Genomic DNA, 112717 nt, shown 5'->3' on the forward strand with positions numbered 1-112717 from the left:
CCCACAGTCTGTCGAGTAAGTCTGCGTAACATAATAAAAGCCGACCTTCGGGTCGGCTTTTTTATGGCTACTGCTCGGGTTTTCTCATGCCGGCGATGTCCGGCATCACCTGGCGCATCATCTCCAGAAAACGCCGCAGACGCGCCGGATAATAGCGTGACCACGGATACACCAGATGCACAGGTAACGCCGCAGGTTGCCAGCCAGGAAGCAAATGCACTAACCGCCCTTCCTGAATATCCTCTTTGACCGTCCAGCTTGAAACAACCGCCACGCCCAGCCCGCTCAGCACGGTATTGCGCGCCACATGCAGGCTGTCGGTACTCAGTCTTGGGGTGATGGCAACTCGTGCGGGCAACTCAGAAACGCCATCGAATAACTCGATATGGCGCTGATAAAAAGTGTTGATCGCAATCCACGGCAGCGCAGAGAGATCTTCCGGGGTTTTCACGGGCGCAAACTGAGCCAGCAGCTCCGGCGATGCCACCACACAGCGCGGGACTTCCGCCAGCAGCACAGAAACGGTCGCCGGATCGATTTCAGCACCCACGCGGATGGCGCAGTCGAGATTATCGCTCAGGAAGTCGACCGACTTATCATTCAGCATCCACTCCACGGACAACTGTGGATAGCGCAGCAAAAATTGCGTGAGCGGTTTCAGAAGCTGATCCTGCCCGAAGGCATGGGGCGCACGAACCCGCAGCACGCCAACCGGTTCATCTTCGGTTTGTCCGACTTCATCTTCCAGCGCCAGCCAGCTATCAATCACCCGCCGGGCATGTTGATAACAGCGTTCGCCATCATCCGTTAATTTAGTTGCATGGGTGGTACGTAGCAACAACCGAACACCCAGCACGGTTTCCAGAGATTGCAAACGCCGGCTGACTGTCGCCTGCGTTGTGCCAAGCTGCCTTGCTGCCGCCGACAACGAACCCGACTCCACGATGCGTACAAACGTCCGCATCAGCTCAACCCTATCTATACGTTCAGTTCGCTTCATGATTTATCTGGTAAAACGTTTAACGTATAAGCGTTTTACCACCAGGGCGTCTACCACCACAAGGCTGACTGCGAAAAAATGTCCTCACACTATGACTGAGGAACGTCTTATGAACACAACAACTGTCACCCATGCCGTAAGCCGCTGGGTTATTTTTATGCTGGCGATGGGTGCCGGATTCAGCGTGGCATCGATTTACTATGCCCAGCCTCTGCTGCCCCTGATGGGTTCAGACCTGCATCTGAGTATCGAAGGCATGGGTCTGGTACCGACGCTGACCCAGGCAGGTTATGCGCTGGGTATTCTCTTCCTGCTGCCGCTTGGCGATCGCCATGACCGCAGAACATTAATCCTGATCAAAAGCGCCGCCCTGGCCCTCTTCTTACTGGGCTGTAGCCTGACCGGGCAGTTGCATTCCCTGCTGCTGGCAAGCCTGTTAATCGGGATGGCCGCAACCATGGCGCAGGATATCGTCCCTGCGGCAGCCATACTTGCGCCGGAAGGCAAACAGGGCAAAACCGTGGGCACGGTCATGACCGGCTTGTTACTGGGTATCTTACTGTCGCGTACCGTCAGCGGCGTGGTGGGTGAAGCCTTTGGCTGGCGCGTTATGTATCAACTGGCCGCCGTCAGTATTGCCATTATCGGCGCGGTGATGTGGGCGGTACTGCCGCGTTTTGCGACTCATTCCACGCTCAGCTATCCGGCACTGATGCGCTCAATGGAGCACCTGTGGCGTCTTTATCCGGCTCTGCGCCGTGCGGCACTGGCTCAGGGTTTCCTTTCGGTGGCGTTCAGCGCGTTCTGGTCAACGCTTGCCGTGATGCTGTTTGAGCGCTATCACCTGGGCAGCGCGGTTGCCGGTGGGTTTGGTATTGCCGGTGCGGCGGGTGCACTTGCTGCACCGCTGGCGGGTGGCCTGGCGGATAAACTGGGCGCAGGTAAAGTCACCCAGCTTGGCGCAGTACTGGTTACCGTCTCTTTTGCTCTGATGTTCCTGATGCCTGCCCTTGGCACACACGGACAATTGTTCCTGATTGCGCTTTCCGCCGTCGGTTTCGACCTTGGCCTGCAATCGAGCCTGGTGGCGCACCAGAACCTGGTCTACAGCCTTGAGCCGCAGGCACGTGGTCGTCTGAACGCCCTGCTGTTTACGGTAGTCTTTATCGGAATGGCGCTGGGTTCAGTGGCGGGCTCGAATATCTATTCCCTGGCAGGCTGGTCTGGCGTGGTCGCGCTGGCAACTCTATGCGGCGCCATTGCACTGGTGATCCGCTTGATTGAAAGCGCCCGAGTGATCTCTGCTCAGGCTGAAGCGTTATAAAAAAAATGCCCAATCCAGATACGGATTGGGCAGTCAAAACATGTCCAGTTTCGAGACATGTTCTAAGAGGTCAAGATGTTACTTGTTCAACTGGAATAGAGACATACCCTGCATATCGCTGAACGCTTTATAAGACGCCTGCAATGCCGCCTGCTGCATGGTGTAAGACGAAATCACCGAGTTCCAGTCAACGTCTACCAGGTCGCTCATCTGCTGAGTTTGTCCCAGCGCACGATCCTCGCCCAGCGTATCCAGTTTATCCAGCTCATTCAGCTTCGTACCCAAATCAGCACGCACCATCAGAACGTTATCCAGCGAGTTGCTCAGGCCACGGTTGGCTTTATCAATCGAAGCTGTCACGGCGTCAGCGGCAGTCTGGTCGTCGGTAACCGGGGTATTCAGCGCGGCAATGGCCGAATCCAGGATCTTAAACAGGTTCGTTTCCGGAGTACTGCCGTCAGGCTCTGGTTTTGCGTTGCTGGTGAACGTATCGAAAACTTCAGTGCCGGTATGGCTGATTTGCATGGTACGCGCCGAATCAACCTGCTGGCTGATTGGCGTCGAGCCGCCCTGGTAATCACCGGTTGTCGAATCAAAGGCCGGCGCTTCGGTTTTGTAACCGGCAAAGATATAACGGCCATTACCTTCGGTGCTGTTCGCCAGGTTCATCAGCTGATCGCGGATACCCTGGAGATCAGTTGCCAGCGAAGCGCGGTCGGTATCACTCAGCGTGCCGTTGCCCGCATAAACGACCTTTTCCTGCGCGCTCTGGATAGCCGATGTCACCTGCGACAACACGTTTTCTTCCAGAGAGACTTTGGTCGTGGCAAAGCTACGCGCCAGCGTAAACTGGCTGTTCTGGGCTTGCGCCTGAGACAGGACAACAGCCTGAGACGCGGCAATCGGGTCATCGGATGGGCGGTTTACACGCTTACCGGTAGACATCTGTTCGCCATACCCGAGCCAGAGACTCTGGGAGTTTGTCACTCCACGCATACTCTGCTCATACATCATTTGAGTGCTAATACGCATTTTTGACCCCGGTCTTAGCGAATATTGATTAACGCATCAAAGAGCGTGCTGGCAGTCTGAAGAACCTGCGCATTCGCGAGGTAATACTGCTGATAACGTTGCAGGTTGCCGTACTCTTCGTCCAGATTAACCCCGGAGATAGACTGCTGCTGTTTGGTCAGCTGCGTCACAACGTTGGTCTGCGTTTCGCTACTGGTTTTCAGCGATGCGGTGGTGCTACCTACCGTACTGACCAATGCAGCGTAAGCATCGTTGAAGGTCTTATTGCCACCAACCACTTTGGCGCTTTGCAGATCCAGCAGTTTTTGACCGTTGGTGTTATCGCTATTGCCACTGCCGCTGGCGGACGCCATTGCCAGTTTGGATTCGTCGCTAATCGCCAGGTCCATATTCATGATGACGTCGTTCACCGGCTTCACAACAAAGCTGTCTTTGGTGTTCGCAGAACCGCTGATGTTAACGTTCAGGCCGTCAAACGACAGGTTGCCGCTGCCATCAGGCGTTGCGGAGAAGCTGGTTTTGTCCGCCAGACGGGTTACCGTCCAGTTGGTGCCGTTGTATTCGACTTTGTAGTTAGTCGCCTGCACGGCGGAGCTGTCGGTTACGCTCGCCGTCACAGACGCACTGCCGGTATTTTTGCTGTTGCTCAGCACGGACGGAGAACCATAATCAAACAGTTTGCCACCCGCATCGCCATTGGCATCAAACCCGGCTTCATGCTGTTTATTCATGGCATCGGCAAACGCCAGCGCCATCTGGTTCAGCGAGTTACGTGCTTTATCCAGATCCTGAGAACGGAAGGTTAACAACCCGCCCAGGGAACCGGTGGTGATCTGTTTTTCCGGGATCTCAACGTTGCCAGCGGCCGCATCCACATACGCAACCGTGATACGCGAAGGATCGGCGCTGGACTGAACCGCCGCCAGCTGATTCGCGGTGCTGCCCTGAACGAGGTTGTAACCGTTCGCGAAGGAGATGTTGTAGGTACCGCTATCCTGCACGGCCACTTCAACACCCACGATCTGGTTCAGGTTATTCACCAGCTGGTCACGCTGATCGAGCAGTTCGTTCGGAGATGAACCTGCCCCCACACCGGTCAGACGCGAAATCTGATCGTTGAGGTTCGCGATTTGTTTCGCGTAGGCGTTAATCTGGTCGACGCTGCTGGAAATAGAGGTATTAACCTGCTTATCCTGATCGCGCAGATACTGGTCGTTAACCTTGAACTGGTTCACCAGGCCATCAGCTTTGCCGAGCACCGTCTGGCGTGCAGCCGGGTCGTCTGCATTACTGACCAGCGTTTGCAGGCTGGTAAAGAAGTCCTGCAACGTTGTGGACAGTGAGTTCGTGGTATCAGACAGCACGTCGTCAATTTTCGACATCTGCTGATAACGCGTTGTCAGTCCGCTGTTCTGGGTATCTGCTGCACGCAGCTGGTTAGTGATGAATGCATCATACTCACGCTGTACACCGGAGACATAAACCCCGTTGCCAACCCAGCCACCGCCTGTCAGCGTGCTGTTAGAGGCTCCCAGAATGGTGTTCTGGCGAGTGTAACCAGCCACGTTGTAGCTTGAAATATTATTACTGACGGTATTGAGTGCCGCCTGTGCAGCACTGAGGCCACTCATGGCGCTGTTAATCAAACTGGACATGGGGGTTCCTTTTATACTTTCAGACACGAGTCCTGATGAAGGTTATCGGCAGCCTCCACCGGGACTTGAGAACTTTCAGAACAGATTTTCGAGATCTGTGCTATAGGCTTTGCTGACTTTCTCGCCCATCGATTTCAGCTGCTGGATCATGCTGGTAAGCTTACGCGCATAGTTTGGATCGGTGGCGTAGCCCGCGTTCTGCAATGCTTGCGCGCCCTGCTCCGGCGTTGCCGCCTGGGTTACCGCGTTATAGCGCGGGTTGCGGCTCAGCACGTTCACGTAATCCGACAGCGCTTCCAGATAAGAGCTGTACACACGGAATTTCGCTTTCACTTTCACGGCGGCGCCGTTTTCGTATTCCGTGGTGGTTATCTCGGTCGTTGGCCCTTTCCAGCTGGAATTGGCCTTAACGCCAAAGATGTTAAAGCTTGGCTCACCGTTTTCTTTACGGATCTGACGTTGTCCCCAGCCCGACTCCAGCGCGGCCTGCGCCAGAATCAGGTGATGAGGTACGCCGCTCTGTTCACTGGCTAGCCGCGCAGGCAGGGAAAGCTGCGCCAGGAAGTCCTTGCTGTCACCGGAAAGCGGCTCGTCGCTGTTATCAGTCGCCTTCGGCATCGCTTTACGCACCATCTGCGTCAGCGCCTGGTTTTGATAACTGGTCACCGTTTCCAGGTCGAACTTCATCGGCACCTGCTGCGGCTGCTCTTCCTGCGCCTGCACACCCTGTGCGGCTTCGGTCTGTTTCACAATCATGTCAGCCAGACCCAAGCCCTTCCCGGCCGTCATCTGCTGCGCAATCTGCTGGTCATACATGCTGGTATAGAGTCGCGTTGAATCGCTGCTGAAAATCCCGTCTTTCGGCAGGGTTTCACGCATACTTTTCAGCATCATCTGTACAAACATCCCTTCCACCTGGCGGGCGACCGGGCGAATGTTCGCCGACGGATCTTTACCCGCTTTGGTTTTCAGTTCGTTGAGCGACTGGGCATCCCAGGCGGCACTGGTCAGCAGTTTGCTATCGGTCAGCATTAGATGATTTCCACTTTGGCGCGCAGGCAGCCTGCACTTTGCATTGATTGCAGAATGGACATCAGATCTATCGGCGTTGCACCCAACGCGTTCAGCGCACGTACCACGCTGTTCAGGTTGGCACTGGAGCGCACGCTTTGCAGCGAACCGCCGCTCTGGCGCATATCAATCTGCGTTTGTGGGGTCACTACCGTCTGGCCGCCACCAAATGGCGTATTCGGCTGACTGACGTTCGCGGAACGGTTCACTGTCACCGAGAGGTTGCCCTGCGCCACGGCGCAGCTATCCAGCATCACCTCGCGGTTCATGACCACAGAACCTGTACGTGAGTTAATAATGACTTTGGCATCCTGAAGCGGAACGTTCACTTCCATATTCTGGATATCCGCCAGCATCCGCACCTGGTTGCTACTGCCCGTTGAAGTACGGATCTGCACGGTACGTGCGTCCAGCGCGGTTGCGCTGCCGTAGCCACGGCTGCGGTTGATGGTGTCGGCAATTTGCTGCGCCATCGTGAAGTCTTCATTATTCAGTTGCAGGTTAATGGTGTTACCGGAACCAAACTGGGTTGGCAGTTCACGTTCAATAATCGCCCCGCCGGTAATACGTCCGCCGTTGAGCTGGTTCACCTGCACGCTGCTGCCGCCCGCAGATGCCCCCGCCCCGCCGACCAGGATGTTCCCCTGTGCCAGCGCATACACCTGGCTATCAACACCTTTTAATGGCGTCATCAGCAGCGTACCGCCGCGCAGGCTTTTGGCGTTACCCATAGAGGAAACCACCACGTCAATGGTCTGCCCCTGACGCGCGAACGCCGGGTAGGACGCAGTGACCATCACCGCAGCCACGTTTTTCAGCTGCATGTTGGTGCCCGTCGGTACGGTAATACCGAGCTGGGAGAGCATGTTGTTTAAGCTCTGGGTGGTGAATGGCGTCTGGGTGGTCTGGTCACCCGTGCCGTCCAGCCCCACGACCAGGCCATAGCCAATCAGGGAGTTTTCACGTACGCCCTGGACGCTGGTCAGGTCACGAATACGATCGGCCTGAGCAAAGGTAGCCACCAGAGTCAGCACCGCTGCGAAGAGGAATTTAAACATGAGTCACCTCGCTTACATCGGCGATAAGTTAAGGAAGAAGCGTTGCAGCCAGCCCATATTTTGCGCTTCATTGATGTAGCCGTTGCCGACGTACTCGATGCGCGCATCCGCCACCTGGGTGGACGGTACGGTATTGGTGCCGCTGATGGTGCGAGGGTTAACCACACCAGAGAAGCGGATGAACTCAGTGCCCTGGTTGATGGCAATCTGTTTTTCACCCACAACGTGTAAGTTGCCGTTAACCAGAACCTGGTCAACCGTCACCGTCAGCGTACCGCTGAAGGTGTTACTTGCGTTAGCGCCACCCTTACCGTTAAAGGTGTTGCCGCCAGATGCATCAACATCGGCACGCGCATTGCCAAACAGGCCCTGCAGGTATCGTGGTACGGTGTCGAAGCCAAAATTGGTTTTGCCATCGCGGCTGGCATTCGCCGACGAGCTCTTGCTCGCACTGACGTTTTCCTGCAACACAATGGTCAGGGTATCGCCGACGTTACGTGGGCGACGGTCTTCAAACAGCGGCTGATAACCATAGTTAATCGGCTGCGCAGTCTGGAAAATGGAGCCGTTCACAACTGGCGCAGGGCCAGGAACGGGTTGGGCGGTAGTCGCACCCTCAACCAGTGGTTTAGACGGGATCCAGGCACAGCCGCTGAGAGTGACGGCCAGGACAGTCATAATCGGATAACGAAACGCCGCGTGTTTTTGCATTGCCTTCATCTTCAAAAACAGGGAGCCGGTGCGGCAGTTACCGCACCGGACTACACCTTAGAGTTGCGTCAGTTTTTGCAGCATCTGGTCGGTCGTCGACACTGCTTTACTGTTAATTTCATACGCGCGCTGAACCTGGATCATATTCACCAGTTCTTCCGCAACGTTAACGTTCGAGGTTTCGACATAACCCTGATACAGCAAACCTGCACCGTTCAGGCCAGGCGTGCTTTCATTTGGCGTACCGGAGGATTGCGTTTCGGTGTAGAGGTTCTCACCAATGCTTTCCAGACCGGTATCGTTCATGAAGGTGGTCAGGTTGAGCTGCCCTACCTGCACCGGGTTGGTCTGCCCCTGCTGCGTTACGCTGACCGCACCATCACGTCCGATGGTGATGCTCAGGGCGTTTGCCGGGATAGTGATTGCAGGCTGAACCTGGAAGCCACCCGCGGTTACCAGCTGGCCGTTCTGATCAACCTGGAAAGAGCCATCGCGGGTATAGGCAGAGGTTCCGTCAGGCAACTGCACCTGGAAGAAGCCCTGGCCTTTGATCGCCACGTCTTTACTGTTGTTGGTCTGAGACAGGTTGCCCTGGCTGTGCAGACGCTCGGTCGCCACCGGACGAACACCGGTACCGATCTGCAAACCGGACGGCAGCGTGGTTTGTTCAGAAGACTGAGCACCTGGCTGACGAATAGTTTGATAAAGCAAATCTTCGAAAACGGCGCGCTGACGCTTGAAACCATTGGTACTGACGTTTGCCAGGTTGTTGGCAATCACGTCCATATTGGTTTGTTGTGCGTCCAGGCCCGTTTTCGCGATCCATAAAGAACTGATCATAGGAAGTCCTGTTAACTCATAGCCAGAAGTTGGTTAGCTTTGCTCGCGTTTTCATCAACGCTGCTGATAATTTTCATCTGCATTTCAAAACGACGGGCACTGGCGATCATATCGGTCATGGCTTCAACCGGTTTGACGTTACTGCCTTCCAGCACACCAGACATCACACGAATACTCGGATCAGCCTGTAATGTGGCACCGCGCGTGGCTTGCGTTGCCTGGGTCAGACGGAACATCCCGTCATCACCACGCTGCACTTCTTTGCCTTCCGCTTTAACCAGCTTCAGACGACCGACAGGCGCAACGGTGTTTGCCGGGTCACCTGGGTTTAATGCCGAGATGGTCCCGTCAGCAGCGATGGTCAGCTCTGAGCCTTCCGGTACGGTAAGCGGACCAGCTTCACCCATCACCGGGTGTCCCTGGATCGTCAGTTGCCCGGTAGCGCTCACCTGGATATTACCGTTGCGGGTATACCCCTCGCTGCCATCGGCAGTTTGCACGGCCAGCCAGCCGTCCTGCTGAAGTGCAACGTCCAGTGGACGCGAGGTGTAATCCATCTGACCCGGCGTCATATCCGCACCTGGTGTAGAAGCCGTTACCAGCGTACGCGTAGATAACGACAGCCCTTCTACCGGCACGGCGCGCAGCGCATTAAGCTGCGCACGAAAACCCGGTGTAGAGGCGTTCGCCAGGTTGCTGGCGGTGACCGCCTGCTGATTGAGCGTCTGGCTTGCGGCGCCCATCGCTGTATATATTGCGTGATCCATTGCGCTTTCCTGTTAGCCGCTTAACGCAGGTTAACCAGCGTGTTGAGGATCTGATCCTGAGTTTTGATCGTCTGTGCGTTCGACTGATAGTTACGTTGAGCAACAATCATGTTCACCAGCTCTTTACTCAGGTCAACGTTAGAAGCTTCCAGGGCACCGTTGGTCAGCGTACCGAAGTTACCGGTTCCTGCTGTACCCAGCAGCGCAACGCCGGATGACTGGGTTGCAGACCAGACGTTATCGCCTTCAGACTGCAAGCCTTCGTTGTTGGCGAAGTTTGCCATCACGATCTGACCCAGAACCTGAGTCTGTTCGTTGGAGTAGTTACCCACAACGGTACCGTCATCGTTGATCTGATAGCTCACCAGGTCGCCAGGCTTGTAACCGTTCTGGGTGGTCGCCACAACGTTGTTGGAACCGGTGTTCTGCTGCATGGAGTTCAGGAAGCTCAGGTTGAACGATGCAGGGGTTGCGCCACTGACTGAATCGGTAACGATATTGATGGACGGGGTGGTGTTGGCGGTAGTGGCCAGTGACCAGGTTTCCGGCGTGGTGCCAAGCGCGGTGTAGTTATACACGCCTGCCAGGTTACCGTTGTTGTCAAAACTCATCTGCGCCGCTTTGTTCACGGCTGAGTTAGCAACGCTTGCATCCTGGGTATACAGATCCCATTTGTTATCAGCGGTTTTGACATAGTAAACGCTCATATTATGCTCGTTACCCTGGCTGTCATACACCGTGACCGAACCCTTCTTGTTGTAGCTGTCCGCGTTGGTCGGATCAAATGCCACTGTAGGGATGTCGTCCGTGGAGTTCAGGTTGATCTGCTGCGTTGCGGTGGTGGTCGATTTCGCGGCCATCAGGGTATTCGGAATCGAAATAGGCTGTGGGTTCGCACCGGTCTGTACCGATGGTGGCGTACCCGCAACCGGGTAACCGGTCAGTTGCAGACCCTGCATGTTCACCAGGTTACGGTTTTCATCCAGTTTGAACTGGCCGTTACGGCTGTAGAACACGGAACCGTTCGCATCAACCATACGGAAGAAACCGTTCTGGCTGATAGCCACATCCAGGCCACGACCGGTGTTGGTGGTGGTACCGTCGGTGAAGTCCTGAGTGATGCCTGCAACTTTAACGCCCAGGCCTACTTTGGAACCGGCAAACATATCTGCGAAAGAGGCAGAGCCGGATTTAAAACCGTAGGTCGCGGAGTTGGCGATGTTGTTGCCAATGACATCCAGGTTGGTGGCCGCAGCATTCAGGCCGCTGACCGCTTGAGAAAAGGCCATGACTTACTCCTGATAAGTGTTAAGGCTTAGATAATCTGCCGAACTTCGTCGAGTGTGGTGGTACCTGTGGTACCCAAATCCAGTTTGTTGCCGTCGCTACCTTTAATCACGCCCTGCACCAGCCCAAACTGAAGTGGCTGTGCAACCAGCTGAGTCGTCCCGTTGCTGGCCGCGATAGACACGGTGTAAGAACCGTTTGGCGCCGTAGATCCATCGGTCACGCTGCCGTCCCAGGTAAAGGTGTGAACACCGGCCGACAGTGCACCAATATCGATGGTACGAACCACGGCTCCGGTGGAGTCTTTAATTGTGGCGGTAACTTTGTCGGCAGCCTGTTGCAGTTCCACGCCAAACGGAGTGGTAGAGGTGGACGTTGTGCCATCGGTGGTAGTGCTGCCAGCAAGCACCGTGGTGCCAGGGATCATGACACCGTGACCAATCAGGTTCGCCGCCTGAAGCGACTGGCTGTTATCGATCTGGCCGGATACTGAGCCCAGCGTGGTGTTGAGCTTTTCAATGCCGCTAACGGTACTGATCTGCGCAAGCTGCGTGGTCAGTTCGTTGTTCTGCATCGGGTTGGTTGGATCCTGGTTCTTCAGCTGTGCCACCAGCAGCGTCAGAAAGCTGCTTTGCAGATCGGAAGCACTGCTTCCCGTCAGGGAGCTGGAGCTGGTCGAGCTGGTACTGGTAACGCCCGAGTTAGTGGTGTCATTCACATTGACGGCGATGGACATGCGTGTCTCCTTTACTGGCCGAGAGTGAGTGTTTTGAGCATCATGCTCTTCACGGTATTAAGCACTTCGACGTTGGCCTGATAGCTACGCGAAGCCGACATGGAGTTGACCATTTCGCCAACCACATCCACGTTTGGCATTTTCACGTAACCACTGGCGTCGGCGAGCGGATTACCCGGCTCGTAGACCAGTTTGTCCGGTGCCTGGCTCTCTACCACGTCAGAGACTTTCACGCCGCCCGTCGCCGCGCCTGGCGCAGCATCGACCTGAAAGACAACCTGTTTTGCACGATAAGGCTGCCCGTCCGGGCCGGTCACGCTGTCGGCGTTTGCCAGGTTACTGGCCGCCACGTTCAGGCGTTTGGACTGCGCTGTCAGCGCCGAACCCGCGATATCAAAAATATTCAGCAAGGCCATGAATTAGTTGCCCCCCTGGAGGACGCTCATCATGCTTTTGATTTGTCCGCCGAGCACGGTCAGGCCTGTCTGATACTGAAGGCTGTTATCGGCAAACTGTGTACGCTCCCGGTCCATGTCTACGGTGTTACCGTCGAGAGAAGGCTGATCGGGGACGCGATAAAGTAAGTCAGTGGTTGGCGCAGTCATCGCCTGAGCGGGAATATGGCGTGAGGATGTCAGTGCAAGCGCAACCCCAGTCCCTTCGGTACGTCCCCGCTCCATCACTTTTTTAAGCACACTGGAAAAATCAATATCGCGCGCCTGAAACCCGGGGGTATCCGCGTTAGCGATATTGGCGGCTAAAATTTCCTGCCGCTGGGCGCGTAAATTGAGCGCTTCCTGCTGAAAACGTAAGGCAGCGTCGAGTTTATCGAGCATGTCTCCTCCGCTGATGGCAAAATTTCAGTTCACAGCTTAAATCTCAACCCGTCTGCCTTATCGACGGAATAAGCGCAAAATGCGTCGCTATTTATTGCGTTGATGCAAAACCACTGAAGGTAGAATCCTCTCAATTCTGAAAACGGTGGAACGTGCGATGCGAACATTGAGACATGGTCTTGCGGCAACCTTATTGCTTTTAAGCCCCTTTGTTCAGGCAGAAAATCTTCAGGCAACTGGCCTTAGCGACCAGCTGACGAGCTTCTTTGCCCAGCAACTGGCAGGCTTTAGCGATGACGTCACGGTTATCGTGCGCACACCGCCCAATCTGTATCCCTCCTGCGACCAGCCCTCTTTCAGCGTGACCGGCAGTGCAAAACTGTGGGGCAACGTAAACGTGCTGGCGCGCTGCGCCAATGAAAAACGCTATTTACAGGTTGCAGTTCAGGCGACGGGCAATTATGTTGTCGCCGCCCAGCCTATCGCCCGGGGAAGTGTGTTGCAGGCAGGCAGCGTGACGCTAAAACGTGGCCGCCTCGATCAGCTACCGCCGCGTACGATGCTCGATATAAATCAGGCGCAGGACGCCGTAAGCCTTCGCGATGTCGCCCCAGGTCAGGCCATTCAGCTGTCAATGCTGCGCCAGGCGTGGCGAGTAAAAGCCGGTCAGCGGGTGATGGTGGTTGCCAACGGAGATGGGTTTAGCGTCAACAGTGAAGGTCAGGCGTTAAACAACGCCGCCGTTGCACAAAATGCCCGTGTGAGGATGTCCTCAGGCCAGGTGGTTAGCGGAACTGTCGATACTGATGGGAATATTCTGATTAACCTATAATCTTTTTAAAGATTTCGCGGCGACTGCCGATAAATAATCAACTAATGATGATGTCAGGCGCAAACGCCGCGAACCCTCGATGAGGACAACACAATGAGCATTGATCGTACATCAGCCCTAAAACCGGTTAGCACTGTACAACCTCGCGAAACGAATGACGCTACGCCGCAGAAAACGCGTCTGGAAAAGCCGTCGACTGCGAACAGCACCAGCGTCACTCTGAGCGACGCGCAGGCAAAACTGATGCAGCCAGGCAGCAGCGATATCAACATGGACCGTGTTGAATCACTGAAAACCGCTATTCGTAACGGCGAGCTGAAAATGGACACCAGCAAAATCGCTGATGCACTGATTCAGGAAGCGCAGAGTTTCTTACAGAGTAACTAACCGTATGAGTCGACTGCCAGAAATACTGGATCAAATGACGGTTGTCCTGAACGACCTGAAAACGGTAATGGATGCAGAACAACAACACCTGTCTTCCGGTCAGATCAACGGCAGCGCGTTGCAACGTATTACCGAAGATAAAAGCTCGCTCCTGGCGACGCTGGATTACCTGGAGCAGCAGCGACGCGCGGAACAAGATCCGCGACGCAGTGCAAACGATGAGATTGTCGAACGCTGGCAGACGATTACAGAAAAGACCCAGCACCTTCGCGACCTCAATCAGCATAACGGCTGGCTGTTAGAAGGACAGATCGTACGTAATCAGCAGGCGCTTGAAGTGTTGAAACCCCATAAAGAAACGGGGCTTTACGGTGCGGATGGTCAAACATCCAGTGCGAGAATTACGGGCGGGAAAAAGATTTCGATTTGACGTGTTAACGGCGAATCAGGGAACGGGGAGCACCATCTGGTGAACTCCCCTTTTGGCGTTTATGCCGTACGGCGGGCAAACTCTTTCACTTTAAACCCAAGTACTGCAAGCGTTGCAAAGTAAGCCACAATACCGACCACCACCACGGCTATCAGACGCATCAGACGATAAGGCATCGTACCCTGTGCCCAGTCTGGCATCACGTACATCATGCCGAGTAACGCCGCCGACATCACCAGCACCGCAACCAGCAAACGCACCAGGAAACTCGCCCATCCCGGCTGCGGGGTAAAGATATCCTGTTTACGCAGTTGCCAGTACAACAGCCCGGCGTTCAGACAGGCCGCCAGACCAATCGACAGTGACAGACCGGCATGTTTCAGCGGACCAATAAACGCCAGGTTCATGAGCTGCGTCATGATCAGGGTTACGATGGCAATCTTCACCGGAGTTTTAATGTCCTGACGGGAGTAGAAGCCCGGAGCAAGCACTTTAACCACAATCAGCCCCATCAGCCCCACCGAATAGGCCACCAGCGCGCGCTGGGTCATGGCGGCATCAAAAGCGGTAAATTTACCGTACTGGAAAAGAGAAACGGTCAACGGTTTAGCAAGGATCCCTATCGCCACCGAAGCCGGCAGCGCCAGCAGGAAGCACAGACGCAGCCCCCAGTCCATCAAACGACAGTATTCATCATGGTTGCCGCTGGCAAAGCTTTTCGACAGCGATGGCAACAGGATAGTCCCCAGCGCAACGCCCAACACCCCTGACGGGAACTCCATCAGACGGTCAGCGTAATACATCCAGGAAACAGAGCCGGACACCAGGAAAGAGGCAAAGATGGTGTTGATGATCAACGAGATCTGGCTGACGGATACGCCGAGGATCGCCGGGCCCATCTGCTTAATCACGCGCATCGCCCCGGCATCACGGAAGTTAACGCGCGGCAGCACCAGCATCCCTATCTTTTTCAGATGCGGCAGCTGATAGGCCAGCTGCAATACACCGCCCACGGTAACCGCCCAGGCCAGCGCCAGTACCGGTGGGTTGAAATGCGGGGCCGCAAACAGCGCAAAGCCGATCATGCTGACGTTAAGGAACGTAGGTGCAAACGCCGGAACGGAGAAGCGGTTCCAGGTGTTCAGAATGGCGCCAACCAGTGAGGCCAGCGAGATCAGCAGAATATAAGGAAAGGTAATGCGCAGGAGCTGGCTGGTGAGGGCAAATTTATCGGCCGTATCAGCAAAACCCGGCGCCGTCACCATAATCACCCAGGGAGCCGCCAGCATCCCGATAACGGTTACTACCGCCAGCGCCAGCGTCAACAGGCCAGAGACGTAGGAGACAAACACGCGGGTGGCATCTTCACCCTGCTTGCTTTTATATTCCGCAAGGATGGGAACAAACGCCTGTGAAAATGCCCCTTCTGCAAAGATACGGCGCAGCAAATTGGGCAGCTTGAACGCGACGAAAAAGGCGTCAGTGGCCATCCCTGCGCCGAAAACCCTCGCCACAATGGCATCGCGCGCAAAGCCAAGCACGCGGGAAAACATGGTCATCGAGCTGACTGCCGCCAGCGATTTTAATAAGTTCATTAACGTGAATTTCCAGAACCATACGGATTTGTAGGCCGGGTAAGCAAAAGCGCCACCCGGCAAAGCCAACAAGCGGCGCTTAGTCTAACCCGATTTCAACGAATTACTATCCGCAGATGTTACAGCGAGTTATTCGCTCATGGCATCTCGCCAGAGCCTTTCCACAATACGCTGCGCAAGGATGGCCTGCTCGCCAGAGGTTTCCGGAACCGTCTGATTTTGCACGCATGTGATAAAGTGACGCGCGCAACCGACAAAGCCACGTTGTTCGAGCGTACTCTGCCAGCCAGGAACAGGCTGCATCACCACACCTTTGCCCTTCTCTTCCCGCCACTCGCGCATATCGGTGATGTCATACAGTGCGCCATCGGTAACGGCCTGCACGGATTCCCGCTGGCTGCCCGCCCGGCGGTGCATACTGGTTGTCACCTGGAGATGATCCACCGAGAAGTGGTGTTCGGCATACACCATTTCACCCTGCTCGCTGGTTAACAGCGTTCCGCTTTTCAGCTGCGCGTTGCCGTTGGTGAGCCACAGTGCGGTGTCCACAACATGCAGATAATCATCGAGCAACGTAAAGCGCAGGTCGTTCGGCCCAATGCTGTCAGACCGGTGTTTGTCCATGCGCAGCGACGCCAGGGTGTCAGACTGGGCCTTGAGTTGCTGATAGAGCGGCGCAAAGCGACGGTTGAAACCGACCATCAGTTGCAGGTTTTTGCTGGCCGCAAGGTCAATCAGACGCTCGGCATCCTGCACGTTTTCCGCCAGTGGCTTATCCACGCAGACGTGCACACCGGCGTTCAGCAATTCGCTGACCACCTGATAATGCGTTGAGGTTGAGGTATGCACAAACACCGCATCACAGTCGCGGGCTAAATCCAGCAGCGAGCTGGCATACGGGATGCGCCAGGTATCACAGATGCGCTGGGCTTTTTCGCGAGTGGGCGACCACGCCCCTTGCAGCGTCCAGTCCGTCGCTGCACCTAATACCGGTAACCAGGCTTTTTGAGCAATACCGCCAAGCCCGACCACTCCTACGCGTAATTTTGTCACCGTTAATCTCCCAAATGAGCAAGCAAGGCATCCAGACGCTGTTTAAGCCCAGCGACTTCCTCTTCAAGCGCTTCCACGCGCGCCGTCAGGCTGTCATTGCCCTCTGGTGCATCGGTTTCAGTAATACTCTCAAGCAGTTCCACCTCACCACTGAACAGGTGCATAAAGCGACTTTCACGCTTGCCAGGCTCACGCGCCAGGCGCTGTACGTAAGGGCCATCTTCGCGTGTCACCAGCCCTTCCAGCGTTTGCTCGACTTCCTGCATATCACTGAATTCATGCATTCGGGAGGCGCGTGAACGCAGTTCACCTGGTGTTTGCGCGCCGCGCAGCAGCAGCGTGGTGATCACCGCCACTTCTGCGCTGCTGAGTTTGAGATCGCCAAACTCAGAATTACAAAAACGCTGTTCATACTTGGTCACCCGGTTGCCAAACCCGCTAACCGTACGCAGATAATGCCGTTTGACCAGCGCGTCCAGAACATCCTGCACGTCGTGCTCACCGAGGTTCATCACCGGCTCGCGGTTGGTCTTTTGATTACAGGCCATGGTCACCGCATTCACAGAGAGCGGATATTGCTCTGGGGTGGTCACCTGCTTTTCAAGCAGGCAGCCAATGACCCGAGCTTCGGTGGCGGTTAACTGATATTTCATCTTTTCTCCTTAACGACCTGCTGTCCAGTCCGGGGTGGTTAACGCTGTCAGCACATGGTCACGCCATTCACCATCAATAAGCAGATAATCCCTGGCGTAACCTTCTTTCTCGAACCCTAAACGCGCCAGCAAATTTCCGCTGCGTTGGTTATGCGGCATATAGTTCGCCATGATGCGATGGATGTGTTGAGTGCGTTGCATGTAGCGAATTGCTGTGGTCAGCGCTTCAAACATTAACCCCTGACCTTGCCATTTCTGACCGATGGAATACCCGAGATAACAGGCGTGAAATGACCCACGCACGACGTTGGAAAAGTTAGCGATGCCAACGATCTCTTTTTCTTCCGGATCCAGCAGCGCAAAGTAGAATGCACTACCTTGCTTGTGAAACTCCGTAATCATACTGAGCCGCGCCTGCCAGCCTGATGGATAGCAATGGCTCTCATCCCGAACGGGTTCCCAGGGTTTTAAAAACTGGCGATTCTCGGCGTAATAATCCGCCAGACGCCAGGCATCACGCTCATGCACCAGACGGACGACCAGCCTGTCCGTCGTCAGGCGCACTTTTGGCACATTACTGCGATAGCCAAACATCGATACCACTCCTTCCCGTCGCTTCTGCTCTACCCATTAGCTTTACTATACCTGCGCCTTTGCCGTCTGTGAAAACAGTGACATACCATTTTGACCTCTTTTCACATTTTTCGATGAGAAGTCTCTATCAAAGCACCCTTTTGATAAAAAAATATTGTTGCTGGCGGGGTGGGAAAAAGCCTGGCGACACCGCAGAATATTAGCGTGCTCACCTTCTTCTTTTCCCTGGAGGGGAAATGTCCCGCGTATCACAGGCCAGGAGCCTGGGTAAATATTTCCTGCTAGTCGATAACATGCTGGTCGTGCTCGGCTTTTTTGTCGTTTTTCCCCTTATTTCGATTCGCTTTGTCGATCAAATGGGCTGGGCGGCATTAATGGTCGGTATCGCGCTGGGTTTACGCCAGTTTGTCCAACAAGGGCTGGGCGTGTTTGGTGGGGCTATCGCTGACCGTTTTGGTGCCAAACCAATGATTGTCACCGGGATGTTGTTACGCGCGGCAGGTTTCGCCACGATGGGCATTGCGCATGAACCCTGGCTGCTGTGGTTCTCCTGCTTCCTTTCCGGTATCGGCGGAACTCTCTTCGATCCCCCACGAACGGCTCTGGTGGTCAAGCTGATCCGCCCGAACCAGCGTGGTCGCTTCTTCTCTATTCTGATGATGCAGGATAGCGCCGGCGCGGTGGTTGGCGCGCTGCTGGGTAGCTGGTTGCTGCAATATGATTTTCGTCTGGTGTGTGCCACCGGCGCCGTGCTCTTTATTCTGTGTGCAGCCTTTAACGCCTGGCTGCTGCCTGCGTGGAAATTATCGACGGTAAAAGCCCCGGTGCGTGAAGGGCTGAGCCGCGTGCTGCGTGACAAACGCTTCGTCACTTATGTACTGACGCTGACGGGCTACTATATGCTCGCCGTTCAGGTCATGCTGATGCTGCCCATCATGGTGAACGATATTGCCGGTTCACCCGCAGCCGTCAAATGGATGTACGCCATTGAAGCCTGTCTCTCCCTGACGCTGCTTTATCCGATTGCCCGCTGGAGCGAACGCCGGTTCCGTCTTGAGCATCGACTGATGGCCGGGCTGCTGCTGATGACCCTGAGCATGATGCCGATTGGGCTGGTAAGCACCTTGCAGCAGCTCTTTATGTTGATATGCACCTTCTACATCGGTTCGATAATCGCCGAACCGGCGCGTGAAACGCTGAGTGCCTCCCTGGCAGACGCCCGCGCCCGCGGCAGCTATATGGGGTTCAGCCGTCTTGGGCTGGCCTTTGGCGGCGCGCTGGGCTATGCCGGTGGCGGCTGGCTGTTTGATGCGGGCAAAGCGCTGAATCAACCGGAGCTTCCATGGATGATGCTGGGCGTGGTGGGCTTTATTACGCTTCTTGCATTGTGGTGGCAGTTCAGCCAGAAACGCAGCGCGAGCGGGATGCTCGAGCCTGGCGCATAACCTCTCTGTCTGGCGGGAGCACTCTCCCGCCCTTCTTTATCAGTTTTTTCTGCTGGTTTCTGCTATATCTCGCTGACATACTGACGCATCAGGACAGAAGCGCCGATATTTTTTTGAGGAACTCCATGAAGAAGATCGTCATTGCCGCAGCATTCGTCGTTAGCGGCCTGCTGGTGGGTTGTAACCAGCTTACGCAATATACCGTCAGTGAGCAGGAGATTAATCAGGCGCTGGAAAAGCATAACAACTTTTCAAAAGACATTGGCGTGCCGGGCCTTGCCGACGCGCATATCGTGCTGAGCAAGCTCACCAGCCAGATTGGGCGCGAAGAGCCGAACAGAGTCACCCTTTCCGGTGATGCAGATTTGGACATGAATTCTCTCTTCGGTAGCCAGAAAGCGAATATCAAACTCAAGCTCAAAGCGCTGCCAGTCTTCAATAAAGAGAAAGGCGCCATCTATCTGCAAGAGATGGAAGTGGTGGATGCGGTGGTTTCACCCGATAAGATGAAACCGGTGATCCAGACCCTGATCCCCTATCTGAACCAGTCGCTGCGCAGCTATTTCAACCAGCAGCCGGCCTATGTTCTGAGCGAAGATAAGAGCAAGGGCGAATCGCTTGCCAAAAAATATGCAAAAGGGATAGAGGTGAAGCCGGGAGAAATCATCATTCCATTCACCGATTAACCCCAGGGGCGCTCAGGCGCCCTTTTTTTTACGGAAATGTGTGCAAACGAAAACGTTTCCGCTTATGATTTGTGTCCGGCAAAAACAGCCATCCCAATGACTGATTCCTGACAAGCCGGAGCTCATCCATGACTGCACAACCCCAGGTTCTTAAAATCCGCCGCCCTGACGACTGGCATATCCATCTGCGTGATGGCGATATGCTGAAAACCGTCGTGCCTTATACCAGCGAAATTTATGGCCGCGCGATTGTTATGCCTAACCTGGTTCCACCAGTCACCACCGTCGATGCCGCCATCGCGTATCGCCAGCGTATTCTTGATGCCGTCCCTGCGGGCCATGATTTTACTCCGCTGATGACCTGCTATCTGACGGACTCACTCGACCCGAACGAAGTGGAGCGTGGGTTTAACGAAGGGGTGTTCACCGCTGCGAAGCTCTACCCGGCCAATGCGACTACCAACTCCAGCCACGGTGTGACCAGTATCGACGCCATTATGCCGGTACTGGAAAGAATGCAGAAACTGGGGATGCCGCTGCTGATCCATGGTGAAGTTACCCACGCCGATATTGATATCTTCGACCGTGAAGCCCGTTTTATTGAAACGGTGATGGAGCCGCTGCGCCAGCGTCTGCCTGCGCTGAAAGTGGTGTTTGAGCACATCACCACTAAAGATGCTGCCGAATATGTTCGCGATGGCAATGAGTTTATCGCCGCCACCATTACCCCACAGCATCTGATGTTTAACCGTAACCACATGCTGGTAGGCGGTGTTCGTCCGCATCTGTACTGCCTGCCAATCCTCAAGCGCAATATCCACCAGCAGGCACTGCGCGAGCTGGTAGCAAGTGGCTTCGACCGGGCCTTCCTGGGTACCGATTCCGCGCCACACGCGCGTCATCGCAAAGAAGCGAGCTGCGGCTGTGCAGGCTGCTTCAACGCACCAACAGCACTGGCCAGCTACGCCACTGTGTTTGAAGAGATGAACGCGCTGGCGCATTTTGAAGCCTTCTGCTCCCTGAACGGCCCGCGTTTCTATGGCCTGCCGGTCAATGAAAGCTTTATCGAACTGGAGCGCACCGCGTACCAGGTTGAAGAGGCTATTCCGCTGACTGATGACACGCTGATCCCATTCCTGGCGGGTGAAACCGTGCACTGGACCGTTAAACGCTAAAAATATCAATGCCCCTTGTTGTCAAACCCATAATATACCTGTATAAATAAACAGTATATTACACAGGGGGCATTTATGCGTATTGAAGTTACCATCGCCAAAACAACCGTTCTGCCTGCTGGTGCGCTTGATGCGCTTGCCGGCGAATTATCCCGCCGTATTCACAATAGTTTCCCGGAAAACGAGGGTGCCGTAACGGTACGTTATGCTGCCGCGAACAACCTGTCCGTCATTGGCGCTGCGAAAGAAGATAAAGATCGCATCAGCGAAATCCTGCAAGAAACGTGGGAAAGTGCCGACGACTGGTTCATCACCGATTAAATCTTGCTCCCTCATTGTTTTTTTTTGCCGGGTCGCCCCGGCTTTTTTTTATCTGCTATCCGGGATAGTTCAAAATAATTGTGTGTCTTCTTAAAAAAACGTGAACAAGATGGTGTTTTATTGTTCGAACAATCCTAAAACACAGAAAAATGTGTTGCCAGCTATTTATTTTTCCCGTCATAACCCTTATTTATTGATATACTGAAGTTGCTTCAGATAAACATGTAATGAACCTCAAAGTCGTTGTCTTCTAACACGCATTAAGGGGGTTATCATGGAAAAGAATAGTGAAGTCATCCAGACCCATCCTCTCGTTGGCTGGGATATCAGTACCGTAGATAGCTACGATGCTTTGATGCTGCGTTTGCACTACCAGACCCCGAATCAACCAAACCGTGAAGAAGCGGAAATTGGACAGACGCTGTGGCTTACCACTGACGTCGCACGTCAGTTTATTTCTATTTTGGAAGCAGGTATTGCAAAAATAGAATCTGGCGACTACCAGGAAAATGAGTATAAACGGCATTAACCTCATGCCCACTTTTCACTCAACAGGCACCCTTGGGGTGCCTTATTTATTTCTCCCTTGTATAACCCTCCGATGTTAATTACTCTGCTAACAAAGTATTGGTTTAAGAGATACCTATGAAATACGACTTAATCATTATAGGCAGCGGCTCCGTGGGTTCAGCGGCAGGCTATTATGCAACGCAGGCTGGCCTCAACGTTCTGATGATAGACGCCCATCTTCCTCCGCATTCTGAAGGCAGCCATCACGGTGATACACGTCTGATTCGCCACGCTTATGGCGAAGGTGAATGCTATGTGCCCCTGGTGCTGCGTGCCCAGACGCTTTGGGATGAACTGGCCACCCTCACCGAAGAGCGCGTCTTTGACCGTACGGGCATTATCAACCTCGGGCCTGCCCACTCCGCGTTTCTGGCCACAGTCGAACACAGCGCACGCGAGTTTAATCTTGATGTCGAAAGTCTGGACGCCGAAGCCATCATGAAACGCTGGCCGGAGATCCGCGTTCCTGATGATTACATTGGGCTGTTTGAAGCCAACTCCGGCGTATTGCATTGCGAGACGGCCATCAAAACCTGGGTTTCGCTTGCCGAAAAAGCCGGATGCGCCCAGCTATTCAACTGCCCGGTGACTGCCATTACCCACCATGACGATGGTGTCACCGTCAGCACCCAGGAAGGCGACTATTCTGCTTCGCGCCTGCTTATCAGCGCCGGCACCTGGGTAACAAAATTGCTGCCTGACCTGCCGGTACAGCCTGTACGTAAAGTCTTCTCCTGGTTCCAGGCGGATGGCCGTTACAGCAGCCAGAATAAATTCCCGGCCTTTACCGGCGAGTTGCCCAATGGCGATCAGTTCTACGGCTTCCCGTCAGAAAAAGACGCGCTCAAGATTGGCAAACACAACGGCGGACAGGTTATCTCTGAACCTGAAGAGCGTAAACCTTTTGGCGCTTACCCGACCGACGGTTCTGAAGCCTTTACGTTCCTGCGAAATATTCTGCCCGGCATCGGCGGCCTGCTCTACGGTGCAGCCTGCACCTATGACAACACCCCCGATGAAGATTTCATCGTCGACACCCTGCCTGGCCATGACAACACGCTGCTTATCACCGGGCTTAGCGGCCACGGGTTTAAGTTTGCCTCGGTGCTGGGCGAAATCGCTGCACAATTTGCGCAGGGGATCGCGCCACAGTTTGATCTGACGCCCTTCTCGCTCTCGCGTTTTAACGGATAATACGCCCACAGGCTCCGAATCTTCGGAGCCTGTGTTTTATCACTACACTTCGCGGGGTATTATGCGCAAAATTGTTGGCTACCTTATCAATAATATCCGCGAGCATCTAATGCTCTATATTTTATTGTGGTCATTGCTGGCAATCATCGATTTTGTTTATATTGTATTTTATTGAAAAGAAACACTGACAATAACTGACATTACTTTATATTAATTTAATTAAGCAGATTTTTTATTCATATATCAACATCTGGCCCCATGATAAACCAACCGTTAATTGCACGAACACACTGAATTACATCGCCTCATCATTTTCAAAATCACTGAAATAAATTAAATAAATATCCTTATTCAGTTATTTAAGTTGCAATATCTTTTTACACAGTCCATTTTTACCGTTCTGTTTATTACGAATGGTAATATTTATGCAACTGCGAAATTCGTCTTCGCGCTACGGCATTATATCCATGTGCTTGCACTGGGGATTTGCGCTGGCGATTTATGCCATGTTCGGTCTTGGACTCTGGATGGTGACGCTCAGCTATTATGATGGCTGGTATCATCAGGCACCTGAGTTGCATAAAAGCATTGGCATTCTGCTGATGATGGGACTCGTTGTTCGCATATTATGGCGACATATCTCTCCGCCACCGCCTGCTCCGCAAAGCCACGGTAAATTCACGCGCCTTAGCGCAAAAGGGGCACATATTGCCCTCTATACCCTGCTCATCGCCATTTTAGTGAGTGGGTATCTTATCTCCACCGCAGATGGCAAGCCGGTCAGCGTCTTTGGTCTTTTCGACGTTCCCGCCACACTGACGGATGCCGGTTCACAGGCCGACATCGCAGGCGTTGTTCACCTGTGGCTTGCCTGGAGCATCGTTATCTTTTCAGTCCTTCACGGGCTTGCTGCGCTCAAACACCACTTTATTGATAAAGACGATACGCTGAAGCGGATGCTCGGCCGTTCGTCAGTTGACTCTGGAGCATAAAATGAAAAAACACCTGTTGGGTATCGCGTTAGGTTCGCTGTTATTTACCGCCGGTTCTGCGGTGGCAGCTGATTATAAAATTGATAAAGAGGGCCAACATGCCTTCGTCAATTTCCGTATTCAGCATCTTGGATATAGCTGGTTATATGGCAGCTTTAACGATTTCGATGGCACATTTCGTTTTGATGACAAAAATCCCGCCGCGGATAATGTTAATGTCACCATTAATACCAACAGCGTGAATACTAACCATGCTGAACGCGATAAGCATCTGCGCAGTGCCGATTTCCTTAACGTAACCAAATTCCCACAAGCCACATTCACCTCAACAGAGGTGAAGAAAGCAGGAGAGAAACTGGATATTACCGGTAATCTCACCCTTAACGGCGTCACAAAACCGGTCACGCTTCAGGCTACGTTAATCGGCCAGGGTGATGATCCATGGGGCGGTAAGCGTGCAGGTTTCGAGGCCACAGGGAAAGTTCACCTGAAAGACTTTAATATCACCACGGATTTAGGACCGGCGTCCCAGGATGTCGAATTGATTATTTCTGTGGAAGGTGTTCAGCAGAAGTCGTAATAAAGCAGCCCGGTGAACCAACGCTCCACCGGGCTTATTTCTTTATTCCGGATCAGGAATACCCAGTTTGGTATTCAGACGACCGCGGGATTTATTAAAGATCTTGTTGCCGTTTTCACGGCCCGCGCGACGGCGGCGTTGCTCTTCTTCAGGCAACATGCTCTCTTCGCTGCACAACTCGCTACAACAGTTGTGGTACTTCTCAGCACAGGCCGGACACTGGATGAACAGCAGATGACAACCATCGTTTTTGCAGTTCGTGTGTGTGTCGCACGGCGTGCCGCACTGGTGGCAGTGCGAAATCACATCATCTGAAATCCGCTCACCCATGCGCTCGTCGAACACAAAGTTCTTGCCGATAAAGCGTACCGGCAGCCCTTGCTCACGGGCACGACGAGCATATTCAATGATGCCACCCTCAATGTGCCACACTTTGTTAAACCCGTTGTGTTTCATCCAGGCGCTGGCTTTTTCGCAGCGAATACCGCCGGTGCAGTACATAACGATTTTTTTATCTTTATGTTCCTGCATCATTTCAACGGCTTTCGGCAACTGTTCACGGAAGGTATCCGCCGGGATTTCCATTGCGTTTTCGAAATGACCCACTTCGTATTCGTAGTGGTTACGCATATCGATGAATACCGCATCCGGGTCGTCCAGCATCGCATTCACTTCGGCCGCTTTGAGGTATTCCCCCACATCGCCCGCATTAAAACTCGGGTCGTCGATACCGTCCGCAACAATGCGCTCACGGACTTTCATACGCAGCACCCAGAACGATTTACCGTCATCGTCCAGCGCAATATTCAGACGCAGGTCGTTCAGCGCGGGATCAAACGCATAGAGGAATTCGCGGAACGCATCTACTTTGCTTTCAGGGATGCTGATTTGCGCATTAATACCTTCACGTGCCAGATAGACGCGTCCGAACACATTCAGCGCGGTGAATGCCTGGTAAAGTGTATCGCGGGTCGCTTGTGGATCGTTGATGGTGAAATATTTGTAGAATGAGATTGTCGTGCGCGGTTCGGTTTCAGCCAACATACGCTCTTTTAACATCTCATTCGATACGCGGTTGTGTAACACTGGCATGGTGTACAAGTCCTGCAATCGTTAAGAGTAAGAAAAATCGGTCGGCATCATATAGCAAACAAAGACAATTTACATCCATACAATTTGCGCTACATTTCACTCAGTCATAATTATTGCACGCAACATTTGCTGCATTAACGCTCGATTCGATGACAGACATTTTGGCTAAGCCTTAAAAAATGAGACAATAAGACCTTCAGGACGTAAGAAAACAGGACAGACATGACCCAGCTACCGAAATTTACTGCCGCCCTTTTGCATCCCCGTTATTGGTTAACCTGGCTTGGTATTGGCTTTTTGTGGTTGCTTGTCCAACTCCCTTATCCGGTCATTTTCCGTCTGGGTAAAGGTTTGGGTCGTATCGCGCAGATGTTCATGAAACGTCGCGCCAGAATTGCCTACCGCAACCTGGAGCTCTGCTTCCCGCAAATGAGCGAGTCAGAGCGCCATGATATGGTTGCCAGAAATTTCGAATCTGTGGGTATGGGGCTAATGGAAACCGGTATGGCATGGTTCTGGTCCGATAAGCGCATGGCACGCTGGACCGAAGTTGCCGGAACCGGTATGGAGCCAGTGCATTCGCTTCAGGAGAATCAGACCGGGGTTCTGTTAATTGGTGTGCACTTTCTGACGCTGGAAATCGGCGCGCGCATGTTCGGAATGCAGGCGCCTGGCATTGGCGTTTACCGCCCGAATGACAACCCGGTGATCGATTTAGTGCAGACCAATGGCCGGATGCGCTCAAACAAAAGCATGATCGACCGTAAGGATCTGAAAGGGATGATCCGTGCGCTCAAGTCCGGCGAAGTGGTCTGGTATGCCCCGGACCATGATTACGGCCCGCAGGCCAGCGTGTTTGTCCCTTTCTTTGCGGTCGACGAAGCCGCAACAACAACCGGCACCTGGATGCTGGCGCGGATGTCCAAAGCGGCTATCGTTCCCTTTGTCCCGCGCCGTAAACCCGACGGTTCAGGCTATCAGTTAATCATGCTGGAACCGGAAATGACACCGCCGCTGGAGGATGCCGAAACCACGGCAAAATGGATGAATGGCGTTGTTGAACAGTGCATTATGCTCGCTCCGGAGCAATACATGTGGCTGCATCGCCGCTTCAAAACCCGCCCGCAAGGTGTCCCCTCACGCTATTAATCCAGTGCGGCCGCAGTGGCCGCATTGTGTTTTAGCTTTAAAAGCTCCCCGACATTGCAGCAATCATAACCCAGGCGCATAATTAGCAGGCTTATTACCTCTACCTTATCGTGCGCTGCACCTCGTTATGCGGATTGTTATGTCACCCTCAGATGCCCCCATAAACTGGAAACGTAACCTCGCGGTTGCCTGGCTTGGCTGTTTTCTCACTGGTGCAGCATTCAGCCTGGTGATGCCTTTCCTTCCCCTCTACGTGGAGCAGCTTGGCGTAACAGGCCACAGCGCGCTGAATATGTGGTCAGGTCTGGTGTTCAGTATCACCTTCCTGTTCTCGGCGATTGCCTCACCATTCTGGGGTGGTCTCGCCGACCGTAAAGGGCGAAAAATCATGCTGTTGCGTTCCGCGCTTGGCATGTCCATCATCATGGTGCTGATGGGCATGGTGCAGAACGTCTGGCAGTTCCTGATATTGCGTGCATTGCTGGGCCTGCTGGGTGGTTTTGTGCCCAACGCAAATGCCCTTATCGCCACGCAAATTCCCCGGCATAAAAGCGGCTGGGCACTGGGGACGCTGTCTACCGGTGCGGTGAGCGGCGCGCTGCTGGGGCCACTCGCGGGTGGCTTACTGGCAGATAGTTACGGCCTGCGACCGGTCTTTTTCATCACTGCCAGCGTGCTGTTCCTCTGTTTTATTGTCACCCTGCTCTGTATCCGGGAAAATTTCACCCCAGTTGCCAAAAAAGAGATGCTCCATGCCAGGGATGTTCTGGCTTCACTGAAAAACCCGAAACTGGTATTGAGCCTGTTTGTCACCACCATGATAATCCAGGTCGCGACCGGCTCTATTGCTCCGATTCTGACGCTCTACGTGCGTGACCTGGCGGGCAATGTGAATAATATTGCCTTTATCAGCGGGCTTATTGCATCTGTTCCCGGGGTTGCCGCGCTGCTGAGCGCTCCGCGACTGGGAAAACTTGGCGACAAAATTGGCCCGGAGAAGATCCTGATTTGCGCGCTAGTTATCTCGGTATTGTTGCTCATCCCGATGTCGATGGTGCAATCCCCGTGGCAGCTCGGCGTGCTCCGCTTCCTGCTGGGTGCCGCAGATGGCGCACTGCTTCCTGCGGTTCAGACCCTGCTGGTTTATAACTCCACCAACCAGATTGCCGGGCGTATTTTTAGCTATAACCAGTCGTTCCGTGATATCGGCAACGTCACTGGGCCGCTTGTTGGCGCAGGTATTTCTGCCAGTTTTGGTTTTCGCGCTGTGTTTATCGTGACGGCAAGTGTGGTCCTGTTTAATGCCATCTATTCCTGGTTCAGTTTATCGAGAGCATTGCGTCCTGCTCCCGACGAGCAGGTTGAAAAAAATAGTCCTGCCCGCGAATAAGACGAAGGCGTGACGGTGTATTCAGCGGTCAGATCATCAAAAATCCCTGGCGTATCGTTCCATTTACTTTATCTGGGCAGGGCTAACGTATTTCCCACTATGGATAGGGTGAGTATTTTGTAGAACAGAAACTGAATGACTTGCACAAGTGCAAGTCATTCAGTTAAAGGGGCATCGCTTAGATGCCCCTCCAACGTTTTAAACAGGTCTTATGAAGAAAAAATCAATGCCATCTTTGTGTACTACAGAGTAGTGGACTCCGTTAATCTCATATACATCACCGGGATATTTTCCCGCCATCAAATTTGTAATTATATCTAAGAATGGAACTCCCTTTGATTCCTTCTCATTCATCACCGCCATAAAAGCGGGCATTGCAAGATATAATGTTTTTAATGACGTATCAGTATTACCATCATTAATTGAGGATATGACAGCACCTCTCAATCTATGATCGCCATTATTTGCCATGATTGATATTTTAATATTCTTGTCTAATTGATATTCACCTATAGATGAGAATTCAAGTTGTTTCATAGGCACTTGAATTTTTAAGGGTTTCTCCATCCTGCTTAGGATTGTATTCATCCTCTCGATGTAAGTATCAGATGAAATATCAAAAGTTTTCACTTCTTTTTCTTCATTAACTGTACTTGAGGCAACAGGTGTTGAGGAAACTGTTGTAGTATCGTCATTAGCACCCATTACTATCAAAGATATCACAAATGCTACCAGTCCTATAGCAAGCCCCCCAATCAATCCGGCGGCACGAGAAACTAACTTTCCTTTGTTTTTCATACCATCGGCAATCATCCAACCGCCAATGATCCAGGCAGCAATACCAATTACTGGTACAGCAAGTACTGACGCAACACCACTCATTTTAGGATTTTCCTTAGCCACAGATGCCAGCAGTATGCACCTGTTTCAAATAGTTAAACAAGAACATCCAGTACTAAGTTTGAGAAACAGTACTACTATAATAGGTGGGTAGATGAAACAGACCCATTTGAAAGTACAGGAATGGAATAAACCACTATATTTCCTTAACGCTGGGGTTTTCTCTCTTTAAACACCTTTCCCTTACACTCATGTAGTAATCAATTATTTTTAATAATTGGAATATCTTCCGCAGGTATGCTCTCGAAGATGAAGTTTGGGTTCCCATCAGATAGTTTGCCGCAAGAAAGCTATCTTCTAAACCTTGCGCAAGAATATTTTATTGCATCGTTTTGTGGCTGCCCAGTGACGATATGAACCGTTCGGAGCCAGCAGACTTCTGACATCTTTGCGTTTTTGAAGGACCCCATAGCAGCACTAATCGGGTGATCTAAGTCAAAAGCATCAATTTGCTGAATAGCGGATAAACTACTCTATACATACGCTTTGACAATCCTCATACGCCAACCTATACATTTGTTAACTTCACCCAAAGAGGCACTTACTATGGCCCCTAAAGAATATGTATTCTACAGCACACTGGAAGAAGCTATTGATGCCGCTCGCGAAGAGTTCCTCGCCGATAATCCTGGCATTGAGGAAGAAGACGCTGACGTGCAACAACTCAATATTCAAAAATATGTCCTTCAGGACGGGGATATTATGTGGCAGGCCGAATTCTTCGTTGATGACGGTGACGAAGGAGAGTGTTTGCCGGTATTGAGTGGTGAAGCTGCGCAGGCCGTCTTCGATGGTGACTATGACGAGATAGAACTGCGTCAGGAATGGCTTGAAGAAAACACCCTGCACGAGTGGGATGAGGGCGAGTTTCAGCTCGAACCTCCGCTGGATACCGAAGAGGGGCAAACCGCAGCAGATGAGTGGGACGAGCGTTAAGCGTCGTTTTATTCGTAAGGGCCGTGCTGCGCGTCTATCGGTAACAACAGCGTATCAAAGACCAGAGAGAACGGTAAATCGAGTACGGTCAGATAACGCCAGGCTGAATCGCGGACATCCCATTTCACGCCCGGGTAATACTGATTCCCGTGGCCTTGCCCTGGAATGGTGCGGCTGATAATACTGCCGCAGCCGCTAAGCAGCATCGCCATCATGGCTACAATGACTATTTTCATTCATTACCTCATAAAAAAATACCGGCCTCTCAGCCGGTATTTTATTTGCCGGGTAGCGTGCAGCGTTCCCGGCCTACTTTAAAACTTACTTCGCTTTCAGCGCCAGCGGATTAAGCTTCAGCGTTTTGTAGTAGCTTACCCAGGAGGAATATTTCTCCGGAGCAGACCACACACGATAGTGAAGCCGCGCCATGGTGACTGGATCGCTCAACAGGACCAGACGACGGTCACGGTGCAGTTTTTCCGGCGTCTCGTTCAGCGCCTGCTCAACGTGGCGATCGCGGGCAATTTCCAGAACCTTACTTGCACGGTGACGGGCTGTTGCCATCGCAGTTGCCAGGGCGTTGAATGACGGGTTAAACACCGCGTGCATAAAGCCATCATCCAGCGAGCGATTACGGTTCATCTCCAGGAAGCGGTCAGTGTCCACCAGCACTTGCGGCGGTGAATACTCTTCCGGGATCAGGAACAGTTTCCAGCGTTTGGTACGCAGACCCACCGTTGAACGGCTGGACACCACGGACACAAATGGCGACAGGATTAGCGAGAAGACAATCGGTGCCAGCCAGAACAGGAAACGCAGATCCAGCCATGCCATGCCCACTGCCCACACCAGCCCTAACAGCAGCTGTGAACCATGACGCATAAAGGCTTCGCTCCACGGAGTCGAGTCGTCGTCACGCTGTGGAGAGTTCCAGACCACTTCCCAGCCCAGGAACGCGCTGACCACAAACACGGTGTGGAACAGCATACGAACCGGTGCCAGCAGCACAGAGAACAGCACCTCAAGCAGCAACGATACCGTCACGCGGAAGAAGCCGCCATACTCTTTCGAGCCCTTGCACCAGATCAGAATGATGCTGAGCAACTTCGGCAGGAACAGCAGAACCATGGTTGAGGCGAACAGCATAATCGCCAGCTCAGGACGCCACTGCGGCCACACCGGGAACAGCTGGCGCGGTTGCAGGAAGTACTGCGGTTCTGTCAGGGCGTGCACCACCTGCAACGCGGTAGAGAGCGCCAGGAACATAAACCACAGCGGCGCTGACAGATACGACATAACGCCGGTCAGGAATACTGCACGGTGAACCGGGTGCATCCCTTTTACCAGGAACAGACGGAAGTTCATCAGGTTACCGTGGCACCAGCGACGGTCACGCTTGAGTTCATCCAGCAGGTTCGGCGGCAGTTCTTCGTATGAGCCAGGCAGATCGTAGGCAATCCAGACGCCCCACCCTGCACGACGCATCAGCGCAGCTTCCACGAAGTCATGCGACAGGATAGATCCCGCGAACGAGCCTTCACCCGGCAGCGGCGCAAGCGCACAGTGCTCAATGAACGGCTTCACGCGGATAATGGCGTTATGCCCCCAGTAGTGGGATTCACCCAACTGCCAGAAGTGCAGACCCGCCGTGAACAGCGGCCCGTAAACACGCGTTGCGAACTGCTGGCAGCGCGCATAAAGCGTATCCATACCGGATGCTTTTGGTGAAGACTGAATAATACCGGCGTTCGGGTTGGCTTCCATCAGACGCACCAGGCCAGTCAGACACTCACCTGTCATCACGGAGTCAGCATCCAGTACAACCATGTAGCTGTACTGATTACCCCAGCGGCGGCAGAAGTCATCGATGTTTCCGCTTTTACGCTTCACGCGACGACGACGGCGGCGATAGAAAATCTGACCTTCGCCCTGCACTTCTGCAATCAGCTCCATCCAGGCTTTTTGTTCTGCCACGCAGATATCCGGGTTGTAGCTGTCGCTCAGGATATACACGTCGAAATGCTCTGCGTTACCGGTCTCCTTTACGGACTCCCAGGTGGCGCGCAGACCCGCGAATACGCGATCAACGTCTTCGTTACAGATAGGCATGATCAGCGCAGTACGGTGCTCAGGATTTAGGGGTTCATCCCCGACCGTCGACGCAGAAATACTGTATTTGTCCCGTCCCATCAGCAGTTGCAGGAAGCCCATCAGCGCCGTCCAGAAACCGGCGGACACCCAACAGAACAGCACGGCAAACAGAAGAAGGATGCCACTTTGCAGGATATACGGCAGCAGCTGCATAAAGGAGACCCACAGATCCTGCCCTGTCATATCCGCAGGGTTGATCAGCGCCCAGCCCTGATAAGGCAGGATGGTCTTCATGTACCAGGTTGCCACAACCGTCTGTGCCAGCGTCAGCAGCAGCAGAATGTAACGGCGAATCGTCCCGACGGTACGCCATTTTTGCTCGGCGGCTTGCTGCTCTTTCGTCAGACGAGAGAGATAGCGCGGCGCAACTTCACGCCCACGCAGACGATCCCAGAAGCGGCCCACCGGGTTGGTGCGCCACGGGTCCGGGAACATAGAAGAACGCGTTGCTTTCGGCATAGCCTGAAGCTGCTCGCGGCCTTCGTCGTCTTTAACCAGCTGCCCTTCTGCCAGCGAGTCTGGCCATGCTTGCTCCAGACGCGCCTTCACTGACCCCAGTGGCGTATCATCATCACGGGTAAACTGATGATGTTCACCATCCAGCGCGGTTTGCACCGCGCGGATGTCGCTCTTGGGCAGTGCCGCTTTTTCAATATCGCTCAGCGGCATGGCATCAATATATTCAGTTGTATTATTCATTGGCAGGTAGCTGATAGCTCCAGGTTTCGCTCAGTGGCTGATCGTCACTGACCAGCGCAGCGCGCATTTCAGTCGTCTGTTTCGGATCTTTCACTTTCACGCGCAGGGTTAAACGCCACCCTTTCGTTACTGGGTTGTAACGCACGGTATTTTCGACAATTTCACCGTTATCACCAATGCTTGCCTGTGCCGTCACTGCTGTGTCAGGGGACAGTTTCTTCATATCCTGACCAGCAAAGTCCACAACAAACGCGAGCGTGCCGTCAGGCTGACGGATAAGATTAGACTGCTTCACATCGCCAGTAGAGCGACGGGTCTGCATGACATATGCGTTATCCGGTGCGTGCAGTTTGTCTTCGTCACGGCTGAAGGTAATGGTGTACTTGAAGTTCATCTCTTTACCGGATTCCGGGAGTTGATCCGGCGTCCAGTAAGCGACGATGTTGTCGTTGGTTTCATCGTTGGTTGGAATTTCAACCAGCTCAACCTTCCCTTTACCCCAGTCACCTTTCGGTGTTACCCACGCGCTTGGACGCAGATCGTAACGGTCGTCCAGGTCCTCAAAGCGTGAGAACTGACGGCCACGCTGCAATAGACCAAAGCCCTGCGGGTTTTCCATCGCGAAGCTACTGACTGCCAGATGTTTCGGGTTGTTCAGCGGGCGCCAGATCCACTCGCCGTTACCGGCATGAATAGAAAGACCGTTGGAGTCGTGCAATTCCGGGCGGAAGTTGGTCGCCGGAGACGGCTGGTTCGGCCCAAACAGGAACATGCTGGTTAATGGTGCCACGCCCAGTTTGCCCACTTTATCGCGCAGATAGACCTTAGACTGCACGTCAACAACCGTGTCACGCCCTGGCATAATGACAAAGCGATAGGCACCTGTCGCACGCGGGGAATCCAGCAGTGCATAGATGGTCAGACGCTTATCCGCAGGTTTTGGACGTTCAATCCAGAATTCGCGAAAGCGTGGGAACTCTTCACCTGATGGCAGCGCGGTATCAATGGCCAGACCACGCGCAGAAAGCCCGTACACCTGCCCCGCACCAATGACGCGGAAATAGCTGGCGCCAAGCATACTGACGATTTCGTCGTTTTTATCTTTGCTGTTGATTGGGTAAAGCACTTTGAAGCCGGCAAAGCCAAGGTCTTTCACCGTGTCTTTGTCGTGCTGCACATCGCCAAAATTGAAGTAATCCGGGTTGTACTTGATTTTACGCACCGAGCTCGCCGTCACTTCATTGATGGCAACCGGCGTATCGAAGTACATACCCTGATGATAAAACTCAAGCTTGAACGGGGTCTTGATATTGCTCCAGTACGCTTTATCGTGATTGAACTGGATCTGCTGATAGTCCGCATATTTCATATCGCGGAAAACGGAGGGCAGGTTACTTTTCGGCGCTTCGTAGCTCTTGCCAGCCATCGATTTTGCCTGTTTTGCGACGTCATCGATGTTAAAGGACCAGGCCGATGAGGTATACAGGGACAACACGACTGCTGCACCTAACCAACGCATTTTCATCATTTGTGGTTTATGTTTCATAATAAGTAAGCACTTCCCCCTTTGTGTGCTTATATCGATCCGATCCATTTTAATGGAAACTCAGGCAATCCGACAACATAATCACCGCTTTGTTCAGCTCGCTGGCTCAGGGATTAAGCAAGTGGAAGAACCCACTTTTCACTTTGCGTGCTTATCCTGGAGACAGGGTGTCGGTCTTGGTGTAGGGTTGGCCTCGAATGTAACCATTATGAGTCTTAGGGATAAGACGAAAAGTCTGAGAATGCACAAAGTTATATGAGCACTACTATACCTGTACAACGTGAATATTTCCTCGACTCGATCCGGGCATGGCTGATGCTATTGGGGATCCCTTTTCACATTTCACTGATTTACTCAAGCCACACCTGGCACGTTAACAGTCTGGAGCCCTCCTGGTGGCTCACCCTGTTTAATGACTTTATTCACGCCTTTCGGATGCAGGTGTTTTTTGTCATTTCCGGCTATTTTTCCTACATGCTGTTTTTGCGTTACCCCATTAAACGCTGGTGGAAAGTGCGCGTCGAGCGCGTGGGTATTCCGATGCTCACGGCCATTCCGCTGCTGACGCTACCGCAGTTCATCATGTTGCAATATGTCAAAGGCAAGGCCGATGGCTGGCAAAATCTGTCGTTGTATGAAAAGTACAACACGCTGGTGTGGGAGCTGGTGTCCCATCTGTGGTTCCTGCTGGTTCTGGTGGTGCTGACGACAATCAGCGTGCTGATTTTTAGCCGTTTGCGTCACCACCTGAGCACTAAAGCCGACACCTTCTTCGCCAGTATTACGCTTGGGAAACTGTCGCTGCTCTTTTTATTGCTGGGCATCGCGTATGCCGCGGTGAGGCGTACTCTCTTTATTGTCTATCCGCCTATCCTCAGCGACGGTCTGTTCAACTTTGTGGTCATGCAAAGCCTGTTCTATATCCCCTTCTTTATGATTGGGGCGCTGGCATTTATTTATCCAAAGCTGAAAGCCCTCTTTACCACCCCTTCCCCGTGGTGCGCGATTGGCGCGGCAGTAGCCTTTGTCGCCTATCTGCTGAACCAGCGCTACGGCAGCGGCGATGCGTGGATGTATGAAACGGAAAGCGTGATCACCATGCTGCTGGGCCTGTGGATGGTCAATGTGGTGTTTGCCTTAGGCCACCGCCTGCTGAATTTCAAATCCACCCGGGTGACCTATTTCGTCAACGCTTCATTATTCATTTACCTGGTGCATCATCCGCTGACGCTATTCTTCGGGGCATACATCACCCCGCATATCGCCTCAAATACACTGGGCTTTTTCACCGGGTTGGTGTTTGTGATTGGTCTGGCACTGGTGATGTACGAAATTCATCTGCGGATACCGCTGCTGCGCTTCCTGTTCTCGGGTAAGCCTCAAACTAAAGCATAAACAATCAGCGGCGCCTTCAGGGCGCCGCTGCTGTATTCAGACATCAAACTCCTGTCCGCGCTGAGTAAGAAGCCGCTGGTACAGATGGGCGGTGTCTTCATCAAAACAGACAAAGAATACCTGTTCAGGCATGGGTTTCAGGGAAAGGTAACGATAGACCGTATCCACCGCAATCGCTGCTGCCGCGGCTTTGGGATAGCCATACACGCCGGTACTGATTGCCGGAAAGGCCATGGTTTTATAGCCATTATCGGCCGCCAGGCGCAGGCAGTTGCGATACGCATCTTCCAGGATCCGCGCCTCATGATGTTCTCCGCCATGCCATACCGGCCCCACGGTATGAATCACCGCTTTGGCAGGTAGATTACCTGCAAGGGTGATGACGGCGTGGCCTGGGGGGCACTCTCCTTGCTGCTGGCGTACCACTTTGCACGCCTCAAGTAACTGCGGGCCGGCAGCACGGTGAATAGCACCGTCCACACCTCCCCCGCCCATGAGTGATGGGTTAGCAGCGTTGACTATGACGTCAACGTGCAATGTCGTGATATCACCGTGGATAACTTCTATTTGCGGTTTCATAAACACCCTCTGCGACCCGCCTTTTTATTAAGTGTATCGCACTGGGGTTGGGAGAAAAAACTATTGCGGGAAAAGCTCCCCCGCCAGAGGGCAGGAGAGCATGAGATCAGCGGTAATCAATCTGCACAATGGCCAGCGATTTTTCAGGATTGAGGTACTTCATGCTAACTGAAGCCATATTGGGGTAAGCACTCTGGCCGTTCAGGGCATCGCTATAGCTCAGCACACGCGTCTGCATCCGGTTATTCTCCGGGCAAGACATGGAAAGTTGTTGAGGTCTGGCAGAGATTTCGCAGGGGTCGGACACGACTGCACCACGAAAATGGATGACTCCGCCGTTAACGAAGGTTGCTGAAAATGCGGGGTTCAGCGCGGCAGACATCGCCAGACCAAGCCCTGTGATGAATTGAAATGCAGATCTGGTCACGATAATACTCCTCAATGAAAGTCGTCCTTGAGGGGTAAAAGCTCTCCATGATGGCAAGCAACGCACAATTAAACATATTTGCAACATCAGCTCATTGTTGATAACAGCATAGTGATAAGAATACGTCGCCGCCACCCCTTTCAATTCATTGATTTAATGAATAATTAGAGCACACTGCCTGGCGGCGACCACTGCTGCGATAAATGGAGAGATTTCCCGTCAGAAACAGTCACCGTTATCTTCACGGTATCCCCTGCATCGATATTTAAACTCAGGCGCGTTAAATCAATCGTCTGATTAGCGGGTATCGAGACGGTATTTTGTTGTTGTGACGTACTTTGACCGCCCTGCCCTTGTCGCATAGAAAGCACCTGGACCTGGCATTCACACGGCTCAGTCAGGATGACCTGCGGAATAATGGTCGTCATATTGCCTTGCTGGGAGGTTTTAAACGTAATTTGACTGGAGAGCGCAGCGAGAAGAATTAAGGTTTGCATGATGGACTCCCGAAAAAAAAACAGGGCATATGCCCTGTTTTTTTGTAGCACAGATTTCAGTATTAGTACTGATGAGCTGACACGTGGTTACCAATACCAACCTGAGTAACACTTACAGAAGAGTTAGAAGCAGTCTGGTCAACGGATGCACCGTTCAGGCCACCGTACTGGCTAACAGTCATAGTGGAGTCTTTGCTGTTCCACTGATCGAGTGTTGCACTGTTACCAAAACCATTCTGAGTCAGGGAGATAGTACTGTCGTCAGAGCCTTGTCCAACATCTGCACCATTACCGCCACCAGTCTGGCTAATATTCATAGTTGAATTTCTTGCATCCGATTGCAAGGCAACAGCTGAGTTGCCGCCACCGCTCTGATAGATATTCATGGTTGAATTTGGACCACCATAACCGCCATGGCCATGATCGCCCCAACCGCCTTGATTGATAAGACCCGCCATAGCACTACCAGAAACTACGATTGCTGCAAGTGCTGCCACTTTGATAAATTTCATGGTAAAACCCCCATCGGATTGATTAAAGTCGCCGCTAAATAACTAGCGTTGAATAACGCGAATGGCCATTTGCGACTGTTTCTGCACTACAACTGCGGTTTTCTGCGTACCGTACTGCGTAATACTCGCCCTATTACCCGACCCTTGCTGGATAATTTTTGCCGTATTACCGTATCCATCCTGCGAAATATCAGCATCATTCGCGTAGCCGCTCTGAGCGATATATGCATAATTATAAGTCCCTGATTGATCAACTCTCGCTCTGTTGCCGACTCCATCCTGAGTAACAATGGACAGTAATTTAGAACCGTCCTGGCGAACCTGGGCGTCATTATATGCACCCTTCTGACCAATAATGGCTGCCTGATTTAATGAGGAACGACTTAATTCATTAACCGCGAAGTTATATTCAGTATTTGCTAAATCTGAACCCGCCGCGGTTACAAATCCAGGCACACCCAGAAATGTAAACATCACAAATAACGATATGTTTTTCATGTTGTCACCCTGGACCTGGCTATACACAAATCGTAATGTGACTTCGTGTTAACGCATTTCTTAAATTTGTTAACGCGTCGTTACGGTGAAGAGTATGTCTGCCGAAACATTTTAAATATCTCACCCACGAGTCTTATTTTTATTCTTCGTTTCACCTCAAAGTATTAATTAATGCCAAAAAACGCTGTAATCAGTGCAGCTTAGTTTTTGTAAAAATATTTCCATGGCAAAGGTTGTACAACGAGGCAACGGCCTGTCCACCCTTTCCAGCCCGCACGCTTCACCCGCTGCCGGGATCATAATTTACACAGTGCGTGACACGGGGCATGTTTTCTTAAGGACACAACCCCCTCATTCGAAGGCTTAGGATTTTTCCTGAACTCATACCTTGCCGCTGTGTTTGCGAAATAATTAATATTTTTTAATATCAAAATGATACAAATATTTGTATGATTTTTAAAATGTGTGCAGTGTTATTAGCATGTACAACTTTCCTATCAAAACTGAACAATAGAAATGTGTGATTTTCACAAATTAATATTGATTTTTACATTCCGTTACATGTTTAACACTTGCTTTAAAGTTTGTAAAAGCTAGATTGAAATCAGATGTACGAAATTTGTTTTATATTTACCTCCCCCTGGAGGTTATGGTCTGATTCTACACACAGCAGTGCAGCATCTGTCAGTACTTCTGGTGCCCCTTAATTTTAATTAAAGGGGCAACTGTCAGGTGTCATAAAAAAGTGGGGTTTCATCATGTATAATGAAGTCCATAGTTTACATGGTCATACATTACTGTTGATCACAAAACCTTCTTTGCAAGCGACAGCTTTATTACAGCATTTAAAGCAATCATTATCACTGAACGGGAAATTGCATAATATTCAACGTTCTTTTGACGATATTGCTCCTGGCAGCATTATTCTTCTTGATATGATGGAAGCTGATAAAAAGCTTATTCATTACTGGCAAGATAATTTAAGCAGGAAAAACAATAATATCCGTTTGCTATTATTGAACACTCCTGATGAGTATCCTTTCAGAGACATTGAAAGCTGGCCACATATCAATGGCGTTTTTTACGTCACTGAAGAAGAAGATCGCGTGGTAGAAGGGTTGCAGGGCATATTGCGAGGTGAATGTTATTTCTCGCAAAAACTTGCCAGCTACCTCATCACGCACTCTGGTAATTACCGCTATAACAGTTCAGAGTCCGCACTGCTGACGCATCGCGAGAAAGAGATCCTGAACAAGTTGCGCATTGGTGCTTCAAATATTGAGATCGCCCGTTCGTTATTTATCAGCGAAAATACAGTTAAGACGCACCTTTATAATCTTTTCAAGAAGATAGCTGTTAAAAACCGAACTCAGGCGGTTTCATGGGCAAACGATAACCTCAGGCGTTAATACCATGAAACGCACGTTGAGTTGGATTGCCGCAGCAGGCTTTCTGCTTGCTGCCGGGAACCTTCAGGCCGTTGAAGTGGAGATTCCCGGATTGTTAACTGACCATACGGTGTCATCTGTTGGGCACAATTTTTATCGTGCCTTCAGTGACAAGTGGGAAAGTACTTACCCTGGTAACATAACAATCAACGAACGGCCCAGTGCACGATGGGGAAGTTGGATAACGATAACGGCTAATCAGGACGTTATTTATCAAACGTTTTTATTCCCAACGAAAATAGACTTCGATAAAAACGTAGCCTTAGCTCTGGCACAAACTGAAGAGGCTATAAATCGCCTGCAAATAGACAAAGCGCTATTAAGCACACGCGATTTAGCAAAAGACGAGTTCTAGCGACCCTATATCCGGAGGCTGTCATGCGTATTGCACATGCAGTTATTTCGTTAATGCTAATTACACCTTTAAGCTGGGCCGGAAATATGACGTTCCAGTTCCGTAACCCTAACTTTGGCGGTAACCCCAACAACGGGGCATTCATGTTGAATGAGGCGCAAGCCCAAAACTCCTATAAAGATCCGAGTTATAAAGACTACACCGTTGACACGCCGTCAGCGCTGGATAACTTCACCCAGGCTATCCAGTCCCAGATCCTGGGTGGTTTGTTAACCAACATCAATACTGGCAAGCCCGGCCGAATGGTGACTAACGACTTTATTGTCGATATTGCCAACAAGGATGGGCAGCTTCAGTTAAATGTGACGGACCGGAAAACTGGAAAAACATCGACCATCCAGGTTTCTGGTCTACAAAGTAACTCGACAGACTTCTGAACAACATCAAAATAAGGACAACGATCATGCAGCGCTTCCTGATATTTGTTGCAGTGTGCTTATTGAGCGGTTGTTTAACTGCTCCACCAAAAGAAGCTGCAAAACCTACATTAATGCCTCGGGCCCAGAGTTATCGTGATTTAACCCATTTGCCAGCACCAACCGGCAAAATATTTGTCTCGGTTTACAACATCCAGGATGAAACTGGACAATTTAAACCGTACCCTGCCAGTAACTTCTCGACTGCTGTACCGCAGAGTGCCACCGCAATGCTGGTCACCGCGCTCAAGGATTCTCACTGGTTCATCCCGCTGGAACGTCAGGGACTTCAGAACCTGTTGAATGAACGCAAAATCATTCGCGCCGCTCAGGAAAATGGTACCGTCGCGAATAACAATCGGATGCCTTTGCAATCGCTTGCCGCAGCCAACGTTATGATTGAAGGTTCGATTATCGGCTACGAAAGTAACGTTAAATCAGGCGGTGTGGGCGCACGTTACTTCGGTATCGGGGCAGATACGCAATATCAGCTCGATCAGATAGCCGTTAACCTGCGCGTGGTGAACGTCAGCACCGGTGAAGTGCTGTCATCCGTGAACACCAGCAAGACCATTCTCTCGTATGAAGTGCAGGCCGGGGTATTCCGCTTTATTGACTACCAGCGTTTACTGGAAGGTGAAATTGGTTACACCTCCAACGAACCGGTCATGATGTGTCTGATGTCAGCCATCGAAACTGGCGTTATATTCCTGATTAATGACGGTATCGACCGTGGCCTGTGGGATCTGCAAAACAAAGCCGATGCACAAAACCCGGTTCTGGTGAAATACCGCGATATGTCGGTTCCTCCGGAATCCTGACAGGAAGCGCATAAAAAAGGCGAGATGATTATCTCGCCTTTTTTTATTCACTCACGGCCGTGGTGTTTTGCGGTTTTTCGCGTCGGGCTGCAAGCCATAGACCGCTGTTCTTCATGGCATAGCCAAACAGTAAGCCCACTGCCAGCGACGGCACCACCAGCTTCCAGTCGCCCTGCCCTGCAAATGTCGCACAGGCGCCAATAAAGGTGCCCGGCACAAACGACAGCAGCATTTGCTTTGCCTGAATGCACATCAGAAATGCCACAACGCCGGTCATCACGTAGCCTAAGATCTCGACGTGCGGCGCCAGCGCGCTGCCTTTCATAATGACCAGCGCCCAGATAACACCGCTCATCAACGTGCAAGCAGAGATAAACAGCCCTTTAATGCCGCCCTGAGGGCAGGCAAAGTAAGCCGTGCAGCCAAGGAACCCGGCCCAGCTTAACAGGCCGAGAGATACCGCCACCCATCCCCATAAACCGGAGAGAATGCCCGTTGTAATTGCAATGCAGAGTAATATGTTCATGGCGCGCATCTTAGCAGATACGCACCATAGAAATGCGATCAGAAGCACATTATGTGCAAGTTGAAATGTATCGTTGCAGGAATTATGTGATCTAAATCACTCTTCATTCTCTTCCTGAAGATCGTCCCACATGGCCGCAATGGCATCGCGGGTCAGCGGCGCCAGAGTTCTCCAGAATGGTGATGTGGCATGCGCTTCCACTTTGCCGAGGAACGTACCGCACCACGGCAGCAGGAATTCTTCAAACAGCGTTTCGATAGCTTCACTTTCATCATCGCCAGACTGATCTTCAATCCAGGACGCCGCAAGAAGCAACGTGCCAAAGTGATCAGCCGGAGTCTCTGCCAGCGGCATCCCGCGCTCAGTCAGAAAAGCGCGAACGTCTGCTTCGGTTGCCCCTTCTTCCCACGCTGAACGATACGGCGCCACGCGGCACTCTTCACCTACGAACAACGCGTTGTAATCCGCAGAAACCTGCTGCATGTCGCAGCTTTTTTGCAGACGCTCCAGCAGCTCATCCTGTTCCAGCGGCCAGTTTTGCGCCAGCTTACCTTCCTGGATCATCGTATACAGCGGAACCAGCAGCGGGTCTTGCGGCTGACGGTAGAACAGGGTACCCAGCACGCGGCAAAGGATGGAGAACTCATTCATTTTTTTATTCCATTACACAATTAAAGATCGGCAAATTCATCAATACGCGGCATCCCGCGCGATTCCAGGAAGTCAAGCATCCGGCGTGGGGTCACGTTCAGGATCCGCTCTTCCGGGAAACCAACATCATTAAGCACTTTCAGGCACTCGCTGAAATCGCCAAGCGTAAAGGCGGTGTGCGAGTCAGAACCGAGCGCAACCATACCTCCTGCATCACGCACCGCCGCGGCCACTTCACGGCAGTTGGCCTCGCTGCCTTTGCGCGAATGAACAAAGGAGGAGTTATTAATTTCCAGCGCAACGCGGTGTTTTGCTGCCGCCTGAGCGACAGCCTGAATATCAATCGGGTATTTCGGGTTGCCCGGATGGCTGATGATATGCACGTTGCCGCTGGCAATCGTGGCGATCATCGCCTTTGTATTGGTTTCTTTATCCTGTGGAGCGAAAACCGGCTCATGGAAGCCCGCAATAATCAGATCCAGCGAGGTCAGCATCGGGCCGGTGCAGTCGATTTCACCGTCTGTATTCTTGATGTTCGCTTCGATGCCACGAAGTATCCCAACACCTTCGACCAGGCGTGGCCAGATGCGCATATTCACAAAATGCCAGTAGTGCGGAGCATCAGCCATATCAGGACCATGATCGGTAATCGCAAAAAGCTTGATGCCTTTTAGCTTTGCTTGCGCGATGTAGTCATGGAGGGTGCTATAGGCATGGGTACTGGCGACGGTGTGCATGTGCAGGTCAACGGGATACATCTTTCTCTCCTCTGCTGTTTTTCCCAAGGATAGCAGTTATCAGCGGCGAATATTAGCAAAAACCCGGCTAACGCCGGGTTCTCTTAGTAACCGCGCTGTCTGTCGACCTGCCCGGTAACGGTGTTGCCCTTCTCCATCTCACTGATGGTATGGGAGATATAAGCTACGGCCTCTGCCGGACGCGTGACTGCGGCAACGTGCGGCGTCATCGCCACGCGGGGATGCGCCCACAGCGGGCTTTCCGTTGGCAGCGGTTCACGGCTGTAGACATCCAGCATCGCGCCTTTGAGTTTGCCGCTGTCCAGTGCCGCCAGCAGATCAGACTCGACCAGATGAACACCGCGTGCCAGATTCATTAAATAGCTCTGATCCGCCAGTTGGTTCAGCAGCGCTTTGTTGATAATCCCCACTGTTTCCGCCGTATTAGGCAGCAGGTTAATCAGCACGCGAGTGCCTTTCAGGAACGCCGGGAGTTCGTCTGTTCCGGCAAAGCTTTCTACGCCAGGATAATCTTTACGGCTGCGGCTCCAGCAACGCAGAGGGAATCCCCACGGGGCAAGTGCTTCTGCCACTTTTGAACCAAGCACACCAGCCCCCAGAATACCGATGGTAAAATCTTCGCGGTGATAATCCGGCAGCGGTTCCCAGTGCGCTTGCTGTTTGAAGGCCTGATAATCATCAAAACGACGGAACCAGTGCAGCACCTGACTCACGGCATATTCCTGCATTTGCTGGCCCATTCCGGTATCTTCCAGGCGGAACAGCGGGATATGTTCAGGCAACATCTCTGGATGCGCCTTCAGCTTGCTCAGGATCGAATCCACACCAGCCCCAAGCGCAAAGACGGCTTTCAGTTCACGGCCCTGGAGCATCTCTACCGGTGGATGCCACACCAGCGCGTAGTCGGCATGTTCATGATCGCCCCGCTTCCACTCGCGAACGCGCGCGCCCGGCAATGCTGCCGACAGTGCGTTAATCCAGTAAGTCGTATCAAAAGTAGGGTGATAAAAGATAATATCCATAGCGATTCCTGCCTTTTATTGCGCGATTTTATTTTCGTTTTCAACTGGATTGCCAGCATAACAAATTTACTGGCATTTGCGTTGTTGATAAAAAAACCGCTTTCAGCACATTTCGGAATCAGGTTGTTTGAAGTTTGTCTAAACACGCTAATTAACTGAAAAAGTTGATTGACGGCAGTTCGGGTTTTCCTTACATTAGCGCCCGTCCCAGCAACAACGGGATGACAATATGGTGAGGTGTCCGAGTGGCTGAAGGAGCACGCCTGGAAAGTGTGTATACGGCAACGTATCGGGGGTTCGAATCCCCCCCTCACCGCCATATTCGAGATGAGAGCTCGTACGAAAGTACGGGCTTTTTTCTTTTATATTCTCCGAAAGGGGGGGATGAGAATCCCCGACCGGGGTTCGACAACTGGCGACAGCCAGTTGGACAGACTGAGAGCGCAGCGAACAGGCTGCCCGAAGGGCGAGCGCAGCGAGTCAATCCCCCCGGTGCTATATGCGACCCGGTGCGGTCTGATCCCCACTAAAAATGCGTGCACGAACGACTCCCTCACTTCTTTGGGCAATGGAGAATATACAGCTAAGGTAGTCATTCCGTTCACTTTATGTTCCTTGTTACTCTGTCACCCCATAACACGTGAACGTGCCAGGGTGGCTCAGTCGCCACCCCCCTGGCAACCCGGGCTCCCGGCAAGAAAATCGCCGCTTCGCGGTACCCTCAGCTTATTCCTTCCGGCTTTCGGGTCGGGCGCGATGCAGCGTCCATGCAAGTCGCGCCCTCTCGGCGCATCCATGCGCCTCGCCCCGGCCTACAGGAAACGCTTCGGCGATTTTCAGCCGGACCATGGAGCCGCGGTAAGTCTTTTATTTCCATGGCGTAATATCATCGCTTTTTAAAGCAATAATGACTGGGGAACCACTACTCCTCCACCATCCGCGCATACTCTTCCGTCAGAAAATCCACCAGCGTCCTCACCGATGGCAATAGCCCGCGTCTGGACGGATACACCGCGTGAATGACTTCCCGGCGTGGCTCCCAATCATCCAGCACCCGAACCAGCGCCCCTGAGGCGAGCTGGTCTTTCACCATCAAAATGGGAAGCTGCACCACACCCACACCTGCCATAGCCGCTTCCCGCAGCGCCAGCATATCGGTCGTGATAAAACGCGGGGCATAGTGGATCTCCGCTTTTGCCCCCTGCGGGCCGGTCAAATCCCATTTATGAACTTGCCTCCCCTCCCCCATACTCAACCCCGGCCAGCGGCTCAGCTCTGAGGGCATAACCGGTTTTCCCATACGCTGAATCAAATCAGGCCCGGCCACCAGACAATGCCCTCTGTCGGCCAGCACCCGCAGAACCAGGTCGCTGTCATCAAACGGACGCGGACGCACACGGATTGCAATATCGATCCCCTCACCCACCAGATCCACCCGACGATTGGTGGCTTCAAGCTGGAGGTTTATTCCCGGATATTTCGCCATAAAGCGCGCCAGCATCGGCCCTACGTGCACATGCAGCAACGTCACCGGACAGGTGATCCTGACAATACCGCGCGGCTCCGCCTGCAACGCGGCGACGGCCTCTTCCGCCGCCTCGGCTTCCACCAGCATCGCTTTACAGTGTTGATAAAAGGTCTGGCCTACTTCGGTAACGGTAAACTGGCGCGTGGTGCGCTGAATTAACCGCACCCCAAGCCGCTCTTCAAGCTGCGCAATTCGGCGGCTCAGTTTTGATTTTGGCTGATCGAGCGCCCGCCCGGCAGCTGCGAAACCACCGTGGTCGACCACCTTCACATACCACGCAAAGTCATTGAGATCCTGCATAAAACCCCATCGTTCCATTTAAGGAACAGTGAATGTCATTTTCACTGTCTACCGGGATATTAAACCTGAATATAAGCTAATAAACATCAACAGAACATCAGGAGATAGCCATGAAAAATGTTACAGGCGTTTATACCGCACCGCGTCAGCACTGGGTTGGTGATGGGTTTCCGGTTCGTTCAATGTTTTCTTATCAGACTCACGGCGAGCCGCTCAGCCCATTCCTGCTGCTGGATTACGCAGGCCCGTATACCTTCCCGGCGGATGGCGCAAAACGTGGCGTGGGAGAACACCCCCATCGCGGGTTTGAAACGGTCACTATCGTCTATTCCGGCGAAGTCGAGCATCGCGACTCAACTGGTAAAGGCGGCGTGATTGGTCCCGGCGATGTGCAGTGGATGACTGCTGGCTCCGGCATTCTGCATGAAGAGTTCCACTCCAGTGGATTTGCACAGAAAGGTGGCGAACTCAAGATGATGCAGCTGTGGGTGAACCTGCCCGCGAAAGACAAGATGGCAGCACCGGGGTATCAGAGCATCACCCGCGACACGATCCCGGTGGTGGCGTTACCCGATAACGGCGGCGACCTGCGCGTTATCGCCGGGCGATACGGAGACATCACTGGCCCTGCCCGTACTTTCTCGCCACTGAATGTATGGGACATTACGCTGCATCAGGGGAGCCATCTTGCGCTCACTCTGCCCGAGGGCTGGAGCACCGCACTGGTTGTGCTTGAAGGCAACGTAACGGTAAACGGCACCGCGCAGGCGGGAGAAGCTCAGCTTATCGTCCTGAGCCAGCAAGGAGAGAAGGTACATCTGGAGGCCAGCCGTGATGCCAAAGTGCTGCTTATGGCCGGGGAACCGCTGAATGAGCCGATTGTGGGCTATGGCCCGTTTGTGATGAACAGTAAAACCGAAATCGCTGAAGCCATTAGCGATTTTAACTCAGGCCGCTTCGGCCAGATCTGATCGTAATTAAGGAGAAGAAAATGTCTACACCTGCGAATTTTAATGGAGCACGCTCGGTCATTGATGTGAACGATGCGGTCATGTTACTTATTGATCATCAGAGCGGGTTATTCCAGACCGTTGCTGACATGCCTATGCCGGAACTGCGTGCCCGTGCGGCAGCGCTGGCCAAAATCGCGACCCTGGCGAAGATCCCGGTGATTACTACCGCGTCCGTACCGCAAGGTCCGAACGGCCCTCTGATCCCGGAGATCCACGCTAACGCACCTCATGCGCAATATGTGGCACGCAAAGGTGAGATTAACGCCTGGGACAACCCGGAGTTTGTTGCTGCCGTTAAGGCGACCGGGCGCAAGACGCTGATCATTGCAGGTACCATCACCAGCGTTTGCATGGCGTTTCCGTCAATCAGCGCAGTGGCCGACGGCTATAAAGTGTTTGCGGTTATCGATGCATCAGGCACCTACAGCAAAATGGCCCAGGAGATAACTCTGGCACGCGTGGTGCAGGCGGGTGTTGTGCCAATGGATACGGCGGCGGTCGCGTCTGAAATTCAGCGCACATGGAACCGTGAAGACGCCGCCGAGTGGGCTGAGGTGTACACGCACATCTTCCCTGCTTATCAGTTGCTGATTGAAAGTTACAGGAAAGCGCAGGACGTGGTGAAGCACAGCGAAGTGCTCGATTCACAGCAGTAATGACACGCTCCACGGCATAAACACCGTGGAGCTGATTATTGCTTAACCGAACAAGCACTAAAGCAGAAAATCTGCTTGACCGTTTTAGCGCAACTCCCTATAGTAGCGCCCCGTTGCCCCCCAAGCGGTCAGGCAGCAATACAATATGGTGAGGTGTCCGAGTGGCTGAAGGAGCACGCCTGGAAAGTGTGTATACGGCAACGTATCGGGGGTTCGAATCCCCCCCTCACCGCCATATTTGAGATGAGAGCTCGTACGAAAGTACGGGCTTTTTTCTTTTGGATCTCCGCCAGGGGGGATGAGAATCCCCGACCGGGGTTCGACAACTGGCGCAGCCAGTTGGACAGACTGAGAGCGTAGCGAACAGGCTGCCCGAAGGGCGAACAAAGCGAGTCAATCCCCCCCTCACCGCCATATTTGAGATAAGAGCTCGTACGAAAGTACGGGCTTTTTTCTTTTGGATCTCCGCCAGGGGGATTCGAACCTTTGAGATTTCTGCGGTATTTATTTCGGGTGGCGCTACGCTTACCCGACCTACGATATTGCAACCGTGCCTGTAGGCCTGGTAAGTACAGCGCCACCAGGCGTGAAGACCGCACAAAAAACAAAGCCCGGTTTCCCGGGCCTTGAACACAACAGCTAACTCAGTAGTACGCTTGCAGCGTGCGCTGGCAAAGCGCCGACCGCACGCAGTCATCTTTGGTAAAGCGGACCACCCCAATCATCTCATCTTCCTCAAAACGTGACATCGCATCGCTCAGGCCGGATTTCACACCGGATGGCAGATCGCATTGAGTGATATCGCCGTTAACGATAACCGTCACATTTTCCCCGAGGCGCGTTAAGAACATCTTCATTTGCGCAGCGGTCACGTTCTGAGCCTCGTCAAGGATCACGACCGCATTTTCAAATGTACGTCCGCGCATATAGGCGAACGGCGCGATTTCCACCTTGCCAATCTCTGGTCGCAGGCAGTACTGCATAAAGGATGCACCCAGTCGTTTCACCAGCACGTCGTAGACGGGCCTGAAGTATGGGGCAAACTTTTCCGAAATGTCTCCGGGCAAGAAGCCGAGATCTTCATCAGCTTGCAGTACCGGACGGGTGACGATAATCCTGTCCACGTCCTTATGGATCAGAGCCTCCGCCGCTTTGGCTGCACTAATCCAGGTTTTCCCGCATCCGGCTTCACCGGTTGCAAAGATGAGCTGTTTACTCTCGATAGCATTCAGGTAGTGCGCCTGAGCTTCATTGCGCGCCACAATTGGGGAAGTATCACGGCTGTCCCGCGCCATGCCAATTGCTTCAACGCCACTCATCTGCACAAGCGAGGTGACCGATTCTTCTTCACGCTGCTTATGGCTACGTGAATCCCGTCTCAGCACACGTTTTGCTTCGCGACGAGCTTTGATCACTGCTTTTTGTCTTCCCATGGATAGCACCTTGAGTTGTTGGTATTCATCACACGCGCCAGAGTCGGCACGATTATGCGCACGAACATCAGAGGGTTGGCTTCCTTGTAAGCCATTGCTTGCTTTATCGGATGACGATACAGAACGGCTACGCGCACCATTTTGCACGTCGGTCGAAGGAGATTCTGGAGAAGATGAGGAGAATTTAGTGGTGAGGAAATCGCTGCCGGAGTCTGAGCCTCCGCGCCGGGTGCTGCGGTTGTTATGTTTACCATGTCCAGTACAGGACGCAACCATTCGCGATCTCCATTGTGATTCAGCATCACTGCCGGGAACTACCGCTGTCTTATATTAAGTACATCAAGGTTTATCATAAATGCAACATTTATTTTACTTTGATGCAACTTTAAGACTGTCCCTACAGGTGAATTCAGTCTCATACAGGAATATTACAGAAATATAACAGAGGGATAGTCATATGAAAAAATAATGTCCCCGCGAACTATCGCAGGGACAATTATCAGGCTTCGAGGAGCCCTTGTGCGAGATACGCGTTTTGATCGCGCGGCCCAGGCAGGGCAAAGAAATAACCGCCGCCGACAGGCTTAATGTACTCTTCCAGTGCTTCGCCGTTTAACCGCTTCTGCACGGTTAAGAAGCCCTTTTCCAGATCATGCTGATAACAGACAAACAGCAGCCCCATATCCAGCTGACCCGAGTTGGTCACCCCCAGCGAATAGCTGTAGCCACGGCGCATCATCAGGCTGGACTGCGTCTCTTTGGTGCGCGGGTTCGCCAGACGAATATGGCTGTCCAGCGCGATGGTGTCACCGTTTGGGTCGGCGCTGTAATCGGGCACATCGTGCTCGTTTTTCATGCCCAGCGGCGCACCGCTTTGCTTGTCACGGCCGAAAATGGTCTGCTGCTCTTTGAGCGGCGTGCGATCCCAGAATTCCACGTGGAACTGAATAATACGCACCGCCTGATAACTGCCACCAACGGCCCACGCCGGTTCACCCTGATCGGCCGTGACCCAAACCACTTCTTTCATCAACGCGGGATCGCTGCTGTCCGGGTTGGCAGTGCCATCCTTAAACCCAAGCAGGTTGACCGGTGTCTCCTTCCCTTTGCTGCGCGCAGCGTGGTCAGAGATAAATCCTTCCCGCTTCCAGCGCACGCTCAGCAGGTCCGGCGTGTGCTTGATGATATCGCGCAGGGCATGGATCACCGTGTCCTGAGTGTTGGCACAAATCTGAAGAAGCAGATCACCGTGGCACAGCGCCGCATCAAGCGAATCATTCGGGAATCGCGTCATTTTTTGCAGCGATTTCGGTTTGTGCTTCGTCAGGCCATAGCGTTCATCAAACAGCGACTCACCCAGCGACACGGTCATGGTCAGGTTATCCGGGGCGATAAACGGTCCAAGAATACCGGAATCCATTGGCGGAAGACGCGGGTTAGGCGTTTGCGGCGCCGGGCCGCCTGCGGTGAGAAACGCGATACGCGTCGTCAACAGGCGGAACAAGCGCTCCAGATCGGCTTTATCACTGGCCAGCGAATCAAACGCCACCAGCATCATAGAGGCCTGCTGTGGCGTCAGAATGCCCGACTGGTGCGCGCCATAGAAAGGCTGCGTTTCCATTCGTGCTTCGGGGGATACCGTGCCGGGAGCACTTTGCGGTTTAGCCGCATGTGCCACCGGGCATCCGCCAGCCAGGGCAAGCGCGCCACCCAGCGCCCCTACCCCTTTCAGTAAACGACGTCGCGAAGGTTCAGCCACGTCGAATTCGTCTTGCTTGTTCATCGCGCTTAGTCCAGACCCAGTACGCCACGCAGCTGAGACAGATCTTCTGCCAGAGTCGTAATAGGGCCTTTCAGCGCATTACGGTCAGCATCCGTCAGCTTGTCGTAGGTTTCGAAGCCGTCTTTGGTGCGATATTTGGCCAGAATGGTGTCGACTTTCTTGAAGTTGGCATCCACTTTCGCCAGCAGCTCGCTGTTCTCTTTCTGCAACTGCGGACGCAGCAGAGAGACAATTTTTTGCGCGCCATCGACGTTAGCCTGGAAGTCCCACAGGTCAGTGTGGCTGTAACGGTCTTCTTCACCGCTGATTTTGCTCGCCGCCACTTCTTCAATCAGGCCTGCCGCGCCGCCCACCACTTTAGATGGCGGGAACGCCAGCTCGCTAATACGTTTTTGCAGCTCCAGCACGTCGGTGTTCAGTTGCTCAGCGTACTTCTCCATCCCTTTGGTGGAGTTATCGCCAAACAGCGCTTTTTCCAGACGGTGGAAACCGGTGAACTTAGGATCGGCGGCTTTCTGCTCGTAGTCATCTTCACGGGCATCGATGCTGCCATCCAGGTCGGAGAACAGTTCAGCAATAGGTTCAATACGCTCGTAGTGCTGACGGGTTGGCGCATACAGGGATTTCGCTTTTTCGAGATCGCCCGCTTTCACTGCATCGGTAAAGGCTTTGGTGCCGGTAACCAGGTCCGCGGTCTCTTTGGTGACATAGGCTTTATAGGCGGTAATCGCCTCACCCAGGCTCAGCAGGGCTTCGCCTTTCGCGGCATCCGCCGTGGCTTCGCCTTTAACAATCAGCTTGCCTTTCGGGTTGGTCAGCAGGCCACAGGTCATGTCGTATTCGCCAGGTTGCAGGTTAGCCGTCATTTTCTGGCTAAAGCCCGGGGCGATGTTTTCACGCTCTTCCACGACCATCACGCCTTTGAGGATTTCCCATTCCAGCGCCTTCTGGCTGTGGTTCTGAATAATAAACTGCGTTTTACCGCTGTTCACCGTGACGCTCATCGGCTCACACTGCTTATCATTCACAGTGATTTTAACCTGCGGAATATCGGCTGCCTGCGCGGAGAATGCGGAAGCGAACAGCGCGGCAATGCCTGCGCGTAACGCACTACGACGGAACTGAATTGCCATGACTCTTCCCTTTTAAAGTATGTTGTAACTACACCAACCCCATTACGGCGCGGGATGCGACGTCTGGGTGCGGGCACGCGGCGGCAGCGCGAACAGCACCAGCGCCGGAACCAGATAGATAAAGTACATCGCCACTTCACTGACGCTCGGCGTCTCCTGATACCCGAAGATACCTTCGAGCAGGGTTCCGGTCAGGGAGTGCGTAGAGAGCACACTGCTCAGGTCAAACGCGACATCCTGGAAGTGATTCCACAGCCCGGCTTCGTGGAACGCGCGGATCGCGCCCGCGGCCAGCCCGGCGGCAACCAGCAGAATAAACAGGCTCGTCCACTTGAAGAACACGCCCAGGTTCAGGCGAATACCGCCCCAGTACAGCAGGAAACCGAGCACCACCGCCGTTGCCAGCCCAAGCATGGCACCGAGCGGCGGCCAGATCCCCACATCCTGCTGGAACGCAGCCAGCAGGAAAAAGACCGATTCCAGGCCTTCACGCGCAACGGCGAAAAAGACCATCATGATCAGCGCCCAGCCGTGGTTGTTGCCTTTTTGCAGGGCGTTATCGACCGCCTGCTCCAGCTGAACTTTCACGTTACGGGACACTTTGCGCATCCAGAACACCATCCAGGTCAGGATCACCACCGCAATCACGGCGACGATGCCTTCGAACAGCTCTTGTTCTTTCTGCGGGAACTCACCGGTGGTTTCGTTGATGAGGATCCCAAGCCCCAGGCAGAGCGCCGCGGCAAGGAACACCCCAATCCACATCACGCCAATCCAGCGCCCGCGCTGGGTTCGTTTGAGGTAGCTTGCGATAAGACTCACGATTAAGGCAGCTTCAAGGCCTTCACGTAACATAATGAGAAATGGAACAAACATGCCGACACCTTAATTGTTAATCGCGGTCAACTGATGCAAAGAAAGGTAAATTCTTGTGATAGTGATTATCATTACGTAGATGAGAAACACAAGCGAAATGTGTGGTGTTTTGATGACGAGATGTAAATCGCTCGCCGGTTAATAGTTTCCGTCGTTATCGTTGTGTTTATAACTTATAACGTAAATGCCCATTTACGGTTAAACACAGCTGTGGCTAAATATGCCACTCGAAAACCAACCGAAAATTAACCATGTATAATATTATCCACTTCCTTCTGGCGCTGGTGATTATTCTTGCGCTTGCCTGGCTGGTGAGTTTTGACCGCCGAAAAATTCGTATTCGCTACGTTTTACAGCTTATTATTATTGAAATTGCCCTGGCATTCTTTTTCCTTCATGCCGAAAGCGGTCTTTTCCTGATTAAATATGTTTCAGGGTTCTTTGAATCGCTGCTTAAATTTGCCTCCGAAGGGACGAATTTCGTCTTTGGCGGTATGGGTGAAAAAGGGCTGGCCTTCATTTTCCTCGGCGTTCTCTGCCCGATTATTTTTATTTCCGCGCTGATTGGTATTCTCCAGCACTGGCGAATTCTGCCTGTTTTTATTCGGATTATCGGGACATTGCTGTCGAAAGTGAACGGGATGGGGAAACTGGAATCCTTCAACGCCGTCAGTTCACTGATCCTCGGGCAGTCTGAAAACTTCATTGCTTACAAAGGTATCCTGGGCGACCTCTCCTCCCGCCGTCTGTTTACGATGGCTGCTACCGCGATGTCTACTGTGTCGTTGTCGATTGTCGGCGCGTACATGACCATGCTGGATGCCAAATTTGTTGTCGCGGCGCTCATACTCAATATGCTCAGCACCTTTATTATTCTCTCCGTCATCAACCCGGCACGCCCGGAAGCGGAGCCGGATATCAAACTGGAAAAAATGCACGAATCCCAGAGCTTCTTTGAAATGCTGGGTGAGTATATTCTGGCCGGTTTTAAAGTGGCGATGATTATTCTGGCTATGCTGATTGGCTTTATCGCCCTTATTAGCGCCGTCAACGCCCTGTTCTCCAGCGTATTTGGCATGAGCTTCCAGCAGATCCTGGGCTATGTGTTTTATCCCCTGGCGTGGCTGATTGGTATTCCACTGAGCGATGCCTTAAATGCGGGCAGTATTATGGCCACGAAGCTGGTTGCGAATGAATTTGTGGCGATGATCGAGCTGCAAAAAATTGCGCATCAGATGACCCCACGCGGTCTTGGCATCTTGTCCGTGTTCCTGGTCTCTTTCGCTAACTTTGCGTCTATCGGGATTGTTGCGGGCGCCATTAAGGGCCTGAACGAACAGCAAGGGAACACCGTGTCCCGCTTCGGGTTGCGTCTGGTGTACGGCGCGACGCTGGTGAGTTTGCTGTCGGCGAGTTTTGCGGGATTAGTGTTGTAATCTCATGCCGGGTGGCGCTTCGCTTACCCGGCCTAAAAAACAACAACGGCGGGTTTTCCCGCCGTTTTTCATTAAAACTGCACGCACACCGGTTGATCAACACGCATCACCGACTCCTGCGCAAAGCGAGATTTGTAGATCCCACGCAACGCTTCGATATTCTGCTCACTCGCCGCATCTTTACCGTGGATCAGCATCAGCGCCTTGCTCTGCTCGCGCGCCACTTTCCCGTCGTTCCCCAGCCACTGCCCGCGGGCATCAAATACCGTCAGGCCATCGCGAAAGCGCGGGGTCACGTCCTGGTCAACAAACTGCTGCCACTCCTGACCGGTAATGTCTTTCCCTGCCGGGCGGCTCAGCCCGAAATAGAGCGTGGTTTGCTGCATCTGGTTATCCACTTTGCAGGTGGTGTCTGCGGTGTTGTGCGCGGGTGCGTTACAGCCTGCCAGCATGAAAAGTGCCGCCACCATAAGCCCTGTTTTGATTGTCATACTTCGCTATCCTCATTGTTATAAGCACAGCGATATCAGCGTAAATTGCGGAATTTAGCAAGAAAAAAGCCGGGTGGCGCTTACGCTTACCCGGCCTACAGGAGGGAGGTACTAATTATTCAGGCTGCAATTTAGATGGTGGTGCGGTGTGGTAATGCGCGTCCGCTTCTGCAAAGCGTTTTTGCATCGCCGCAGACGGTGCTTTGCCCAGCAGGCTGAACACCACGATCCCGATGCTGCCGAAGATGAAGCCAGGGATGATTTCGTACAGGCCCAGCCATGCGAACTGTTTCCAGACGATAACCGTCACCGCACCAATAATCATGCCTGCCAGCGCGCCGTTACGGGTCATGCGTGACCACATAACCGAGAACAGCACTACCGGGCCAAACGCGGCACCAAAGCCCGCCCACGCATAGCTTACCAGGCCCAGAACGCGGTTGTTCGGGTTGGCTGCCAGCGCAATGGCAATCAATGCCACCACCAGCACCATAAAGCGCCCTACCCACACCAGCTCTTTCTGGCTCGCTCCTTTACGCAGGAACGCTTTGTACAGATCTTCCGTAATCGCACTGGAGCACACCAGCAGCTGGCAGCTCAGGGTCGACATCACCGCCGCCAGAATCGCGGACAGCAGGATACCGGCAATCCACGGGTTAAACAGAATTTGCGCCAGCTCGATAAATACGCGCTCGGCGTTCTGATTCACTGCACCCGCCTGCGCCGGGTTATTGTTGAAGTAGGCGATACCGAAGAAGCCTACCGCACACGCCCCTGCCAGACAAAGGATCATCCAGGTCATACTGATACGACGCGCATGAACAATGGTGTGGTGAGAGTCAGCAGCCATAAAGCGCGCCAGAATATGCGGCTGACCGAAGTAGCCCAGGCCCCAACCCATCAGCGACACAATCGCGACAAAGTTCAGCCCTTTCAGCATATCGACGTTTTCGATGCTCTTTTGTTTGATCACTTCCAGCGAATCGCCAAAGCCGCCAACGGTGAAAATCACAATCACTGGCGTCAGGATCAGCGCGAAGATCATCAGGCTCGCCTGCACGGTGTCAGTCCAGCTCACCGCCAGGAAACCGCCCACGAAGGTATACAGGATTGTCGCCGCCGCACCGGCCCACAGCGCCGTTTCATAGCTCATGCCGAAGGTGCTTTCGAACAGACGCGCACCCGCCACAATGCCGGACGCACAATAGATGGTGAAGAACACCAGGATAACCAGGGCCGAGATAATGCGCAGCACGCGGCTGTTATCTTCAAAGCGCCCGGTGAAGTAATCCGGCAGGGTCAGGGCATTGTTGTTCACCTCGGTGTGCACACGCAGGCGGCCAGCAACCAGTTTCCAGTTAACCCATGCGCCCACGGTCAGGCCAATCGCGATCCAGCTTTCTGAAATGCCGGAGATAAAAATCGCACCCGGTAAGCCCATCAGCAGCCAGCCGCTCATGTCCGATGCGCCCGCAGAGAGTGCGGTTACCATTGGCCCTAAACTGCGCCCGCCCAGAATATAGTCGTCAAAGCTTTTTGTTGATCGCCAGGCCAAAAAACCTATCAGGATCATGCCAAAAATATAGATAAGAAATGTCACCAGCATCGGTGTGCTAATTGCCATTTAAAGACTCCAATAATTTGATCGACAACCTTCCCGGCTGCCTTTTATTCCATCACCGGAACGGGGTGATGATGATGTGTATTTCTGTTGGCCGCGCGTATCCTGCCGGAAGCAGTGCTCGCACACAAACGATTTAACACTGCATTTACATCAAATTCATCCCTGGTTTTATACGTCTTTCGTATAGGTTGCACTCGCTCACGCTTTTACGGGTTGCACCTTTAAAAAGTGTTAAGTGCCGCATAAAAACAGGCTTTGGCACCATAAGCCAGCTATTTTTTCCAGCTAACTCTCCATTAACAATCCATTCATTTCCCAGCTTGCAAACCGTGTCACATTTAACACGGTTGCACAAAGTTGCAACATGGTGGATATTTCACGCTATCAACGAGAACACGAACACAGAACAACAGGAGTTTTGGCATGGGCATGACCACCATGGGGGTTAAGCTGGATGACGCAACCCGCGAACGGATTAAAACCGCAGCAACCCGCATTGACCGCACGCCGCACTGGTTAATTAAGCAGGCAATTTTTAATTATCTGGAAAGACTGGAAAGCGAAGACGGATTACCCGAGCTGCCAGCCCTGCTGAGCGGTGCGGCAAATGAAAGCGAAGAAGCGGCTACAGCCGCCGAAGAGAACCACCAGCCGTTCCTTGAATTCGCCGAGCAGATCCTGCCGCAGTCCGTAAGCCGCGCTGCAATCACCGGGGCCTACCGCCGCGCCGAAACCGACGCCGTCCCGATGCTGCTGGAACAGGCTCGCCTGCCGGAGCCGATCGCCACCCAGGCGCACAAGCTGGCGTATCAGCTTGCTGAAAAGCTGCGTAACCAGAAAACCGCTTCCGGCCGCGCCGGTATGGTACAGAGCCTGCTCCAGGAGTTTTCGCTTTCCTCGCAGGAAGGTGTCGCCCTGATGTGCCTGGCGGAAGCGCTGCTGCGTATTCCGGACAAAGCCACCCGCGACGCGCTGATCCGCGACAAAATCAGCAACGGTAACTGGCAGTCGCACATCGGCCGCAGCCCGTCGCTGTTCGTTAACGCCGCCACCTGGGGCCTGCTGTTTACCGGCAAGCTGGTGTCTACCCATAACGAAGCCAACCTCTCTCTTTCCCTGAACCGCATCATCGGCAAGAGCGGCGAACCGCTGATCCGCAAAGGTGTGGACATGGCGATGCGCCTGATGGGCGAACAGTTCGTGACCGGGGAAACCATTGCCGAAGCGCTGGCCAATGCCCGCAAGCTGGAAGACAAAGGTTTCCGCTACTCTTACGACATGCTGGGCGAAGCGGCCCTGACCGCCGCCGATGCGCAGGCCTATATGGTGTCTTACCAGCAGGCGATCCACGCTATCGGTAAAGCCTCCAACGGCCGTGGCATTTACGAAGGCCCGGGCATCTCGATTAAGCTGTCTGCCCTGCACCCGCGCTACAGCCGCGCCCAGTACGACCGTGTGATGGACGAACTCTACCCGCGCCTGAAGTCCCTGACCCTGCTGGCGCGTCAGTATGATATCGGTATTAACATCGACGCCGAAGAAGCCGACCGCCTGGAGATCTCCCTCGATCTGCTGGAAAAACTGTGCTTCGAACCGGAGCTGGCTGGCTGGAACGGCATTGGCTTTGTGATTCAGGCTTATCAGAAACGCTGCCCGTTCGTCATTGATTACCTGATTGATCTCGCAACCCGCAGCCGTCGTCGCCTGATGATCCGTCTGGTGAAAGGCGCGTACTGGGACAGCGAAATCAAACGCGCGCAGATGGATGGCCTGGAAGGGTATCCGGTCTATACCCGTAAGGTGTACACCGACGTGTCTTACCTCGCCTGCGCCAAAAAACTGCTGGGCGTGCCGAACCTGATTTATCCACAGTTCGCCACCCACAACGCCCACACTCTGGCGGCTATCTACAGCCTGGCCGGGCAGAACTACTATCCGGGCCAGTACGAATTCCAGTGCCTGCACGGCATGGGTGAACCGCTGTACGAACAAGTCACCGGTAAAGTGGCGGATGGTAAACTGAACCGTCCGTGCCGTATTTATGCCCCGGTGGGCACGCACGAAACCCTGCTGGCGTACCTGGTGCGTCGTCTGCTGGAAAACGGCGCGAACACGTCGTTCGTTAACCGTATTGCCGACACCACGCTGCCACTCGATGAGCTGGTTGCCGATCCGGTGCAGGCGGTGGAGAAAATGGCCGCTCAGGAAGGTCAGCTGGGTCTGCCGCATCCGAAGATTGCCCTGCCGCGCGAGCTGTATGGCCAGGGCCGCGTGAACTCGTCGGGCCTGGATCTGGCGAACGAACACCGTCTGGCGTCGCTCTCTTCTGCCCTGCTCAACAGTGCGCTGCATAAATGGCAGGCCAAACCTATTCTCGAGCAGCCGGTGGCTGATGGCGAAATGCAGCCCGTGGTTAACCCGGCAGAGCCGAAAGATGTGGTCGGTTACGTGCGTGAAGCCAGCGAGCAGGAAGTGTCCCAGGCTATCGACAGCGCCGTGAATAACGCACCAATCTGGTTCGCCACCCCACCGCAGGAGCGTGCCGCCATCCTGGAACGTGCTGCCGTGCTGATGGAAGATCAGATGCAGCAGCTTATCGGTATTCTGGTGCGTGAAGCGGGTAAAACCTTCAGCAACGCCATTGCCGAAGTGCGTGAAGCGGTAGACTTCCTGCATTACTACGCCGGCCAGGTTCGCGATGATTTTGATAACGAAACGCACCGCCCACTTGGCCCGGTAGTGTGTATCAGCCCGTGGAACTTCCCGCTGGCAATCTTCACCGGCCAGATTGCGGCCGCGCTTGCCGCCGGTAACAGCGTGCTGGCTAAACCGGCGGAACAGACCCCGCTGATTGCGGCCCAGGGGATCAACATCCTGCTGGAAGCCGGTGTTCCGGCGGGCGTGGTGCAGTTGCTGCCTGGCCGTGGTGAAACGGTGGGTGCACAGCTGACTTCCGATAACCGCGTGCGCGGCGTGATGTTCACCGGCTCGACTGAAGTGGCGACGTTGCTGCAACGTAACATCGCCACACGTCTGGATGCACAGGGTCGCCCGACGCCGCTGGTTGCAGAAACCGGCGGGATGAACGCCATGATTGTGGACTCGTCCGCCCTGACCGAGCAGGTGGTGGTTGACGTGCTGGCTTCGGCATTCGACAGCGCGGGCCAGCGTTGCTCCGCGCTGCGCGTACTGTGCCTGCAAGATGACGTGGCAGACCACACGCTGAAAATGCTGCGTGGCGCCATGGCAGAGTGCCGCATGGGTAACCCGGGTCGCCTGACCACGGATATTGGCCCGGTGATTGATGAAGAAGCCAAAGGCAACATTGAAAATCACATTCAGACGATGCGCGCCAAAGGCCGCCCGGTGTTCCAGGCCGTGCGTGAAAACAGTGAAGACGCGCGCGAATGGCAGACCGGCACCTTCGTTCCGCCGACGCTGATTGAACTGGCAAGCTTCGATGAACTGAAAAAAGAGGTCTTTGGCCCGGTGCTGCACGTGGTGCGTTACAACCGTAACAACCTCGATCAGCTCATCGAGCAGATTAATGCCTCCGGCTACGGTCTGACGCTCGGCGTGCATACCCGTATCGACGAAACCATTGCCCAGGTGACCGGCAGCGCCAAAGTCGGCAACCTGTACGTGAACCGCAACATGGTGGGTGCCGTGGTCGGCGTGCAACCGTTCGGCGGCGAAGGGTTATCCGGTACCGGTCCGAAAGCCGGTGGTCCACTGTACCTGTATCGCCTGCTGGCCAACCGCCCGGAAAATGCGCTGGGTGTGACGCTGGCGCGTCAGGATGCGGAACGCCCTGTGGATGCACAGCTGAAAGCCGCGCTGACTCAGCCGCTGGAAGCACTGATCACGTGGGCGGAAAAACGCCCGGAACTGCGTGCCATCGCTCAGCAGTACGGCGAGCTGGCCCAGGCGGGTACGCAGCGTCTGCTGCCGGGGCCAACCGGCGAGCGCAACACCTGGACGCTGATGCCGCGTGAGCGTGTGCTGTGCGTGGCGGATAACGAGCAGGATGCGCTGGTTCAGCTGGCTGCCGCAGCGGCAACGGGTTGTGAAGTGCTGTGGCCGGAAGACGGGCTGCACCGCGACCTGGCAAAACAGTTGCCGAAAGCGGTGTCTGCGCGTATCCACTTTGCGAAAGCCGATGAACTGCTCAGCCAGGACTTCGAAGCGGTTATCTACCACGGTGATTCAGACCAGTTGCGCGAACTGTGCGAGCAGGTGGCGGCGCGTCGCGGGCCGATTGTGTCGGTGCAGGGCTTTGCCCGTGGCGAAACCAACCTGCTGCTGGAGCGCCTGTACGTTGAGCGTTCACTCAGCGTCAACACCGCGGCCGCAGGCGGTAACGCCAGCCTGATGACCATCGGTTAATCGTGTAAAATCCCCCGGTGGCGCTATGCTTACCGGGGCGACATCTGTCACCACAGGCCGGATAAGCGCAGCGCATCCGGCTTTTTTACAGGGAGCAAATGATGAAACGATTACTGATTGCCGCAGGCGCGTTACTGCTGAGCACCAGCGCACTGGCGGATGAGTGCGGCAACGCCAGCACGCAGCTTGAGCTGAACACCTGCACGGCATCGCAATACCAGGCGGCAGACAAGAAGCTCAACCAGACTTACCAGGCCGCCATGAAACGTGCAGCAGCTCCACAGCGCGATCTGTTAAAGAAAGCACAGCTGGCGTGGATCACCCTGCGTGATGCGGATTGTGCGTTTGTCGGGTCGGGTACTGAGGGCGGCAGCGTGCAGCCCATGATCATCAACCAGTGTATGACGGAGAAAACCGTCGAGCGCGAAGCCTATCTGGCTTCAATGATGCAGTGTGAAGAAGGCGATTTGAGCTGCCCTCTTCCCCCGGCCCCATAGGGGCGAGGGAGAAAAGACAGCACATAACAGTCCCCTTTCCCTGTGGGTTGAAAATACGAGCACGGACAACTCCCTCTCCCCTTGGGAGAGGGTTGGGGTGAGGGGGAACATACCGCTCAGGTGGTCATTCCGTTCACTTTACGTTCCTTGCAACTCTGTCACCCCAATACCCTGGCGACCCGGGCTCCCGGCAAGAAAATCGCCGCTTCGCGGTGGCCCTCAGCGTTTGCTCCAGGCTAATCGGGGACAGAACGCCCAAATTTCCTGGATTTAATGGAGAGACCACTTTTAACGAGCTCAGCAGCATCTTGTACGTTTTCACAGAGAATGAAAATACGCTGGTGGTCAGCGGCGTTATTGATTATCTCAATGATTTTTCTACTGAAAAACAGCGCAACTGAATGCCTTCCGGCAGAGCCATCTGTAGCAAAAATTTTTTATCATCATTAACTGCAATACTGTCATTTACGACCAGGCACAGATTAGCATTAGTGTGTGGAAGCCAGGCGGTAGCAACCTGGCCATGAATAAGTCTGTTATCTACGCGACAATGAACTATATTAACCATCGTTATGTCCTTATTAAGTTAGCTTAAACATACTCCGAACGTTCGAACGCCTGAACGTTTCGAAAACCAGAATGTCGACATTTAATTTAATGTTCGCGATGAAGTTCAAAAGAATAAATTGTCAGGTTGAGGAATGATTTGCTTTGCGGTATATAAAAAAGCAATGCAATTTTATTTTGTAGTGGGTTTTGAATATTATTAATTTAGAAAAACAATATCTTGGCGTGAATTTTTAAGGAGTTTAACTGAGGTCTGAAACGTTGGTTTTGCTGAGTTTATCTTTTGATATAGAAGGTTTATAAAAGGACTCCACAGAGTCCCTTTAGTTATGCTGTTACTCTTTCACTCCTGGTATCTTTAAACATTATGTTCCCATCGCAATATTTCCATTGGATGGATTCATAACGGATTTCAACTTCCTCCATATGTTTACTTGCAACTCCCAGTGGAAATAAAACTGGAGAGATTCTTGTTATTTTCACATGTTCCAGCCTTATATTAAAATATTCTATCTCTATTCCTGCCTCATTAATTCTATACATTTTTATTACAGCTTCTTTAAATGTTTTACCAGTGCATACACCTCTGAATAAATACGGGGTAAGACGGTCTATTTCTTTTCAAATGTAATCGGAACATGCAGACGTGTTCCAGTAAGTTTTCCGGTGTTATGATCTGTAGGAATCCATACAGAATGATTGAATGATTTAAGCTCAGTCGAACCCAATCGTGTTGACATTAAACATTCACCAATTAAAGGTGAATTATTTTCATCGGCAAGCCAAATATGTGCTGGTATAGACATTTATTTTTTTCTCTCATAAAAAAATGAAAAATATAGAACAATCACAATGATGATCCCAACTACGCTCATTGTTATTACTGGATCATCAATAAACTTTACAGGTATATAAGACAATAATATTATAGCCAAAATCGTTAAATATGTTTTTAATTGAAGAGTTAAATCTTCAAAAATAAGCCTGAATATTTCCTTTAATAACTTATTCATTTGCCAGCCATTCTTTTCAGTGCATTAATTATTTCAGCATTTGATGCCATGCCCATATTTAAATAGCCAACACTTAAAACCGCTGGCTCTATTAAAAAGTACATCATTTCAATGTTTTGCATATATAGAGCGCTATAGAACTGTGGTAGAAAATGTTTTAGATTGTTTGCACTATCAGCAGCATGTTGAACAGTACCATATGTGCTTAATGTTATTAGTGCAGCCGATGATAAGCCCCCAATTTTTTTCATCATTGCGCTTTGTATAACCCCATTGATTTTACTGCCGTAGCAAATATATTTAACAATAGAATATACTATTGCAAATCTTGAAGATTGCATAGCTGAATAGTGAGTTGTAAACGGAACAACTTGTCTAAGAATAATTTTTATGTCACTTTCATTTTTATGCTTGAGCATTGTTTCAACATAAATTCTTACCATTCTAAAAATTATATCTCTATGCTTAATAAGTTCATACAGGCCTAGTAAAAAATGCTTATCTTCATTCCCAAGTCGTTCGCAAACATCTGTATAATTTTCTGTAAAGCATGAAGTGTAATAAAGCAGTCTTGTTGCACCATCACCAAGATTATTTACATATTCGACAAAGCCATCTTTCACTCCAGCCATCGCTTTATCTAATCTTATAGCTAAGTTTTTATCGGATCCAATTCTATTAATTATATCATCGCTGTAATTCATAACATTCCCTCGTGATTTAATAGGTTAATCATCTTATACGTAATATTCAATCAAAGTGATCATGCTCTCACTTCTGGATAATTAAATTTAAAAAGGTCACCTATATATCACTGGGGAATATAGGTGACCTTTAATAATCAAGGGTGTGAATGTAATGCTGGGTTATTATCAGTTCATTATCTCTTTTAGCTTATTTTCCCATTTCAAAAGTGCTTCCAGCTTTTCTTCGTTGTAATCGTATCTGTCATAGTGAACAGATGATACGTCATGTAAAGCGTGGTGCTGAATTCTGTCACGAATTACTTTTGTGACTTTCAGTTGTCCACCCAATGTTTTAAAGGTTCGGCGGAAATCACTCGGAATAAATGAATCAACGTTCATTTTCTCACAAAAGCGTTTAATATTACCCGAAAGTAATTCGCTGTTTGAAATGGTGGAGCGCAGAGTTTTGTAATGGTGGTATGTGCTTTTACCGGAGGCAATAAAATCGGTTTTGTGGGCCTCAAACAGATCAGCAAGCGTACCGCTTGTTTTAGTAACCTTGATCACATCCGAACATGAAGAAAGACTTTCGAACTTCTCAAGAGCGCTACTGATAGACATTGACGGGTATTCACCCAGTGTCTGAAATTTTGCTGTTTTACCTACGAAATGGCGATAGACGAAAGTTTTACGTCCAGACGGATAGACACGCACTACTATACGTCCCGTCCCGCGTTCGCCGCTTGCATGATACGCCATGTAAGCGGCGGGTTTTGGAGAAAGATTATCAAGCGCTTTCGTCGTAAAGTTGATTTTCATCATTCATATTTATTGCATACTTATTCACAGTTCAAGTTCAAAAAACTGTTTCTTAAACTATAGCGTAATGAGCAAAACTAACTCATGCAATGGCCAAACTTAATGAAATCAACGTATTTTAACTTAAACCGCCTCACTCTTTGTTCAATTATTTAGACATCCTTCCCTGTGGGAGAGGGTTAGGGTGAGGGGAACTAGCGGACGCGGATCCCTTCGATAATCATCCGCTGCACGTTTTCCAGCGTGTTCTGGAAGAAAGTTTCATCCTGAAGTGTTTTGCCGGTTACCGCTTCGACCTGGGCCGAAAAGTCAGCATAGTGCTGAGTGGAGGCCCAAATCATAAAGATCAGATGATGCGGCTCTACCGGTGCCAGCTTGCCGCTGGCGACCCACCCGGCAATGATCGCCGATTTATCGTCCACTAGCTGTTTTAAATCCCCGGTCAGCTCGGCTTTCAGCAACGGCGCGCCCTGCAACATCTCAAGGCAGAACAGGCGTGATGCCTGCGGGTAGTCGCGGGATACCTCAAGCTTGAGGCGGATGTACTCTTTAATCGCCACCAGCGGGGTGAACTCTTCGCGAAACGCCTTGAGCGGCGCCAGCCAGATATCGAGGATCTGTTGCAGCACCGCAACGTAGAGCACTTCTTTTGACGGGTAGTAGTACAGCAGATTAGTTTTTGACACCCCTGCCCGCTCTGCCACCTGCTCCAGCCGCGTGCCATGGATGCCAAACTGCGAAAACGTATCCAGCGCCGCACCCAGAATGGCCTGCTTTTTCGCACTCACCGCCTGCGAACGTTTACCTGGTGTTTTCACTGCACCTTGTGTCATCTGCGCTCTCCTTATTGGTTTGCCATAGCATAGCAAATGCAGGGGGTTGTCTCGACATTTTGGGGATGGGGGTTGTGCAAAATTGATGAGGGAAAGGGTTGTGTGGGGGATTGGGGGCTAATGTTGCTAGCCTTGTTTATCGCAGATTCGACGGTCCTTTATACGGTCCGCTTCGTGGTGTGAGTTCAACCGATGGATGCAACACATTGGTTAAAACGCTCTGCGGGTGATTCATAGTCTACCGTTTTTCTTGGTCTCTCGTTGAGCTGTCTTGCAACACTGTTTAGTCTTTGTTGGCTGTGAACCGATAAGTCAGTTCCTTTTGGAAAATACTGTCTGAGTAATCTGTTTGTATTTTCATTTGAGCCGCGTTGCCAGGGAGATTGAGGATAGCGTTGCATCGAACTATTCAACCCACACCACGAAGCGGACCTTACCCTTAATTTACATTGCATACGTAAAAGGGCCGATAGCGGGCATTATGTTTTCAACCCTATGCTTGCCTGTTCCAACGTTAGTGGTTATAACTTTGTTTCCAGCCTCAAAGATGGGTACTTTTTAGTGACTTATCGGCGTTAATAAAATCACGTTCTGCTGATGTATCTACTAAATTGGCTCCGTTGTTTCATCTTCTAAAAGGGATAATAATGAAGCTTTCAGTTAATCTAAAAAATTGTTATGGTATTAGTGAATTAGTTCATGATTTTGATTTTAATATAACTAAAAGTTATGCCATCTATGCACCAAATGGTTTCATGAAAACCTCGTTTTCTAAAACTTTCGACGATTTGGCTAACGGGAGAGAAACAAAGGACGTAATTTTTCCAGATAGAGAGTCTGGAAGAAACATAAAAGATGAAGCAGGTAACGATATTTCTGCTGACTCAGTATTTGTTGTTGAACCATACAATGCAGATTTTTCATCTGCAAAGTCATCTCTTCTTCTGGTAAATAGTGCAGTCAAGCAAAAATATGATGAGTCCCTAAAGAATATTGCTGATAAACAGTCCGCTTTATTTGCTAAGCTAAAGCAGTTATCAGGACTGACAGGGAGAACAACTACACCTGAATCAGAAATTCTGAAATGCTTCGGCAAGAAGACTTTTTCTGAATTTATGGAATCATCGGAGGAACAAATAAAAAATGCGGCTCCATCACAACTTTCCACAGTTTCTTATGCCGAAATTTTCAATGATAAAACTGTTGGGCTATTAGAATCAGGCACAATCAAAGACCAGCTTGAAGAGTATATTCAAAAATATAATGAGCTAGTTTCAAAATCAGATGTATTAAGCAAACAGTTCAATCATTACAGTGCATCTACAGTTAATAAGCAACTAAAAGACAATGGTTTTTTTGAAGCCAAACATACAGTAAACTTACGAACAAAAAATGGGATGAAAGAGATTTCTACAGCTGAAGAGCTTTCAGAAAAGATTGAAGATGAAAGAAAAAAGATACTCACTGATAAGGATCTCTCTTCAAAATTTGATGCAATAGATAAAAAAATACAAAACAGTGAATTGAGGAAATTTAGGGATTATCTCTTTGATAATCAACATATCCTTCCATATTTGAAAAACTTCAAACAACTTCAAAAAGACCTATGGATTTCTTACCTCATTGATCAAAAGGAACTTTATAGTCAATTCCTGGAGGTCTATAGAACAAATAAAGTCACGATTGTAAATGCTATTGAGCAGGCAAAGAGTGAGAGAACAGAATGGGAGGCAGTTGTTGAAGCGTTCAACAAGCGATTTACTGTCCCATTCAAAATGAGCATATCAAACCAAGATGATGTAATTCTAAAAGGATCGCAGCCTTCAATTTCATTTAAATTTTATGATTGTGATGGAGAAGGAGACATTCCTAGAGATTCCTTATTGAAAGTGCTCAGTCAAGGTGAAAGAAGAGCGCTTTATATACTTAATATATTATTCGAAATTGAAACAAGAAGAAAGCAGGGAATGAATACAATATTAGTAATTGATGACATTGCAGACTCATTCGATTATAAAAATAAGTACGCAATCATTGAGTATCTGAAAGACATTTCAGCCTCAGGTCAATTCTATTGTCTGTTCTTATCTCATAATTTTGATTTTTACAGAACTATCAGTGGACGACTTGGGTTAAAACGTGATTGTAAGCTACATGCAGCAAAGGTCGGAAGAAAGCTAACTCTGATCAAGGAAAAATATCAGAAGAATCCGTTCAATCACTGGAAAGACAACCTAACAACGAATGTGTTTTGTATCTCGGCAATTCCATTTGTTAGAAACTTAGCCGAATACTGTGGTTTGGATAATGAATATATCAAGCTTACGTCGTTGCTTCATGTAAAGGCGGACACTGACACTATCACACTTGCCGGGCTCTGTGACATATATAAGAAAATCCTTGCAGATAAGCAGCACATTGTTTTACATCCAGGGGCGAAACTGGTAATTGATTTAATAAATGAGGAAGCCGATTTAGTATTCAATTCACATGAAGAGACTGTTGAACTTGAAGGGAAAATAACTCTCTCAATAGCCATTAGATTGTTTGCTGAACGTCATATGATCAGAACCATCAATGATGAATTATTCATAAATTCAATTACGGAAAACCAGACAGTCAGACTACTTCAAGAATATAAGCGATTGGCTCTTGGTCGTACCCAGGATATTGCAATTCTTGAGCAGGTAAATCTAATGACTCCAGAAAACATCCATCTCAATTCATTTATGTATGAACCAATTCTAGATTTAGGCATTTCTCACTTGAAAACCCTGTATTCGCATGTGAAGCAGCTACCATAAATTATCCTTACATACAACATGGTGGTCGCTACGAAAATAACAATTGATGTATCTTAACGTAAGACCACCAATCTATTCTTTTATAGTTATAATTTCCGCTCTTCACTCACTGCGCGATAACCATCCCACCCTCTTTCCTCGAGCCGCCTCGCATTTTCACTATTTCTTCCACATTTTTTCCCCTGTGTATTTATCTGCAGGGGTATGATTGGCGTATTGAAACCATCCAACACAAACAGTGATTTTAGTGGAGGCCCAAATCATAAAGATCAGATGATGCTGCTCTTCCGGTACCAGTTTCCGCTGGCCCCCCAGCAATGATCGCCGATTTATCGTCCACCAGCTGTTTTAAATCCCTTGTCAGCTCATATTCTAGCAACGGCGCGCCCTGTAACATCTCAAGACAGAATATAAGCCCCCCTACCGGGAAATAACTTATCTACAAGCCATTGATAATGTTTTAATATCAATCCCAAAGAATAATATATATGTTCTTAATTATCACACTGTACTACTTCCGGGTCACTATTATCATTATTCCCGAGCTGCTTATCGACTTTTTCCAATAATGCCTTTGATTCGTCAATAGCCTCAGACATCTCTCGACTTACCTGTCCACCTGACTCGATAATCGCACCTCTGACTTCATCAAGGGTATAGGTCATTCGTTCAAGAGCCGTAGGGTGATCAAGATTACTGTTTCGGCTACTCTCCAAGACCCCAATATTACCCATTACCATCCAGATAGTTACATCTAATGCAGAGGCATACCATCCAAACTTAACCATTTTTCGAGCTGCTAGCAGGTCTGCATCTTTTTCTTGAGCTCTCATGGAGCAATTAGCTGCTTGTCTTTCTTCATTATTCATATGCTCAGTAGTAAACCTCACATGCTTATAGTAAAGGTGTGACAGCTCATGGAGATAAATGAATGCGATAGAATTTCTGACAGATTGGTCCCTGGCCCCCTTCATTTGCCCTGAGAATGGATAGTAGGCTTCAATACCTGAACAAGAATCACCAAATTTCTCAGGCGACACTAATTGGCTCACTGGCATATGATTTTGTTTTTGTAACATCATATCAGCATACGAATTTCTTAAATAACTACTATATACACTGTTGCAATCATTCCACTTTCCATCAGCCATAGATAACACATTTAACTCTGCTGTATAAAAAACCACATCTAGCAGTGATGAGGTGAAAATAATTGTTGGAATGCCATTTATCCAACCTGCTGATGCTCCGGGCATGGCATTTGAAGAGTCAATATTAAATCTTAAATCACGGACTATGTTTTGAAATGGGTCACCCAACTCAATAATTCTGTCGTTAACCATGTGAACAGTCTCATTTGTAAAATCAATTGGTTGAACTCCCGCCGAAACAAAATTTGTTAAAAAGAGGAAGCCAAACGCCGATAAGTTACGATTCATTTAACACCTCACTGAGCAAAAAGCGACTTAATATTATTGTATAGCAATTTATTTTCTGTAGAATAGCTATCTAATCTCCTAGGATCATTTCTTATATCTGCCGAAATTTTTTGATACATATCTAAGCTTCCAGGGCCGAATAGCTTATCAATTAAATTAATTTGTAGAGCATATAACTTAGCATAAGATGCTGTTATTTTTTGCTTCTGTTCACTTGTTAAATCTTCTTTAAGTTTGTCTTTATATTTATTGACAATAACTAAAGAATTTAAAATATCTATCTCATTTCTCAAATCTAGTTCTGGTACTCCATCCGAACCTAAACCGCTAAATGAAGAACCAATCTGCATTTGATTAGGTGAATTATTACCACTTGCTAATACTTCCGCCTCCGTGTGTACAGCTGTGCTTTTTATAGCATTAGTTTTTTCATAGGATAAGGGGTGCGTTATTGAAAAAATAAGAGCTGACGCGCCAAATAGTGCAAAAAAAACACCAGGAGCTATATTCTGCAATCGTATGGACCACGAACCGATCCCCCCATCAAAAGTGCCATCGTTGGGAAGAGACTTATTAAATAATTTATAACCTAACCAGATGGAAATTATTCCTCCAATTGAGATGAATAGCCTATCAAAACCTCTAAATACTATAACGACTAACTCATTATCTATGCTCATCATTGATATTCCTCAAATCTGCCTCACCCGCACATGATCACAGTGCATTGAGTACAAAAAGACATTCTCAAATTATAGTTACCCATCAATTTATTGGTAATCAACTGGAAAGCTGAACTTAAAAAATTTTTTAATCGAAATGGCTTAGATAGTCAGCTTTTGTAGACTACCTAGAACATATTCATGTCTGACTATAACAAACCGTCTCCTCTATCAAACCAGTCTCCCAACCATCTTCCTTACATCAAATGATCAGCTCTAACGCCCCCCCACCTTTCCTCGAGCAGCCTCGCATTTTCACCATTTCCCCGACATTTTTACCCCTGTGTTTTTATCCATAAGAGTATAATGAGCGTAGTGAAGCCACCCAACACAAACAGTGAGTTTTATACAGAAAAGTAGATAACCAAGATCGCGATATAAAGGTGTTCCACCACCCTTATACCGCTAACCACAAACAACTAGTATGGAGTTGAATATGGCTGCGAAGAATTTTATGCCAGAGCGGGCTGTTGCCCAAACGGAAAATGCAGTATTTGAAAACAGTGAAGAAATTCGCGAGCAGGTACGCAAAAAGAACCCGCGGGACTTGCACGGGGAGCAGACCCATTCCGGGCGTGTTCATGCGCGGGATGAGACGGGTGCATCATGCGGTGAGCTGTATACGCGCATGGAACATAACTATCTGCCGCTGTCGGGTGACTGGTTGTCCCGCGCCGGGTTTGCGTATGGCCGCGCGGTTAAAATACGCGTGATGCCGGATTGCATAGTGATCACCCCGCAGAATAGCCGCGAGCTGTGGGGCTGTTTAGAAGGGTTGAGCGCAGTGCATACCAATAAACAGAAGGTGAAAGCGTGGCTGTCGACGTTCCCGGGGGCGCTGAATGATACGGGCGATCTGCCGGAGCCCAAACGCATGAACGGGGCTGTGAAGCCACAATAAACGCTGACCTGCGATCCCGGCCCGCACCGGGATCGTGCTGCATTCTCCTCCTCGCCCCTGCACCGCCATCGCGCACCGTTGCCTGCTTTGTGTGCAATTCTTTTGACCATTTAGTCCACTTTATTTGCACTCATTTTGCCAACCTTGCATTAACACCTTAATAACAAAGCCATTTTAAAAACTGGCATCCCCTTTGCAAAACCCTTTTCACGAGGCTGAACAGGATATGCAGGATGCAGCGCCACGTCTGACTTTCACCCCACACTGTGATGAAGAGAGGTTCGTGATGAAAATTGGCGTATTCGTACCTATCGGTAACAACGGCTGGCTAATCTCGACCACCGCCCCGCAGTACAAGCCGACCTTCGAGCTGAATAAGGTCATCGTGCAAAAAGCGGAGCACTACCATTTCGATTTTGCGCTCTCGATGATCAAGCTGCGTGGTTTTGGCGGTAAGACGGAATTCTGGGATCACAACCTGGAGTCCTTCACCCTGATGGCCGGGCTGGCGGCAGTCACGTCCCGCATCCAGATTTACGCCACCGCAGCCACCCTCACCCTGCCCCCGGCCATTGTGGCGCGAATGGCCTCCACCATCGATTCCATCTCCGGCGGCCGCTTTGGCGTCAACCTGGTTACCGGCTGGCAAAAACCGGAGTACGACCAGATGGGGATCTGGCCGGGCGACGAATATTTCTCGCGCCGCTATGAGTATCTCACCGAGTACGTGCAAGTGCTGCGCGACCTGTGGGGCACCGGTAAAAGCGATTTTAAAGGCGACTACTTCACCATGAACGACTGTCGCGTCAGCCCGCAGCCGTCCGTGCCGATGAAAGTGATCTGCGCCGGGCAGAGCGATGCGGGGATGGAGTTCTCCGCGAAATACGCCGATTTCAACTTCTGCTTTGGCAAAGGGGTTAACACCCCGGCAGCCTTTGCCCCCACGGCCGCACGCATGAAAGAAGCCGCCGACAAAACCGGGCGCGATGTCGGTTCCTACGTGCTGTTTATGGTCATCGCCGATGAAACCGACGACGCCGCGCGCGCCAAATGGGAACTGTATAAAGCCGGGGCCGACGACGAGGCGCTGAGCTGGCTCACTGAACAGAGCCAGAAAGATACCCGCTCCGGCTCAGATACCAACGTCCGCCAGATGGCTGACCCGACCTCCGCCGTGAACATCAACATGGGCACGCTGGTTGGCTCCTATGCAAATGTCGCCAGAATGCTGGACGAAGTGGCCGCCGTCCCAGGCGCTGAAGGCGTCCTGCTCACCTTTGACGATTTCCTGATGGGCGTTGAAACCTTCGGCGAACGTATTCAGCCGCTGATGCAGTGCCGTGCCCACATCCCCGCCATCACGAAGGAGGTTGCGTAATGACCACGCTTGACGCTCGCCCGGAAGCCATCACCTTCGACGCCCAGCGCAGCGCGCTGATAGTGGTGGATATGCAAAACGCCTACGCAAGCCAGGGCGGTTATCTGGATCTGGCCGGGTTTGATGTCTCCGCCACCAAACCGGTGATTGAGAACATCAAAACCGCCGTGGCTGCCGCACGCGCGGCGGGCATGTTGATTATCTGGTTCCAGAACGGCTGGGACGACCAGTACGTGGAAGCCGGTGGCCCCGGCTCGCCCAATTTCCACAAGTCCAACGCCCTGAAAACCATGCGCAAACAGCCTGAACTACAGGGCAAGCTGCTGGCGAAAGGCGGCTGGGATTATCAGCTGGTCGATGAACTGGTTCCTGCGGCGGGCGATATCGTGCTGCCTAAACCGCGCTACAGCGGCTTTTTCAACACCCCGCTCGACAGCCTGCTGCGCAGCCGGGGCATCCGTCACCTGGTCTTTACCGGCATTGCCACTAACGTCTGCGTGGAATCCACGTTGCGCGATGGCTTTTTCCTCGAATATTTCGGCGTGGTGCTGGAAGACGCCACCCACCAGGCCGGGCCGGAGTTCGCCCAGAAAGCGGCCCTGTTCAATATCGAAACCTTTTTTGGCTGGGTGAGTAACGTCGCCGATTTCTGCGATGCCCTTACCCCGCCGTCATTAGCCCGTATCGCCTGAGGAGCACCACAATGCCAAAATCCGTGATTATTCCACCGGGCACCAGCACCCCTATCGCCCCGTTTGTGCCCGGCACGCTTGCCGATGGCGTGGTGTATGTCTCCGGCACGCTGCCGTTTGATAAAGACAACAACGTGGTGTTTATCAACGACCCAAAGGCGCAAACGCGTCACGTGCTGGAAACGATCAAAGGCGTGATCGAAACCGCGGGTGGCACGATGGAGGACGTGACCTTCAACAGTATCTTTATCACCGACTGGAAAAACTACGCCGCGATTAACGAAATCTACGCCGAGTTCTTCCCGGGCGATAAACCGGCGCGGTTCTGCATCCAGTGCGGGCTGGTGAAGCCCGACGCGCTGGTTGAAATCGCCACTGTCGCGCACATTGCGAAGTGAGGCTGCCATGAAACTCTCCGTCTCACCGCCCCCGTATGACGGCGCGCCCGCCGTGGTACTGATAGCCGGGCTGGGCGGCGGGGGCAGCTACTGGCTGCCTCAGCTTGCGCGGCTGGAACAGGAGTACCAGGTGGTGTGCTACGACCAGCGGGGCACGGGCAACAACCCGGACACCCTGCCGGAAGGGTACAGCATGGCCGAGATGGCGCAGGAGCTTGCGCAGGCGCTGGCCAGTGCGGGGATCTCCCGCTATTGCGTGGTGGGCCACGCGCTGGGGGCGCTGATCGGCCTGCAACTGGCGCTGGATAATCCCGAAGCCGTTACCGCCCTGGTGTGCGTCAACGGCTGGCTGTCGCTGAATGCCCATACCCGTCGCTGCTTTCAGATCCGCGAACGTCTGCTCCACGCCGGGGGCGCGCAGGCATGGGTGGAAGCCCAGCCGCTGTTTCTCTATCCGGCAGACTGGATGGCCGCCCGCGCACCGCGCATGGAAGCCGAAGAGTCTCTGGCGCTGGCCCATTTTCAGGGCAAACACAACCTGCTGCGCCGCTTAGCCGCGCTGAAACAGGCCAACTTTAGCCGCCACGCGGCGCGCATTCGCTGCCCGGTGCACATCATCTGTTCGGCGGACGATCTGCTGGTTCCCTCAGTCTGTTCATCCGAATTGCAGGCGGCACTGCCCGGCAGCCAGAAGGTGGTGATGCGCCAGGGTGGGCACGCCTGCAACGTGACCGAGCCCGACACTTTTAACACCCTGTTGCTGAACGGGCTGGCCAGCCTGTTGCACAGCCCTGAACCCGCTTTGTAAGGAGCCACAATGAGCGAAGCCATTACCCCCACTGCGCTGGAGACGTTATTCACCGAAGCACGCACCCACAACGGCTGGCAGGATCTGCCGGTCAGCGATGCGCTGCTGCGCGAAGTGTACGACCTGATGAAATGGGGCCCCACGTCCGCCAACTGTTCGCCTGCGCGGATTGTGTTCGTCAGAAGCGCCGAAGGAAAAGAGAAGCTTCGCCCGGCGCTGTCCAGCGGCAATCTGGAGAAAACCCTTACTGCCCCGGTCACGGCCATCGTGGCCTGGGACGGTGAATTTTACGAGCGCCTGCCCACCCTGTTCCCGCACGGCGATGCCCGGAGCTGGTTTACCTCAAGCCCGGCCCTTGCCGAAGAGACGGCCTTTCGCAACAGCACGTTGCAGGCCGCCTGGCTGATTTTTGCCTGTCGCGCCCTGGGGCTGGATACCGGGCCGATGTCCGGTTTTGACCGGCAAAAAGTGGACGATGCCTTTTTCACCGGCACCGCACTGAAAAGCAATCTGCTGATCAACATCGGCTATGGCGACAGCAGCAAACTGTACGGGCGCTTGCCGCGTCTGGCCTTCGAAGATGCCTGTGGTCTGGCATAAGGAGTGAGGATGAACACACCGGATAAACAAACCTTTCGTGATGCGATGGCCTGCGTGGGTGCGGCGGTCAATATCATCACCACCGATGGCCCTGCCGGCATGGCCGGGTTCACCGCCAGCGCCGTGTGCAGCGTCACCGACTCACCGCCCACCCTGCTGGTGTGTCTGAATCGCGGGGCGTCCGTCTGGCCGACGTTCAGCGAGAACCGCACCCTGTGCGTCAACACGCTCAGCGCCGGGCAAGAGCCGCTCTCTAACCTGTTCGGCGGCAAAACGCCGATGGAAGATCGCTTCGCCGCCGCCCGCTGGGAAACCGGCGAAACAGGCTGCCCGCGTCTTGAGGATGCGCTGGCCTCGTTTGACTGTCGCATCAGCCAGGTGGTCAGCGTGGGCACGCACGACATCCTGTTTTGCGACATTGTTTCGATAGTTCGCCACCCCGCGCCGCAGGGGCTGGTGTGGTTCGACCGCGGCTATCACGCGCTCTTGCGACCCGCCTGTTAACCCTCCTTAAGGAGACAGCTCATGGCAATGTTCGGATTTCCCCACTGGCAGTTGAAATCGACCTCTTCAGAACGCGGCGTGGTCGCGCCGGATGAGAGACTCCCTGTAGCGCAGACCCTGGTCATGGGGGTTCAGCACGCGGTGGCCATGTTTGGTGCCACGGTGCTGATGCCCATGCTGATGGGGCTTGATCCCAACCTGTCCATTCTGATGTCGGGCATCGGTACTCTGTTGTTCTTTTTTGTCACCGGCGGGCGCGTGCCCAGCTACCTTGGCTCCAGCGCCGCCTTTGTGGGCGTGGTGATTGCCACCACCGGGTTTAACGGCCAGGGGATCAACCCGAACCTGAGCGTGGCCCTCGGCGGCATTATTGCCTGTGGGCTGGTCTATACCCTGATTGGCCTGGTGGTGATGAAAACCGGCACCAAATGGATAGAACGGATGATGCCGCCGGTGGTCACGGGCGCCGTGGTGATGGCTATCGGCCTGAACCTCGCCCCGATTGCGGTCAAAAGCGTCTCTGGCTCACCGTTTGAAAGCTGGATGGCGGTGATCACCGTGCTGTGCATCGGCCTGGTGGCGGTGTTCACGCGCGGTATGATCCAGCGTCTGCTGATCCTGGTCGGGCTGATTGTGGCGTGCCTGGTTTATGCCCTGCTGGCGAACGTGTTCGGCTTTGGCAAACCGGTCGATTTTACCCTGATCCACAACGCCGCCTGGTTCGGCCTGCCGCAGGTGACTTCTCCGGTGTTCAGCGGACAGGCGATGATGCTGATCGCCCCCGTGGCGGTGATCCTGGTGGCTGAAAACTTAGGTCACCTGAAAGCGGTTGCCGGGATGACCGGACGCAATATGGACCCATACATGGGGCGCGCGTTTGTCGGCGACGGGCTGGCGACCATGCTCTCTGGCTCTGTTGGCGGCAGCGGAGTAACCACCTACGCCGAAAATATCGGCGTGATGGCGGTAACCAAAGTGTACTCCACGCTGGTTTTCGTCGCGGCGGCCGTCATTGCCATGCTGTTAGGCTTTTCACCGAAATTTGGCGCGCTGATCCACACCATTCCGGCACCGGTCATTGGCGGAGCATCCATTGTGGTGTTTGGGTTGATCGCCGTCGCAGGGGCGCGTATCTGGGTTCAACACCGGGTTGACCTTAGCCAGAACAGCAACCTGATTATGGTGGCAGTCACGCTGGTGCTGGGCGCGGGTGATTTTGCCCTGACGCTGGGCGGGTTTACCATTGGCGGGATTGGTACGGCAACGTTTGGCGCGATCTTGTTAAACGCCCTGCTAAGCCGCGGGATGGCGGCAGTTCCGCAGGGCGAAGTCGTCCGTCAGGATTCGTGATTCACCACAGCGCTGTCTGTTTCGGGCAGCGCTTTTTTCTTCCTGCTAAGCTTGAGTTCACTCACCAGTACACCGGCAACAATAAAGGCTGCACCCACCAGCGCCAGCAGCGGTAAACGCTCCCCGGCAATGCGCCCGAACACGCCCGCCCAGACTGGCTCACCGGTGTAGATAACCGTTGCCCGCGTCGGGGAAACGCTGCGCTGCGCCCAGTTCATCGTCACCTGAATAATGGCGCTGAAGATCCCCAGCCCCAGAGCAACCACCACAAGCCCGGTAGACATCGGCGGCACAGATTCCCCCGCCGGTACCATGGCGGCAAACGCCACCAGCGAGGCGGTCGCCAGTTGCACAACGGTCACCCGCTTCACGTCAACTTTCCCGGCCCAGGCGCTGATCAGAATAATTTCGGCGGCAATTGCCACCGCGCCCACCAGGGTAATCATCTCACCCGGCCCCAACGCCAGCAGGTTATCGCCCGGCCCGGCCAGCAGGATCAGGCCGATAAACGCCAGCACGATACCAATACAGGACATCAGCCCCGGCATTCTGCCCAGACACAGCCATTGCAGCAGCGGCACCAGCGGCACGTACATCGCGGTAATAAACGCCGATTTACTGCTGGAGATAGACTGCAAGCCCCAGGTTTGCAGGCTGTAGCCCATCGCAATAGCAATACCAATCGCCACCCCGGCCTTCAGCTCTTTAAGCGTCAACCCCCGTAAGGTTTTCAGTGAAATCAGCGCCACGGCGATTGCCGCCGTAGCAAAACGCAGGCCGACAAAGAAGAAAGGATCGCTCAGGGTGACCGCATACTGGACGGCAAGAAACGTCCCGCCCCAGAACATGGTGATCAGAATGAGGATAGCTTCCTGCGGTTTTACGGAGAATTTGAAACGCGAAGACGACATGGTGCACCAGCAATAAAGGTCAATCCTCTAGTGTGCGTTGCCTTTGGTTACAGTTCAATGTTGCAGAAATAAAAAAACCGCCGGGAGCCCCCGGCGGCAGAGGCTCAACCCGGCGTATTACTTGTTACTGCTGCCGTGGCTGTTTTTACCCCCTTTTTTACCTGCTTCAGATGCACGCTGAGGGTCATTTTTGAAGTTACCCCCACTGTGTTGGCCACCTTTACGACCTGCTTCTGATGCTCTTTCACGGTCTTCAGCGAAATTACCTGAACCACCACGATGGTTTGCCATCTCTAACCTCCAGGGTGTGAAACATTCAACATCATACTGCATTCAGTAAAAGAGGATTCTTTCACCTGACGACGAATGGCCGAGCCACTGTTTACGTCGCGTGACACTAAGCTTAGTGGAATGCCCGCTGCGGGGGCGTAAACGGTAATATTCTGCAACATGAAAACCCACATTCCCCTACGCAGGCGTCGCGGTTATCAATAAGCCTTTCTTATCATTCCAGAATTTCGTTTTCGTAAATATGTTTCATATTGCTACAACGAAAGACGTTAAATAACTTGTTATAAATCAAAGAAATGGTGCTCAGAGTTGCAGTCTGGCCAGCACGACTTATCTTTAAATGAACGCAGCGATCCGCTGTCAGAAAAAACAAACGAGGAGTGATGCAAAATGGCAAAAGTTCTGGTGCTCTATTATTCCATGTATGGACACATTGAAACCATGGCTCACGCAGTTGCAGAAGGTGCAAACAGAGTGGATGGCGTTGAGGTTGTGGTGAAACGCGTACCGGAAACCATGAATGCCGAGGCCTTCGCCAAAGCCGGGGGAAAAACACAAAATGCACCGCAGGCCACCCCACAAGAACTGGCTGACTACGATGCCATCATCTTCGGCACTCCAACCCGTTTCGGCAATATGTCAGGGCAGATGCGAACCTTCCTCGACCAGACCGGGGGGCTTTGGGCATCCGGCGCGTTGTACGGCAAGCTCGCCAGCGTATTCAGCTCTACGGGTACCGGTGGCGGCCAGGAACAGACCATTACCTCAACCTGGACCACTCTTGCGCATCACGGCATGGTGATTGTGCCAATCGGCTATGGCGCCCAGGAGTTGTTTGATGTGTCTCAGGTTCGTGGTGGTACACCTTATGGCGCCACCACCATTGCCGGTGGCGATGGTTCACGCCAGCCAACGAATGAAGAGCTGACTATCGCCCGTTACCAGGGTGAACATGTCGCGGGTCTTGCCAAAAAACTGAACGGCTAACCCAACAGGAGGACAATCATGCCAACTCAAGAATCCAAAGCTCACCGCGTGGGCGAATGGGCAAGTTTACGTAATACCTCTCCAGAAATCGCCGAAGCCATTTTTGAAGTTGCGAAATATGACGAAAAGCTGGCCGAGCAGATTTGGGAAGAAGGCAGTGATGAGGTACTGACGCGCGCCTTCGAAAAAACGGACAAAGACTCGCTCTTCTGGGGTGAGCAAACCATCGAACGTAAAAACGTCTGAACGTTTCCCCCCGCCTGCGCGGGGGGTTATTCTTATTTCGCCGCGTTGTTTAACACCGTATTAAACTTCTCTACCGGGCAGAACCCGTTATCATCCACCGGACACCCTGAAAGCTCCAGCGTGACACGCTGAGCGGGTGATTTCAGCGACAGCACTTCGGCGTTACGCAGCTGCGTAGTGCTTTGATAAACATATTCGATTTTCATCAACTCCCGGTTGCCGTTCTTGTCATGCCAGCGCTGGAAGACAATTTTGCCGCCAATCGGGGTGCGTTCGTACTGGTCATGCAGCTGATAAGGTTTGAAATCGAGCGCCGTCAGCAGCGAGGCGATGTTGGAATCATGCCCCACCAGCAGCGTGATTTTTGCGGCTTTTCCCTGCTCAGTCACCAGGGCGTTATCGATGTATTTCACCAGCGGTTTCGCCACATTGCGCGCCACCTCACCCGAGGTGAATAACGAATCCTGATAGCCATTTTTCAGTTTCGACAACACGCGCCACTGCTGATCGGTTTTGATTTCGCCCCACGCCACCTGATCGGCCGGGAAGCCTTCGTAGTACTGCAAGGTGAACGCATCCACCAGGGAGTTCCCCACCTTCAGCGGCCCGGATACGCCCGGCTCTTTTTCGTAATCAGCACTGAAAGTGTCTTTGGCGTCCGTCAGCGAACAAACCTTTTTCTCTTTGCAGGATGGCGATTCGGCGTAATTCGTCATCTGTTCCAGCAGCTTGTAGCTTTCATCAAGCTGCATTTTCTGCCGCTCCGACGCCATTGCGCTCAGCGCTTTATCGCGGAATTCCGGTGAGTTGTTGGTGATGACAGGGTTAAAGGTGGGGTCCATCGTCCCCATTTCCGGCTGGTGATGCACCGGCACGTCACACCCCGGGAAAGCGCCGGTGATAAAGAACTGCGCGGTCGCCACGGTGCGTTGCAGGCTATTGGCGTAGGCATAAACGGTATTCGCAGGCGGGCATTCCCCGGTGGTAACCAGCCCCTGCCCGGCCAGCCATTCGCGCATATAGTGCCCCATATACACTTCGAGAACGCCACCTTTGGTGGTGAGCTGCCCGCCGGGCACATCCCATTCCGGCCACTTATTCGGCGTGGATTGTTCCAGCACGCTGCCGTTATTGGCCAGCGGCGCGCGCAGATTATGGCGGCTCATGATTAAAACTTGCTCTAACTGGTATCCTTCTGGTGCGTCCTGCGCCTGAGCGCCGAACGTCATGGATATGGAACCTGCCACTGCAACAGCGAGTAGTGCTTTTCTCATCCCTAATTCCTCACTCGGTTTTAAACATCGCGTTAAGTGTGACAGATTTATGACATTTTTCCGGGAAGCATTTCTCAAACTGATGAATAACGCCCTTACCCATGGCGCAGATTAGTTTTATAATAAAACCATACTACCCCGGAGGATCCGCTGTGAAACGTACCCGCCTTGAAGAGAGCACCTGCCCTGTCGCCCGTTCGCTGGACATCATCGGCGACTGGTGGTCGTTACTGATTGTTCGCGATGCGCTGCGCGGCGTGAAACGCTTCGGCGAGTTTCAGAAAAGCCTCGGTATCGCCAAAAACATGCTGACCGCACGCCTCAAACTGCTGGTCGAGGAAGGCATTCTGACGCTTCAGCCCGCCTCTGACGGCAGCGCCTGGCAGGAATATGTGTTGACCGACAAAGGGCGCGCCCTGCAAACGGTGCTGGTTGCACTGTCGCAATGGGGGAATGAATTTCTGTTTAGCCCAAACCAACCGGGCAGCGTGCTGGTCGATGTCAAAAACCAACAACCGCTGCGCAAACTGGCCTTGGTTGCCAACGATGGCCGTGAATTAGCCCCACAGGACATCGAGCTTAAACTCCCGTAATGTCAGTGTCTTAAAACCTGATTATCCCTCTCCCTGTCAGCAGGAATAAAAAATACCGCGCAAAATGGTTGCATTATAAAACCAAATATCTCACAGTGAATTCAGTTTCAACATGCAACCAATTAATCCTTTTGCTTTGAGGTAACACACCATGACCACGCAACATTCAACCGCTTTAATCACGGGAGCTTCTTCGGGGATCGGTGCCGTTTATGCCGATCGTCTTGCGGCACGCGGCTACAACCTGGTACTGGTGGCCCGTCGTGAAGCCCGTCTTCAGGCGCTGGCGGCAGCCCTTTCCAGCCGCTATGGGGTGAATGTGCAGATCCTCACCGCCGATCTGAGCGATGAAAACGGCATTCGTGCGGTTGAAGAGACGCTGAGAAACGACACCCGTATTGATACGCTGGTGAACAATGCCGGAACGGCGCAGATGGCCCCCTTTTTATCCGGCAAGGTTGAACAGCATCAGGCCATCAACACCCTGAATACCACCGCCCTGATGCGCTTGACATACGCTATTCTTCCGCGTCTGGCGCAGAACAACAGCGGTACGGTGATCAACATTGCCTCTGTGCTTTCCCTTCACGCCCGTGCCGGTAGCGCGCTTTACAGCGCCACCAAAGCCTGGGTGTTCAATTTCACTCGCGGGTTGCAGGAAGAGTTTGCCGAAAGTGGCGTGCGCATTCAGGCGGTATTGCCTGCCGCCACGGCAACGGAGATTTGGGATCTGTCCGGCGTGGCCATTACCGACCTGCCTGAAGGCTCGGTCATGACCACCGACAACCTGGTGGATGCCGCACTTGCCGGGCTGGATCAGGGCGAGCTGATCACCATCCCGCCCATGCACGATATCCGCTTATGGGAACGCTTTGAGGCCGCACGTCTGGAGCTGTTTGCCAGTGCGCGTACCGGTGAACCAGCCCCGCGCTATTTAAGCCACTGATTTAGCGCTCCAGCTGGTCGCCATACTCGTTCATCCAGGCGGCCAGCGGGGAAAGCGCGTTCTGAAGCGTCAGCCCCAGTTCGGTTATCTGATACTCCACGCGCGGCGGGATTTCAGGGTAGACGGTGCGAGACACCAGCCCACGCTGCTCGAACAAACGCAGCTGTTTGGTCAGCTCTTTTTGCGTAATGGGCGCAGCGGCGCGTAGCAGATCGCCAAAGCGCACCGGGGTGTTAAGCACAATCAGCCGGTACAGGATCGGGATCGCCCATTTGCCCGCGATAAGATTCACAAACCGCGTCATCGGGCAGGCGTGGACCGCAGATTTTTTTTCGCAGGGTTCAGTGAGTATTTCCGCCATAGCACACCTCTTGCCTCTTTAGTATCCAAATGGTACCTGGTTTCCTTTCGATACTAACGTTTCTATAGTGCTTTCTCCAGAGCGAATTCAGGAGACATTCATGGGACGTTTAGCAGGTAAATACACCTTGATTACGGGCGGAACCAGCGGCATTGGGCTGGCGACCGCGCAGGAATTTATTGCCGAAGGGGCGCAGGTGGCCATCACCGGGCGCAACCCGGAAACCCTGGCAGAAGCCCAACGCATTCTCGGGGATAGCGCATGGGTTATTCCTGCCGATGCCGGAGATATCACAGCACAAAAATCACTGGCGGAGACCCTCGCGACCCGCTGGCCACGGCTGGACGCAGTGTTTATCAACGCCGGAGATGTCACCCATGGCCTGCTGGAAGAGTGGCAGGAAGAGGCCTGGGACCGGCTGATGCGCATCAACCTTAAAGGCCCGTTCTTTTTGATTCAGGCGTTGTTACCGCTGCTGAATAACCCTTCGTCGGTGATTTTGTGCGGCTCGGTCAGCGCCCGTATCGGCCTGCCCACCAGCAGCGTGTATGCGGCCAGCAAAGCCGGTTTGCTTTCCCTGGCACGTACCCTGTCAGCAGAGCTTTTACCGCGCGGAGTTCGTGTTAACGGCCTTAGCCCTGGCCCGGTAGAAACTCCGGCGTTGCATAAACTGGGGTTAAGTGAAGAGGCGCAAAAAGCCTTGCAGGGCGATATCGCAAATCTGGTGCCGCTGGGGCGCATGGGGACGCCGACTGAGCTGGCAAAAGCCGCGCTGTATCTGGCATCGGATGAGTCGAGCTATACCGTCGGCACGGAACTGCTGGTGGATGGCGGAACGGGAAGCCTGTAATTCAGAAGGCGCTGATGCCGGTCACGGCACCGACATACAGCGCCGCCCACACGGCGGCAGAAAGCAGGCTAACGACGTAAACCTTCACGGCGCTCAAGCGCAGCGTCCCCGCAGCCAGCGGCACGATGTAGCGCAATACCGCCAGGAAGCGGGCGGTGAACAGCACGACCACGCCGTTTTTTTGCAGCTGGTGCTGCACGCGTAAAAATTTATCCGCATGTTTTGTCGTAAAACGCGTGACCAGCCGCGACTGCCCCATCAGCTGACCAATATGGTAATTCACCACTGACCCTACCGCTGCACCCATCACCACCGCAAGCCAGGTCAGGCCCGGGTGCAGCGCCGGCTGGCTGACGCTGATGCCCGCAATCAGCATCACCGATGCGGGCGGCAGCACCGACGAGACCAACACCGTTGATTTGCTCAGCGCCATTACGAACAGCAGGGCAAACAGATGCGCCGGATAGAGCGCAAAATGTTCCAGCAGATGATCAAACCATGCCATACCCCACCCCGGATCGTTGCTTCTTCATAGCAGCTATTAGAAACGACCGACCTTAAATGGGGTATCAACCGGTCAGACCTCCAGACCCGCCCGGTACTGGCCCCATTTCAGCACCGAGTTGACACCAATAGAGAGGAAGGGCTCCGGCGGGGTTTTGTTCGGCCCAGGAGACGCCACCAGGAAATCGATCAGCTCGTTACGTTGACCGGCAATCATATCTGCCAGCAGTTTGCCGGTTGCCGTTCCACGGGTGATCCCCAGACCGTTACAGCACAGCGCGCCATACACATTAGGTGCCAGCTGGCCGAAGAAGCCTTCGTGATTCTCAGACAGACAAATCGCCCCGCTCCAGGAATATTCAAAATCAACCTGGTTCAGCGTCGGGAAACGGCGTTCAAAAGATTTACGATGGTTGGCAATAAAGTTATTCAGATGGTGCTCGCGCGGGCGGCCATCGGGATGGAAGCTGAAACTGTTACGCACCAGAATACGGTTGTCGACGGTACGGCGCACGGTGCTGCCAAACGGATGCGCGGGGATCACCCCCCAGACCGGTTTACCGCCCAGTTGCGCCTGCTCATCAGCAGACAGCGGCCGCGTCAGGCTGCCGTACAGGAAGGTGGGCAGCAGGCGTCCGCGCAGGAAACCAAAGTGCGAGGCAAAGGCATTATTTGCCAGAATCAGCTTATCCGCCGTGATGCTGCCTTTGTCATGCACCAGCGTGACTTTTTCGCCGTAGTTGATGGAGGTGATCGGCGTGTACTCGTAGAGCGTCACGTTTGATGGCAGATTGTTCGCCAGCCCTTTCACCAGCGCCGAGGGCTGGAGCAGGATTGTCCCCGGGATAAAGAGCGCCTGTTTGTAGTAGGACGTACCAATATGATCAGGCAGATCCTGGCCGCTTATCATCTGCGTTTCCCGGCCGATTTTTTCCAGCCCGCTGCGATACGCTTCGAGGATCGCCACACCCTGCTCACCCACCGCCGCCTGATATTTCCCGGACTCCGTCATCTGGCATTCAATGCCGTGCTCTTTGACGATGCTGCGCAGGTAATTCTGCCCCAGCGTATTGAGCTTCAGGACGAGCCTTGCGGTGGTGACATCGCCGATATAGTCCTTCGCGCCGATATCATGCGGCACATCGATGGCAAAGCCCGCATTGCGCCCGGCCGGGCCATACCCCACCTCCTGCGCCTCAATCAGTACGATTTCATCGTCGGGGAAGTTCAGCGCCATCTGGCGGGCGGCGGCAAGCCCGGTTAATCCGGCTCCGACAATCGCCCAGCGGGCGTGTTTTTGCCCCACATGGGCAGGACGTGGGGTGCGCGATGGACTGGTGTGATACCACCCTGGCAGGGCGTCATCAGCAGGAAGCGAGGTGATCTTTTGCACGTTGGTTACTCCGGTACGCTGTCATTTTTTCTTTCGCTTACGTGAATAAGCGTTGCTGAAATCATGTTAGCCAGGCTAAAAAAATGAATACGTGATGTATATCTCATGTATACAACACGTATAAAAATAGTTAACTGCAGGTTAATAAGGACGTGCGAAAGCCCCCGAACGCGCGGCGAAAAAGGGTATTCCGATGCAAAGAAAAACCCGCCAGCGAACGCCAGCAGGCGTGTCGTCAGCCAGGGTTACTCAGGTGACTGGACGCGTTCATCCGCTTTAAGCCCCTGCGGCGCAATAAAGATCTCCATATTTTCCCGGGACAACTCCCAGTGCTCAAACACCAGATCCACCACCGCCTGCTCGTCGCGCGCTTCCAGGGCGGCGATAAATGCATCGTGATGATCGGCCGCCAGCTGTAAACGTCGCTCCATATCATCATTTTGCGGGCGGAAGAAAGTGTGGCCAATGCGGCAATGGTCAATCAGCAAGCGTCCAAGACTGGGTTGCAGATAGGGGTTAGCCGCCATCTCGCCCATGATCTCGTGAAAACGGTTGTTTTCCAGCGCCAGCGCTTCAGCATCATGGCTCTGCACCGCTTTTCGAAAGCGTTTCTGCGTTTCTTTCAGCGCTTTTAATTGCGCCGGTTTGTAATGCTGCACCGCAAGACGGCCCGTAGCCGCGTAGATCATCGGTGCCACCAGGAAGAAATTACGCAGTGTGGCGTGGCTCATCGGGATCACGCGTACGCCGCGCTTTTCCACGATTTCGAGATACCCTTCCCCCGCCAGGCGCTGAAATACTTCGCGTACCGGTGTGCGCGACAGGCCGTACTGCGCAGTCAGGCTGGCTTCATCCAGCAACTCATCCGGATCCAGCTCCATGGTTAAGATATGGCGCTTGAGATCCTCATACAGCGCTGCCTTCCCCGTTCTCATTACCGCCTCCTGAAAATCGACCTCTGATCCTGCTTAACCTACCTATAAAAATGCGCTACAGCAAAAATTATCAACAGCGGCGATCACGTTCTGCGCATTTCACTGGCAGTCCGGTAGATCAACATCAGAACCGGCTCCAGATCCCGGTCAGGCGGATGGCGTAAAATCTCGCCGCGCAGCCAGACAATTTCACTGCTGGCGCGCTGGCGAAAAGTGGCAATCTGCCCGGCATTTTTTAGCCACTTCATAATAAAGGCATTTTTTTGCCGGTTAGAGGTGATGCGTCCCTGCTTTCTGGACAACCCCACCGCCACCAGAAGACAGAAATAGAAATGCACTCTGTCTTCCAGACCGTTAAACACGGCTTCAGGCGTCGTTTTCAGAGACGTCAATCCAGATGGTTTTCAGTTCGGTGTACTGATCGAGTGCGAAGACCGATTTATCACGTCCACCAAACCCTGACTGCTTATAGCCGCCAAACGGCGTGGTGGCATCCCCTTCACCGAAGCAGTTCACGGTCACCGTGCCGGCGCGGATCGCACGGGATACGCGGATGGCGCGATTAAGCGCTCCGGTATAGACCGACGCCGCCAGCCCGTACGGGGTGTCATTGGCCAGCGCAATGGCTTCGGCTTCCGTTTTAAAGGTGGTGACACAGAGCACCGGGCCGAAGATCTCTTCCCGGAACAGCGCACTTTCCGGCGTTACGCCATCAATAATGGTCGGCTGGACGTAAGCGCCCTGCTCCGTGTTGCCACCGTGCAGCACGCGCAGACCTTCCTGACGCGCCGTGTCGAGGTAACTGCTCACCTTGCTGAAGTGGTCAGGTGAGATCATTGTGCCCAGACGGTTGTTCGGGTCGAGCGGGTTGCCCATCGTCCAGCCACTTATCTGTTTCGCCATCTCTGCCAGTAATGCTTCTTTCACCTCTTCCTGCACCAGCAGGCGCGAGGTGGCCGAGCAGTTTTCGCCCATGTTCCAGAACGCACCATTAAGCACATGTCCGGCCACTGCGGCGATATCGTCGGCGTCATTAAATACCAGCGCCGGATTTTTGCCGCCGCACTCCAGCACCACCTTCTTGAGGTTAGATTCCGCTGCATAATGCAGGAAACGACGCCCGGTTGCCGTGGAGCCGGTAAAGCTCACCATGTCGATATCGGGATGCAGGCCAATCGGCTCGCCTACCTCTTTGCCCGCGCCGGTGACGATGTTCAGCACACCGGCCGGGACGCCCGCTTCAAACGCCAGTTCCGCCACGCGAAGGGACGTCAGCGAGGTCTGCTCCGCCGGTTTCACCACCACCGAACAGCCCGCCGCCAGGGCCGGGCCAATTTTCCAGGCCAGCATCAACAGCGGGAAGTTCCACGGCAGGACGCAGCCCACCACGCCAATCGGCTCACGCACCACCAGCGCCAGCGCGTTGCCTGCCGGGGCGGTGTGATCGTAAAGCTTGTCGATGGCTTCTGCGTGCCACTTCAGCACATGGATGGTTTCCGGTACGTCCACCGCCAGACACTCGCTGACCGGCTTACCGCTGTCGAGGCTTTCCAGCACCGCCAGCGGCTCAAGCTCCTGCTCCATCAGTGTCGCCAGTTTTAGCAGCACTGCCTTGCGTTCACCCGGCGACCGTTTGCTCCAGCTGCCGGCCTCAAAGGCTGCGCGAGCCGCGCTCACGGCGGCGTTAACATCGGAGGCATCACAGGCTGCGATGTTGCCGATAACCTCGCCGGTTGCCGGATTGCGCGTGGCCAGGGTTTTCCCGGAGCGAGCCGGAACAAAACCGCCATTGATAAACGCCTTGTCCGCCAGCTGAAGTTCATGGGCGAGGCGCGTAACGTCATTGAGTGTCTGAAGCTGTTTCATCCTGCCTCCTTACGCTGCCGTAACCGCAGCCACGTTGCGTTTCACATCGGCAATCACGGCTTTCAGCTGTGCTTTCTCTTCTTCATCCAGGCTTTGCAGCGGCGCACGTACCTGACCCGAGGTCAGACCGTTCAGCTCGCAACCGTAACGAATGGACTGCACAAACTTGCCGCCATCGAGGAAGTTCATCAGCGGCATCATGGCAGCCATGATCTTGCGCCCTTTCGCGAAGTCTTTTTCCACGACGCAGGCTTCATACAGCGCCACATGTTCACGTGGAATAAAGTTGGAGCCGGCACATACCCAGCTGCTCGCGCCCCAGGCGAAAAATTCCAGCGCCTGATCGTCCCATCCGCATGAAAGCGCAATATTCGGGAATTTGCAGGCCAGCAGATGCAGGTTGTTGAAATCACCCGAGCTTTCTTTAATTGCCACCACGTTGGACGAGCGGCTCACTTCGCGGAAGTAAGTCTCCCCCATGGTGATGCCCATACGGCCCGGGTAGTTGTAGAGCATGATCGGCAGCTGTGCCGCTTTATCCACCGTCAGTGCGTGATGGGCGTTTTCCAGCTCAGTTGGCAGCGCATAAGGCGGCGAGGTGACCAGAATCGCATCGGCTTTGATTTCACGGGCGTGCTTCGCGTAGTCCACCGCGTCTTCAGTCCGGATAGCACCGGTACCGATAATCAGCGGCAGACGGTTGCCAATCACCTGGCGGGCATGTTCCGCCAGCGCCTTACGCTCTTGCGCGCTCTGGGCATAGTATTCGCCGGTTGAGCCGCCAATGATGATGCCGTGCACGCGGCCTTCAATCAGGGACTCCAGCACATCTGTAAAGCGGGCGAAATCAATGCTGCCATCGGCTGCGTAAGGGGTAATTGCAGGGGTGTAGATACCTTCAAATTTCAACACGATAACCTCCTGGGGGAATTCACGACCATGACAGTCTGCTCAGCAGCCCATCAGACTGCGTTTGTTAAAAATTTGCACACAGGCGTGAAAGAGGTCAATGGATGAATATTTTTTGTATACATGAAAAATACAAAATAAATACGTCAGAATAGTAAGTTCCTACACAGTGTTAAAATTAATTCATTATTATTCATGTAGTTATAAGTTATTTTTTGAGGTAGTAATTTTCTACATGATTTCAGATAACGATCACATTCCGGAATTATTGCCCCTGGAGACGTATTTACAGCGTCAACACGGAGGCATAGTTTTAAGGCAAGATTTAACCAGAATTTAACAGCCAGCCGCGCTGATTGTGACCAAAATGTAAACAGAGGTATCGGGTATGCCCCAGAAGAAAGCGACACTCATTGGACTGATAGCCATCCTGCTCTGGAGCGCCATTGTCGGCCTGATTAAAAGCGTGAGCGAAGGTTTTGGCCCGATAGGAGGTGCAGCGCTGATCTACTCCTGTAGTGCAGTGTTGCTGCTGTTTACGGTCGGTTTTCCCAATCTGCGGCAGTTTCCGCGCAGCTACCTGATTGTGGGCAGCATTCTGTTCGTCTGCTACGAACTCTGTCTGTCGCTGTCGCTGGGATTTACCCATACGGGCCGCCAGGCGATTGAGGTCGGCATGGTGAATTACCTCTGGCCGAGTATGACAATTTTACTGGCGGTCATTGTTAACCGTCAGAAAACCAGCCCGCTGATTATTCCCGGCGTTATTTTAGCCGTAGCCGGAATATGCCGGGTATTAGGTGGCGATCAAGGATTCTCTTTTAGCGAGTTGACCCATAACGTGATGGAAAACCCTCTCAGTTATGGCCTGGCCTTCAGCGGCGCAATTATCTGGGCAATATATTGTGTGGTAACGAAATTTATCGCCAAAGGAAATAACGGCATCACCTTATTCTTTATTTTAACGGCGCTGACATTATGGATGAAATACCTGATTTCACCGCAACCTGAGTTTGTGTTGTCGTGGCATTCGTGGATCAGCCTGCTGTTGGCGGCTATCGCCATGGGCTTTGGCTATGCGGCCTGGAACGTGGGAATACTGCACGGCAATGTCACGGTACTGGCGGCGGCATCCTACTTTATTCCGATTGTTTCGGCAGTCCTGGCGGCCTTTATGCTGAATTCACACCTGGCGCTGTCGTTCTGGCAAGGCACCGCAATGGTTAGCCTGGGATCGCTTATCTGCTGGTGGTCTACCCGCAGCGTTGAACGAAAAAAGATACATAGCGAGGCCTCATAACGGCCCGCATTAAAAAGAAAGTAAGTAAGACCCTAATAATAAAAAACATCTTATCCGACCATCCTGCACCGGAGGAGTATTTGCCATGAAACACTCTGCATAACAGAAACGACGAGTTATTGATTTATTGAGATCGCTTTATCTGCTCTGGATAACGTTTTAACGATCTTACCTGACCTACATTTATTCCGTGATCGTTGAATAACGGCACTGGCGTTGTGCGCCTGTAATAAACCTCCATCGCTAATAAGGTTTATTACTGCGATGCCCAATACTGTTAATTCAACGACGTCGGGGAAAGACAGGAGTTACCATGTCAAATACCATTTCTGTAGAAGACGTTCCACTTAACCGCTTCCACCAGTTGTTGACCGTGCGCTCTGGCGGGGGTTCTTTTGTTGACGGCTATGTACTGAGCATCATCGGTATCGCCATGATGAAAGTCTCCCCTGCTCTCGGCCTCAGCGCCTTCTGGGAAGGGTTGATTGCCGCGTCGGCGCTGATCGGCATCTTCTTTGGCGGCTTTATCGGCGGCGCCCTGACTGACCGTCTTGGCCGTCGCGTGCTCTACTTCGTCGGCCCAACGCTGTTCGTTGTTTGCTCCCTTGCGCAGTACTGGGTGCAAAGCGGTGAAATGCTGTTTGCCCTGCGCTTTATGAACGGGGTTGCCGTGGGGATCGAATACCCGGTTGCGACCGCTTTCCTGGTGGAATTTCTGCCGAAGAAAAACCGTGGCCCTTGCCTGGCAACCCTCACTATCCTGTGGTTTGCCGGTGCGGCGGTGGCCTATCTGACCGGTGAAGCCATTCTGCACTTCGGCGGCCCCGACGCCTGGCGCCTGACGCTTGCCAGTACTGCCGTGATTGGCGCTCTGCTGTTCCTGGTCCGTCTCGGCACGCCGGAATCCCCGCGCTGGCTGATGAGCAAAGGACGTCACGCTGAGGCCGAAGCGATCATCCGCCGCGTATACGGCCCTGAGTTTGGCCTGGATAACCTGCCCGTTCAGGCAGAAAGCAAAAACCTCTCCTTCGCCAGTTTGCTCCACTCGGGCTACGGAAAACGTATGGCGTTTGTTACCGTCTTCTGGACCTGTTCCGTGATCCCGGTGTTCGCCGTCTATGCCTTTGCACCAAAAGTGCTGGAAGCCCTGCACCTGAGCGGCGGCTGGGCATCTTACGGTTCGGTGGCCATTACCCTGCTGTTTGTGGTGGGCTGCGTTATTGCGACGCGTCTGGTGAATACTCTTGGGCGCCGTAAACTGCTGCTGCACAGCTTCCTGTGGTCAGGGCTGGCCCTGCTGTTGCTCGGCTTCCTTCGCGATGGCCCTTCAGCGGTGATCCTGTTGATGTTTGGTCTGTATGCGCTGTTTATCGGCGGGGCGCAGGTGCTGCAACTGGTCTACCCGAACGAAATCTTCCCGACCGAGATCCGCGCCGGTGCCGTGGGAGTGGGAACCTCGCTGTCACGCATTGGTGCGGCCGTCGGGACCTGGCTGGTGCCGGTTTCTCTGCAAAGCATTGGGATTGGACCCACAATGTACATCGCCGCCGCGATCACCTTCTTTGGCCTGCTGGTGTCGTGGTTCCTGGCGCCAGAAACCAATGCGCGGAGCCTGGAAGATGCCTCCTCGCTGGATGATGAGCGCCCGCGCAACCCGATTTCTATGCAACAGGTTGTGATGCCAAAACGCCATATTCAGTGATCTAAAAGGGCCGCACGTTGCGGCCCTCTGTTATTCCTTTACGAGTTTCTCCACTTCCCTTCTTCGTTTTCTGAACGAACTGGGCGTTTCGCCATACTGCTTGCGGAACCACGAAATCAGATGCGAGGCATCGGAAAACCCGGTCGCAGCGGCGATGGCATCAATGCTGTTGCTCGAATCCGCCATCAGCTTACGCGCCTGCTCCAGCCTCATGCTACGCCAGTAGACCGCCGCCGAATGGCCCGTGCATTTGGTAAAAATCAGATTCAGCTGGCGAAACGTCACACCGGCAAAATCCGCCACATCACCCAGCGGGATCGGTGAATCAAGATGGTGCTGCATAAAAGCAATCACCTTACTGACCAGCTCATTTTCATAGACGTCTGGCGCATTCAGCGGGGCATTGTGTTTTGCCTTTCCCGCAGGTCGCGTGGCGTCATCCACCAGCAGGTATTTCAGCACCTTCTGCGAGCGCACCAGCCCACAGTGCTGGCGGATAAGATCTGCCGCCAGATCGATAGCGGTGCCACCCGGGCAGGAGATAATGCCGCCGTCTTTGATGTAGGTTTTATCGATTACCGGAATGGCTTTTGGAAAGCGCACCCGGAATTCATCGCGGGTGGTGAAGTGGATTGCGCAGTGACGTCCGTCCAGCAGCCCGGCATTGCCTGCCACAAACGCGCCGCTGCACAGCGTAATGATGGGGATATTGCGCGCGTGTAAATCACGCAGCGCCTGTAACAGCCATTCTGGTGGATTGCGTGTCTCTTCCAGCAGACCGCCCGCCACCACGAAGTAGTCCCACGCTTTGCTGAAATCAAGCGTTGCGGTGGGCGAAACCGGCAGGCCGCAGCTGGCCGTCACCGGCTGGTTATCACAGGTCATCCACTCCCAGCGACAAAAAATTTGTCGGCTGGAGAAAGACTCATCGGCGGCAAAACGCAACGACTCCACCAGCCCGGCCACCGAGGCCAGTGTGAACTGGCGCATCAGCAAAAAGCCGATGGTCAAATCGGGTTTAGGTTCAGCATTCGTTAACGGCATTGTCATCAGGCTCCTGCAATCCACCCAGCTTGCTCAGCAGGCGTTTCAGGTCAGCAATATCCTGCACATTCAGACCGGCAGTAATCATCTTTTCAGCGCTTTTCGCCTGCTCCACCATCTGCGCCAGCATGGCTTCGCCTTCAGCGGTCATCGTCACCAGTTTGCGACGACGGTTCGCGGGATCGGTCTGCACCGTCAGTAACCCGCTTTTGGTCATGCGATCGATAACGTAGGTTCCCGTGGCCTTATCAAACCCGGCACGGTTACCCAGGGTTTGCTGATCGCAGGTGGTTTCTTCGGCCAGAACTACCAGTATGGCGTACTGCACCGCGGAAAGCCCGGTATCCACGCACTGCGTCCAGCACAGGGTTGAGTGCTGCCCTGCCCGACGCATCAGATGCATTAACGAACTGTCTCCGTGAGGCCATAGCGGCGCGGCAACAATGAGATCGCGATTTTCTGACATCGGCTGTCTTGACTCCTGAAAACGATAAAACTATAGTTCGAGCACAAACAGTTTGAACTCAAACTATAACCTAAAGGTTCAATATAAAGGAACCCGCATGAAGCTTGTTGTAGGCATGACTGGCGCTACCGGCGCTGCAATTGGTGTTCGCGTGCTGACCGCGCTCAAAGACCTGGGCGTTGAAACGCATCTGGTTATCTCTAAGTGGGCGCGGGCAACGATTCAACTGGAAACGCCCTACAGTGTACAGGACGTTATCGCTCTCGCCTCGAAGACTTACAGTGAACACGATCAAGCGGCGGCTATTTCCAGTGGCTCTTTTCGCGTCGATGGCATGGTGATTGTGCCCTGTAGCATGAAAACGTTAGCGGCTATTCGTTGCGGTTATGGCGATGGGCTGATTGCCCGCGCTGCCGACGTCACGCTGAAAGAGCAACGCAAGCTGGTGCTGGTGCCGCGTGAATCGCCGCTGAATGCCATCCATCTTGAGAACATGCTCGCCCTGACCCGCGCTGGCGCCATGATGCTGCCGCCCATGCCCGCCTTCTATAACAAACCTGCCACCACTGATGACATTATCAACCACTGCGTCTCCCGCATTCTGGATCAGTTTGGCCTCGATAACGAGTTAACTCAACGCTGGGGCCAGCCCCAAGCGTCTTCCACTACGGCCTGAGGAGCGCCGCATGAAATATTATGATGATTTAAGAAGTTATATCGATGCGCTGGATGACATGGGTGACATCATGCACGTCACGCGTGAAGTTGACGGTGATTTTGAACCCAGTGCCATCACCCGTCGCAGCTACGAAATCCAGTCTCCGGCTCCGCTGTTTCATAAGGTGGCTGGCACAGAACCCGGCTTTCGTCTGTTTGGTGCCCCTGCCGGGCTCTCTTCACGTGCGGATATGCCTTACGCCCGCGTGGCAATGTCCCTGGGGCTGGCACCGGGATCCAGCGGCCCGGCCATTGTCGAAGCGCTATCGGCGGCACGCCTGCAACCGGGTATTCCACCCGTGCGGGTTGACTCTGCCGCCGCCCCCTGCCAGCAGAATATTTTGCGCGGCGACGACGCCACGCTGGACCGCTTCCCGATCCCGTTTGCCCATGATAAAGACGGCGGTCGTTACGCCAACACCTGGGGCACGCTGATTGTGAAACCCCCGGACGGAAAATGGGTGAACTGGTCCATTGCCCGGGTGATGAAGGTTGACGGTAAACGCATGGTCGGGCTGATTGTCCCAAGCCAGCACATCGGTCAGATCTGGGCCGAGTGGGTCAAGACTGGCGAGCCTATGCCTTATGCCCTGGTACAGGGCCCGGCTCCGGCCATCTCGTGTGTTTCCGGTATCCCGATCCCCGCTCATGCCGATGAAGCGGACTATATCGGCACGCTGGCAGGTGCGCCTGTTTCGGTGGTTCGGGCTGTGAGTATCAGCCTGGATGTGCCTGCCACCGCTGAAATTGTTATCGAAGGGCATGTTTCCATCACCCGCGACTGCCAGGAAGGGCCATACGGTGAATACGGCGGATATCTTGGGGAAGGCTCTTCGGCGCAGCCCACTTTTCATGTAGAAACCATCACTCATCGGGATGATCCTATCTGGCCGATGTCGGTAACCGGACGCCCGACCGACGAATCCCATACGCTGTGGGCAATGGGGCTGGCAGCGGATGCGTTAACCTACCTGCGTGAGGCGAACCTGCCGGTCACCACCACCTGGATCCCGGAAGATTCTACCGTGCACTGGCTGCTGGTGGTTGTCCCGCAGAACTGGCGTGAACTACTGCCGGGCGTCTCCAGTGAGGAACTGAGCCAGCGTATTGGCGAGGTGCTGTTTAAAACCGATGCGATGGTCTTTATCCCGAAAGTGTACGTTGTGGATGACGATTTCGACCCGACGAACCTGCGTGAAGTGGTGTGGGTGCTCTCAACCCGCGTGCACCCGGTCGGCCGCCGCGTGGTGTTTGACAATCAACGCGTGATCCGTTTGCCGCAGTGTTATGACGAGGCGGAGTATGTGGCAGGTCTTGGGGCGAAAGTGGTGTTTGATACGCTGCAAAGCAAACGCCATCTTCATGCTTCCTTTGCGCAAGGCTACCCGGAAGAGATCCGCCAGCGCGTACTGGATAACTGGTAAAATAAATAAACGCCTCTGCGGAGGCGTTATTAAACCGTTTATCAACCATCGCGATAAAACTATTCTTTTAAATAATCATTAAACGCGATTTAAATTTCACAGCACGATATTAAAATTGGCGTATTATCCCTCTCGTTTACAACGATCTCGTTATGGCGAGGCTCCTGTACAAATACACGTTATCGCTCTGGTGGGTTCGAGAGAACCGGCACAGGGTAAAACAGGCACTGTCGAATCAAGGCTTTGTCAGTATAACTTCCCTTGCGGGATACGGTGTACAGTGCTGAACCCAGGACGTGGGGATCTCCTCTTCGACATGCCCTGTCTTGCTCGCCCCTGAGAGATTTTATTCTTCAAAGGGAATTTACTATGTCTTACTCCATTCACAACAATAATCTGGCATTCAATGAAAGCGCAGTCGCGCAATATATGAATACCGATTTTATCGTTCTCGATATTTCATTATGCGTGGCGCTGGCACGTGAACAGTTTTTCGAAAAATTAAAAGATGATGATATTCCGTCACATGTTTTTATCGAAGATCAGGGGCGTCTGGCGGGCATGATTGCCGTGCGTCAATTATTACAGACCGCCGATACGGTACAGCCGGTCCGGGCGCTGATGATTTCGGAGTTTATTCAGCTGAAACCGGAAGATGAACGTTCAGACGTTGCCGGATTGCTGGCTCACGGCGGGGCGGATGTGGTTCCGGTGGTCACACACGGTAAGCTGGTCGGGTGCCTCACGGAGCGTGAAATCGCGCATCTGCTGGAAGATGACGTTACCGAAGATGCCCAGCGCCAGGGGGCCACGCTGCCGCTGGAGAAACCCTATCTGGAAACCAGTCCATTTAGCCTGTGGAAAAAACGCGCCGTCTGGCTGCTGCTGCTGTTTATCGCCGAAGCCTATACCAGCTCGGTTATCCAGCATTTTGAAGAGGCGCTGGAATCCGCCATCGCCCTGGCGTTCTTTATTCCTCTGCTGATTGGTACCGGCGGCAACAGCGGCACGCAGATCACCTCCACGCTGGTGCGTGCGATGGCGCTGGGCGAAGTACATTTACGCGACGTCGGGCGGGTGCTGCGAAAAGAGATGAGCACCTCGTTAATGATTGCTGTCACTCTGGGGCTGGCGGGCTGCGTTCGCGCCTGGATGATGGGCATCGGGATGGAAATTACCCTTATCGTCAGCCTGACGCTGGTCTGCATTACGCTGTGGAGCGCCATTGTCTCGTCCGTGATCCCAATGGTACTCAAGCGCTGCGGCATCGATCCTGCCGTGGTGTCCGCCCCGTTTATCGCCACACTTATTGACGGTACCGGGCTGATTATCTACTTCAAGATTGCCCAGTACACGCTGGGGCTGGAGTAATACTAAGGGCACCTCTGCCAGAGGTGCCCACGCCGTTACATATCACCCAGCTGATGTGCGATCTCGCGCAGCTGCTGAGCCAACGCTTGCAGGTTTTTCCCCTTCTCCCCTTTCGCCCCGGTTGACTGGCGCACCACCAGCCGAGCAGGCAGAATCGACGACATGCGCAGCGCATTGTCGTCGCCACTGTCCAGAATGCGCCGCACAGCCTCTTTACCCTGCAAATCCAGATCGAGCGATACTGTGGTTAACGCCGGGTAGAAGAACGAGCTTTCGTAGGTGCCATCGTAACCAATCACCGACTTCTCCGCCGGGATGGAAATTTGCTGCTGGTGGAAAGCGCTCAGTACGCCTAGCGCCATCTGGTCGTTGGCGACCAGCACGGCAGAAAATTGTGCCGTTTCGCGCAGCATTTGCAGGGCACCGGAATAGCCGCTTTGTGCATCCCAGTTACCACGAATGACCGTTGCCGGCTCCAGACCATAGCCTTTCAGCGTTTCGATCCAGCTTTTCAGCCTCAGCTGTGCCGACACGGAGGACTCCGGCCCGGCCAGCAGGGCAATCTCCCTATGGCCGAGTTCGTAGAGATATTTGACGCTGGCGCGCGTGCCATCTGCCGGGTTAAACGAAACGTTAAACACGGAACTGTACGGGTCAACATCGAGAAACAGGCAGACAATATCGTCGTTGTCCGTTGCGATTTTCTGCGCCTCTTCGGCCTCCAGCGGGACGTTGACAATCACTTTGCTGACCCGCTGAGACTTCAGCTCGTTAATGGAATCCTGGATACTATGGTTGACGTTCTCATCAATCATTGAGATCAGCACCTGGTATCCTTCCATATTGGCGTAGCGTTTGACCGCTGCCGCCACCTGTGAAGGAGCGTGTAAGGCCAGCGAAATGGTCACCAGCCCGACCGTCTGGGTCTGCTTTCCCACCAGCTGCTGGGCCAGTCGGTTTGGAACATACCGCAATAACTCTATGGATTTCTCCACCTTGTGACGCGTGGCTTCGGATACATTGGCAGATTTATTCAGTACCCTGGACACGGTCTGATAGGAGACGCCCGCATGGCGTGCCACATCCTCTAACGTCGCGCTTTTCGACTTCATGGTCCGGTTCCTTATGTTGTTATGCGCTGATTGTAACAGGGGCGATGTAAAAAAACGCACCCTGCTAACTTTTCATGCGCACAACACCATCAAAAAGTATGACGCTCACAATGCCACATTTCATGGCACATCTCATTAATCGTAACAAAATTGTCTATTTTATTTGCACTTAATCACACATTCACGATCGTGTAATTGCCAGATAACAGGTTTAGGCATTTTATGACTGCGGATTTGTGAACGTATTACAAAACAATAAGAGGGTAACAATGAACACGACGATCCGATCTGTATCCGTTGCGTTGGCTGCCGCGTTAGCGTCTCCTTCGCTGTTTGCAGCGTCTTCTGTACCGATTGATTTTCATGGATATCTTCGCTCCGGTGTGGGCGTCTCACGGGATGGTGGGATGGAGGAGTGGCAAAAAAATAAAATTGGCCGTCTGGGTAACGAAGCCGATACCTACGGCGAGCTGGAGCTGGGTTCTGAGGTGTACAAAAAGAACGACGTCAGCTTCTACCTCGACAGCATGGTGAGCATGGTCTCTGACGGTTCAAACGATAACGAAACCACCTTTGGTGATGATGCCCAGTTCGGTCTGCGTCAGTTAAATCTCCAGATCAAAGGTCTGATCCCGGGCGATCCGAATGCGGTGATTTGGGGCGGTAAGCGCTACTACCAGCGCCATGACCTGCACATCATTGATACCAAATACTGGAACATCTCCGGCTCCGGTGCAGGTATTGAGAACTATACGCTCGGCCCTGGCGCCGTTTCCGTGGCCTGGATCCGTGGCGATGCTAACGACGTGGATTACCGTGTGGACGGTGATAACGACGTGAACATCAACTATATCGACCTTCGCTATGCGGGCTGGAAACCGTGGGCAGGGGCATGGACAGAAGTGGGTATTGATTACGCCATGCCAAACCCTACCAACAAGCAGAAGGAGTATGGTGGGCTTTATGAGGCCGATAACGGCGTGATGGTCACCGGCGAGATCAGCCAGGATATGTTTGGTGGCTATAACAAGCTGGTGTTGCAGTACGCTAACAAAGGTCTGGCGCAGAACATGGTGTCACAGGGTGGCGGCTGGTATGACATGTGGAACTACGTCAACGATGCGACAGGCTACCGCGTGATCAATACCGGCTTGATTCCGATTACCGACAAATTCTCGTTTAACCACGTGTTAACCTGGGGCTCGGCGGATGACACCACGCAGTACACTGACAAATCACGCCTTGTTTCGCTGGTCGGCCGCGCCCAGTATCAGTTTACGGAATATGTCCGTCTGATTGGCGAAGTGGGTGGCTTCTACCAGGAAGATACCTATACCGACGGCTCGAAATACAAGCAGAGCGGCGAGAAGTACACCATTGCTCTGGGTCTGGCCGATGGCCCCGACTTTATGTCGCGTCCTGAGCTGCGCGTATTTGCGTCTTACCTGAATGATTCTGAGAAAGGGCAATCCTTCGAAGATGGTACTGCAAATAATACCTGGAACTTTGGCGTGCAGGTCGAAGCCTGGTGGTAATTAATTTTTAAAATGCGTTAATCGTTATTGTATCTCCAACAACTGGCAGTCTATTCTCCTGTTTCGGGATAGCCATTATTTTGGCTATCCCTTTTTTATATTTAATGATTAAAATGCTTATCTAATAACTGACGCAAGGTATCTGACTGCCGGCCAAATATCGCATGAACCTGCTGACCGATAATAATCACGCCAAGCGCCCCCTCCTCCTGTAACGCCTTTGAATTAACCTTATTTAAATCTTTTACCGTCACACGCAGACGGGTAATACAGGCTTCGACGTGCTCGATATTATCGTCTCCACCAAATGCAGGAATTAAACGCTGAGTAATTTGACTGTCCATAATATACCTCGCTTTTATACAGATAAAAAAATGCCTGCTCGAGGAGCAGGCACATTCACATTATGTCACCCAGAGGGTGCGGTCTGATGCCCTCACCCCAACCCTTTCCCACGGGGTTGAGGGATCCCCACAAAAAATACGAGCACGGACGGCTCCCTCTCCTTTTTGGGAGAGGGTTGGGGTGAGGGGGAACATACGGCTGAGGTGGTCATTCCGTTCACTTTATGTTCCTTGCTACTCTGTCACCACAATACCCGTGAACGTGCCAGGGTAGCTTACCGCCGCTACCCTGGCGACCCGGGCTCCCGGCAAGAAAATCGCCGCTTCGCGGTACCCTCAGCTTATTCCTTCCGGCTTTCGGGTCGGGCGCGATGCAGCGTCCATGCAAGTCGCGCCCTCTCGGCGCATCCATGCGCCTCGCCCCGGCCTACAGGAAACGCTTCGGCGATTTTCAGCCGGACCATGGAGCTGCGGTAAATCTTTTATTTCAATGGCGTAATGTCATCGCTGAATAAAGACAAACATTATTGGGGCTCCCTCTCCCACGGGGAGAGGGAGAAATCAGCTACGCTTTACGCCTAAGAACCCGGCAGTCCCACGCCAGCAGCACGGTATCGCCCGCAGCGGTGGCGTCTGTCATGCAGTCGGTATACCCCTGCGGCAACGTAATAAGCTGCTGCTGGGCGGTAAAGTTCTGCACAAACACCCAGGTGGTTTCACCGTCCGTGCGCGCTGTTGCGACGACACCCGGCGGGAAGTCACCGTCGATAGCCCGCGGCAGCGCCAGCTCGTTGATAATGGCGGCAAAGAAATCACGCTGGAACGGCAGATCGTTGCGCGATGCCACGTGCCACGCTTTACCGTTACCAAAGCGGTTCACCGTGACGGCAGGCCGACCGGCGTAAAAATCGTCACGGTAGGTCGCCAGCACCTGTGCGGACTCAGCGTGGATAAGCTCGCACAGATGACGAACCTGATACGGCCCCTGCAACCCTGACGCATTACCCGCCAGCCCCTGGACCAGGTTACGTTCGCCGTCATCCAGACAATCAATCTCCTCAGCCCAGATCCCTACCAGCTTACGCAGTGGCCCCGGGAAACCACCCAGATGGCAAAGATCCGTTTCATTCACCACTCCGCTCCAGTAGGTCGTCACCAGATGCCCGCCCGCAGCGACAAAGGCCTCTGCACGTTCGGCAAAGCCTTCACGCACCATATAAAGCATTGGCGCGATGACCAGCGCGTACGGGCTGAGATCGCCGTCAGCGTCAATGATATCCACCGCGATACCCTGCTCCCAGAATGGGCGATAGTGCTCGTTAACGGTTTTCTCGTACTCCATTCCTTTGTTGCGCGGCCCTTCGGCATCGTCCAGCGCCCAGCGGTTTTGCTGGTCGAAGATAATCGCCACCCGGGCTTCAGTGCGGCAGCCCACGACATCCGGCAAACGTTCAAGCATTTCGCCAAGGCGCGTCACTTCCCGTCCGACGCGGGTATCCAGATGACCCACATGGTCGATAATCGCCCCGTGGAATTTCTCCACCGACCCACGGCTCTTGCGCCACTGGAAGTACTGCACCGCATCAGCACCGTGGGCCACCGCCTGCATCGAGGAGAGAATATGCATCCCCGGTTTTTTCAGCTTGCTGGTCGGCTGCCAGTTGGTGGTGCTCGGCGTGGACTCCATCAACACAAAGGGTTTGCCGCCCTTCAGGCTGCGCATCATGTCGTGATACATGGCGGTGTAGCAGGCAAGCTGCGTTTCGTCTTTCTCCCTGTGCCACATCGGGTAGCTGTCCCAGGAGATAAAGTCGATCGCTTCGGCCAGCTGCCAGTAGTCGTAATCGTAGAAATACTCCATGAAGTTGGTCGTCACCGGCAGTTCCGCATTCGCGGCTTTCAGCGGGGCCACTTCATGGCGGCAGAAATCGGTCACCTGCGCCGTATTAAAACGTCGCCAGTCGAGGTTCAGGCCGTGGATCGACACCTCTCCCTGCGGTGACGGTGACTCAATCTGTGACCAGTCGGTGTAGGTATGGCTCCAGAAGGTGCTCCACCACGCATGGTTCAGGGCATCCAGGGTTTTATAGCGCGCCTTTAGCCAGTCGCGGAAACGTTCCTGACACAGGTTACAGTGGCATTCCCCACCGTATTCATTCGAAATATGCCAGCCCAGCACCGCCGGGTGCTGCGAATAGCGTTCCGCCAGCAGGCTGTTGATTTTCAGCGTCTTGTCGCGATACACCGGGGACGTCATGCAGTGGTTATGACGCCCGCCATGCAGTGCAGGCACGCGGTTGCGCCCCACGCGCAGCACTTCCGGGTATTTTTGCGACATCCATGCCGGGCGTGCGCCGGTTGGCGTCGCCAGGAAAATATGAATACCCGCCGCATAAAGTTTTTCAATAATAGTGTCCAGCCAGGCGAAATCATATTCCCCCTCGCGGGGTTCAAGTTTCGCCCAGCTAAATATCCCGACCGACATGACATTACATTTCGCCTGCTTCATCATGGCGATATCTTTTTCAATAATACCGGGGTAATTCTCCCATTGCTCCGGGTTATAGTCGGCGCCATGCAATAACGCAGCGACCTTTGAACTTAAAGGCGCAAATTTATTCATCATAAAAACATCCTGAATGAAGATTAAAAACTATTTAAATACCGTTATTGACGGCAGCACTTTTCCTTTGCAATCAAATAACGCCTGATTCTCGCGGGCATTTCCCTCTTTCCATTCATCATGGATATATTTCATGCCGGTTTTGGTCGCCCAGGTGGTACCGGGAACGGCAATCCAGGTCGGCTCCCAATAGAAAATACCTTTCCCGCGATGGTCAGGCACATCGATGACGGACTGCATTAAATCGTGAATATAATCGTACTGGCCCTGAACGGTGCCCGGATAGCCGCCGTCCTTCTCTTCTTTGGCCTGGAAGCTGTTTTCGGCGTTATCACAATTTTCCAGCGTATAGCCGTAGGCCGCTTCCACCACGATCACGTCTTTGTTATAGCGTTTGCTGATGTCATCCATATTGCTTTTGAGTGCGCTGAGCGGGCCGTTCCAGTAGGTGTACATCGACAGGCCGATAATATCGAACGGGACGTCGCGTTTGGTGATTTCATCAAACCACCAGCGGAAGGTGTCATTTTTGGTGCCTTCCGCCAGGTGCAGCATGATTTTCACCTGCTCGCCGCCGGTCAGATTCTCTTTCATCCCGCCAATCGCGGCGTTGAGTAGCCCGGCCAGGCGATCAAACTCGCCGCCGCCCTGCCCCCAGCTTTTCCCTTCTGGCCACAGCATTCCGCCGTTGATTTCGTTACCGATCTGCACCATGTCCGGCAGCACGCCCTCTTTCTTAAAGCGGGCAATGGTGTCGCGGGTGTAGTCATGGATAGCCGTTTTGAGCTGCGGGTAATCCATCTTTTCCCAGGCTTTCGGTTTGAACTGTTTACCCGGATCGGTCCAGAAATCGCTGTAATGGAAATCAAGGAGCAGCTTCATGCCCTGCGCTTTCACGCGCTTCGCAAGCTTAATCGTGTTTTCCAGATTGTTGCTGCCGCCACCGTAGGTATTGCCTTCGGCATCCTTAGGATCAACCCACAAGCGCAGGCGCACATAGTTCACGCCGTTCGCTTTGAGGATTGCTATCGCATCCTGCTGCTGACCGCTTTGGTTATAAAACTTCGCGCCGTGCTGTTCTGCTTCCAGCAAGGTCGAAATATCCGCGCCCTTAATAAAATCCGCAGGCATGGCGTTAAACGGACGGGTTTTCACCGCATCCGCGGCAAAAGCACTCGCGGCAAGGCCACATGAGAGGCAAACAGCAAGCAAGGCGGGTTTGAGTCTTTTCATGATTATCCTTTGGTACTCCCGGAGGTCAGGCCAGAGACGAAGTATTTTTGCAACGCCAGATAGAGGATCGCGACTGGCACAGCAATCAGTACCGCGCCTGCCGCATAGGTGGTGTAACTGGCACCCATTTTTTGCGCCACCAGGTTATAAAGCCCGATGGGTAAGGTGTATTTGTCCGGGGTGCGCAAAATGGTGCTGGAGAGGATGAAATCCCCCAGCGGCCCGGTAAAGGAAAACAGCGCCACCACGGCCACAATCGGTTTGGACAGCGGCATGATGATCTCGATGAAGATACGGAAGTTACTGGCCCCGTCCATGCGCGCAGATTCATCCAGATCTTTAGGAATGGCATCGAGATAGCCTTTCATCAGATAGGTATTCATCGGGATCATGCCACCGACGTAAATCAGCACCAGCGCCAGATGGCTGTTGATTAACCCCAGAAGCTGCGACAGCACAAAGATGGCAATCAGCGCCGAAAACTGCGGGATCATCTGTAGCAGCAGGAACAGCATCAGGCCGTTCTGGCGCCCCTTAAAACGAAAGCGCGAGAAGGCATAGGCCGTAAAACTGACGCTGATTAAGGTCAGCACCATGGTCAGGAAGCTGATTTTCATCGAGTTCCAGTACCAGGTCATGTAGTTCACCTGGCCGTTGAACAGGTCGGCGTAATGCTGGACCGAGAAGTTCTCCGGAATTATCGACGAGCTGAGCAGGCTGTTACCGGCGTTGAATGACGCCCCGACCGTCCACACCAGTGGATAAATGATGATCGTCGACACCAGCACGATAACCAGCCAGGAGAGCGAGAGGCGTACCCACTTCTCACGTTTAATACTTGGTGATTGAGCCATTGTTACGTCCCTTACGCCATGTCGTCGTTTTTGAAAGATTTGGTGGCGCGGAACTGCCACAGCGCCAGGCCGACGACGAAAATCGACAGCAGGATGGTGATGGTCGCCGCTATCGCGTACTGCGAAGAGGACATCGTCAGTTTGTAGATCCACGACACCAGAATGTCGGTCCCACCCGCATTCGACCCGACTACCGCCGGCCCGCCGTTGTTAAACAGATAGATAATGTTGAAGTTATTGAAGTTGAAGGTGTATTGCGTGATAAGGATCGGCGCAATCGAGTACAGCACCAGCGGCAGCGTAATGGTGCGCAGCTTAGTCGCACTGCTGGCGCCGTCCATGGTGGCCGCTTCATACAGATCTTCAGGGATCGCCTGCAACACGCCGGTGGTCATGGCGAACACAAACGGGAAGCCGAGCCAGGTCTGCATCATAATCAGCGCCGTTTTGGTCCAGAACGGGTCGGTCATCCAGGCTTTTGGCGCAATGCCAAAGAAGGCCAGAATCGCATTGTTAATCACCCCGAAGGAGTCGTTGAACATCCCGGCAAATACCAGAATGGTGACAAAGCCCGGCACCGCCCACGGCAGAATAAAGATGGTGCGGATAAGCGGCTTAAAGCGCAGATCTTTCTGGTTCACCAGGATAGCCAGCAGCACGCCCACCGAGCATTGCAGCGTGGTTGCGAGCAACGTCCAGACCACCGTCCACTGGAGGACGTCAAAGAAGGTCGAACGCCAGATGGAGAGTGTGAAAATATTGATAAAGTTCTTAAAACCAACCCAGTCCACCAGCTTCGCCGGCGGCGTGTGGTAGAGATTGTAGTTGGTAAAGGCGATGGCAAAGCCGAACAGAATGGGGAACACCACCACAAACACCAGCAGGATAAAACCCGGGGTGATCATCAGATACGGGAAGCCGTCGCTCAGCAACATCTGGTACTGTTTGCGCACGCTGTTAAGCGGCAGGCCTTCATCGCGTTTACGGCCGTTAACCCATGCATCACGCATCGACAAATACCAGACCATCACGCCAAACGCAGCGATTAAGACGCTGATGATCCCTTCGGCCAGCAGGAAGATGGAGTTGTCACGCGGCACTTCTTCGCCCAGCGTCACCAGCCCCCACAGCCCTTCACGCAGAAAATCAGCAAATACGCCGATAAAGCTGGCAAGCAGCACCAGGAAGATAACCCCTTTCAGCCACTGGCGATGATAGAACTGACCGAAGCCGGGTACGACAGCCATCAGCAGGCCGGTCCAGGCGTGACGCCCGGCAGCGCGCGGTTTGGCAAAATTTTCCGGGATGATACTCACAGACAACTCCTTTCAAAAAGAACGGGAGCCTGTACTCCCGTTCTGCGACAACAGAAAATTACTGGTTGCTGGCCTGCATGGCTTCGATCTGCATCTGAACCTGTTTTTCTGCGCTATCCAGCGCGGCTTTTGGATCTTGTTTACCGGTCAGGCTCAGCTCCAGCGCGGCGTTGGCCGGCCCCCAGACTTCGCCCATTTCAGGAATGCCCGGCATGGCGGTGGCACGTGCGGCCTGCACCGCCACGGCGCTGGCTTTCTCGTCATTCTTGATAACCGGATCGTCAATCATCGCCGTCAGCGGTGGGATCTCACGCGTCGCGATATAGCGCGTTTTCACGTACTGCGGCTGATTGATAAATTCGATGAATTTCTGCGCCAGCGCTTTGTCTTTGCTCCAGGTCGAGACGACATAGCCTTTCACCCCGAGGAACGAACTCATAGGCTTACCGTCCGGCAGTGTTGGCAGCGGCGCCACGCCGTAGTTGATCCCTGCCGCTTCATACGGCTGGAACGCCCACGGGCCGTTGATCACGGCGGCCGCTTTTTTCTCGGTGAACAGGGAGTCGATGGCATTCAGGCCGTTATCGCCAACAATCCCCGCCGGGAAAACATCGTCCGCATAGAATTTTTTCAGGTACGTGACGGCCTCTACCGCGCCCGGTTTGTTCAGGCCCACGTCGCTGGCGTTATAGCCGCCTTTGTCGTTTTGCCCAAAGATGTAGCCGCCCATCGGGGAGATCGCCCCCCAGCTGTAATAAATCTGGTCAAATTTGGCGAGCAGCCCGTACTGGTTTTTCGCGCGCTGCTGTTTGGAAAAGTCATACCAGTCCTGGAGCGAGTTCAGCGGCTTATCAATCAAATCCTTGTTGTAGATAAGCACCAGCGTTTCGACCGCTTTTGGCACACCGTACAGGGCGTTATCCATTTTGAAGGCGTTGATAGAGGCCGGGGTGTACTGTTCGGTCTGCTTAGCCTCCAGATTTAGGGGGGTCAATAACCCTTGCACAACGGCGCCGCCTAGCTGATCGTTAGGGATGACCAGCACATCCGGGCCAATCCCTGCCGGGCCGTCCAGACGCAGCTTTTCCAGCTGCTGAGCGTAAGGTGTTTCCTGAACGTTAACCTTCACGTCGTACTGTTTTTCAAAATCGGCGACCGCATCTTTAATACCGGACGACTTCTTGATGTCTTCCCAGACGTTAAGCTGCGTGGTGGCGTGGACCTGCACCGCGAGCGTAGAGAGGATCAGAGCAGCGAGTATGTTCTTTTTCATTATCAACCTCATGTGAAGGTATAACAATTTATGGTTTTTATCGCATTCAAACATCACTCACCTTCGCCGGACAACCTGTAAAAATCGATGGTGTACGTATGACGTCAAATGCATTTGGTTTGTTATACGCTACCCTTCACATCATGATAACTCTACAAAAAACTGTAAGTTGTGTGATCGTCATAACATTAATGGAATATCTGTATAGGGCGCGTGAATACTGGAAGTTATAGTCAGTGCAGACAAATTGCGCCGTCCAGCCATGTTAAACATAATTGTTATACGTAAAACATAACTGGCGACTTACTCGGGGAACACTGATGTCGAACATACAATTGAGGAATGTCACCAAACGCTTTGGCGACACCGTTACCTTGCACAACGTGAATCTTGACATTGAGGACGGCGAGTTCGCCGTTTTTGTTGGCCCTTCCGGCTGCGGTAAATCGACCATGCTGCGTATGATTGCCGGTCTGGAGGAGATCAGCGACGGGGAAGTATTAATTGGTAACGAAGTGATGAATGATGTCGCCCCGTCGCACCGCGGCGTGGCGATGGTGTTCCAGTCCTATGCGCTTTATCCGCACATGACGGTAGCGGAAAACATGGGTTACGGGCTGAAAGTGAATAAGGTGCCGAAGGATCAGATCCGCCATCAGGTGGAGATGGTGGCTAAAACGCTGCAACTTTCCCACTTGCTGGATCGTAAACCGAAGCAGCTCTCCGGCGGCCAGCGGCAGCGTGTGGCGATCGGCCGGGCCATCGTGCGCAACCCGCGCGTGTTTATGTTCGATGAACCGCTTTCAAACCTGGATGCTGAACTGCGCGTTGAGATGCGTCTGCATCTGGCCCGCCTGCACCAGGAACTCAAAACCACCATGGTGTATGTCACCCACGATCAGATTGAGGCCATGACCCTGGCCGATAAAATCGTGGTGATGAACTACGGCAAGGTTGAACAGATGGGTGCGCCGATGGATCTCTACTACAAGCCGGTTAACAAGTTTGTGGCCGGGTTTATTGGCTCACCGAAGATGAACTTCCTGCCCGCCACGGTAGAGGCCTGGCAACCGGGCGAGCTGACCGTGCGGCTGTCGCAGCAGAAATCGCTGACGCTGGCCCTGACCACCACCCCGCTGGCGCCAGGAAGCCAGGTGACGCTGGGCATTCGCCCGGAACATTTGACCACCGACACTCGTCAGGGTACGGGGCTGGAATTTAACTGTGAAGTGGTGGAACGCCTCGGGAACAACACCTATCTGTTTGGTCAGTGCTACGGCCACGACAACGTTAAAATCTTGCTGCCAGGGGACGTGAAGTTCGCCCCGTGGCAGAAGATTGATGTGGCCTTCGACGATCGTCACTGCATGGTCTTTGACGAACAGGATGTCCGCGTCAGTGCCGATATCGAAGATGCGGTGCGTTCGGTGGCCTAACCCGCCAGCCTCTCAACCGCCCCCTTAAACGCCTCAATCGCCAGCGCGACATCTTCAGCCATCACCGACTCCGCCGGATGATGGCTGACACCGCCTTTACAGCGTACAAACAACATACCCACGGGCCAGCGCTCTGCCATAGCAATGGCGTCATGCCCGGCACCGCTGGGCAGTGACAGCGTGCACCCCTGGACCGATTCAACGGCCTCCCCCAGCAATGCCTGCAAACGGGCATCGCACGGCGTAGCGGCGATGCGGTAAAACTCCTCGGCGCTGAAATCCAGCCCACGACGGGTAGCGATTGATTGCGCCTGCGCCAGTAATTCGTTGAGCAGCACATCCAGCGGAGCATCCTGCGGGCCACGAATATCCAGAGACAGCGCCACTTCGCCGGGGATCACATTCACCGCGCCGGGCAGGCAGCACAACTCCCCAACCGTTGCCACCAGATTACCGCCGTGGTGCTGCGTGGTGCTTTCTGTCATCACCATCCATTCGGCGGCGGCGGCCAGAGCGTCTTTACGATGAGCCATCGGCACAGTACCGGCGTGCCCTGCCTCACCGGTAAAGCGGCAGTTCAGGCGACGCGCGCCGTTGATGGCTTCCACCACGCCCAGCGCCAGCTGTGCCTGCTCCAGACACGGCCCCTGCTCAATATGCAGCTCCAGATAGGCGCTGAAATCGTCTTGATTTCTGGCGGCAAGGGCTACACGGGCGGGATCAAGCCCCACCTGCACCATTGCCTGCGCCACGCTGATACCGCTGGCATCGCATTTTTCGAGCCAGCTCTCAGGCCAGGTGCCCGTCAGGCCACGGCTGCCCAGCAGAGTAATGCCGAAACGGGTGCCTTCTTCATCGCAAAAGCCGACAATCTCAATGGCCTGCGCCAGGTGCCGTCCCTGCTGATGCAGGCTATCCACCACTTCAATGGCGGTGAGCACGCCGAGCATCCCGTCGTATCGCCCGGCGTTGCGCACGGTATCCAGATGCGAGCCAAGTAATACCGCCGGTGCGCCTTCCTGTATGCCCTCATAGCGCCCGCAAATATTGCCCACGCTGTCCTGCCAGACGGTCATGCCCGCCTGGCTCATCCACTGCCCGACCAGTTGGTTGGCCTGTAAATGCTGTGTGGAGAGATACACCCGTGTCAGGGCATCCGGGGTTTCGCTGACGGCGGCCAGCGCATCGGCGCGCGCCATCACACGGTCTGCCGCCTGCTGGCGTGTCGCTTGACTCATAGCGCCGTCTCGCTGCGGTAGTGATCCCACGCAGCCTGCATCGCCGCCCCCTGAGTGGTGATAAATTTCAGGTAATTCAGTACCGACTCCAGCGCGCTCAGGGTCGTCATCACGCAGTCTTTGCGGGCGTTGTAGCCCATAGTGCCAATGCGCCACACCTTGCCGTGCAACGGGCCGAACGAAGTGCCAATTTCGATACCGAAATCTTCCAGCATCAGCTTACGCACCTGATCGCCGTTCACGCCCTGCGGGATCACCACGCCCAGCACGTTGTTCATCTTGTGTTTCAGGTCGCCGAAGGTTTCCAGCCCCATCGCCTGAATGCCTTTCAGCAGTGCATCGCCGTGCAGTTTGTGGCGGGCAATGCCGTTATCCAGCCCTTCCTGGAGGATAAGCCGGGCGCATTCGCGCGCGCCGAACAGCGCGGTGGTCGCTTCCGTGTGGTGGTTCAGGCGCTCCGGCCCCCAGTAGTCCATCACCATGCCAAGATCGAAATAGTTGGAGTAGACCATCTCATCCACGCCGTGCTGATGGGCATCGGTACGGATGCCCTCTTCCACGCACTTACGGCGGCGGATCGCCTCTTCCATCCGTGCGCTCAGGGTAATGGGCGATGTACCGGACGGGCCACCGAGACACTTCTGCATCCCTGCCGATACCGCATCCAGCTCCCAGGCATCGGTTTCCAGCGGGTTACCGCCAAGCGACGCGGTGGCATCAGTGTAAAACAGCACGTCGTAACGGCGGCAAATGGCACCGAGTTCCACGAGCGGTTGCAGCATGGTGGTTGAGGTATCGCCCTGCACGGTCAGCAGCAGACGCGGGCGCACGCGTTTGATCGCATCTTCAACCTGATCCGGCGTGAAGACCTCCCCCCACGGCACCTCGATGGTGTGCACTTCGGCGCGACAGCGGCGGGCAATTTCACACAGCAGATGACCAAAACGACCAAATACCGGCACCAGCACTTTGTCCCCCGGACGGATCGCCGACACCAGAATCGCTTCAATCCCTGCGCGGGAGGTGCCATCCACCAGCATCGTCCAGCGGTTTTCCGTGCGGAACACTCCGCGATAAAGCGCCATCACCTCATTCATGTAGTGGGTCATGGCCGGATCGTACTGACCAATCAGCTGGCTCGACATGGCACGCAGCACGCGCGGATCGGCGTTGATCGGCCCCGGCCCCATCAGCAGGCGCTGAGGTGGATTGATTTGCGGAAATTGAGCGATGTCCATCTTTGTGTCCTTAGGTTAATTGAGGCCGCGCACGGAGGAGATAAACTGTTTCAGTTCAGTGGTCTGCGGGTTAGCAAACAGTGTTTTGCTGTCGCCCTGCTCCCACACTTTCCCCTGATGCATAAACACCACGCGGTCGCCCACTTCGCGGGCAAAATTCATTTCATGGGTGACGAGGATCAGCGTCATCCCCTCTGCCGCCAGCTGCTCCAGCACCCTGAGCACTTCGCCCACCAGTTCCGGATCAAGTGCCGAGGTTATCTCGTCACAGAGTAAAACTTTTGGCGTCATCGCCAGGGCACGGGCAATGGCCACGCGCTGCTGCTGGCCGCCGGAGAGGCTCGACGGGTAATAGTCCAGCCGATCGCCTAATCCGACTTTCTCCAGCATCTGCTGCGCCAGCGCCCGACATTCGGCGGCGCTTTTCTTCAGCACCCGGCGCGGCGCGAGCATCACATTTTCCAGCGCGGTCATGTGCGGGAACAGGTTGAAGTTCTGGAATACCATCCCGACCGAACGGCTGATTTCACGCGCCTGGGAATCCCGGTCGGTAATGGTCATGCCACCAAGCTTAATGCTGCCGTCCTGATACCCTTCCAGACCGTTGATGCAGCGCAGCAGCGTACTTTTGCCGGACCCGCTGCGCCCGATAATCGAAATCACCTGGCCCATGTCGATATCCAGATCCACGCCCTTGAGCACGTGGTTATCGCCGTAAAACTTCTGCACCTGATTAATGGTGATGAGAGGCATTGAATTTAGTCTCCAGATAACGGCTGTAACGCGACAGCGGGTAACACAGAATGAAATAGCCCAGCGCCACCAGCGCAAAGACTTTAAACGGCTGATACGTGACGTTGGTCAGCATCGTCCCGGCTTTGGTCAGCTCGATAAAACCGATAATCGACGCCAGCGCTGTGCCTTTAATCACCTGCACGGCAAAACCCACCGTGGGGGCAATAGCAATGCGTAACGCCTGCGGGGCGACCACGCGAAACAGAGTTTGACCAAAGCTTAATCCCAGGCAGCGCGAGGCTTCCCACTGCCCTTTTGGCAGCGCACGAATACTGCCAAACCAGATATCGAGCAAAAAAGCACTGGTG

Annotated in this window: 113 protein-coding genes, 2 tRNA genes, 2 other RNA genes, 4 pseudogenes and 1 riboswitch (2 of these 122 running past the window's edge); of the genes and pseudogenes, 52 read left to right on the forward strand and 69 right to left on the reverse strand. The window is 53.2% G+C overall.

The features are described 5' to 3' along the window. A protein-coding gene (gene rne / locus F3J30_RS08460) for a ribonuclease E (protein WP_166716948.1) crosses the window boundary here: on the forward strand, window positions 1–19 show its final stretch. The gene continues 3098 nt to the left of window position 1, outside the view; the window shows 19 of its 3117 coding nt (coding positions 3099–3117); the start codon falls outside the window, past its left edge; the stop codon is at window positions 17–19. A gap of 48 nt (window positions 20–67) precedes the next feature. Here the strand turns inward: rne and F3J30_RS08465 are convergent, their stop codons facing one another. Continuing rightward, window positions 68–1000: a LysR family transcriptional regulator gene (locus tag F3J30_RS08465; protein WP_166716949.1), complete on the reverse strand. Its 933-nt coding sequence runs from the start codon at window positions 998–1000 to the stop codon at window positions 68–70. A gap of 109 nt (window positions 1001–1109) precedes the next feature. Here F3J30_RS08465 and F3J30_RS08470 point away from each other — a divergent pair, with 109 nt between their 5' ends. Beyond that, window positions 1110–2324: an MFS transporter gene (locus F3J30_RS08470; protein WP_166716950.1), complete on the forward strand. Its 1215-nt coding sequence runs from the start codon at window positions 1110–1112 to the stop codon at window positions 2322–2324. Between the two features lie 78 nt (window positions 2325–2402). On the opposite strand, the gene flgL is transcribed toward F3J30_RS08470, so the two are convergent. The 11 genes from flgL to flgB all read right to left on the reverse strand — a co-directional run bounded on the left by flgL (window position 2403) and on the right by flgB (window position 12317). Continuing rightward, window positions 2403–3356, reverse strand: a complete 954-nt coding sequence (gene flgL / locus F3J30_RS08475; RefSeq protein ID WP_014069778.1) for a flagellar hook-associated protein FlgL — start codon at window positions 3354–3356, stop codon at window positions 2403–2405. A 14-nt stretch (window positions 3357–3370) separates the two neighbouring features. After that, the gene (flgK, locus tag F3J30_RS08480) at window positions 3371–5011 is read right to left on the reverse strand and encodes a flagellar hook-associated protein FlgK (protein ID WP_014069777.1); all 1641 of its coding nucleotides are present in this window, start codon (window positions 5009–5011) and stop codon (window positions 3371–3373) included. Window positions 5012–5086: 75 nt separating this feature from the next. Then, on the reverse strand, window positions 5087–6043 hold the full coding sequence (flgJ, locus tag F3J30_RS08485; protein WP_166716951.1) for a flagellar assembly peptidoglycan hydrolase FlgJ: 957 nt from the start codon (window positions 6041–6043) through the stop codon (window positions 5087–5089). Continuing rightward, window positions 6043–7140 (reverse strand): flagellar basal body P-ring protein FlgI, encoded by a 1098-nt coding sequence (locus tag F3J30_RS08490; RefSeq protein ID WP_014069775.1) that lies wholly within the window; start codon window positions 7138–7140, stop codon window positions 6043–6045. The genes flgJ and F3J30_RS08490 overlap by 1 nt, the downstream gene beginning before the upstream one ends. 12 nt (window positions 7141–7152) lie before the next feature. After that, on the reverse strand, window positions 7153–7851 hold the full coding sequence (flgH, locus tag F3J30_RS08495) for a flagellar basal body L-ring protein FlgH (protein ID WP_014069774.1): 699 nt from the start codon (window positions 7849–7851) through the stop codon (window positions 7153–7155). A gap of 57 nt (window positions 7852–7908) precedes the next feature. Continuing rightward, a complete protein-coding gene (gene flgG / locus F3J30_RS08500) occupies window positions 7909–8691 on the reverse strand; it encodes a flagellar basal-body rod protein FlgG (RefSeq protein ID WP_166716952.1) in 783 nt (260 codons plus the stop codon). A gap of 11 nt (window positions 8692–8702) precedes the next feature. Continuing rightward, entirely contained in the window at window positions 8703–9458 is a 756-nt protein-coding gene (locus F3J30_RS08505; RefSeq protein ID WP_166716953.1) for a flagellar basal body rod protein FlgF, read from the reverse strand. 20 nt (window positions 9459–9478) lie between these two features. Beyond that, on the reverse strand, window positions 9479–10747 hold the full coding sequence (flgE, locus tag F3J30_RS08510; RefSeq protein WP_014069771.1) for a flagellar hook protein FlgE: 1269 nt from the start codon (window positions 10745–10747) through the stop codon (window positions 9479–9481). A gap of 26 nt (window positions 10748–10773) precedes the next feature. Then, complete coding sequence (gene flgD, locus F3J30_RS08515) at window positions 10774–11481, reverse strand: flagellar hook assembly protein FlgD (RefSeq protein WP_014069770.1); 708 nt, start codon at window positions 11479–11481, stop codon at window positions 10774–10776. An 11-nt stretch (window positions 11482–11492) separates the two neighbouring features. Then, complete coding sequence (gene flgC / locus F3J30_RS08520) at window positions 11493–11897, reverse strand: flagellar basal body rod protein FlgC (RefSeq protein WP_014069769.1); 405 nt, start codon at window positions 11895–11897, stop codon at window positions 11493–11495. A gap of 3 nt (window positions 11898–11900) precedes the next feature. Further along, a complete protein-coding gene (gene flgB / locus F3J30_RS08525) occupies window positions 11901–12317 on the reverse strand; it encodes a flagellar basal body rod protein FlgB (RefSeq protein ID WP_166716954.1) in 417 nt (138 codons plus the stop codon). 157 nt (window positions 12318–12474) lie between these two features. Here flgB and flgA point away from each other — a divergent pair, with 157 nt between their 5' ends. The 3 genes from flgA to flgN all read left to right on the forward strand — a co-directional run bounded on the left by flgA (window position 12475) and on the right by flgN (window position 13966). Then, window positions 12475–13149 (forward strand): flagellar basal body P-ring formation chaperone FlgA, encoded by a 675-nt coding sequence (gene flgA / locus F3J30_RS08530; RefSeq protein ID WP_014069767.1) that lies wholly within the window; start codon window positions 12475–12477, stop codon window positions 13147–13149. Window positions 13150–13242: 93 nt separating this feature from the next. Then, window positions 13243–13536, forward strand: a complete 294-nt coding sequence (gene flgM, locus F3J30_RS08535; protein ID WP_014069766.1) for a flagellar biosynthesis anti-sigma factor FlgM — start codon at window positions 13243–13245, stop codon at window positions 13534–13536. Window positions 13537–13540: 4 nt separating this feature from the next. Beyond that, window positions 13541–13966 (forward strand): flagella biosynthesis chaperone FlgN, encoded by a 426-nt coding sequence (gene flgN / locus F3J30_RS08540; RefSeq protein WP_014069765.1) that lies wholly within the window; start codon window positions 13541–13543, stop codon window positions 13964–13966. Window positions 13967–14025: 59 nt separating this feature from the next. On the opposite strand, the gene murJ is transcribed toward flgN, so the two are convergent. From murJ to rimJ, 4 genes are all read right to left on the reverse strand, one after another. Further along, a complete protein-coding gene (gene murJ / locus F3J30_RS08545) occupies window positions 14026–15561 on the reverse strand; it encodes a murein biosynthesis integral membrane protein MurJ (RefSeq protein WP_166716955.1) in 1536 nt (511 codons plus the stop codon). 129 nt (window positions 15562–15690) lie between these two features. Beyond that, window positions 15691–16614 (reverse strand): Gfo/Idh/MocA family oxidoreductase, encoded by a 924-nt coding sequence (locus F3J30_RS08550; protein WP_166716956.1) that lies wholly within the window; start codon window positions 16612–16614, stop codon window positions 15691–15693. 2 nt (window positions 16615–16616) lie between these two features. Next, complete coding sequence (locus F3J30_RS08555; RefSeq protein ID WP_014069762.1) at window positions 16617–17267, reverse strand: YceH family protein; 651 nt, start codon at window positions 17265–17267, stop codon at window positions 16617–16619. A gap of 9 nt (window positions 17268–17276) precedes the next feature. Then, the gene (gene rimJ / locus F3J30_RS08560) at window positions 17277–17861 is read right to left on the reverse strand and encodes a ribosomal protein S5-alanine N-acetyltransferase (protein WP_014069761.1); all 585 of its coding nucleotides are present in this window, start codon (window positions 17859–17861) and stop codon (window positions 17277–17279) included. Between the two features lie 236 nt (window positions 17862–18097). Between rimJ and mdtH the strand changes: the two genes are divergently transcribed. From mdtH to F3J30_RS08605, 9 genes are all read left to right on the forward strand, one after another. Beyond that, window positions 18098–19306: a multidrug efflux MFS transporter MdtH gene (gene mdtH, locus F3J30_RS08565; protein ID WP_014069760.1), complete on the forward strand. Its 1209-nt coding sequence runs from the start codon at window positions 18098–18100 to the stop codon at window positions 19304–19306. 125 nt (window positions 19307–19431) lie between these two features. Next, window positions 19432–19992 (forward strand): lipoprotein, encoded by a 561-nt coding sequence (locus F3J30_RS08570; RefSeq protein ID WP_166716957.1) that lies wholly within the window; start codon window positions 19432–19434, stop codon window positions 19990–19992. Between the two features lie 128 nt (window positions 19993–20120). Beyond that, window positions 20121–21167 carry a dihydroorotase gene (pyrC, locus tag F3J30_RS08575; protein WP_166716958.1) on the forward strand — a complete coding sequence of 349 codons (1047 nt, stop codon included), beginning with the start codon at window positions 20121–20123 and terminating at the stop codon, window positions 21165–21167. 75 nt (window positions 21168–21242) lie between these two features. Then, on the forward strand, window positions 21243–21488 hold the full coding sequence (gene dinI, locus F3J30_RS08580) for a DNA damage-inducible protein I (RefSeq protein WP_166716959.1): 246 nt from the start codon (window positions 21243–21245) through the stop codon (window positions 21486–21488). 274 nt (window positions 21489–21762) lie between these two features. After that, complete coding sequence (bssS, locus tag F3J30_RS08585; RefSeq protein WP_166716960.1) at window positions 21763–22017, forward strand: biofilm formation regulator BssS; 255 nt, start codon at window positions 21763–21765, stop codon at window positions 22015–22017. A 116-nt stretch (window positions 22018–22133) separates the two neighbouring features. Beyond that, complete coding sequence (gene solA, locus F3J30_RS08590; RefSeq protein ID WP_166716961.1) at window positions 22134–23252, forward strand: N-methyl-L-tryptophan oxidase; 1119 nt, start codon at window positions 22134–22136, stop codon at window positions 23250–23252. A 61-nt stretch (window positions 23253–23313) separates the two neighbouring features. Then, the gene (locus F3J30_RS08595; RefSeq protein ID WP_041162036.1) at window positions 23314–23427 is read left to right on the forward strand and encodes a DUF2770 family protein; all 114 of its coding nucleotides are present in this window, start codon (window positions 23314–23316) and stop codon (window positions 23425–23427) included. 250 nt (window positions 23428–23677) lie between these two features. Beyond that, window positions 23678–24244: a cytochrome b gene (locus tag F3J30_RS08600; protein ID WP_166716962.1), complete on the forward strand. Its 567-nt coding sequence runs from the start codon at window positions 23678–23680 to the stop codon at window positions 24242–24244. Window position 24245: 1 nt separating this feature from the next. Beyond that, window positions 24246–24824, forward strand: a complete 579-nt coding sequence (locus F3J30_RS08605) for a YceI family protein (RefSeq protein WP_166716963.1) — start codon at window positions 24246–24248, stop codon at window positions 24822–24824. Between the two features lie 42 nt (window positions 24825–24866). On the opposite strand, the gene F3J30_RS08610 is transcribed toward F3J30_RS08605, so the two are convergent. Further along, window positions 24867–25916 carry a rhodanese-related sulfurtransferase gene (locus tag F3J30_RS08610; RefSeq protein ID WP_166716964.1) on the reverse strand — a complete coding sequence of 350 codons (1050 nt, stop codon included), beginning with the start codon at window positions 25914–25916 and terminating at the stop codon, window positions 24867–24869. Between the two features lie 222 nt (window positions 25917–26138). On the opposite strand from F3J30_RS08610, the gene F3J30_RS08615 reads away from it, so the two are divergent. Next, window positions 26139–27065, forward strand: a complete 927-nt coding sequence (locus tag F3J30_RS08615; RefSeq protein ID WP_166716965.1) for a Kdo(2)-lipid IV(A) acyltransferase — start codon at window positions 26139–26141, stop codon at window positions 27063–27065. Window positions 27066–27204: 139 nt separating this feature from the next. After that, the gene (gene mdtG, locus F3J30_RS08620) at window positions 27205–28455 is read left to right on the forward strand and encodes a multidrug efflux MFS transporter MdtG (protein ID WP_166716966.1); all 1251 of its coding nucleotides are present in this window, start codon (window positions 27205–27207) and stop codon (window positions 28453–28455) included. 198 nt (window positions 28456–28653) lie between these two features. Here the strand turns inward: mdtG and F3J30_RS08625 are convergent, their stop codons facing one another. Continuing rightward, a complete protein-coding gene (locus F3J30_RS08625; protein WP_166716967.1) occupies window positions 28654–29358 on the reverse strand; it encodes a hypothetical protein in 705 nt (234 codons plus the stop codon). Window positions 29359–29901: 543 nt separating this feature from the next. On the opposite strand from F3J30_RS08625, the gene F3J30_RS08630 reads away from it, so the two are divergent. Next, a complete protein-coding gene (locus F3J30_RS08630; protein WP_166716968.1) occupies window positions 29902–30291 on the forward strand; it encodes a MysB family protein in 390 nt (129 codons plus the stop codon). A gap of 8 nt (window positions 30292–30299) precedes the next feature. Here F3J30_RS08630 and F3J30_RS08635 read toward each other — a convergent pair whose 3' ends face one another. From F3J30_RS08635 to mdoG, 3 genes are all read right to left on the reverse strand, one after another. Continuing rightward, window positions 30300–30527 carry a YceK/YidQ family lipoprotein gene (locus F3J30_RS08635; protein WP_014069747.1) on the reverse strand — a complete coding sequence of 76 codons (228 nt, stop codon included), beginning with the start codon at window positions 30525–30527 and terminating at the stop codon, window positions 30300–30302. A gap of 85 nt (window positions 30528–30612) precedes the next feature. Next, on the reverse strand, window positions 30613–33141 hold the full coding sequence (gene mdoH / locus F3J30_RS08640) for a glucans biosynthesis glucosyltransferase MdoH (RefSeq protein ID WP_166716969.1): 2529 nt from the start codon (window positions 33139–33141) through the stop codon (window positions 30613–30615). After that, window positions 33134–34687: a glucans biosynthesis protein MdoG gene (gene mdoG / locus F3J30_RS08645; RefSeq protein WP_041162035.1), complete on the reverse strand. Its 1554-nt coding sequence runs from the start codon at window positions 34685–34687 to the stop codon at window positions 33134–33136. Before mdoG ends, mdoH begins: the two co-directional genes overlap by 8 nt. Before the next feature lie 255 nt (window positions 34688–34942). Between mdoG and mdoC the strand changes: the two genes are divergently transcribed. Then, entirely contained in the window at window positions 34943–36082 is a 1140-nt protein-coding gene (gene mdoC / locus F3J30_RS08650) for a glucans biosynthesis protein MdoC (protein ID WP_166716970.1), read from the forward strand. A 36-nt stretch (window positions 36083–36118) separates the two neighbouring features. Here the strand turns inward: mdoC and ymdB are convergent, their stop codons facing one another. The 5 genes from ymdB to csgB all read right to left on the reverse strand — a co-directional run bounded on the left by ymdB (window position 36119) and on the right by csgB (window position 38595). Then, window positions 36119–36661: an O-acetyl-ADP-ribose deacetylase gene (gene ymdB, locus F3J30_RS08655; RefSeq protein WP_166716971.1), complete on the reverse strand. Its 543-nt coding sequence runs from the start codon at window positions 36659–36661 to the stop codon at window positions 36119–36121. Between the two features lie 106 nt (window positions 36662–36767). Continuing rightward, a complete protein-coding gene (locus tag F3J30_RS08660; protein WP_166716972.1) occupies window positions 36768–37088 on the reverse strand; it encodes a type 1 fimbrial protein in 321 nt (106 codons plus the stop codon). Between the two features lie 164 nt (window positions 37089–37252). Beyond that, window positions 37253–37585 (reverse strand): curli assembly chaperone CsgC, encoded by a 333-nt coding sequence (gene csgC, locus F3J30_RS08665; protein ID WP_166716973.1) that lies wholly within the window; start codon window positions 37583–37585, stop codon window positions 37253–37255. A 62-nt stretch (window positions 37586–37647) separates the two neighbouring features. Then, a complete protein-coding gene (gene csgA / locus F3J30_RS08670) occupies window positions 37648–38097 on the reverse strand; it encodes a curli major subunit CsgA (protein WP_014069740.1) in 450 nt (149 codons plus the stop codon). 42 nt (window positions 38098–38139) lie between these two features. After that, the gene (gene csgB / locus F3J30_RS08675) at window positions 38140–38595 is read right to left on the reverse strand and encodes a curli minor subunit CsgB (RefSeq protein ID WP_014069739.1); all 456 of its coding nucleotides are present in this window, start codon (window positions 38593–38595) and stop codon (window positions 38140–38142) included. A gap of 758 nt (window positions 38596–39353) precedes the next feature. On the opposite strand from csgB, the gene csgD reads away from it, so the two are divergent. From csgD to csgG, 4 genes are read left to right on the forward strand one after another with little or no spacing between them, the layout of a single operon-like run. Beyond that, entirely contained in the window at window positions 39354–40004 is a 651-nt protein-coding gene (csgD, locus tag F3J30_RS08680; protein ID WP_166716974.1) for a biofilm master transcriptional regulator CsgD, read from the forward strand. Window positions 40005–40008: 4 nt separating this feature from the next. Then, window positions 40009–40398 (forward strand): curli production assembly/transport protein CsgE, encoded by a 390-nt coding sequence (gene csgE / locus F3J30_RS08685; RefSeq protein ID WP_014069737.1) that lies wholly within the window; start codon window positions 40009–40011, stop codon window positions 40396–40398. Window positions 40399–40421: 23 nt separating this feature from the next. Continuing rightward, window positions 40422–40835 carry a curli production assembly/transport protein CsgF gene (csgF, locus tag F3J30_RS08690; protein ID WP_014069736.1) on the forward strand — a complete coding sequence of 138 codons (414 nt, stop codon included), beginning with the start codon at window positions 40422–40424 and terminating at the stop codon, window positions 40833–40835. 26 nt (window positions 40836–40861) lie between these two features. After that, window positions 40862–41695: a curli production assembly/transport protein CsgG gene (csgG, locus tag F3J30_RS08695; protein ID WP_014069735.1), complete on the forward strand. Its 834-nt coding sequence runs from the start codon at window positions 40862–40864 to the stop codon at window positions 41693–41695. Between the two features lie 43 nt (window positions 41696–41738). On the opposite strand, the gene F3J30_RS08700 is transcribed toward csgG, so the two are convergent. The 4 genes from F3J30_RS08700 to ghrA all read right to left on the reverse strand — a co-directional run bounded on the left by F3J30_RS08700 (window position 41739) and on the right by ghrA (window position 44652). Continuing rightward, entirely contained in the window at window positions 41739–42221 is a 483-nt protein-coding gene (locus F3J30_RS08700) for a DUF1097 domain-containing protein (protein WP_166716975.1), read from the reverse strand. A 96-nt stretch (window positions 42222–42317) separates the two neighbouring features. Next, a complete protein-coding gene (locus F3J30_RS08705) occupies window positions 42318–42872 on the reverse strand; it encodes a molecular chaperone (protein ID WP_166716976.1) in 555 nt (184 codons plus the stop codon). A 20-nt stretch (window positions 42873–42892) separates the two neighbouring features. Then, complete coding sequence (locus tag F3J30_RS08710; protein WP_014069732.1) at window positions 42893–43630, reverse strand: phosphatase; 738 nt, start codon at window positions 43628–43630, stop codon at window positions 42893–42895. A gap of 83 nt (window positions 43631–43713) precedes the next feature. Beyond that, on the reverse strand, window positions 43714–44652 hold the full coding sequence (gene ghrA, locus F3J30_RS08715) for a glyoxylate/hydroxypyruvate reductase GhrA (protein ID WP_166716977.1): 939 nt from the start codon (window positions 44650–44652) through the stop codon (window positions 43714–43716). A 231-nt stretch (window positions 44653–44883) separates the two neighbouring features. On the opposite strand from ghrA, the gene F3J30_RS08720 reads away from it, so the two are divergent. Beyond that, window positions 44884–44971, forward strand: a tRNA-Ser gene (locus F3J30_RS08720). 44 nt (window positions 44972–45015) lie between these two features. Beyond that, window positions 45016–45152: non-coding RNA, RtT sRNA (locus F3J30_RS08725), on the forward strand. 422 nt (window positions 45153–45574) lie between these two features. Here F3J30_RS08725 and F3J30_RS08730 read toward each other — a convergent pair. Continuing rightward, entirely contained in the window at window positions 45575–46480 is a 906-nt protein-coding gene (locus F3J30_RS08730; RefSeq protein WP_166716978.1) for a LysR family transcriptional regulator, read from the reverse strand. A 110-nt stretch (window positions 46481–46590) separates the two neighbouring features. Here F3J30_RS08730 and F3J30_RS08735 point away from each other — a divergent pair, with 110 nt between their 5' ends. From F3J30_RS08735 to F3J30_RS08750, 4 genes are all read left to right on the forward strand, one after another. Next, the gene (locus tag F3J30_RS08735) at window positions 46591–47451 is read left to right on the forward strand and encodes a pirin family protein (protein WP_166716979.1); all 861 of its coding nucleotides are present in this window, start codon (window positions 46591–46593) and stop codon (window positions 47449–47451) included. Between the two features lie 20 nt (window positions 47452–47471). Then, a complete protein-coding gene (locus F3J30_RS08740; protein ID WP_166716980.1) occupies window positions 47472–48149 on the forward strand; it encodes an isochorismatase family protein in 678 nt (225 codons plus the stop codon). A gap of 147 nt (window positions 48150–48296) precedes the next feature. Beyond that, a tRNA-Ser gene (locus tag F3J30_RS08745) sits at window positions 48297–48384 on the forward strand. A gap of 43 nt (window positions 48385–48427) precedes the next feature. Continuing rightward, window positions 48428–48563: non-coding RNA, RtT sRNA (locus tag F3J30_RS08750), on the forward strand. Between the two features lie 230 nt (window positions 48564–48793). On the opposite strand, the gene phoH is transcribed toward F3J30_RS08750, so the two are convergent. The 4 genes from phoH to efeU form a co-directional block, all read right to left on the reverse strand. Next, window positions 48794–49582, reverse strand: coding sequence for a phosphate starvation-inducible protein PhoH (gene phoH / locus F3J30_RS08755; RefSeq protein WP_168714504.1), 789 nt, complete (start codon window positions 49580–49582; stop codon window positions 48794–48796). A gap of 499 nt (window positions 49583–50081) precedes the next feature. Continuing rightward, window positions 50082–51365 (reverse strand): iron uptake transporter deferrochelatase/peroxidase subunit, encoded by a 1284-nt coding sequence (efeB, locus tag F3J30_RS08760; protein WP_166716981.1) that lies wholly within the window; start codon window positions 51363–51365, stop codon window positions 50082–50084. Window positions 51366–51370: 5 nt separating this feature from the next. Beyond that, window positions 51371–52498: an iron uptake system protein EfeO gene (gene efeO, locus F3J30_RS08765; protein ID WP_014069725.1), complete on the reverse strand. Its 1128-nt coding sequence runs from the start codon at window positions 52496–52498 to the stop codon at window positions 51371–51373. Between the two features lie 42 nt (window positions 52499–52540). Next, window positions 52541–53374, reverse strand: a complete 834-nt coding sequence (efeU, locus tag F3J30_RS08770) for an iron uptake transporter permease EfeU (RefSeq protein ID WP_166716982.1) — start codon at window positions 53372–53374, stop codon at window positions 52541–52543. A gap of 251 nt (window positions 53375–53625) precedes the next feature. Here efeU and F3J30_RS08775 point away from each other — a divergent pair, with 251 nt between their 5' ends. Next, the gene (locus tag F3J30_RS08775) at window positions 53626–54810 is read left to right on the forward strand and encodes a nucleoside transporter C-terminal domain-containing protein (RefSeq protein ID WP_166716983.1); all 1185 of its coding nucleotides are present in this window, start codon (window positions 53626–53628) and stop codon (window positions 54808–54810) included. Window positions 54811–54881: 71 nt separating this feature from the next. Here F3J30_RS08775 and F3J30_RS08780 read toward each other — a convergent pair whose 3' ends face one another. After that, window positions 54882–55301, reverse strand: coding sequence for a DUF3574 domain-containing protein (locus F3J30_RS08780; protein ID WP_014069722.1), 420 nt, complete (start codon window positions 55299–55301; stop codon window positions 54882–54884). Window positions 55302–55416: 115 nt separating this feature from the next. Further along, window positions 55417–56925 carry a sodium/proline symporter PutP gene (gene putP / locus F3J30_RS08785; RefSeq protein WP_166716984.1) on the reverse strand — a complete coding sequence of 503 codons (1509 nt, stop codon included), beginning with the start codon at window positions 56923–56925 and terminating at the stop codon, window positions 55417–55419. A gap of 423 nt (window positions 56926–57348) precedes the next feature. Between putP and putA the strand changes: the two genes are divergently transcribed. Continuing rightward, a complete protein-coding gene (gene putA / locus F3J30_RS08790) occupies window positions 57349–61311 on the forward strand; it encodes a trifunctional transcriptional regulator/proline dehydrogenase/L-glutamate gamma-semialdehyde dehydrogenase (protein WP_166716985.1) in 3963 nt (1320 codons plus the stop codon). A 101-nt stretch (window positions 61312–61412) separates the two neighbouring features. Then, complete coding sequence (locus F3J30_RS08795; protein ID WP_166717148.1) at window positions 61413–61808, forward strand: lysozyme inhibitor LprI family protein; 396 nt, start codon at window positions 61413–61415, stop codon at window positions 61806–61808. 361 nt (window positions 61809–62169) lie between these two features. Here the strand turns inward: F3J30_RS08795 and F3J30_RS08805 are convergent, their stop codons facing one another. The 6 genes and pseudogenes from F3J30_RS08805 to F3J30_RS08830 form a co-directional block, all read right to left on the reverse strand. Then, on the reverse strand, window positions 62170–62376 hold the full coding sequence (locus F3J30_RS08805; RefSeq protein WP_166716986.1) for a PTS sugar transporter subunit IIB: 207 nt from the start codon (window positions 62374–62376) through the stop codon (window positions 62170–62172). Window positions 62377–62702: 326 nt separating this feature from the next. Beyond that, a pseudogene (locus tag F3J30_RS08810) lies at window positions 62703–63181 on the reverse strand (type VI secretion system tube protein Hcp). 203 nt (window positions 63182–63384) lie between these two features. Continuing rightward, a complete protein-coding gene (locus tag F3J30_RS08815; RefSeq protein WP_166716987.1) occupies window positions 63385–64092 on the reverse strand; it encodes a hypothetical protein in 708 nt (235 codons plus the stop codon). A gap of 168 nt (window positions 64093–64260) precedes the next feature. Further along, a pseudogene (locus tag F3J30_RS22620) lies at window positions 64261–64446 on the reverse strand (integrase); the annotation flags it as partial. Window positions 64447–65087: 641 nt separating this feature from the next. After that, window positions 65088–65726, reverse strand: a complete 639-nt coding sequence (rutR, locus tag F3J30_RS08825; RefSeq protein WP_166716989.1) for an HTH-type transcriptional regulator RutR — start codon at window positions 65724–65726, stop codon at window positions 65088–65090. 185 nt (window positions 65727–65911) lie between these two features. Next, window positions 65912–66115 (reverse strand): annotated as a pseudogene (locus tag F3J30_RS08830) (IS30 family transposase); the annotation flags it as partial. A gap of 258 nt (window positions 66116–66373) precedes the next feature. Between F3J30_RS08830 and F3J30_RS08835 the strand changes: the two are divergent. Then, window positions 66374–68530, forward strand: a complete 2157-nt coding sequence (locus F3J30_RS08835; protein ID WP_166716990.1) for a hypothetical protein — start codon at window positions 66374–66376, stop codon at window positions 68528–68530. Between the two features lie 243 nt (window positions 68531–68773). On the opposite strand, the pseudogene F3J30_RS22625 reads toward F3J30_RS08835, so the two are convergent. The 3 genes and pseudogenes from F3J30_RS22625 to F3J30_RS08850 all read right to left on the reverse strand — a co-directional run. Continuing rightward, window positions 68774–68942, reverse strand: a pseudogene (locus tag F3J30_RS22625) (TetR family transcriptional regulator C-terminal domain-containing protein); the annotation flags it as partial. Window positions 68943–69024: 82 nt separating this feature from the next. After that, window positions 69025–69969 carry a hypothetical protein gene (locus F3J30_RS08845; RefSeq protein WP_166716991.1) on the reverse strand — a complete coding sequence of 315 codons (945 nt, stop codon included), beginning with the start codon at window positions 69967–69969 and terminating at the stop codon, window positions 69025–69027. An 8-nt stretch (window positions 69970–69977) separates the two neighbouring features. Then, the gene (locus F3J30_RS08850) at window positions 69978–70652 is read right to left on the reverse strand and encodes a hypothetical protein (protein WP_166716992.1); all 675 of its coding nucleotides are present in this window, start codon (window positions 70650–70652) and stop codon (window positions 69978–69980) included. Between the two features lie 475 nt (window positions 70653–71127). Here F3J30_RS08850 and F3J30_RS08855 point away from each other — a divergent pair, with 475 nt between their 5' ends. The 8 genes from F3J30_RS08855 (at window position 71128) to rutG (ending at window position 77322) form a co-directional block, all read left to right on the forward strand. Next, complete coding sequence (locus F3J30_RS08855; protein WP_166716993.1) at window positions 71128–71592, forward strand: SymE family type I addiction module toxin; 465 nt, start codon at window positions 71128–71130, stop codon at window positions 71590–71592. A 286-nt stretch (window positions 71593–71878) separates the two neighbouring features. Beyond that, window positions 71879–72970, forward strand: a complete 1092-nt coding sequence (rutA, locus tag F3J30_RS08860) for a pyrimidine utilization protein A (RefSeq protein WP_166717150.1) — start codon at window positions 71879–71881, stop codon at window positions 72968–72970. After that, a complete protein-coding gene (gene rutB, locus F3J30_RS08865) occupies window positions 72970–73662 on the forward strand; it encodes a pyrimidine utilization protein B (protein WP_166716994.1) in 693 nt (230 codons plus the stop codon). The genes rutA and rutB overlap by 1 nt, the downstream gene beginning before the upstream one ends. 11 nt (window positions 73663–73673) lie before the next feature. Next, on the forward strand, window positions 73674–74060 hold the full coding sequence (rutC, locus tag F3J30_RS08870) for a pyrimidine utilization protein C (RefSeq protein ID WP_014069711.1): 387 nt from the start codon (window positions 73674–73676) through the stop codon (window positions 74058–74060). 7 nt (window positions 74061–74067) lie between these two features. Further along, a complete protein-coding gene (rutD, locus tag F3J30_RS08875) occupies window positions 74068–74868 on the forward strand; it encodes a pyrimidine utilization protein D (RefSeq protein ID WP_166716995.1) in 801 nt (266 codons plus the stop codon). A 9-nt stretch (window positions 74869–74877) separates the two neighbouring features. Next, window positions 74878–75468, forward strand: a complete 591-nt coding sequence (locus F3J30_RS08880) for a malonic semialdehyde reductase (RefSeq protein ID WP_014069709.1) — start codon at window positions 74878–74880, stop codon at window positions 75466–75468. A gap of 9 nt (window positions 75469–75477) precedes the next feature. Next, window positions 75478–75972 carry an NADH-dependent FMN reductase RutF gene (rutF, locus tag F3J30_RS08885; protein ID WP_166716996.1) on the forward strand — a complete coding sequence of 165 codons (495 nt, stop codon included), beginning with the start codon at window positions 75478–75480 and terminating at the stop codon, window positions 75970–75972. Between the two features lie 21 nt (window positions 75973–75993). Continuing rightward, entirely contained in the window at window positions 75994–77322 is a 1329-nt protein-coding gene (gene rutG, locus F3J30_RS08890; RefSeq protein WP_166716997.1) for a pyrimidine utilization transport protein G, read from the forward strand. On the opposite strand, the gene F3J30_RS08895 is transcribed toward rutG, so the two are convergent. Together F3J30_RS08895 and F3J30_RS08900 are read right to left on the reverse strand one after the other, a co-directional pair. Then, a complete protein-coding gene (locus F3J30_RS08895; RefSeq protein ID WP_166716998.1) occupies window positions 77310–78233 on the reverse strand; it encodes a DMT family transporter in 924 nt (307 codons plus the stop codon). The genes rutG and F3J30_RS08895 overlap by 13 nt on opposite strands. A 117-nt stretch (window positions 78234–78350) precedes the next feature. Continuing rightward, window positions 78351–78524, reverse strand: coding sequence for a general stress protein (locus F3J30_RS08900; RefSeq protein ID WP_014069705.1), 174 nt, complete (start codon window positions 78522–78524; stop codon window positions 78351–78353). A 390-nt stretch (window positions 78525–78914) separates the two neighbouring features. Between F3J30_RS08900 and wrbA the strand changes: the two genes are divergently transcribed. After that, a complete protein-coding gene (gene wrbA / locus F3J30_RS08905) occupies window positions 78915–79511 on the forward strand; it encodes an NAD(P)H:quinone oxidoreductase (RefSeq protein WP_014069704.1) in 597 nt (198 codons plus the stop codon). An 18-nt stretch (window positions 79512–79529) separates the two neighbouring features. Then, window positions 79530–79757 (forward strand): YccJ family protein, encoded by a 228-nt coding sequence (locus F3J30_RS08910; RefSeq protein ID WP_166716999.1) that lies wholly within the window; start codon window positions 79530–79532, stop codon window positions 79755–79757. 32 nt (window positions 79758–79789) lie between these two features. On the opposite strand, the gene agp is transcribed toward F3J30_RS08910, so the two are convergent. Then, on the reverse strand, window positions 79790–81031 hold the full coding sequence (gene agp / locus F3J30_RS08915) for a bifunctional glucose-1-phosphatase/inositol phosphatase (RefSeq protein WP_166717000.1): 1242 nt from the start codon (window positions 81029–81031) through the stop codon (window positions 79790–79792). 152 nt (window positions 81032–81183) lie between these two features. On the opposite strand from agp, the gene F3J30_RS08920 reads away from it, so the two are divergent. Both F3J30_RS08920 and F3J30_RS08925 read left to right on the forward strand, forming a co-directional pair. Beyond that, window positions 81184–81624 carry a helix-turn-helix domain-containing protein gene (locus tag F3J30_RS08920; protein WP_014069701.1) on the forward strand — a complete coding sequence of 147 codons (441 nt, stop codon included), beginning with the start codon at window positions 81184–81186 and terminating at the stop codon, window positions 81622–81624. Window positions 81625–81775: 151 nt separating this feature from the next. After that, window positions 81776–82570, forward strand: coding sequence for an SDR family NAD(P)-dependent oxidoreductase (locus F3J30_RS08925; protein ID WP_166717001.1), 795 nt, complete (start codon window positions 81776–81778; stop codon window positions 82568–82570). A gap of 1 nt (window position 82571) precedes the next feature. Here the strand turns inward: F3J30_RS08925 and F3J30_RS08930 are convergent, their stop codons facing one another. After that, complete coding sequence (locus F3J30_RS08930; protein ID WP_014069699.1) at window positions 82572–82931, reverse strand: helix-turn-helix domain-containing protein; 360 nt, start codon at window positions 82929–82931, stop codon at window positions 82572–82574. Window positions 82932–83031: 100 nt separating this feature from the next. Here F3J30_RS08930 and F3J30_RS08935 point away from each other — a divergent pair, with 100 nt between their 5' ends. Beyond that, complete coding sequence (locus F3J30_RS08935; RefSeq protein WP_166717002.1) at window positions 83032–83781, forward strand: SDR family oxidoreductase; 750 nt, start codon at window positions 83032–83034, stop codon at window positions 83779–83781. A 1-nt stretch (window position 83782) separates the two neighbouring features. Here F3J30_RS08935 and F3J30_RS08940 read toward each other — a convergent pair whose 3' ends face one another. From F3J30_RS08940 to F3J30_RS08965, 6 genes are all read right to left on the reverse strand, one after another. Next, window positions 83783–84286 carry a DedA family protein gene (locus F3J30_RS08940; protein WP_166717003.1) on the reverse strand — a complete coding sequence of 168 codons (504 nt, stop codon included), beginning with the start codon at window positions 84284–84286 and terminating at the stop codon, window positions 83783–83785. Between the two features lie 72 nt (window positions 84287–84358). Next, a complete protein-coding gene (locus F3J30_RS08945) occupies window positions 84359–85678 on the reverse strand; it encodes an FAD-binding oxidoreductase (RefSeq protein WP_166717004.1) in 1320 nt (439 codons plus the stop codon). A gap of 245 nt (window positions 85679–85923) precedes the next feature. Next, complete coding sequence (locus F3J30_RS08950; RefSeq protein ID WP_014069695.1) at window positions 85924–86613, reverse strand: GntR family transcriptional regulator; 690 nt, start codon at window positions 86611–86613, stop codon at window positions 85924–85926. 83 nt (window positions 86614–86696) lie between these two features. Continuing rightward, complete coding sequence (locus F3J30_RS08955) at window positions 86697–87005, reverse strand: hypothetical protein (RefSeq protein WP_247650526.1); 309 nt, start codon at window positions 87003–87005, stop codon at window positions 86697–86699. Next, entirely contained in the window at window positions 86980–88479 is a 1500-nt protein-coding gene (locus F3J30_RS08960) for an aldehyde dehydrogenase (protein ID WP_166717005.1), read from the reverse strand. Before F3J30_RS08960 ends, F3J30_RS08955 begins: the two co-directional genes overlap by 26 nt. Before the next feature lie 9 nt (window positions 88480–88488). Then, complete coding sequence (locus tag F3J30_RS08965; protein ID WP_348771115.1) at window positions 88489–89391, reverse strand: dihydrodipicolinate synthase family protein; 903 nt, start codon at window positions 89389–89391, stop codon at window positions 88489–88491. Between the two features lie 385 nt (window positions 89392–89776). Here F3J30_RS08965 and yddG point away from each other — a divergent pair, with 385 nt between their 5' ends. Both yddG and F3J30_RS08975 read left to right on the forward strand, forming a co-directional pair. Beyond that, window positions 89777–90688, forward strand: a complete 912-nt coding sequence (gene yddG / locus F3J30_RS08970; RefSeq protein ID WP_166717006.1) for an aromatic amino acid DMT transporter YddG — start codon at window positions 89777–89779, stop codon at window positions 90686–90688. 313 nt (window positions 90689–91001) lie between these two features. Next, a complete protein-coding gene (locus F3J30_RS08975; RefSeq protein ID WP_166717007.1) occupies window positions 91002–92390 on the forward strand; it encodes an MFS transporter in 1389 nt (462 codons plus the stop codon). A 30-nt stretch (window positions 92391–92420) separates the two neighbouring features. Here F3J30_RS08975 and F3J30_RS08980 read toward each other — a convergent pair whose 3' ends face one another. Both F3J30_RS08980 and F3J30_RS08985 read right to left on the reverse strand, forming a co-directional pair. Beyond that, window positions 92421–93434 (reverse strand): helix-turn-helix domain-containing protein, encoded by a 1014-nt coding sequence (locus F3J30_RS08980; protein ID WP_166717153.1) that lies wholly within the window; start codon window positions 93432–93434, stop codon window positions 92421–92423. Further along, complete coding sequence (locus F3J30_RS08985; RefSeq protein WP_166717008.1) at window positions 93415–93900, reverse strand: MarR family winged helix-turn-helix transcriptional regulator; 486 nt, start codon at window positions 93898–93900, stop codon at window positions 93415–93417. Before F3J30_RS08985 ends, F3J30_RS08980 begins: the two co-directional genes overlap by 20 nt. Window positions 93901–93997: 97 nt before the next feature. Here F3J30_RS08985 and F3J30_RS08990 point away from each other — a divergent pair, with 97 nt between their 5' ends. From F3J30_RS08990 to F3J30_RS09000, 3 genes are all read left to right on the forward strand, one after another. Further along, window positions 93998–94576 carry a UbiX family flavin prenyltransferase gene (locus tag F3J30_RS08990; protein WP_166717009.1) on the forward strand — a complete coding sequence of 193 codons (579 nt, stop codon included), beginning with the start codon at window positions 93998–94000 and terminating at the stop codon, window positions 94574–94576. A 10-nt stretch (window positions 94577–94586) separates the two neighbouring features. After that, entirely contained in the window at window positions 94587–96041 is a 1455-nt protein-coding gene (locus F3J30_RS08995; protein ID WP_166717010.1) for a UbiD family decarboxylase, read from the forward strand. A 139-nt stretch (window positions 96042–96180) separates the two neighbouring features. Next, window positions 96181–96350, forward strand: a riboswitch (M-box (ykoK) riboswitch). 60 nt (window positions 96351–96410) lie between these two features. After that, complete coding sequence (locus F3J30_RS09000; RefSeq protein WP_166717011.1) at window positions 96411–97412, forward strand: magnesium transporter; 1002 nt, start codon at window positions 96411–96413, stop codon at window positions 97410–97412. A 35-nt stretch (window positions 97413–97447) separates the two neighbouring features. Here F3J30_RS09000 and F3J30_RS09005 read toward each other — a convergent pair whose 3' ends face one another. Further along, on the reverse strand, window positions 97448–98524 hold the full coding sequence (locus tag F3J30_RS09005; RefSeq protein ID WP_166717012.1) for a LacI family DNA-binding transcriptional regulator: 1077 nt from the start codon (window positions 98522–98524) through the stop codon (window positions 97448–97450). A 269-nt stretch (window positions 98525–98793) separates the two neighbouring features. Here F3J30_RS09005 and F3J30_RS09010 point away from each other — a divergent pair, with 269 nt between their 5' ends. After that, window positions 98794–100059 carry a maltoporin gene (locus tag F3J30_RS09010; RefSeq protein ID WP_014069683.1) on the forward strand — a complete coding sequence of 422 codons (1266 nt, stop codon included), beginning with the start codon at window positions 98794–98796 and terminating at the stop codon, window positions 100057–100059. Window positions 100060–100160: 101 nt separating this feature from the next. On the opposite strand, the gene F3J30_RS09015 is transcribed toward F3J30_RS09010, so the two are convergent. From F3J30_RS09015 to F3J30_RS09040, 6 genes are all read right to left on the reverse strand, one after another. Then, on the reverse strand, window positions 100161–100403 hold the full coding sequence (locus F3J30_RS09015) for a PTS transporter subunit EIIB (RefSeq protein ID WP_014069682.1): 243 nt from the start codon (window positions 100401–100403) through the stop codon (window positions 100161–100163). Window positions 100404–100968: 565 nt separating this feature from the next. Further along, window positions 100969–103026 carry a beta-galactosidase gene (locus F3J30_RS09020; protein WP_166717154.1) on the reverse strand — a complete coding sequence of 686 codons (2058 nt, stop codon included), beginning with the start codon at window positions 103024–103026 and terminating at the stop codon, window positions 100969–100971. Between the two features lie 30 nt (window positions 103027–103056). Beyond that, complete coding sequence (locus F3J30_RS09025) at window positions 103057–104259, reverse strand: arabinogalactan endo-beta-1,4-galactanase (protein WP_014069680.1); 1203 nt, start codon at window positions 104257–104259, stop codon at window positions 103057–103059. A 2-nt stretch (window positions 104260–104261) separates the two neighbouring features. Beyond that, the gene (locus F3J30_RS09030; protein ID WP_014069679.1) at window positions 104262–105113 is read right to left on the reverse strand and encodes a sugar ABC transporter permease; all 852 of its coding nucleotides are present in this window, start codon (window positions 105111–105113) and stop codon (window positions 104262–104264) included. 11 nt (window positions 105114–105124) lie between these two features. Continuing rightward, window positions 105125–106360: a sugar ABC transporter permease gene (locus tag F3J30_RS09035; protein WP_245551573.1), complete on the reverse strand. Its 1236-nt coding sequence runs from the start codon at window positions 106358–106360 to the stop codon at window positions 105125–105127. A 127-nt stretch (window positions 106361–106487) separates the two neighbouring features. Beyond that, on the reverse strand, window positions 106488–107702 hold the full coding sequence (locus tag F3J30_RS09040; protein WP_014069677.1) for an extracellular solute-binding protein: 1215 nt from the start codon (window positions 107700–107702) through the stop codon (window positions 106488–106490). A gap of 320 nt (window positions 107703–108022) precedes the next feature. Here F3J30_RS09040 and F3J30_RS09045 point away from each other — a divergent pair, with 320 nt between their 5' ends. Then, a complete protein-coding gene (locus tag F3J30_RS09045) occupies window positions 108023–109138 on the forward strand; it encodes an ABC transporter ATP-binding protein (RefSeq protein WP_166717013.1) in 1116 nt (371 codons plus the stop codon). On the opposite strand, the gene hpxK is transcribed toward F3J30_RS09045, so the two are convergent. The 4 genes in view from hpxK to F3J30_RS09065 are tightly spaced (at most 15 nt apart) and all read right to left on the reverse strand, a layout consistent with a single transcriptional unit that may run on beyond the window. Beyond that, a complete protein-coding gene (gene hpxK / locus F3J30_RS09050) occupies window positions 109135–110376 on the reverse strand; it encodes an allantoate amidohydrolase (protein ID WP_166717014.1) in 1242 nt (413 codons plus the stop codon). The genes F3J30_RS09045 and hpxK overlap by 4 nt on opposite strands. Continuing rightward, window positions 110373–111614, reverse strand: a complete 1242-nt coding sequence (locus F3J30_RS09055) for an alanine--glyoxylate aminotransferase family protein (RefSeq protein WP_166717015.1) — start codon at window positions 111612–111614, stop codon at window positions 110373–110375. The genes hpxK and F3J30_RS09055 overlap by 4 nt, the downstream gene beginning before the upstream one ends. 15 nt (window positions 111615–111629) lie before the next feature. Further along, a complete protein-coding gene (locus tag F3J30_RS09060; RefSeq protein WP_014069673.1) occupies window positions 111630–112367 on the reverse strand; it encodes an amino acid ABC transporter ATP-binding protein in 738 nt (245 codons plus the stop codon). Continuing rightward, on the reverse strand, window positions 112348–112717 hold the 3' portion of the coding sequence (locus F3J30_RS09065; protein WP_166717155.1) for an amino acid ABC transporter permease. It continues 287 nt past the right edge of the window; only the last 370 of its 657 coding nucleotides appear in the window; the start codon falls outside the window, past its right edge; its stop codon occupies window positions 112348–112350. Before F3J30_RS09065 ends, F3J30_RS09060 begins: the two co-directional genes overlap by 20 nt.

This window comes from Enterobacter sp. Tr-810, from assembly GCF_011752765.1.
GTDB classification, from domain to species: domain Bacteria; phylum Pseudomonadota; class Gammaproteobacteria; order Enterobacterales; family Enterobacteriaceae; genus Enterobacter; species Enterobacter soli.

What these genes read in the sequence shown, in the direction of transcription:
- F3J30_RS08465 (WP_166716949.1), bottom strand. Translation starts at nt 1,000, where the DNA reads ATGAAGCGAACTGAACGTATAGATAGGGTTGAGCTGATGCGGACGTTT.
- F3J30_RS08470 (WP_166716950.1), top strand. Translation starts at nt 1,110, where the DNA reads ATGAACACAACAACTGTCACCCATGCCGTAAGCCGCTGGGTTATTTTT.
- flgL (WP_014069778.1), bottom strand. Translation starts at nt 3,356, where the DNA reads ATGCGTATTAGCACTCAAATGATGTATGAGCAGAGTATGCGTGGAGTG.
- flgK (WP_014069777.1), bottom strand. Translation starts at nt 5,011, where the DNA reads ATGTCCAGTTTGATTAACAGCGCCATGAGTGGCCTCAGTGCTGCACAG.
- flgJ (WP_166716951.1), bottom strand. Translation starts at nt 6,043, where the DNA reads ATGCTGACCGATAGCAAACTGCTGACCAGTGCCGCCTGGGATGCCCAG.
- F3J30_RS08490 (WP_014069775.1), bottom strand. Translation starts at nt 7,140, where the DNA reads ATGTTTAAATTCCTCTTCGCAGCGGTGCTGACTCTGGTGGCTACCTTT.
- flgH (WP_014069774.1), bottom strand. Translation starts at nt 7,851, where the DNA reads ATGCAAAAACACGCGGCGTTTCGTTATCCGATTATGACTGTCCTGGCC.
- flgG (WP_166716952.1), bottom strand. Translation starts at nt 8,691, where the DNA reads ATGATCAGTTCTTTATGGATCGCGAAAACGGGCCTGGACGCACAACAA.
- F3J30_RS08505 (WP_166716953.1), bottom strand. Translation starts at nt 9,458, where the DNA reads ATGGATCACGCAATATATACAGCGATGGGCGCCGCAAGCCAGACGCTC.
- flgE (WP_014069771.1), bottom strand. Translation starts at nt 10,747, where the DNA reads ATGGCCTTTTCTCAAGCGGTCAGCGGCCTGAATGCTGCGGCCACCAAC.
- flgD (WP_014069770.1), bottom strand. Translation starts at nt 11,481, where the DNA reads ATGTCCATCGCCGTCAATGTGAATGACACCACTAACTCGGGCGTTACC.
- flgC (WP_014069769.1), bottom strand. Translation starts at nt 11,897, where the DNA reads ATGGCCTTGCTGAATATTTTTGATATCGCGGGTTCGGCGCTGACAGCG.
- flgB (WP_166716954.1), bottom strand. Translation starts at nt 12,317, where the DNA reads ATGCTCGATAAACTCGACGCTGCCTTACGTTTTCAGCAGGAAGCGCTC.
- flgA (WP_014069767.1), top strand. Translation starts at nt 12,475, where the DNA reads ATGCGAACATTGAGACATGGTCTTGCGGCAACCTTATTGCTTTTAAGC.
- flgM (WP_014069766.1), top strand. Translation starts at nt 13,243, where the DNA reads ATGAGCATTGATCGTACATCAGCCCTAAAACCGGTTAGCACTGTACAA.
- flgN (WP_014069765.1), top strand. Translation starts at nt 13,541, where the DNA reads ATGAGTCGACTGCCAGAAATACTGGATCAAATGACGGTTGTCCTGAAC.
- murJ (WP_166716955.1), bottom strand. Translation starts at nt 15,561, where the DNA reads ATGAACTTATTAAAATCGCTGGCGGCAGTCAGCTCGATGACCATGTTT.
- F3J30_RS08555 (WP_014069762.1), bottom strand. Translation starts at nt 17,267, where the DNA reads ATGAAATATCAGTTAACCGCCACCGAAGCTCGGGTCATTGGCTGCCTG.
- rimJ (WP_014069761.1), bottom strand. Translation starts at nt 17,861, where the DNA reads ATGTTTGGCTATCGCAGTAATGTGCCAAAAGTGCGCCTGACGACGGAC.
- mdtH (WP_014069760.1), top strand. Translation starts at nt 18,098, where the DNA reads ATGTCCCGCGTATCACAGGCCAGGAGCCTGGGTAAATATTTCCTGCTA.
- F3J30_RS08570 (WP_166716957.1), top strand. Translation starts at nt 19,432, where the DNA reads ATGAAGAAGATCGTCATTGCCGCAGCATTCGTCGTTAGCGGCCTGCTG.
- pyrC (WP_166716958.1), top strand. Translation starts at nt 20,121, where the DNA reads ATGACTGCACAACCCCAGGTTCTTAAAATCCGCCGCCCTGACGACTGG.
- dinI (WP_166716959.1), top strand. Translation starts at nt 21,243, where the DNA reads ATGCGTATTGAAGTTACCATCGCCAAAACAACCGTTCTGCCTGCTGGT.
- bssS (WP_166716960.1), top strand. Translation starts at nt 21,763, where the DNA reads ATGGAAAAGAATAGTGAAGTCATCCAGACCCATCCTCTCGTTGGCTGG.
- solA (WP_166716961.1), top strand. Translation starts at nt 22,134, where the DNA reads ATGAAATACGACTTAATCATTATAGGCAGCGGCTCCGTGGGTTCAGCG.
- F3J30_RS08595 (WP_041162036.1), top strand. Translation starts at nt 23,314, where the DNA reads ATGCGCAAAATTGTTGGCTACCTTATCAATAATATCCGCGAGCATCTA.
- F3J30_RS08600 (WP_166716962.1), top strand. Translation starts at nt 23,678, where the DNA reads ATGCAACTGCGAAATTCGTCTTCGCGCTACGGCATTATATCCATGTGC.
- F3J30_RS08605 (WP_166716963.1), top strand. Translation starts at nt 24,246, where the DNA reads ATGAAAAAACACCTGTTGGGTATCGCGTTAGGTTCGCTGTTATTTACC.
- F3J30_RS08610 (WP_166716964.1), bottom strand. Translation starts at nt 25,916, where the DNA reads ATGCCAGTGTTACACAACCGCGTATCGAATGAGATGTTAAAAGAGCGT.
- F3J30_RS08615 (WP_166716965.1), top strand. Translation starts at nt 26,139, where the DNA reads ATGACCCAGCTACCGAAATTTACTGCCGCCCTTTTGCATCCCCGTTAT.
- mdtG (WP_166716966.1), top strand. Translation starts at nt 27,205, where the DNA reads ATGTCACCCTCAGATGCCCCCATAAACTGGAAACGTAACCTCGCGGTT.
- F3J30_RS08630 (WP_166716968.1), top strand. Translation starts at nt 29,902, where the DNA reads ATGGCCCCTAAAGAATATGTATTCTACAGCACACTGGAAGAAGCTATT.
- F3J30_RS08635 (WP_014069747.1), bottom strand. Translation starts at nt 30,527, where the DNA reads ATGAAAATAGTCATTGTAGCCATGATGGCGATGCTGCTTAGCGGCTGC.
- mdoH (WP_166716969.1), bottom strand. Translation starts at nt 33,141, where the DNA reads ATGAATAATACAACTGAATATATTGATGCCATGCCGCTGAGCGATATT.
- mdoG (WP_041162035.1), bottom strand. Translation starts at nt 34,687, where the DNA reads ATGAAACATAAACCACAAATGATGAAAATGCGTTGGTTAGGTGCAGCA.
- mdoC (WP_166716970.1), top strand. Translation starts at nt 34,943, where the DNA reads ATGAGCACTACTATACCTGTACAACGTGAATATTTCCTCGACTCGATC.
- ymdB (WP_166716971.1), bottom strand. Translation starts at nt 36,661, where the DNA reads ATGAAACCGCAAATAGAAGTTATCCACGGTGATATCACGACATTGCAC.
- csgC (WP_166716973.1), bottom strand. Translation starts at nt 37,585, where the DNA reads ATGCAAACCTTAATTCTTCTCGCTGCGCTCTCCAGTCAAATTACGTTT.
- csgA (WP_014069740.1), bottom strand. Translation starts at nt 38,097, where the DNA reads ATGAAATTTATCAAAGTGGCAGCACTTGCAGCAATCGTAGTTTCTGGT.
- csgB (WP_014069739.1), bottom strand. Translation starts at nt 38,595, where the DNA reads ATGAAAAACATATCGTTATTTGTGATGTTTACATTTCTGGGTGTGCCT.
- csgD (WP_166716974.1), top strand. Translation starts at nt 39,354, where the DNA reads ATGTATAATGAAGTCCATAGTTTACATGGTCATACATTACTGTTGATC.
- csgE (WP_014069737.1), top strand. Translation starts at nt 40,009, where the DNA reads ATGAAACGCACGTTGAGTTGGATTGCCGCAGCAGGCTTTCTGCTTGCT.
- csgF (WP_014069736.1), top strand. Translation starts at nt 40,422, where the DNA reads ATGCGTATTGCACATGCAGTTATTTCGTTAATGCTAATTACACCTTTA.
- csgG (WP_014069735.1), top strand. Translation starts at nt 40,862, where the DNA reads ATGCAGCGCTTCCTGATATTTGTTGCAGTGTGCTTATTGAGCGGTTGT.
- F3J30_RS08700 (WP_166716975.1), bottom strand. Translation starts at nt 42,221, where the DNA reads ATGAACATATTACTCTGCATTGCAATTACAACGGGCATTCTCTCCGGT.
- F3J30_RS08705 (WP_166716976.1), bottom strand. Translation starts at nt 42,872, where the DNA reads ATGAATGAGTTCTCCATCCTTTGCCGCGTGCTGGGTACCCTGTTCTAC.
- F3J30_RS08710 (WP_014069732.1), bottom strand. Translation starts at nt 43,630, where the DNA reads ATGTATCCCGTTGACCTGCACATGCACACCGTCGCCAGTACCCATGCC.
- ghrA (WP_166716977.1), bottom strand. Translation starts at nt 44,652, where the DNA reads ATGGATATTATCTTTTATCACCCTACTTTTGATACGACTTACTGGATT.
- F3J30_RS08730 (WP_166716978.1), bottom strand. Translation starts at nt 46,480, where the DNA reads ATGCAGGATCTCAATGACTTTGCGTGGTATGTGAAGGTGGTCGACCAC.
- F3J30_RS08735 (WP_166716979.1), top strand. Translation starts at nt 46,591, where the DNA reads ATGAAAAATGTTACAGGCGTTTATACCGCACCGCGTCAGCACTGGGTT.
- F3J30_RS08740 (WP_166716980.1), top strand. Translation starts at nt 47,472, where the DNA reads ATGTCTACACCTGCGAATTTTAATGGAGCACGCTCGGTCATTGATGTG.
- phoH (WP_168714504.1), bottom strand. Translation starts at nt 49,582, where the DNA reads ATGGGAAGACAAAAAGCAGTGATCAAAGCTCGTCGCGAAGCAAAACGT.
- efeB (WP_166716981.1), bottom strand. Translation starts at nt 51,365, where the DNA reads ATGAACAAGCAAGACGAATTCGACGTGGCTGAACCTTCGCGACGTCGT.
- efeO (WP_014069725.1), bottom strand. Translation starts at nt 52,498, where the DNA reads ATGGCAATTCAGTTCCGTCGTAGTGCGTTACGCGCAGGCATTGCCGCG.
- efeU (WP_166716982.1), bottom strand. Translation starts at nt 53,374, where the DNA reads ATGTTTGTTCCATTTCTCATTATGTTACGTGAAGGCCTTGAAGCTGCC.
- F3J30_RS08775 (WP_166716983.1), top strand. Translation starts at nt 53,626, where the DNA reads ATGTATAATATTATCCACTTCCTTCTGGCGCTGGTGATTATTCTTGCG.
- F3J30_RS08780 (WP_014069722.1), bottom strand. Translation starts at nt 55,301, where the DNA reads ATGACAATCAAAACAGGGCTTATGGTGGCGGCACTTTTCATGCTGGCA.
- putP (WP_166716984.1), bottom strand. Translation starts at nt 56,925, where the DNA reads ATGGCAATTAGCACACCGATGCTGGTGACATTTCTTATCTATATTTTT.
- putA (WP_166716985.1), top strand. Translation starts at nt 57,349, where the DNA reads ATGGGCATGACCACCATGGGGGTTAAGCTGGATGACGCAACCCGCGAA.
- F3J30_RS08795 (WP_166717148.1), top strand. Translation starts at nt 61,413, where the DNA reads ATGAAACGATTACTGATTGCCGCAGGCGCGTTACTGCTGAGCACCAGC.
- F3J30_RS08805 (WP_166716986.1), bottom strand. Translation starts at nt 62,376, where the DNA reads ATGGTTAATATAGTTCATTGTCGCGTAGATAACAGACTTATTCATGGC.
- F3J30_RS08815 (WP_166716987.1), bottom strand. Translation starts at nt 64,092, where the DNA reads ATGAATTACAGCGATGATATAATTAATAGAATTGGATCCGATAAAAAC.
- rutR (WP_166716989.1), bottom strand. Translation starts at nt 65,726, where the DNA reads ATGACACAAGGTGCAGTGAAAACACCAGGTAAACGTTCGCAGGCGGTG.
- F3J30_RS08835 (WP_166716990.1), top strand. Translation starts at nt 66,374, where the DNA reads ATGAAGCTTTCAGTTAATCTAAAAAATTGTTATGGTATTAGTGAATTA.
- F3J30_RS08845 (WP_166716991.1), bottom strand. Translation starts at nt 69,969, where the DNA reads ATGAATCGTAACTTATCGGCGTTTGGCTTCCTCTTTTTAACAAATTTT.
- F3J30_RS08850 (WP_166716992.1), bottom strand. Translation starts at nt 70,652, where the DNA reads ATGATGAGCATAGATAATGAGTTAGTCGTTATAGTATTTAGAGGTTTT.
- F3J30_RS08855 (WP_166716993.1), top strand. Translation starts at nt 71,128, where the DNA reads ATGGCTGCGAAGAATTTTATGCCAGAGCGGGCTGTTGCCCAAACGGAA.
- rutA (WP_166717150.1), top strand. Translation starts at nt 71,879, where the DNA reads ATGAAAATTGGCGTATTCGTACCTATCGGTAACAACGGCTGGCTAATC.
- rutB (WP_166716994.1), top strand. Translation starts at nt 72,970, where the DNA reads ATGACCACGCTTGACGCTCGCCCGGAAGCCATCACCTTCGACGCCCAG.
- rutC (WP_014069711.1), top strand. Translation starts at nt 73,674, where the DNA reads ATGCCAAAATCCGTGATTATTCCACCGGGCACCAGCACCCCTATCGCC.
- rutD (WP_166716995.1), top strand. Translation starts at nt 74,068, where the DNA reads ATGAAACTCTCCGTCTCACCGCCCCCGTATGACGGCGCGCCCGCCGTG.
- F3J30_RS08880 (WP_014069709.1), top strand. Translation starts at nt 74,878, where the DNA reads ATGAGCGAAGCCATTACCCCCACTGCGCTGGAGACGTTATTCACCGAA.
- rutF (WP_166716996.1), top strand. Translation starts at nt 75,478, where the DNA reads ATGAACACACCGGATAAACAAACCTTTCGTGATGCGATGGCCTGCGTG.
- rutG (WP_166716997.1), top strand. Translation starts at nt 75,994, where the DNA reads ATGGCAATGTTCGGATTTCCCCACTGGCAGTTGAAATCGACCTCTTCA.
- F3J30_RS08895 (WP_166716998.1), bottom strand. Translation starts at nt 78,233, where the DNA reads ATGTCGTCTTCGCGTTTCAAATTCTCCGTAAAACCGCAGGAAGCTATC.
- F3J30_RS08900 (WP_014069705.1), bottom strand. Translation starts at nt 78,524, where the DNA reads ATGGCAAACCATCGTGGTGGTTCAGGTAATTTCGCTGAAGACCGTGAA.
- wrbA (WP_014069704.1), top strand. Translation starts at nt 78,915, where the DNA reads ATGGCAAAAGTTCTGGTGCTCTATTATTCCATGTATGGACACATTGAA.
- F3J30_RS08910 (WP_166716999.1), top strand. Translation starts at nt 79,530, where the DNA reads ATGCCAACTCAAGAATCCAAAGCTCACCGCGTGGGCGAATGGGCAAGT.
- agp (WP_166717000.1), bottom strand. Translation starts at nt 81,031, where the DNA reads ATGAGAAAAGCACTACTCGCTGTTGCAGTGGCAGGTTCCATATCCATG.
- F3J30_RS08925 (WP_166717001.1), top strand. Translation starts at nt 81,776, where the DNA reads ATGACCACGCAACATTCAACCGCTTTAATCACGGGAGCTTCTTCGGGG.
- F3J30_RS08930 (WP_014069699.1), bottom strand. Translation starts at nt 82,931, where the DNA reads ATGGCGGAAATACTCACTGAACCCTGCGAAAAAAAATCTGCGGTCCAC.
- F3J30_RS08935 (WP_166717002.1), top strand. Translation starts at nt 83,032, where the DNA reads ATGGGACGTTTAGCAGGTAAATACACCTTGATTACGGGCGGAACCAGC.
- F3J30_RS08940 (WP_166717003.1), bottom strand. Translation starts at nt 84,286, where the DNA reads ATGGCATGGTTTGATCATCTGCTGGAACATTTTGCGCTCTATCCGGCG.
- F3J30_RS08950 (WP_014069695.1), bottom strand. Translation starts at nt 86,613, where the DNA reads ATGAGAACGGGGAAGGCAGCGCTGTATGAGGATCTCAAGCGCCATATC.
- F3J30_RS08960 (WP_166717005.1), bottom strand. Translation starts at nt 88,479, where the DNA reads ATGAAACAGCTTCAGACACTCAATGACGTTACGCGCCTCGCCCATGAA.
- yddG (WP_166717006.1), top strand. Translation starts at nt 89,777, where the DNA reads ATGCCCCAGAAGAAAGCGACACTCATTGGACTGATAGCCATCCTGCTC.
- F3J30_RS08975 (WP_166717007.1), top strand. Translation starts at nt 91,002, where the DNA reads ATGTCAAATACCATTTCTGTAGAAGACGTTCCACTTAACCGCTTCCAC.
- F3J30_RS08980 (WP_166717153.1), bottom strand. Translation starts at nt 93,434, where the DNA reads ATGCCGTTAACGAATGCTGAACCTAAACCCGATTTGACCATCGGCTTT.
- F3J30_RS08985 (WP_166717008.1), bottom strand. Translation starts at nt 93,900, where the DNA reads ATGTCAGAAAATCGCGATCTCATTGTTGCCGCGCCGCTATGGCCTCAC.
- F3J30_RS08990 (WP_166717009.1), top strand. Translation starts at nt 93,998, where the DNA reads ATGAAGCTTGTTGTAGGCATGACTGGCGCTACCGGCGCTGCAATTGGT.
- F3J30_RS08995 (WP_166717010.1), top strand. Translation starts at nt 94,587, where the DNA reads ATGAAATATTATGATGATTTAAGAAGTTATATCGATGCGCTGGATGAC.
- F3J30_RS09000 (WP_166717011.1), top strand. Translation starts at nt 96,411, where the DNA reads ATGTCTTACTCCATTCACAACAATAATCTGGCATTCAATGAAAGCGCA.
- F3J30_RS09005 (WP_166717012.1), bottom strand. Translation starts at nt 98,524, where the DNA reads ATGAAGTCGAAAAGCGCGACGTTAGAGGATGTGGCACGCCATGCGGGC.
- F3J30_RS09010 (WP_014069683.1), top strand. Translation starts at nt 98,794, where the DNA reads ATGAACACGACGATCCGATCTGTATCCGTTGCGTTGGCTGCCGCGTTA.
- F3J30_RS09015 (WP_014069682.1), bottom strand. Translation starts at nt 100,403, where the DNA reads ATGGACAGTCAAATTACTCAGCGTTTAATTCCTGCATTTGGTGGAGAC.
- F3J30_RS09020 (WP_166717154.1), bottom strand. Translation starts at nt 103,026, where the DNA reads ATGAATAAATTTGCGCCTTTAAGTTCAAAGGTCGCTGCGTTATTGCAT.
- F3J30_RS09025 (WP_014069680.1), bottom strand. Translation starts at nt 104,259, where the DNA reads ATGAAAAGACTCAAACCCGCCTTGCTTGCTGTTTGCCTCTCATGTGGC.
- F3J30_RS09030 (WP_014069679.1), bottom strand. Translation starts at nt 105,113, where the DNA reads ATGGCTCAATCACCAAGTATTAAACGTGAGAAGTGGGTACGCCTCTCG.
- F3J30_RS09035 (WP_245551573.1), bottom strand. Translation starts at nt 106,360, where the DNA reads ATGGCTGTCGTACCCGGCTTCGGTCAGTTCTATCATCGCCAGTGGCTG.
- F3J30_RS09040 (WP_014069677.1), bottom strand. Translation starts at nt 107,702, where the DNA reads ATGAAAAAGAACATACTCGCTGCTCTGATCCTCTCTACGCTCGCGGTG.
- F3J30_RS09045 (WP_166717013.1), top strand. Translation starts at nt 108,023, where the DNA reads ATGTCGAACATACAATTGAGGAATGTCACCAAACGCTTTGGCGACACC.
- hpxK (WP_166717014.1), bottom strand. Translation starts at nt 110,376, where the DNA reads ATGAGTCAAGCGACACGCCAGCAGGCGGCAGACCGTGTGATGGCGCGC.
- F3J30_RS09055 (WP_166717015.1), bottom strand. Translation starts at nt 111,614, where the DNA reads ATGGACATCGCTCAATTTCCGCAAATCAATCCACCTCAGCGCCTGCTG.
- F3J30_RS09060 (WP_014069673.1), bottom strand. Translation starts at nt 112,367, where the DNA reads ATGCCTCTCATCACCATTAATCAGGTGCAGAAGTTTTACGGCGATAAC.